Genomic DNA, 83,839 nt, shown 5'->3' on the forward strand with positions numbered 1-83,839 from the left:
CGCTTTTTTGGGGGGATTACCCGCCAGCTTTTGGTACCGTTAGGGAACACTTCCAGATACATGCCCCCACCATCTGCTAACTTATAGGGTTTATCTTTGGGCTTGGCAGTCTCGACCTGTCTGGCATTGAGCTTCATTTGGGGGCATCTCCTTTAGACCGAACACGATATGCCCCCACCGATGCCCCCAACTCACCGTAGATTTCTGTGAACGTGAGTAGACGAGCTGAGACAACAAGGGCCGTGAAACCGCGTATTATAAGGGTTTAAAGGGTGTTTGAGTAGACTTGGGGAGACGTTAAAATAGGTAGGATGGTGCCGATAATAGGAGTCGAACCTACGACCTTCGCATTACGAATGCGCTGCTCTACCAACTGAGCTATATCGGCGTTGGAATCGTCTTGGCGAATGCGCGACGATGAACTACGGGGTGACAAACTAGTGAAAACCTCGCGTCAAGTCAAGGGGCTGGCGATCGTCTGCCGATTTTATCATCATCCTGCCGTGAACAACGCCATTATGATGAGTTTTTATGCTAACGATAGCCTGTGTTATATCCTTTCGATGTAACCAATGTTCTCACCGGCAGGTCCGCCCCAGGAGCCTTTTTCCTTCAACCGCCGGGAGCCAAACCCCAGGCGGTGGTCACGGTTAACAGGGATAAATAAAAAATCTCGTATTGATTTTTTAAAAACCAACCCGTACAGTTTAGGATATTTCCCTATTCTTTTTATTCCGGGCTTTGCTCTACTATTTATTGTCTAACCGACTGAAGCGCGGGCGAATGTTCAGGGAAAAATGCCGCGGTTGCGCAAAGAGAAATCAGGCGGCCGTGCGCAAGCAAGCTGCTGAATTTAACCGGCGTGCGGAAAAGCGCCCCGGGAGGCCGCGGTTTCGGTTCGCGATTTTCTCTCGAAGAGAAGAATAATACGGCCAGCGCGACGGATGGATAGTTAATCAAATTTATCTTCCGGTAGCGGACAGGCCATGTATTTATGATTCACCGCATAAAACATGGCCTGTTGCTATCGGAGGATATCCCATCTTGAGCGGGTGATTAGAAGTGAGATAAATAATACAGAGTCTGCGAGATAATTGTGGGACTAAGCGGGGTGAGCTGGGAAAAGATTGGATGGTAATTGTAATTCTCTTACAGTATGTGAAAAAACAGGCCGGACAAAAAATTAAGAAATTTGTCGTTCAGCCTGTTTGATTTTACTCCACCGGCTCTGGCTCGTCATCAGGTTCACCATCAAACAGCTTGCCCTGCATCCTATCCAGTTCTTCCTTTCTGACACGCTTGACGACGCTGTAAACCCATTGTAGCGAGACGCCAAATTTACGCGCCAGTTCGTGATGATTCCTGCCGTTGAACTCGTGAAATATTTCTAGGTCACGCTGGCTAACTTTCCATGCCATCCCCATCGGAAAGTAGACGTTCTGACCGCCCCAGACCTGCATCATACGGTTGGCCACCGCCTCGCCAATCTGATCGGCGATAGCGGTGTCGATCTCGACCACCTCTTTGATGGTGCTGGCGGTATGCTGAGCCAGTTCGACCAACAGTTCAGGGCCTTTGCTGCGAAAGCTATTGGTATCATTGCTCATGCTGTTTTCCTCGCTCGGCGTTGCCACTGTTTCAGCTTTTCAATGATGACGCTGGCCTGTTTTGAACTCAGCCATTGCAGACTATCAACGCCGGTTTCACGCTTGATCCAACGCGCCAGCGCTGCTTCAGATCGGTCACGAATGATGCCAGCGTCGGCCATTTCCAGCCATAAAGAACGGACTTTCCTGGACTGTGGAGCGTCATCCAATGGGCGAGTAGTATTAGCCTTTTTTGCAGACTTGATTTTAAACCCTCGTTTTTTCATCGCCTTCAGGGCATTATCTAACTGCGGGACTGTCATGTCCTGCGTTGAGGTTTTACCGGTTGTGGTAGTCAGCAACTGGCGATAAGTCTCATCATCCAGTCGTAGATCGCGTTTTGCGATATGGATAAGTTTGATCAACTGAGGTTTATTCATCTTCACTCTCGCTTTCATCCCGTTGGACTTCGCCGCAGATCAGTACGGCATCCGGGCGGCGTTCATGGACGATATCCATCACTAACTGGCACGACTCCCGATTCAGATAAATGTCGTCTGAAACAGGCAACGCCTCGCAGAAACCGGAATCGCAGGCTGATACCAGCAATACAAAACCGATAATCATGATTCACTCCCGTATTTGACGCATAAATCTTCAGCTAACAGGTGAAAATCGCCAGTAGGAATAAAGACGTTGTATTTCTGCCCACAACATGGACAGGACAGAATCAAGTCGACCACCCAACCGCCATCAACCGCATTCTCGGTAATATCTGACTGTTCCGGGTTCAGATATTCGATTTCTTTTTTGCATGCCATGCATTTCAGTGACATTTACTCCCTCCCTTGTTCAAACGGAATAATGGCGAAATCCTCGATATCTTTTTTAATGGTGATGCCGGGAATATTTTTCACCGCCACTGGTTCATTGAGGATCGCGTCTTTATTAATTTCCTCCTTGACGCGAATAAAACGATCCAGCTTTAGGCGTTTTAATAATTCGATAACGGCTTCTGTCCCGCGAATTACGCAGGACGGGGGGCGATTGCGCCACTGTACTTCGCCTGTCGTCAGGTTCGCCGTTTTCACTTTGCCGCCATTGGTAAGTTCGTCGCGGTTGGCTTCGCACCAGGTCTGGATGCCACCTTGTAACTCATCACGTTTGGCTTTCAGTTGTTCGATAACCGGGGAGTGGTGTTCGGTTACTGTCGCGATCTGATCATTCATCTCGGTTTCAACACGGATTAGTTCTCGTTGAATATCACCGAGACGTTTAATGCCGAAAATAACTTCTTCTTTCGTTTGCGCGGCGTACGGGGCCGCCGCAGCTTTAAGCCGCTTTTTTGCCTTTGCCATTTTTAATTACCTGCTGGTAGTCGTTTAATGAGTGGTTATTAGTATTTAGTTATTTGGTATTATTCCCCTTTAATGTAATAGCGATTCAGACCAGATAATGCGGCAACCATATTGCTCAAATACGCCCTGACGAAAGAGTCCGGTGCTGCCGCAGCCCACATGGATATAATTGGCTTGTCCTTTTTCAATTAATTTCTCGCAATGCCCGTTTCTGGCGATGCGGATAACCGGTTGCTTGCCGCATATCATTACGCTCTGAACAGTTGCATTGATTGCCCGCAATGAGGCCATCGCCAGATGCAGGTCGGCCAACTGCTGATTAATATTCGGGATAGCTTTCATCATTAAACTCCCTTAACCACATCCGCATTCACCACCGGCACACCTATTTCAGCGGCCAGATTCATGGCGGCAATCACCAGATTGGAAACGGCCAGTGGGTATAACAGGCTGACATTCTTCCGACCGCCGAGATTGCTACTGAGACGCCCGCGGATAGCATCAATGGCGCTGCCGTCCATCACATCAGCCAGTTTCTTGCCGGTGCGCTCAACTTTGAAGGTCAGAAACGCGTCCAGGCTGTTGTCCAGCGGCAGCAGTTCGACAACCTCACAGCGCTGGACAACTTCACGCACTTCCATATTGCGTTCCGAGAGTTTCACCGCCAGTTCCGGCTGGCCGATCAAGACGATGGAAAGCAGCTTCTTAAACCCGCTTTCTAACTCAAAGAATCTTTTTAAGTGCTTGAGCGTGGGGATCGGCAGGCTGTGAGCCTCTTCAATGATAAGAACGTGGTTATACCCGGCGTTGCTGCTCTCTTTCAGCACCCGGTGCAACTGGCGGTAACGCGCCTCCTGCGAACGCTTGACGCCTTCCAGCGGGGCGATGGTATTGATGATCGCCTCAGCGATGGATGCCGCTTTCAGGGTTTTACCTTTAACATCGTTATCTTCCATCGCAATGATGTAGGGTTCGATAACGACAACCGGCGCATTCTCGCGGTTGATACGGTCAATCAGGTCGCGGCGCAGCGTGGACTTACCCGCACCAGACTCGCCGATGACCGCCATAAACCCGCCGTGCTTCGCGGTCTGGTACAGCGCCTCGCGCACATAGCGGATATCAGGCGTAGTGAACACGTCTTCACTGCCTTGCATCGCATCGTCGGCGAACGGATCGCGGAACAGCCCGAATGCCTTTTTTGTTGCGGGAAATAACACCTGCTTTTTAAGTAACATATTCTCCTCCGTATTGAGGTCTATGGTTTCCGCTGTAAGGGAGTCCTGTACAGCGTCAAAACTACGTTGTGTTTCAATGCCATGAGCCGACAGAAAGACCGTCAGACGCTGGCGAACTTCCCCGGCGTTGGTGCGTGGCCACTGATCATGATTAACAATCTGTGCCAGCGTGGCCTCTGACACGGAAATGGTTCTGGCGACCACCGCCTGCGACAGTCGCGCTTGCTTTAACTGTTGTTTCAGTATCAGCATGTTTACCCCCTAGTTACCGTTGACGATGTTGATGGTGTTGCCGGAAACCGGCGTCAGCAGCGCATCCGCAACCTCGTCCAGTCGCGCCTCCTGAACGCCATTCGGGTACAGCGCGCTTAACTGGCGGTAGTGGTCTGCCGTCCAGGTCTGGTTACGTGCCGCAAACTGTTCACGTAACGCTTTGGCGGCTTCGACGTGAGTTAACGGACGCGGTTCAACACGCGGGCCGCGTACCTCGGATGCCCGACCACGACGCGGCATAAAGGTTGGCAGCGTGTTGTCGTCGATATGCTTATACGGGTCGAGTTTGCCGCCGAACGGCAGCGCTTTCGCTTTGCGTACCGCTGCTGCATCCGTCGCGTTATCCGTTCCCGTAACCAACTGTTCAATTTCTTTGGTGGCGGTTTGGGCTGGCGTATCGGCATGCGATTTGTAACGTTCGCCGATCACTGCGGCAGAGTCGGCAAAGCCAAATTCATTTTTGGTGACTTCATCAACCAGGAAGAATGTGTCGTGGCCGTCTTCACCTGTCAGTACCACTTGCGCGGCATCGGTACGCCACGGATTACGGGTAATCAGCAACTTCTCGCCGACCATCACGCCGGGTACGGTAGACACATCGTATTCAATGCCCCGGAAGGACACGCGCAGCTTCGGCGTGACCTTGCGCTCTTCCGGCGTGGCCACTGCCAGTTCGCGGCATATCTCAACCGATGGCGCTTTTATCAACTGTTCGGCGGTGATTGTCAGCCAGACGTCGGTACGGGGTCTGCCGTGGCGGCTGTGAACGGTGGTGGCGTTAAAGTGAGAACGCCATTTCTGCGCCAGCGCGTTTAGTTCTTCTAGGCTGTAAACCGGCTGGAACTTCAGGCCCGGCTCCAGCTTGCGTTCGATAATGTCACGCGCCTTTTCCACGCTGCCGGTAGAACGGGCGGCATGGGTTTTATGCGCTATCAGTTCAATACCCAACGCACGGCATAGATTTTTCGTCATGCCAGCGGTGTTGGCGGAACCGGGATCGAGGTACAGCAGCTTTGGCACGCCGTGCAACACGTCTGCGCCGCCGCGTTCCTGCATGGCGTTAATCAATACCGAGCACAGGTTTTCGCCCGATTCCGCGCCCATCACATACTCGACATAGATCCAGCCGCTAGTATGGTCAGTGATTTCATAGCTCCAGACACGGTCGCTGGTGATGCGCGCCAGATTGGCCGGTTTATTCTTATAGAAACGGGCGCTGTCCATGACTTGCAGCCCTTTGTGACCGTTGCTCAGGTAATAAAGGGTGCAAAGCGAAGCATCGATTTCCCATACATGGTTAGGGTGCAGGCTGGCCAGCTCGGTCACCGGCGCGGGCTGGTTTAGTTGATCGGGATGCAGGCCGTAATTGCGTAGTGCGCGGCTGATGGCGGTTTCAGAAAGCGGCAGAAACTCGCCGGTTTCTGAAACCATGCGGCCAGCGGTGATCATCTCATTTGCCCGCAGGGTTTCCACCGCGTCGGCGATGGAATACAGGCGCTTACCATTTTTACGCGTCGCCTCCATCAGCGTGGCGGAAATCATTGCCGCCTCATCACGCGTTAAGGCGCTTTGTCCGGCATCGGTACGTTTTTTACGTTTGTCAGTCACCGCAACCTCCTTTAACTTACGCAACAACGTGGCGCGGGATAATCCCAGTTCCATACAGGCGGCATCATAGATAGCGCCGCGTTCACCATGCCCGGCCTGTCGTGCTGTGCGGGCCACGGCCACTAATCTTTCCGTCAGGGCGGCACTCATGACAGCCCCTTATGCGTCAGTGCGCTGAATCTGGGGTTCCGGGGCATCCAGCCATGCCGGACGTTCGCTGCCGGTAGGCGCGGCCTCAAGGTCAAAAACTTCACGAACACGGTGTAACGCCCGCTCAATCTGGCACACCAAACCGGCCATAAAGTCGTAAGGCGGCTCGACCTCGTTTTCGGAAGTAAAAGTGGTCAATGTTGAAAAGGCGGTGTGCAGTTTGGCGGTGATCGCCGCTTCCGCTTCAAACGCGATAGCGCTGACCTCTTTACGCAGCTTTTCCGCTTCCAGATTGGGGGCTGGCGGTTGGATACGGGATTTTTTTTCCAGTTTGGTGGAAAGGTCGTCGATCTTCTGATTCTTGTCGGTCAGCACACGCTGCTGGGCGGCGTGAGTTTCGCGCGCTTCGCGCAGCGCGGTTTTCAGTTCGCGGCTGGTCATACGATCGATATCGTCGAGCGTCATGCCTGCGATAGTTCCGCCATCGGCTAGTTCAGCCAACTCTTCATCGTCTTCTGTCATTAATTCAAAGAGTTTTGTTTTGCCTAAAACGGCAAGCGCTTGCCGCTTTGGTTCCAATTGGGGAGATGTGTATTTGATCGCAGCTTGCATTACCAACCGTGCTGTTCTCTCAGCCAGCCCCAATTGTTCTGTAACGATTTGAGTGAAATCCCCATGAGGCTCACACTCTTTGAGAATAACCAACCGCTTACCCGCCTCCAGCATGGCTTCCGCGCTTTGCGCCATATAGAACCGGGTTTCATGCACGATGCGATCACGCTCATACGGCAGGCCGTCGCCAAACTGATCCATTACCTGCATACGGTGCTCGGTCAGCGCATTGAGCTTGACGTTCAGATCCCCCGCTAACGGAGTATCTCCTATTAATTCAACATGTTGTGATTTTGTACGTGCCATTTTTTATCCTTAGCGACTGCCAGCCAGCAGGCGTTGGTTCATTTCGTTAATGCGATCTTGCGCACGAGCTATCTCGTTGGCGTGCGCCTGAGCGATTTGCAGGGTCTGCATACTTAGCGCAAAACGCCCGTTATCCAGTTTCTGCGCCAGCCCTTCTTCAATTAGGGTATTCAGCGCCCGGTTAACGTTGGCCGGAGAATCATCCAGCGCCGCCGCCAGTTCACCGTTGGAAACACCATTCAAGGTATGGCCGCGTAATGCCTTGAGAACACGCAGAATGCGTGCGCCCGCGCTGGAAACATTTGCCTTACTCATGTCACATTCCCCTTTTAGCGATATGTGATAATCTGTTACAGAGATTGATAATTATCAGGCCGCGCGGGCGGTGGGCTTTAGGCCGAGTTTGACGGCGATCTCATGCGCCTGCCCATACTTGGCCTTGGTGATGCCGTTCAGTACGCGATAGACCGCCTCGCGGGAGTAACCGTTCTCCTGCGCCCACTGAGTGACGGTCATACCGCGCTGCTGAAAGCGGCTTTTAACTTGTTCGGGTGTCATGCTACGGCCTCCGGTTATGCAATGATGTTTGTAGAATACGTGATAGATTATTGTCCCATAAATGGGACTTGTAAAGGTTTTGGTGACAAAAATGTCTCTTGGTGAGCGATTAAAAGAAGAGCGCGAACGATTGGGGTTCAGTCAGGCCGACTTTGCGGAAATGGTCGGCGCATCAAGAAAATCACAGATAAGGTGGGAAAAGGATGAGTCTGCGCCGGGGGCCGACGCTATAAGTCTGTGGGCAAAAGCTGGTCTTGATGTGTTATATCTGATCACCGGACAAGCTCAGGAATCTACGTCTAACGTTAGAAAAAACAGTGAGATAGACGAAGAACTTCTGAGAAAGATCGTTCACAAGTTGGACTCGCTGGCGCGGCAGGCTAATCGCCGATGGACATCCGGCGAACTCGTTTTGCAATCATCCAAAATATATAACTTTTTAATTAAAGAGTCGGCGGTTGATGACGATAGGATTGATCGGGTATTGAAACTGGTTGTTAATAATTAAAAAATAAGGGATTAATCATGGATAGAAGAGATGAAGAGCTACAGACACTAGCAGGACAAGTTATTGATAGTCTTAAACAACTCCCCCAGGATGGGCAAGAAAGACAGATAACCATTAGCGTCGGCGGCAATAATCATGGCTCTATCCATGTCGGTTCCGTTGTTAACATAAACCACGCCCCCAAACGCCCGCCTGAACTCCATGAAAGAGATAGTCAGGAACTGCTTGCTATAAAGCGAGGATTACTTAAAAAAAGGAATGGTGCAAAATGGCGCCGCTACTTCAATATTCCTTTTTTGTTGATGTTAAGCCTTTTACTTATAGGATTAGCGTCTTGCCTGTGGATCGCCTATATGTCCCTATGGGTCGGAGGATTGGCTAACCCATTGGTACTTAATGGAAAAACATTAGCAGTTTCCATTGTATGGGGAGTGCTAATGATACTTTGCGCTAAAGCGATGGATAAACTTTGGAAGGTAGAAAACAGAATAATAAATGAAAATCAGGATGTTATCGATACTATTGATGTGATTTTACGCCGCAGGAATTCTTAGAGTATATAATTATATTTTATCTTACATAAGGATATGGACTATGCGTAAGACGTTAATACCTGCAATATTCCTTTTGGCCGGATGTGGCGATGAACCAGAAAATATCGCTCAAACTGAGCTTGAAAAAGCGCCGCCCCCGCCCACCTTCTCGATAACAGCGGACGATCCTGTTATCAATCAATTGTTACCCGCCGTCCGTCATTTACTCCCCGGCCTTGATAAGTATTCCGAGCAATTTCAGGGAAAAGTTATTGAGCATAACCGCTTCCTGACCATCAAATTTCATATTCCTGATAATGCCAATATTCCTGGTGAATATATCGCCAACGGTCATAACTGCTTTATCATGATAAATGACGAACGGACAGGAATGAAAATCCCCAAAAGCGCCTGTCAGGCGGCCTTGTTTGATCATAAAAATGTTCTGCCCGATAGCGACTACTGGGTATATTTCTATCCAGACGATTTGACCTATACGCCTTATGATTTCGCTCAAATGCCGAATGCAGAACGAATTGATACAGCAAAAAACTATCTGAAGAAAATTGCTGAAACCTTAGAGAAAGTTCAGCAGAAAAATGACTGGGCAGCTTACGATTTCCCGAATTATGGACGTCTATTCAGACAGATAGGACATGAGGGAAAACGTTTTTTATCTCAGGATGTGATTCAGCTTTATAGCTCTTGTCAGATGGCTGGCTCTAATGCGCAAAGCTGGTGGTCTGAACAGGTAAGCTCGGTTAAAGACCTCACCTCGAACGATCCGCAGAAAATCGCGCCTGCGTTGCAGAGAATTGAATCCGTCTATCAGGCATATCAAATGAGTGCATCCGAGTGTTTGAAAGACATTAAAACCGCACCGCCGAAACCTAAGCCGACAGAAATCTTACCGCCGACAACAGATAATAAACCACCGCGCCCAGGATGTCTGATGGTGTTTAAACCAGATGATAGGACTCAATGGAGTTGTCCCCTATTGAAATAAAAATTTATAATAGAAAAATAATTATATTGGATTAAGGAGAAATTATGGAAGCTAACTTTTCAGAATCACAACTTCAACAAGCAGTAAATACGTCATTGGTTTTTTTTATTTCTCAGGAAACTGGAGAGCATCCTTTTGTACATGTACCTTCCCTGTTTTATGAGAAAGAACTAGGCTGGGATTCTGCACTTTATCTTCCTTGGCTTGAGTCGTATGCCCCCCATGAAAAACATGAAGGGTGCAATTTTTTCATTCAGTACAAATTGTCTGAACTATTGACAACGACCAGTGCAAGAGAATGGGGATGTTGGGGGGGGAAATATTTCAGGTTTTGCATACCTCATTTTACAATTGGTGAAAAAGAAAAATATATTGACGATTATCACCAATGGGATTGTTTGAAGAAATTAGCTGACGATGGATATCCCACATACTATGCAACAAATTCAACATTAAATAAAAATGAACTAATTAAATCATATAACTCAGGTAAACTTATACACGAAACACCTTTTTTAGATGTGCGTAAAATTCATATGAAACATAAGCATGTCACCTTCACAAAGGATTCGTCATATTTTAAATTGCATAGCGAAATAGAACAAACGGAAAGGGCTCGTCTTGAAACCGAAATAAAAATGGCTATGGATGACACAACCTACTCGCTCACAGAATTTATTAGTGGTTTGTCTCATTTGCTAAGGGAAATCGGTGGAGACAATAAACTCTGGCATGATGATCTCTTTAATATTAGAAAAATGGATAATAATAACATTCCTAAAAGCTTACGTACGTGGAGACAATACTTATTGTTGACTTCATTCGTGAGGAAACATATCGGTGCAGAAATGATATGGATTCCTAAAAAATAAGCCACTTCCTTGGAGTAAATTTTAAATGTATGCCCATTTATGAATGGGCATGATGGATCTCATATCAAAAACTACAAACCACCAACTCCCGCCGTGGCGCGGCTTTGCCACTTACCGTCAGGTTATAGCGGATATCCACGCTTTCCATTCGCATCCCGGAAAACGCCTCGCGCATTGCCGGAATATCGTTTACCGAAATAATCATCTTCCCTTTGATGCCGCGCGCCAGCTCCGCTATGCGGGCATAGTTCTCCAGCCTGAACGCCACGCCGTAGCCCTCGGTTCCCCAGTACGGCGGGTCACAATAGAACAGCGTATGCGGACGGTCATAGCGGCGGATGCATTCCGCCCAGTCGAGGTGTTCGATAATGGTGCGGGCCAGCCGCAGATGGGCCATCGATAACTCTTCTTCAATCCTTAGCAGATTAAAACGCGGCGCACTGGTGGTTGAGGTGCCAAAGGTGTGATCGGCAACCTTGCCGCCGAACGCCTGCTTTTGCAGGTAATAGAATCGGGCGGCACGCTGGATATCGGTCAAGGTTTCTTGCGGCGTGTCCCGTAGCCATTTATAGATTTGTCGGCTGATCAATGCCCATTTGAACTGGCGCACAAATTCTTCCAGGTGGTGTTTCACTACCCGATAAAGGTTCACCAGTTCTCCGTTGATATCGTTGATCACTTCAGTCTTGCTAGGGTGTTTGAGAAAATAGAGCGCCGCCGCGCCGCAAAATGGCTCGACATAGCAGGTATGGGCGGGGAATAACGGCAGGATATGTTTTGCCAGACGACGTTTGCCGCCGATCCACGGCACGATGGGCAAAGATTGCTCTTTCATTATCTGTAAGCCTTTTTCGTTAATCGAAAATACGGTAGGCTTTTCCGGTTCTCGAGAACGGGAGAGCCTTGGTTGACTCACAGGTCGTATCTGTGTGTTGACGGCTCGGTGGATGTTGACGCATCTGACGGGCCGCTCTTTTCCCCGCCATACTGCCGTTACGCCACAGCCCCCACTATTAACGCCGTTTAAAATCCCCGCGGTGCTATCCCGGTAATGATGTCTCCACTCACTTCACAGGAGACAGTTCATGAACCTTAACATTCGAATCAAACGCCTGCTGGGCTGGCAAATCACCGCTGTTTTGCTGCTGGTCGCTATCGCGCTGGTATCGCCGCAACAGCTTCCCGTGGTTATCTACAAAATCTCACTGATTACATTGGCCGCCGTGCTCGGTTACTGGCTGGATCGTTCGTTATTCCCTAAAGCCGGGCTGGCGCAGTATCTGGTGCATGAGCCTGAACGGATGGAGCAAGGCGAGTACCCGGTCAAAGACGGTTACCAGCGGGTATTCGCCGCCGCGCTGATCCGTCGCGCCATCATTGTGGCGGCGGTCTGTCTGGCCGTGGCGACGGGGCTGTGATATGGCAAGCCGAATTCGTCACAACGGATCGGGGTCCGGTCTGCTGTTTTTACTGTTGATCCTGTTGCTCGTAGGCACGTTTGACAGTGATGCCGCCCAGCCGCCCGCCGCCGCTCAGCAATACCGCAACGATCTGATCCGTAACGCTCGTCTGGACTGGGGGTTGAATGCCCCGGTGGCGGATTTCGCCGCGCAGCTCCATCAGGAGTCCGGCTGGAATGCGCATGCGGTGTCGCCCGTTGGCGCACAAGGGCTGGCGCAGTTTATGCCATCTACATCCGAATGGATCAGCCAACTTATGCCGGAGCTGAAAGCCAATCAGCCGTTTAACCCGGCGTGGTCTATCCGGGCATTGACGAAATATGACCGCTGGATTTGGCAGCGCGTTAACGCGGCTGACGACTGCCAGCGCATGGCAATGACGTTATCCGGTTATAACGGCGGGCTGGGCTGGGTCCAGCGCGATCAAAAGCTGGCGGCGCAGCGCGGGTTGGATCGTCAGCGCTGGTTCGGTCATGTCGCCGCCGTCAACGCCGGGCGCAGCAAGGCCAACTGGCGCGAGAACCGCCACTATCCGCAGCTCATCCTGCTGGAATTAGCGCCGCGCTATCTGACCTGGGGAGGCCGCAGCTGTGCTTAACCTGCTTAAAAACCTGCCGTGGAAACCGCTGCTGTGGATTGCCGCCGCGCTATTTGCGCTGTGGCTGATTCATCAGCACGGCTATCGGCGCGGATTTACCTCGGCGGAATTGGACGGCAAGACCGCGCTGGAAAAACAGCAAGCCGCAAGCAAGGCGGCACTGGCCTCGCTTCAGGCAGATTTTGCCCAACAGCTTCATCGGCGCGCCGAGCGGGAAAATGCCGCTTTGCTGGCCTGGCAGCAGCGCTACCAACAGCAGGTAAACACCGCCAATAAAGCGGAACAGCGCTACCTCAGCCAAACGGCCTCGTTGCGCCGGCAGAATGAAAATCTGAAACGGAGAATTGATGATGTCACCCAACGCTGGATTGATGAACGCGGCCAGAGCCGTCCTATTGAGTGCGTGTTTACTGCTGGTTTCGTGCAGCAATACAACGCCGCCTACGGATTATCAACCGACTCTGAAACAGGCTCTGCCGCCGCTGTCGGCAGGGTTGGCGGTACGTCCACCACCGCTGAGGCCGTTAACCCCCGGCTACGCGACTCCGGCATCACCCAGCGCGACATCCTCGCCCACAGCGCCGACGCCGGTGAGCGCAGCCAACAATTAGCCGCGCAGGTGAACGGCTTGCTGGATTACATCGAAGGATTACAACAATGAAAATGGAAGTGGAGTTCTGGCAACTGGTGGGCTTGCTGCTGGGGTTTCTCGGCTTTGTGTTTACCATCGCCAAAATGTTTTTCTCCCAGTTGGAAAAACGGCAGACCGAACTGGTGGATACGCTGGAAAACAGCCTGCGCGAGTTCAATGGCAGCCTGACCGGGTTAGAGCGTGACCTGATGGCGCTGAAGGCCGATCTGCCGCTCAACTATGTACGGCGCGAAGATTACGTGCGCGGCCAGACTGTGATCGAAGCCAAGCTGGACGCGCTTTATAACAAACTGGAACTGGTGCAACAGCGCGGGAGGCAATGATGGTGGATATGTTACGGGTGCGCCGCGAGTCGATGCGCTGGAATTTAATGGTGACGCTCAATAAGGCGCGGCCTTATACCTCGAATGAGGCTTTTTTGCTGGATGTGATGCGGGCTATTTACCCGGATACCACCGCGCTGGAGCTGCGGCGCGAGCTGGATTATCTGGCCGACCGCAAAATGATTGATCTGGTCAAACAGCCCAGCGGCATCTGGTTTGCCGATCTGACCCGGCTGGGCGTCGATCTGGTGGAATACACAGTGGAGTGCGGCCCCGGTATCGCCCGCCCTGAAAAATACTGGAGCGAATGATGGCCCGTCGCAGCACTATCGACAAACTGCCGGAAGACGCCCGCCGCTGGCTGGAGCGGGCGCTGACAGAGTCCGGCTTTAGCGGTTATGCCGAGCTGGAGAGCCTGCTGCGTGAGCAGGGTTACGTGATCAGTAAATCGGCGATCCATCGCTATGGCCAGAAGATTGAAAAGCGTTTCGGTGCTATCCGCGCCGCCACCGAAGCGGCCCGCATGCTGACCGAAGGCGCAGCGGACGATCAAGACGCCCGTTCGGAGGCAGTGATTGCGCTGATCCAGACCGAGCTGTTCGAAAGTATCGTCCTGTTGCAGGAAGCCGATGAGGGGGAAATCGACCCGCAAGAGCGTGTGGCGCTGCTGTCGAAGGTGGCCAGGAACGTCGCTACGCTGTCGCGGGCCAGCGTCAATCTGAAGAAGTTTCAGGCCGAAGTCAGAACCAAAGCGCAACAGGCGGCAAGCAATGCCGAGAAGATTGCCCGAAAAGGTGGCCTGTCAGCTGACGCGGTGCAGGCGCTACGCCGGGAGATTCTGGGGATCGCCTTATGACCAAATCATCTGGAAATCTTGCCCCCGTTCTGCCCGATACCTCTTTGCTGGATGCGCCGGTGGCGCTGATGCCCTATCAGCAGCGCTGGGTGGCGGATGACTCTCCGCTGAAAGTGATCGAGAAAAGCCGCCGCACCGGTATCACCTGGGCGGAAGCCTCTGATGATGTGCTGACGGCGGCATCATCCGCCGCCGCTGGCGGGATGAATGTCTACTACATCGCCTACAACCAGGATATGACGATTGAATATATCCAGGCATGCGCCATGTGGGCGCGGGCGTTCAACTATGCGGCCAGCGAAATTGAGGAAGGTTTCTGGGAGGAGGACGAAGACGACAAGCATATCAAGACCTATACCATCAAGTTCCCGGATTCCGGGTTTCGGGTGGTGGCGCTCTCCAGTCGCCCGTCCAACCTGCGTGGACGTCAGGGCATTATCGTGGTTGATGAGGCGGCGTTCCATGAGCAACTGGACGAACTGCTGAAGGCGGCACTGGCGATGTTGATCTGGGGCGGCAAGGTACGGGTGATCTCTACCCATAACGGTTCGGAGAATCCGTTTAACACGCTACTTAACGATATTCGCGCAGGACGCCGACAGGGCAGCGTGCAGCGTATTGCCTTTCGTGATGCGGTGGCCGAGGGGCTGTTCCGCCGCGTCTGCCTGCGCACCGGGCGGGCATGGTCAGTTGAAGCTGAACAACAATGGATGGACGGCGTCTACAAGTTCTACGGCGACGGTGCGACGGAAGAACTGGATTGTATCCCGACCCATTCCGGCGGAGCCTGGCTGTCCCGCGCGTTGATTGAGTCACGGATGTCGGCGGATACGCCGATACTGCGTTTTACCTGCCCGCCGGGTTATGAAATGAAGCCGGATGGGGTGCGCGAAAGCGAAACGCAGGACTGGCTGGAAATCCATCTGAAACCGCTGCTGGAGACATTGCCCAAAGAGTCAATGTCTTATCTGGGGCGCGACTTTGGCCGCAGTGGTGACCTGTCCATTGATTTTCCCCTGATACAGCAAAAGAACCTGACGCGCCGGGTGCCGTTCGTGCTGGAGCTGCGCAACGTCCCCTTTAAACAGCAGGAACAGATCACCTGGTTCCTGATGGACGGTTTGCCCCGGCTGATGGGGGCGGCGTTCGACGCTCGCGGCAACGGCGCTTATCTGGCCGAGTACGCCATGCAGCGCTACGGCGCCAGTCGCGTCCAGCAGGTGATGCTGAGTGAGGGCTGGTATCGGGACAATATGCCGCCGGTTAAAGCGGCGCTGGAGGATGGCACTCTGGAAGCCATCCCCAAAGATGAAGATACCCTGACCGACTTACGCGCCGTGCAGGTGATTAAAGGCGTTCCGCGTGTCCCGGACACCCGTACCAAAGCCAAAGCGGACGGTGGTCAGCGGCACGGTGACGCGGCTATCGGGCTGGCTCTGGCCTATTTCGCCAGCCGTGAACTGAACAAAGGCCCGGTCACCGTCAATTCCCGCAGGCGTCGCCAGTCTGCACGTTTACTGGAGGGTTACTAATGGTGCGTGGACTCTGGGTTTCCCCCACCGAGTTTGTCAGTTTCGCCGAGTCGGAGAAATCGCTGACGGAACAGATTGCCTCGCGCAGCCGCTCCATCGATTTCTACGGGCTGGGGATGTATCTGCCTAATCCCGATCCCATCCTCAAAGCGCAGGGCCGGGATATCAAAATCTACCGCGAGCTGCGCACCGACCCGCTGGTCGGCGGCTGTATTCGTCGCCGTAAAGCGGCGGTGAAAGGTCTGGAGCGCGGCCTCGAACGCGGTAGCTCACCCGTCCGTGTGTTCAATATTGTGCGTGATATGCTGGCCGACCTGGATATGTCGCGCATTATCGGCGAGATGACCGACGCGGTGCTGTATGGCTATCAACCCTGCGAGGTGATGTGGCGGCGTACCGGGACAAGTTGGCTAGTTGACGACATCGTGGGCAAGCCTGCCGATTGGTTCCAGTTCGATACCGACAACCGGCTGCGCTTTCGCGCCCGTGACAGCGGGTTCGAAGGGGAAGCGGTGCCGGAATTCAAGTTCCTGGTGCCGCGTCAGGATGCCAGCTACGACAATCCCTATGGCTTCCCCGATCTTTCGATGTGTTTCTGGCCGGTCACCTTTAAGAAAGGCGGTATGAAATTCTGGGTGCGCTTTGCCGAGAAATACGGCTCGCCGTGGGTGATTGGCAAACATCCACGCGGCACGTCGCAGGGCGAGATCGACAACCTGCTGGATTCGATGGAGTCGATGATCGAGGATGCGGTCGCCGCCATTCCCGATGACTCCTCCATCGATATCAAAGAAGCGGCAGGCAAGGCCGACAGCAGCGAGATTTACCAGAACCTGATCACCCTGTCGCGTAGTGAAATCGCCATCGCATTGCTGGGGCAGAACCAGACCACCGAGGCCACGGCGAACAAAGCCTCTGCGCAGGCCGGGCTGGAAGTCACCGACGATATCCGCGACGGCGATGCCGACATTGTGGCAAGCGCCGTCAATCAACTGATACGCTGGGTGGTCGATCTTAATTTCGGCAACAACGTTGTCGCCCCGGTTTATCGCCTGTGGGAACAGGAGTCGGTGGATGAGGTGCAGGCCACGCGCGACGAAAAGCTAAGCCGCGCCGGTGTTAAATTCACCCCGCAATACTGGAAGCGCGAGTACCAGCTTCAGGACGGCGATATCAACGAAACACCACCGCAGGATGCGCCCAGCCAATCGCTGGCGTTTGCCGAGGCGGTCGATGCCGACCTGAAGGCGCAGGATATGCTGGATGAAGCGCTGGATATGGTGATGAACAGCGGCGCACTGGATGCCGAGCTGGAGTCAGTGCTGGCTCCGCTGTTTGAGAGCGTCCAGTCCGGCGTTCGCCCCGGCGATCTGCTGGGCGAACTGGCGGAACTGTATCCGCAGATGAAAGCCGACGACCTGCAAGAGCGGCTGGCGCGTATCCTGTTCGTAGCCAATATCTGGGGGCGGCTGCATGAGCGCGACAGCGACTGAACTGGCGTACTGCATGACGCTGCCGCCGCAGCGGGCTATCGGCTACCTCCAGTCAAAGGGCTATGCCATTAGCTGGGACTGGGAAGAAGTCTGGCAGGATGCGCATGCCCGCGCCTTTACCGTCGCTAAGGTGACTCGGCTGGATATTCTGGAAGATATCCGCCGCGCCCTACAGGAAGCGCTGGATGAAGGCAAGACGGACCGCTGGTTTCATAAAGAACTGGAGCCGGTGTTGCAGAAGAAAGGCTGGTGGGGGCCGCGTGATACCACCGACCCGGTAACCGGCGAACCGATCACCGTCCAGCAGGGTAGCCGGTGGCGGCTGGATACCATCTTTCGCACCAATATGTCGGTGTTGTACAGCAGTGGACGCTGGGCGGCGCAGATGGAAAATATCGACGATCGTCCCTACGGCATGTACAGCGCTATCCGTGACAACCACACGCGGAAAAGTCATCTGGCGCTACATGGCATGGTATTCCGGCTGGATGACCCGTTCTGGCAGGCGTTCTACCCGCCAAACGGCTGGCGCTGCCGTTGTAGCGTGATCGCTCTGAGCCAGCAGGATATCGAGCGGCGTGGGCTGAAGATAGCCAGCTCCATCAAAGCAATGGGCTGGGAATTGAAGCTGGCATCGGAGAAAACCGGCGAAATGCAGCAGGTGGCCACGTTCAATACCGGCACGACGAAAGTGTCTACCGATATCGGCTGGTCGTATGCGCCGGGCGCATCCTATCGCCCGGATTTGGCCCGCTATCAGGGAAACCTCTCATCCCTGGCTAAACAGGAACTGAAGTCATGAGTAGCGTAAATATTACGATTAACGACAGAGAGTTACAGCGCGGTCTGCGGGCGCTGGAGAGTGCGGCGACGGATATGACGCCCGCCATGCGTAAGGTCGCCGGAACCTTGCAGGCGGAAACCGATATCAATTTCGACGAGGGTGGACGCCCGCAGTGGATTGTGTCACAGGCGGCGGAAGATAGGGACGGTCAGACGCTACGTGACAAAGGCAGGCTACAAGGTTCGGTGTCAACGGATTATGACGCCAACCACGCGATGGTCGGCACCAATACTGTTTACGGCGCTATCCACCAGTTCGGCGGCAAAGCCGGGCGTGATGAATCCGTGGTGTTGCCCGCTCGCCCGTATCTGCCGATGGATGAGGACGGCAACCTACAGCCGGAGGCGTCGCGTTCGGTGCTGGACAACATTCAACGCCATCTTGAATCTGCGGCGCGGCGTTGATTTTTTCTTATCGCTTCGTGAGCCATAGGCATTTTGTGATTATAATTCAGTATCTCATAACACGTTTGGTCGAGGGATCGCTTTGGATTTTCGTTTCGCATTCTGGAATTGCGCGATGTCGCCGCCGGGTCAAAAGGGTATGCCGTCGACTGACGACATGGCGGATACGGTTGAGGTTATCGCCGATCTATTTGCTAAAGAAAAAATAGGGTTTTTGGCGCTATGCGAAGTGAATAACGAGTCATTTGAATATCTTTCAAACGCGCTTAGTGGTCTGCCTTTATTATCACAATATATGGACGACAAAACATCAACGGGAAGCAAGTTTGATATTGGCTATTTCTATGATCCGAGCCAGGTTGCAATCGAGCATGGTCGGGCGCATACCGGTCGCTTAGGTACGTCTTCTATAAAAATTGCTCAGCAATTACATGTAGTTATCAAAGAGGAGAATCCCTCCCTACTCAACATTCTTGTTTCTCATTGGCCCAGTCAATTACAAACCATTGCCGGGGAATTTAGACATGAATGTTCGGTAGGTCTGAGAAGCTTTGCGAAAGGCCTTATTGATAGTAAACAGCAGGTTATTTTAATGGGCGACTATAACGACGAACCATACTCCCACAGCCTGTTTAGAAATATGCACGCCACCAACGATCGGGCCTTGGTGCTTTCCCAACCTAATTATTGGCTTTATAACCCTTATTGGAAAACACTTTCTGCAAGGGTAGCGTTCTCTGTTGATGAGCAAAGACATGACTTCGGCACCTGTTACAGTAAAGCCGGAAACCGTAATACCTGGTCGGCTGTCGATCAGATTATCTTTTCCGGCGATTTTCTAAGCGTCGGGCCGTGGTATCTGGAAGAGTCCGCTACCGGCGTGGTTTTGACCGATAAAATACGCGCTGCCATAATGAACAATAAACACTGTTTTGACCACATGCCGGTAATCGGCTGCATCAGGAAAAAAGAGGCCCCGCATGTTTAAATTTAAAGAACTTATTAAAACGGGTATGGCGTCAGCCAGCGAGGTTGAGCAGAATCGTAAAAGCATCAATGAGGTTTTCTCTGCATTGAATAATGCATTAAAAGAACAGACTAAAGAAAGCATTACGATTCAAAAATTTATCATTAAACCTGGTGTTCTTTTTGATATGGCGAACATGGCGAGGGCTTACGCTATGGCAAAGGGGGAATTGGTAGAACCGACTATTTCGATAGAAAAATCTGCTGGAAAAGGGACATTGGATATATCGTTGAACGATAGCACTCATGAACCCATTGCCCGCTGGGAACAGCACCCCGATGGCTATCCCTTTACCATTGAGTTCTTAGGCGAACGCACGGACTGCTGGGATCAAGAATCTCTAGCCAATACGTTAGGAAAAATTGTGGCATCGGGGCAATTTTGGTTAAAGGTAAAAGAGCTGGAATCCAAGCAAGCAGAAAACGTTAAACCACCAGAGGATTCCAGACCACCCCAAAACGCCCAAAATACTCCTGATACTAAATAATCCTAACCGAAGCCTCGTATGGGTTTCAGGCGGCACCGCTAAGTCGATGTGCCGCCAGCCGCGAAAAGCGGCCAGATTGCCTTTATAAAGGCTTTACAGCCGCGTTCCGTTCCCTGCCCGACACCGTCACCGCATGAGTTTTTTCTAAACTGGATTAAAAGCCGCTTTCCCTTTGTTCCCCGACACTGACCGGAGTTTTCCAAACCGGGACAGCGTTATGTCACTCCACATTTTTAAATCCGGCACCCATACCGATATGCACGGCACTAAACTGCCGTTCACGCCAGCCGATTTAGCGGCCTGCGCCGCCGCCTATGATCCGGCGGTGCATGAAGCGCCGATGGTGATCGGCCATCCGCAAGCGGATGCGCCCGCCTATGGTTGGGTGGCCTCGCTTTCAACCACCGGCGGCGATCTGCTGGCTGAACCCAAACAGGTCGATCCGCAGTTCGCCGAACTGGTGGATGCCGGGCGCTATAAGAAAATCTCCGCCTCGTTCTATCTCCCTGATTCGCCGAATAACCCGAAGCCCGGCACGCTCTATCTGCGCCATGTCGGTTTTCTGGGCGCGCAGCCGCCATCGATTAAAGGGCTGCGACAGGTGGCGTTCGGCGAACGGGAACAAGGCGTGGTGGAGTTCGCCGATTGGGGAATGATGACCAGCGCCAGCCTGTTCGGTCGTCTGCGCGACTTCATTATCAGCAAGTTCGGTCTGGAAGAAGCCGACAACGTGTTGCCGTCATGGCAGTTGGACACGCTGCGCGATGAGGCGGCCCGCGACGACATCCCATCTCAATCCGGCCCGGCGTTTCAGGAGCCGGCCCCCGTAACATCCCAGGAGGAGTCCATTGTGACCAAAGAAGAAATTGACGCCATTCAGGCCGAAAACGCCCGGCTGAAAGCGGAGGCGGCGGCGCGGCTCGCCGATGACGCCAAACGTAAACAAGAGACTATTCACACCGGCAATGTGGCCTTTGCAGAGAGGCTGGTAAGCGACGGCAAGCTGATCCCGGCGGCGAAATCCGTGGTGGTTGCGCTACTGGATGAAGTGTCCAAAGGCGACGCGCCGGTTGAATTTGCCGAAGGCGAGGTGAAAAAACCGTTGGCCAGCGCTTTTAAAGAGTTGTTAGACGGCACCGCGCCGGTACTGAATTTTGCCGAGCATGCCACCAAAGAGCGCGTCACGCCAACTGACGCGCCGGTATCGGCTGAGTTTGCGGAGGCCGACCCTGAACGGCTGGCGCTCCACAAGAAAGCCACTGAACTGGCGATGAAAGAAGGCATCAGCTACGACGCCGCCGTCGCCCGCTGCCTGTAACGGCGTCTACCCGTAAGCGTAAAAGGAAAAATCATGTCTGACTATTTAAAAGGTAAACGCGTCGTCGACCCGGTGCTGACCAGCGTGGCGCGGGGTTACAAGAACGCCGCGTTTATCGGCGAAATTCTGTTCCCCATCGTGCAGGTGGAGAAAGAAGGCATCGTGGTGCCGCTGTTCGGCAAAGGCGCGTTTGTCGAGTATGACACCGCTCGGGCCGTGGGCGCGGAGAGCAACGTATTGCTGCGCGAGAAATCCAGCACCATGGATCTGGTGCTCAACGAGCACGATCTGGCTGCGCCGGTGGACTACCGCGAACAGGCGGAATCGTTGTTCAACGAAGAGGCTAAGGCTATCCGCCGCGCCACTAACGGCGTCAATTTGAAGCGTGAACTGTACGCCGCGCGGTTGGCGCAGGATCCGAAAGTTTATCTGGCCAAAGCGAAGCGATCCCTGGCGGCGGCGGAGCGCTGGGCAGGCGGCAAAGGTGAGCCGGTCGCCGTTATTGAGGCGGGCATTGAGGCTGTGCGTAATGCCACCGGGTTGCGTCCCAATGTGATGACGATGGGCGCCAGCGTGATGTCGGTATTGCGCTATCACCCGGCAATCCAGGCGCAAATCGGCGCCAACGAACGCAAGCGCATTACGCCGGAAATTTTGCAGGACATTTTCCAGATCCCGAAAGTCGTGATTGGCGAGCCGGTTGCCTCGGAATCGGAGAAGAAAGACACATCGGATATCTGGGCCGACAACTTGATGTTGCACTACGTTTCCCCGCCACAGCCGGGCGTCGACAGCGCGGACGAAAACGAGCCGTCGTTTGGCTACACCTTCCGTCGCAAAGGCATGCCGGTGGCCGACAAATATCCGGGCGTCGGCGGCAAGGTCTCTTATGCGCGCTTCACCGATATCTACAAAGTCGCGGTAGTCGGCGGCGATGCCGGATATCTCATTACCAACATCCTGAAATAACGGGGGCATCATGGCAGCAACACAGCAAACGATCCTCACCACTACGGTGGTGGCGCTCGCCGCATTAACGCAGCAGCGTTTTGTCGGGGCGGATAACGCCCCCTGTCAGGCGGGCGCTATCGCGCTGGGCGTCGCCGAGGTGGATGGCGCGGCGGGCGATTCGGTGCCGGTCAATGTGCTGGGCATTATCGCGGTGGAAGCCGGAGCGGCTGTTGCTCGCGGTAAATCAGTCCAGTCCGACGATAGCGCCCGCGCCATTCCGCTGGTTGACGCGGGGGTTTCCAACGGTATCGCGCTGGATGAAGCCACCGCCGAAGGCGACATCATCCGTATTTTGCGTGGGGTGTAACGATGTACTGCACACTGGCGGATGTCCTGGAGCTGGTGCCGGAAACGACGCTGATTCAACTGACGAATGAGAACCTCGCCTTTGACCATCCTGTCCCGGTCAATACCGATGTAGTGAACAGTGCCATCCGTTACGCCGATGAACTGATCGACACCCATCTGCGTGGGCGTTACACCCTGCCGCTGGCGGAGATCCCCACCGTTCTGCGCGATATCGCGGTCACGCTAACCCGCTACCGGCTGTATGCCCGTCGCCCGGAAGGCGCGATGCCCGATACGGTAAAAGATGACTGCAAAACGGCATTGCGCCAACTGGAGGGCATCCGCGATGCGAAGCTGACGCTGGGCCTGCCGTCCACCGGAACGGATGCGCCGGAGTCCGGCGAGTTTCGAGTCCGGGCGCGGCGGGCGACCTTTGGCGGCAACAGCGGCCTACTGGAGAAATACTGATGGACGTCAATCCGGTTATCGAGGCGGTGGTCGCCCGCCTGAAAGAAAAACTGCCCACGCTGTTGATTGAATATTTCCCGGAGAACCCCGCCGATTTCAGGCTGAATCACCCAGTGGGCGCGGTACTGGTGAGCTATCCCGGCTCCCGCTTCGGCAAGCCGGAAGATATCGGCGCGGTGATGCAATCCCATACCGTCACCCTCAATGCCACTGTGGTGTTTCGCCAGTTAAATGGGCGTCAGGGCGCGGTGGCGGTACTGGATATCGTACGCCGGGTGTTATGCGGCTATCAGCCCCCGAACTGTCGCCGCAAAATCTGGCTGGTGCGGGACGTGTTTCTCGGCAATGTCGGCGGGTTATGGCAGTACGCGCTGGATTTTGCCACCGAGTCCGTCCTGATTGAGGACACTGATTTACCCGATGGGCCATTCCTGACCATCGTCAACTATAAGGAAAGCGAATGATGAAATACCGTTATACCGGCCCGGCCAGCGGCGTGACGCTGGCCGACGGCACCGAGGTGCTGCTGTGGCCCGATAGTATCGTTGAGCTACCGGAGGCGCACGACTACGTCAAAACCCTGGTGGCGCTCAAGCACCTGCACGCCGAGCCTGACGTCACGGCTGTAGCGACCTCGCGCCGCAAAGCTGTCGCCACCGAGGATAAAACGGAGGTGAACAGTGGCAGCTAACTACTTACACGGCGTGGAAACCACCGAGGTGGAAAACGGCGCCCGCCCGGTGAAAACCGTCAAATCCGCAGTGATCGGCCTGATCGGCACCGCGCCAATGGGGCCGGTCAATGAGGTTACCTTGTGTCTGTCGGAAAAGGACGCGGCGCAGTTCAGCAGCCAATACAGCGGCTTTACCATCCCGCAGGCGCTGGATGCCATTTATGACCACGGCGCGGGAACGGTGCTGGTGATCAACGTGCTCGCCCCGGAAGTGCATAAAACCCAGGTCGATAATGCCAGCGTGACGTTTGCCGCCGCGACCGGCAAAGCGCAGTTGATTCATTGTGCGGTGGCTAATCTGGTATTGCGTCAGTCGGCGGAAACCACGCCTTATGTCGCTGATACGGATTACCAGCTCGATGCGCAAACCGGGGTTATCACCCGCCTGAACAACAATATCCCCACGGATGAGGCGGTGCTGGCCAGTTACGATTATGCCGATCCGACCAAGGTTACAGCGGCGGATATTATCGGCGCGGTCAACGCGGCGGGCAATCGCACCGGTATGAAGCTGCTGCACGATACCTATAACCAGTTCGGCTTCTTCGCCAAAATCCTCATTGCGCCGGTGTTCTGTACGCAGAACAGCGTCAGCGTGGAACTGATTGCGCTGGCGGATAAGCTGGATGCCATCACTTATGTCGACGCGCCCATCGGCACCACCTTCGCGCAGGTGCTGGCAGGTCGCGGGCCGACTGGCGCCATAAACTTCAATACCAGCTCCGACCGCGTGCGACTGTGTTATCCGCACGTCAAAGTGTACGACGCGCAAACCAACGCCGAACGGCTGGAGCCGCTCAGTCAACGAGCCGCAGGACTGCGGGCAAAGGTCGATCTGGAGAAAGGCTTCTGGTGGTCGTCATCCAATCAGGAACTGCTGGGTATCACCGGCGTGGAGCGCCAGCTATCGGCGATGATCGACGATCCGAACAGCGAAGTGAACCTGCTGAACGAGCAAGGCATCACCACCGTGTTCAACAGTTACGGATCCGGGTTGCGCCTGTGGGGCAATCGCTGCGCCGCATGGCCAACCGTCACCCATATGCGCAACTTTGAAAATGTGCGCCGCACCGGCGATGTGATCAACGAATCCATTCGCTACTTCAGCCAGCAATATATCGATATGCCGATCAGCCAGGCGCTGATTGATGCGCTGACCGAATCGGTCAATGCCTATGGCCGCAAACTGATCGGCGACGGCGCGTTGCTGGGCTTCAAATGCTGGTACGACCCGGCGCGCAACGAAGAGACCGAACTGGCGGCGGGCCACCTGCTGCTGAGCTACAAATACACGCCGCCGCCGCCGTTAGAGCGGCTGACGTTTGAGACGGAGATCACCTCCGAATATCTGGTTACGTTGGAGGGCAATAGCTGATGGCCGGGAAAATTGAAGTGAACCGTATCACCAACGCCAATATCTATATTGACGGGGTGAACCTGCTGGGGCGGGCGGAGGAAGTGAAGTTGCCGGACGTCAGCATGATTATGCAAGAGCATAAAGCGCTGGGCATGGTGGGTAAGGTCGAACTGCCCGCCGGATTCGACAAGCTGGAAGGCGAGATCAAGTGGAACTCGTTCTATCGGGATGCCATGCTCGGCGCAGCCAACCCCTATAAGACGCTGGCGTTGCAGTGCCGCTCCAGCGTCGAGCGCTACAGTTCTCAGGGGCGTATTGACGAGATCCCGCTGGTTACCTACCTGACCATTATGTTTAAGAAGAACCCGCTAGGCACCTTCAAACAGCATGAAAACGCCGAGTTCTCCAGCGGCTTCACCTGTTCCTATCTGAAACAGGTGCTGGATGGCGAGGAACTGCTAGAACTGGATTACCTGGCCAATATTTTCCGCGTCGGCGGAGTCGACCAGTTGACCGATTACCGCAGCAATATCGGCGGATAAACCGGCGTGTCTGCTGGTTCATTAGGGAGAGACGGCGATCTCTCCCTTTCTTTAAATCCCTTTAATAGTCGTATGCGTTCCCGCTTTTCATACTGTTCCTGAAATCTTACTTTCCCAGCTTATTTTTTCAAAAACAGGAGCACATGATGTCAGAACAATCCTTTCCGCTGTCTATTCCCTTTACCACCGCTGCCGGTATTCGCATTGACTCCCTCAATCTGCGCCGTTTGCAGGTCAAGGACCTGAAAGCGGTGCGCAAAATCAGTGATAACCCCGCCGACTGGGACGATCTGTTGATCGCCCGCGCCAGCGTTCTGCCGCCGGAAGATCTGGATAACATGGACCTGGCCGACTATCTGGCGTTGCAAAAACGATTTCAGCAACTTACCGGGGTGGCTGCATCATCCGAAAACCTTGATTCAGGCGCAGGGGCTGCTGGCGAGGTGGTTTCGGTTTCAACCGAGTGAGTTGAACGAACTGGATCTGGAGGAGTTTGAGTGCTGGCTGGAGACGGCCAGCACACAGATTAAGCGTGAGAACGGCGATAGCGATTGAGCAGTGCGCCAATACCGGCAAAAACGGCGGCTAACAGATAGATGGCGGGTTGCAGGATAAATATAGCCAGCACTAACGCGATTGATAGCACCGTTGCACCGCCGCCGATCATCAACACCCACGTCAGCGGTTCACTGCTGGCGTTAACGGTATAGATAACCAGTTGAACCAGCAGATAAAGATAAGCGCTGCCGACTGCTGTTATTAGCAATGCTTTGCATACTGCCAGCCCGTTTTCCATATCGTTATCCCCGTTCCACATAGTTAAAGGAAGAATACATCGTGGCCACTGAATTTTCCATAGGCGTGATCATCGGCGGTGCCATCTCCGGGGCGTTTCGCAGCGCGGTGACGGGAACCCGGCGCACGCTGGACTCGATTGGCGAAACTACCCGCCGTTTACAGGAAAGGCAAAACGGCCTGACGCGGGCAATGGAGCGCTATGGTCAGATTGGTTCCCGCGCCAGCCAGCGCATGAATAGCGACTTACAGCGAGTTGGCCGCACTATGGAACAGCTTCAGCGGCAGCAAAATCGCCTCGCTTCAGCCTCTGTCGTCAGCGACGCGGCGCGAGCCAACCGCATGTCGCTCTATGCCAAAGGTGCGGAAACCTATGCGGTGGTCAGAACGGTGGCCGCGCCGATTATTAGCTCGGTAAAACAATACGCCAGCTTTGAGTCGGGGCTACGGGATATTGCTGTGACGGGTGATCTGGATAAAACGCAAGAGCAGGCTATTGGGACAGCTATTCGACAGGCAGCACTGAAAGTCAACCAGACACAGGAAGGGCTGCTAGGCGGCGTCGGGCAGTTGGTTGCCGATGGGATGAACCCGGAAAAAGCATCGCAGTTTGCCGGACTGCTGGGGAAAACGGCAACAGCCACCAAAGCCGATATGACCGATCTGGCCAAAATGACCTTTGCCTTCAGCGATGCGCTCAAAATCACCGATGCCAAAGAGCTGGAACAAGCCTTCGGTATGGCGGCGACGGGGGCAAAGCTGGGTTCGTTTGAACTGAAGGATATGTCGAAAGCCTTGCCGGGGCTGGCGAAGGCCTTTGCGGCGCGAGGGATCACCGGCAAAGAAGCGGTCACGCAGATTGTCGCCAGTCTGGAAGTGGCGAAAGGCAGTGGCTCCGCCGAGGAAGCCGTAACCAATATGAGCAACTGGCTGGCGGCAATGGGCAGAGGCGATACCATTCAGAAATACGAAAAAGCAGGCGTGGACTACACGAAGTCGATGCAAAGCTATGTCGCCAGCGGTTTCTCGCAGTATGAAGCTTCGCTGATGATTGCAGATAACTTTATCAAAGGGAAAGGCGATGCGTTCCTAAAGCAATTCCAGGCGGCGGGCGCGCAAGGCGATGCGGACGCTCAGCAGAAATTGATGGAGTCATTTGGTCTGTCTGAGGTTTTTACCGATATTCAAACCGTTAATCACCTGCTGTCGATGCGCCAGGGCTGGGATAAATATCAGTCCAATAAGCAGGCGATGAATAGTCCTGCTGCGCAAAGTACATTAGATACCGACTTCGCTAAACAAAACGACACGCTGGAAGCTCGCTGGCGACAAACGCAGATTACCGTTAATGACGCGGCTATCGGTATCGGGCAATCGTTGCGTCCGGCGCTGATCTCGCTGGGTGAAGCCATTATCCCTTTGCTCGATCAGGCGGCTAAATGGATTGCCGCCAACCCGGAAATCGTCAAAGGCGTGGTGACGGCCGCTGCCGGGTTACTGGCGTTTAAAGCCGCCTCCATCGGCACCAAGCTAGCGCTGAATCTGCTGTTATCCCCGGTGGTTGATTTGTGGAAAGGAGCGGTGCTTCTGCGCTCAAAATGGCTGTTGCTCCGTGAGTCGTTTGGAGCCGGAGGCCGCGTACGGCAATGGCTGGGAATATTTACCCGACTAGGAAGCGGCGCATTGTCGCTGGGCCGTCTACTCGGCAGCGGCCTGATGAGCGGTCTACGCCTGGCGGGCAACGGTCTGGCATGGTTGGGCCGGGGAGCAGCGCTACTGGGGCGTTTACTGGGCGGCACATTATTGCGCGGCATCACCCTCGTCGGTCGCGCTGTGCTGATACTGGGTCGGGCGTTAATGCTGAATCCCATCGGCCTGCTAATCACCGGCATCGCCGTGGGCGCATACCTGATTTACCGCTACTGGGGGCCGATCGGTAACTGGTTCCGGGCGCGCTGGAACGATATCCGCACCGCCTTTAGCGGCGGTATCGGCGGCGTGTCCCGCTTGATCATGAACTGGTCGCCGCTGGGACTGTTTTATAAAGTTTTCGCCGGGGTGATGAAATATTTCGGTATTGATCTGCCGAATAAATTCACCGAGTTCGGCGGCAATATTATCAGCGGATTGGTTAACGGTATCCGTAATCAATGGCAAGCCGCCAAAGCCAGCGTGTCTGAATTGGGCGGTAATATTTCCGGCTGGTTTGCCGACAAGCTCGGTATCCATTCGCCCAGCCGCGTGTTTATGGGATTCGGCGATAATATTGTACAAGGGGCCACCATCGGTATTAGCCGTACCACACCGCAGGCGGCACAGGCAGGATTGCAATTGGCGCGGGCGCTGATTCCCACTGTGCCTAAAATCAATTTGCCAGCACTACCGCCATTACCTTCGTTGCGTGCAAGACCGGCAGCGAAAGCCTCACCGGAAGTCCCGGAGTTGCCCACAGGAACGGAAAATACGGCTGTCGGCCGTCGTGCTGGCCGTCAGGCAGGCAATACCAGCGGCAGTATTCGGGTGACGTTTTCGCCCAACATTTATATGGATGGTAAAAGATCCGCTTCAACGCCGGAAATCGCCAGCGCATTGAATCTCAGTCTGCACGAATTGGAAAAAATGCTGGAGCGCATCATGACGCAACAACAACGCCGGGGGTATGCCTGATGTTTGCCGTTCTCGGAGATATTGAGTTTGAGTTAATCACCTATTGGGACGGCTTCGAGTCCACCTTTGGCGTCGATTATGCCGAACATAGCCGTATTGAAGGTAAACCGGGCTTACAGTTTATCGGTGAGCAACTGGATGAGTTCCGCATTAGCCTGGTATTCCACAGCATGTACTGTACGCCGGATAGCGAACTGGCCCGACTGCGTCGCGCCATGCAGGCGCATCAGGCGCTGGCGCTGGTATTCGGCAACGGCGACTATCGCGGCTGGTTCGTGGTTACCGCGGTGACGGCCAGCAGCCAGCAGACGGATGCGTCCGGCAATGTGATGGCTATGACGGCGGAAGTCACATTGCGCGAATATACCGGCGATCCGAAAAGCTCGCTGGTTCCCCCCGCGATTAAAAGCACCGTTCCGGATAGCGGCGTTGTCACTGGCGCGGTGACCAAACCCAGCGGACTGGCGCAGTCGGTGCGCGATGCCGTGAGTAACGCCAAAAAAGCCCAGTCGGCACTGCAAACTGCCTCCAGTACGGTGCGCATGGTGCAAAAAATGGCGTCCAACCCGGCGATTGCGCTGACCCTCGTTCCCGGTCTGTTAACGCACATCAGCGGCGTTGCCACGCCATTAGCTGCGTCGGTTCCCGCGCTGAGCGCCATCACCGCAACCTTCCCTGATGCTATTCGCGTCGCCAGAGCAACCGGTCAGGCAACCGACTTTGTTAACGCGGCGCGTGATTCCCTGGCGAACGTCGACAGCCGCAATATTGCCAGCGCATTGAACAGCGTTTCCGGCCAGTTCAGTTCTGCTGGCACCTTACTTACCAACGTTTCACCAACGCTGAGCCAGATAACGGCGGCGATTGCCACGCGGAGGGTGTGATGTATATCGAGCATGTAACTAAAATGGGCGAGCGCTGGGATCTGCTGGCCAACCATTATTACGGCGACCCATTAGGGTATGAGCGGATTATCGCCTCCAATCCGCATGTCGCCATCACGCCGGTGTTGCCTTCCGGTATCGTGCTGCTGATCCCGCTGATTGCAGCGGATGAGGCGGTGACTGCCGAGGAGATCGCGCCGTGGCTACGTTAATTCAGCAGGCTAATCCTTCTTCGGGTATTTCCGGGGTGCTTCAGCCGATCTTTTCTCTGTGGTATCTGCAACAGGATATCACTAACGATATCGCGCCCTATGTTACTCGCGTCAGCTATAGCGACAATATCAAGTCGGAATCGGACACCATCGACGTCGAACTGGAGGATGCCGACGGTCGCTGGCTGGATAAATGGTATCCGGGCAAAGGCGATACGTTGACGCTGAAGCTGGGCTACAGCGGAGAAAAACTGCTGTCCTGCGGTACCTTCTCTATCGATGAAATCGAAGTCGGTGGGCCGCCGTCAACGGTATCGATTCGCGGCGTGGCCGCGTCGGTGAACTCGGCGTTACGCACTAAATCCAGCCGGGGTTTTGAAAACACCACGTTGGCCGCTATCGCCAGTCGCATTGCCAAAAAGCACGACCTGAAACTGGTCGGCGGTATCGAGCCGGTAAAGATTGATCGCGTCACCCAATATGCCGAAACCGACGTCGGCTTTCTGAAGCGGCTGGCCAGCGAATACGGCTATGCGGTCAAGGTGGTCAGCGATCAACTGGTATTCTCGCATCTGGCCACGCTGCGCCAGCTCGCTCCCATCAGGCAACTGACGCCGCAGGATGTGGCCCGCTATTCGCTGCGCGATACCATCAACCGCGTGTACAAGTCGGCAAAGGTCAAGCATCAGAAAGCCAGCGATAAGAAACTGGTGGTGTATGAGGCGGACGGCAGTACGACGACCACGACGAAAAGCGGCGGCAAGGCCACCAGTGCGGATACGCTGAAGCTTAACAGCCGCGCAGCGGACAAAGACAGCGCGCAGCTTAAAGCCGATGCGGCGCTGGATGGGCATAACGAGTACCAGCAGACCGGCTCAATAAGCCTGATGGGTACGCCGCAGCTCATCGCCGGCAACAAAATCGAGTTGGTGAAATTCGGCCAACTGTCGGGTCACTGGCTGATCACCTCCGCCCGGCATTCGTTTGACCGCAGCAGCGGTTATATCACTGAGATAGAGATTGCACGCGGCCCGGTCACCACTGGCAAATCGACGCGCAGTAAAACGCAGAAATTAACGGTGTATAAGCCGGACGGCACCACTGAAACCGTCACCAGGGAAAAGAAAAAATGAGCGTATCCCGCCAGGTCGGCACCGTCAGCGCCATTGACCCAAAAAACGTCCGCGCCCGCGTTCGTCTGCCAGAATGCGATAACCTGCGCACCAACTGGCTGGACGTACTGCAACACAATACCCAAAACAACAAGGACTACTGGTTGCCCGACGTCGGCGAGCAGGTTGTCGTGCTGCTGGACGCCAATGGCGAAGACGGCGTGATCCTGGGCGCGGTCTATTCCAGCGTCGATACGCCGCCCATCAATAACCCGGACGCACGCGGCGTGACCTATGCGGACAGCGCGGCGTTTTACTACGACCGCCTAACCCACACGCTGACGATTAACGGCGGTATCGAGCATATTGTGATTACCTGCGGCGCGGACGTGACGGTGAAAACGCAAAAAGCTGTTATTGACGCACCGGAAACGGAAGTGACGGGCAATCTGCTGGTGAAAGGCAAATTCACCTATCAGGGCGGTATGGCGGGATCCGGCGGTGATGGCGCGGCGGCGATTATTCAAGGGAATGTCAGCGTTGAGGGCGATATCGATGCCGGTGGTAAGATCATGGACAAGGGCGGCAACTCGAATCATCATACTCACTGAATATTATCTACTTTTCAGGTGAGCATATGCCGTCTTTTTCTCAGCGGATGGGAATCCGCCCGATGCAGAAAGCGATTCAGCGTGAGTCGATGGATGATGAGTTGCGAATTAGTTTGTGGAATATAACTGAAATACTGATTTGGCAACAATGGAATGATGATTACGATGACTACTACGGAACGGTTCCTGAATCAAATGAAAGGATTACACATATAATCAGAGGGTTGTGGTTCAATTATTTCAAGGAACCTGTCGATACAATGCCGCCTTTTCATTTCGACTATACGACAAATGAATTAAATGCCCATCAATTTATAAAAAAATACCTTTTCAGCGCTGACTGGTGGCAAGTGTACGATTTTATAGAGGTATTATTCCTAATAATTCAAGATAAAGAAAAAGTTAAAAAACTTATTGTCGCTATGAATATCGCTCTTGAGAGAGAAAATTCGGCGTACCGTATTGTCGACGGGAAGGTACTTGAGACTACTGATGAAAAAGAGATTACTTCTATCGAAGATGCAATAGGACATGGAACAATATCAGTAAAAGCGCATCTTCAACGAGCCTTAGAACTCCTCTCCGACCGTAAACAGCCCGACTACCGTAACTCCATCAAAGAGTCTATCTCCGCCGTTGAGTCAGTATGCAATGCTATTTCTGGCGATGCGAAAGGTACGCTGGGTAAAGGTCTAAAACAAATTGAAACCGCTATCAGCCTGCATCCCAGCCTAAAAAATGCATTTTCAAGTCTGTACGGCTATACCAGCGATAGTGGCGGTATTCGCCATGCTTTTATTGATGGCGATGTCTCACCTTCTTTTGCCGACGCCAAATTTATGCTGGTTGCCTGTAGCGCCTTCTGCAATTTTTTGTGGACGAAGATGGCGGAAAATGGGCGCTAATTCCTGGATTCTCCTTTTTAACTCCCTTTAATATCGGCCAATCCTTCCGGGGGCGATACTGCCCCCCATGAATACTCACTCTGTTTTCTGGCAACCGGCCCTGCAACGCCCCGGCGAACTCGTCGAGGGGGTCGCCGATATCACGCAGGCCATCCACATCATTCTGCGCACGCCGCGCGGCAGCGATCCCCATCGTCCCGAATTCGGCAGCAATTTGCATCGCTACATCGACTATCCCATCGACCGGGCCGTTCCGCATGTGGTGCGTGAAGCGGTTGAGGCCATCAAACGCTGGGAGCCGCGTTGCAAATTACTGGCGGTCAAACCGCTTATCAGCGGCGAGCAGATGACGCTGCGCGTGAGCTGGGAAACCACCAGCGGCGTATTGCAGGCTACGGAGGTGTTATGGCGGTAACTGAAGAACCGATCTTTATTGCGCGTGACGCCGAGGCGATCACCGCCGAGATGATCGCCAAATATGAAGCCGATAGCGGAAAAACGCTCTATCCGGCGCAGGCGGAGCGCTTACTGATCGACCTGATCGCCTACCGGGAAATGCTGCTGCGCAGCGGCATTCAGGAAGCGGCGAAACAGAACCTGGTGCGCTATGCCCGCGCGCCGATGCTCGATTACCTCGGAGAACTGGTCGGCACTTACCGGCTGGCGGCTCAGGCGGCGCAAACCACGCTGCTTTTCAGCATTGAAGCCGCACTACTGACGGATACGCTGATTCCGGCCGGAACGCGCGTCAGCGCTTCAGACAGCATTGTGTTTGCTACCGATGGCGACGTGCTGATGAACGCGGGAGCGCTGAGTGCGACCATTAGCGCCACCTGTACGCAAACCGGCACCGCCGGGAATAACTGGCAACCGGCGCAGGTCAGCACCCTGCTGGATGATATTGCCGATGTCGATTTCACGGTGATCAACACCGTCGCCAGTTCCGGCGGCGCGGAAGAAGAAAGCGACGATCGGCTACGGGAACGCATTCAACTGGCGCCGGAGTCCTTCAGCACCGCGGGTTCAAGGTTGGCGTATCGCTATCATGCGCTGAGCGCGCACCCGGATATTGTCGATGTGGCGGTGGTCAGGGCTGAACCGGGCATCGTTCATCTCTATCCGCTGCTGTCTGGCGGGTTGCCCGATACCGCGCTGCTGGCGCAGGTGGAAAGCGTCTGTTCGGATGAGAAAGTGCGACCGCTGACCGATACGGTCGCCGCCAAAGCCCCCGTTCCGGTGGAGTATAGGCTCCATGCCCGGCTGACGCTTAAACGCAATGTTCAGACATTGCCTGTCAAACAGGAAGCGGAACGGGTAGCCGCCGACTGGGCGGAAAACCGCCGCGCAACGCTGGGACAGGATATCGTCCCCAGCCAGATTATCGCCGCGCTATCGCTCGATGGCGTCTATAGCGTCGAGATGTTATCCCCCGGATTAACGGTGCTGGAAGACTGGCAACTCGCCGTTTGTACCGGCGTCACCGTCACCATTGCCGGAGTCGCCGATGAGTGACGTGCTGCTTCCTCCTCCGCTGGCCGCCGACGTCAGCTTCCGGTCGCTGGCGTCGCTCATCGACCGCTTTGACGCGCTGAAGCTGGAAGCGCTGATGGTCTATCTGGTCGATATCGTCGACAGCAGCGCGCTGGATTCGCTGGCCGAACAGTTCTCGCTGACCGAAGACGGCTGGCAACTGGCGGAGTCCGAAGATGCGCGCCGGGCCATGATTAAATCGGCCATTGAGATGCACCGTTATAAAGGTACGCCGTGGGCGGTACGCGAGGTGATCCGTAGCCTGGGGTTCGGCGAAGTCGAACTGATCGAGCATATCGGACGGCTCAACTACGACGGCGTCCGCAGTTACAACGGCCATATGGTCTATGGCGATAAAACCCAATGGCCGGTCTACCGAGTGTTGCTGCAACAGCCCATCACCAACGATCAGGCGCAGATACTGCGCAATACCCTTGAGATGATCGCCCCCGCACGATGCCAGTTGGCCAGTCTGGAATATTGGGGCGTCCCTATTCGCTACAACGAAACCGCATCGTATGACGGTAACTATAACCACGGGAGTGCATAAGTATGGCGAACTTGCCGGAAAAACAGGAATGGATTGACGGTATCTACCAACTGGAGACCTCAGACCCGGTAGTCGGCGGCCCCGGCGGCGTATCCAACCGACAGGCGGAACAACTGGCTGACCGTACCGCCTATCTGAAGAAGGAAGTGGAAAGTACCGGAGAAAACCTGCAATCGCATATTAAAGCCGCCGATCCGCATACGCAGTACGCGCCGAAAGCCAGCCCTGCATTAACGGGAACGCCGACTGCGCCGACTGCGGCAGCGGGCGTCAATAATGCGCAGATCGCCACCACGGCCTATGTGATGGCCGCGATAGCCGCATTGGTTAATGGCTCGCCGGGGGCGCTGGATACGCTAAAAGAATTGGCCGCCGCGCTGGGAGATGATCCGAATTTCAGTTCCACCGTGCTGAATAAGCTGGCGGAAAAGCTGGATAAAGCGCAAAACGGCGCGGATATTCCCGACAAAGCCAAATTTATGGCGAATGTCGGGTTAAAATCCGCTGCTACGCGTGCAGTTGGCTCTGCGGCCAGCGATATTCCCGATATCGCTATCGGCGATGGGCGCTATTTAGGGAAAACCGCCACGGCGGCAGCGGCCACTAAATTAGCCGCCGCGAGAAAAATCGCCGGCGTGACGTTTGATGGCACGGCGGATATTGCGCTGACGCCTGCTAACCTCGGCGCTCTGCCCATTGCGGGTGGCACGTTGACCGGTAGTTTGATTTCAACCGTGGCTGATGCGTTGCGCAGCATCAACGGCGGGTATGGCGTGATTCAGCGTAATGACGGCGCAGATTTTTATATTCTGCTGACCAACAAGGACGCCGCCAGCGGCTCCTGGAACAGTCTTCGCCCCTTTAGAATTAATCTGGCCACCGGAAATATTGATTTCGGCCATACGGCCAATGCCGTCGAACTTCAGGAAAAAGGCCAGCGCGTCTACAGCCCCAATAATAAACCCTCAGCGGCGGATATCGGCGCGTTGCCTGCTGGTGGGACGGCGGCAGCGGCCACCAAATTATCCATGGCCCGGAAAATCGCCGGCGTGGCGTTCGATGGTACGGCGGATATCGCGCTGACCCCGGCTAATGTCGGAGCGTTGCCTGTGGCGGGAACGGCAGCGGCGGCGACCAAGTTGGCCGCCGCGCGGACTATCAACGGTGTAGCGTTTGACGGCACGCAAAATATTTCTCTGACGCCGGCTAATATCGGTGCATTACCCGCGTCGGGAGGAACTATTACCGGTACCGTTATTTTTCGTGGTTTAGTCGAGTCCAGAGGAAATGGAATCGAACTTTATCACAACACGCCGTTTATCGATTTTCATTTTGGTAATGATGAAAGTAGCGATTATACATCGCGTATTATTGAATCTGCGAAAGGTGCCCTATCCGCACTTGCCAGTTTAAACGTTAGCGGCACACTGTCTGAAGCGGGGAAACGCGTTTACAGCCCGAATAATAAACCTACGGCAGCAGATGTGGGCGCGTTACCTACTGCCGGTACAGCGACGGCGGCCACCAAGCTGGCTACGGCTCGAAAAATCAACGGCGTTGCGTTCGATGGCACAAAAGATATTGATGTCGGGGCGGGACTGGGATTAAAACTGGTTGCGTTGTTACAGACGTCAGTCCATCGATTAGATGAGGTATCATTTAAGGCGATCGATGCGTCTACGTTGGAGGCTACATTCTCTTTTAATTCTCGAGGCCGTTTTATTGAGACAGGCGAAACGAAATTGTTGCTGCTCGATCAAGCCGCCACATCGTCACGTTATCAACCGGTGGGAAAATTTGTGGTTACGTCAGTAACTGCGCCGGCGAGCGACACAAAAGATACGACAATTAGAATTAGTTATCCGTCGCACGGTATAGCCACAGGAGCAGAAAAAACATTTCGCCTGGGCGGTTTCATTTATAGAGAAGTTGGTTGCTCTTTTGATGGACACATTAGTACAAATGCCAGTTTTACGTATGCGTATCTTATGACGCTTACTAATGCGTTATCCTCTAAAAATGTACCTATTATGACGTCAACGGGTAGCAACGAATACGCTTATAATAATACTTATGGCACCCGAACATTAGCCGTTGATAACCATGCGATGGTAATCAATGCTGAGCAGGTTGCTACTAAGACCATTAATTTCAATGTGGTAGATAATAATACCAACGAATCGTTGAAGTCGGATATGGTCACTATCATGGTATACGACATTTAACATAGCGGCTCTCATAAGAGAGCCTGTGTATGTTAATCAAGCTCTTTAAACACTTTTGATAAATTTATCTTTTTGTACGGGTGCGTGATGATATCGCCGTGCTTAATTTTTTCCTCCAGCCGATCAATAAAAACATGGATGTCATGGTTTGCATCGGTGGGAAGGTCGGCAGGCTTGTAGTCCCACCAGTTGAGATCCAGCAATTGATGAATGACATTTTCGTCAAATCTGAATCGGATAATTCTTGCAGGTACACCGGCGACAATCGCGTAAGGGGGGACGTCTTTGGTCACAACCGCGTTAGCGCCGATAACGGCTCCATTACCAATCGTTATGCCGCCCTTGAGTACGACGTTGCCGCCAATCCAAACATCGTGACCGATACTGGGAAGCGGCAAGTTTTGGTTGAAGCACTCCCGGTGCCGCATACCGGAGAGTCTGGCAAAATCATCATGGTATGTTATCGGGTTGGTCGTGAATCTGTCGGTGGGGTGCTGAGTTCCCATAAACGTAACGCCCTGGGCAATACTACAGTATCTCCCTATGCGCATTTCATTAGGCAACCAGCAGTCTGCATAGGAATATGCCCCCACTGAGCAAAAGCCTCTACGCGGCATCGTGGCAAAATTTTCGGCGAAAATATCACATGTGACAGTGAAGGTTTTCCCTTTCTTGAACCACCAAGGCTTCCACTGTTTGTACACGCCTTTTATTTTCAGTGTGTGTTCCAGAAAGATATTCTCTGCAACGCAGAACTCTTCATGACGCGCGGTCCATCTGAAGCTGAGCGGATAATCCATTTTCCCTTCGCTTACCCCTAGAGTAGCTGTGCATGTAAGTTTATCGTAATGATATCGTCAGCTTTTTGACTTTCTTTAAATTGCTTGATGGAACAGTGAAATCGATCACAAGGGAATGAATGAGAGGGGATTATTGCTGGGTAAGATCAAACCTCAAGGCGCGGATACCGAACTAACAATGACGAGCGTCAGGACCGGTTCATAAACCGAACCAGCCCCGCTAACAATCAACTCAAATTCAGTCACGGCGGCAGTACGATTAAAAAATCACTACGCGGCAGGCTTATGGCCTCGATCTCTGATTACTCTGGATATCGGGCATCCGTTAGTATCGTAATATCGACTGGGCCAGATCTCCGATGGGGGAATGCCAAGCGCATTGGCGATCAACAATTCGCCTTTAGGCCAGGGCCGCAAAAGCGCGTTTGCCAAAGTGGAAGAACTTAATCCCGCCGCCCGCGAAACGGCGGCAAGCGTGGTTCCTTTCTTACGTAAAGCGGCGATGATGTCGGCCGGATGCCAGTCGTTGTGCTGTATAGTCATATTCACTGCTCCCCTTCCTGGTGGCGATTCAGACAGGGTTTGCAGTACCGGCATGTGACCACCCGGCGCGGATTTCTCCGCCCCTGCCTGAACCGCCATTGAGGCGAGCACAGGCGCATCAGTTGAATGATTCACTGATGGGTCACAGTTCGGGGCTGCAAATCCCCGGCTCTGGATTTTGCCAGAGCAGTAATACGGTAAAGGGTTGAGGTGAAAAAGTGAAATTGTTTCTCATATACTGCAAAATTTTTCGCCGCCATTTATCTCACAGGTCACGACGCATTTATCGCGCGCGGCATCAAGCGGGTAATCGGAAATACCGCGACCCGCGATTGAAAAAAGCGGAACTAAACCATTTCGATAAAAGTTCAGGCAATCGCGCGCATATGGGGAATAGAATTATAGGCGCGCGAAAAACCTCCGCTATGGACGGATCAAATCGTCGCCGTAGCCAATCCATTTATATGTAGTCAGCGCTTCCAAGCCCATCGGGCCGCGCGCATGCAATTTTTGCGTACTGACGGCGACTTCCGCGCCCAGGCCGAATTGTCCGCCGTCGGTAAAACGGGTGCTGGCATTCACATAAACCGCCGAAGAATCCACCGCGCGGACAAAGCGTTCCGCGTTGCTCAGAGAACGCGTCAGAATCGCGTCAGAATGCTGCGTGCCATGTTCGCGGATATGCGCCACCGCCGCTTCCAAATCGCTCACCAGCGTGACGTTAAGGTCGTTTGACAGCCACTCATCGTCATAGTCGTCCGCTTCCACCGGCACGACCCGCGCCGGCCCCTCGGCCAAATAGGGAATGGCCGACGCGCCGGCATGTAAAGTGACGCCGGCCGCCGCCATTTTTTGGCTCAGCTGAGGCAGGAAGTCAGGCGCAATATTTTCATTAACCAGCAGGGTTTCCAGGCTGTTGCAGGCGCTGGGACGCTGTACCTTGGCGCTTTCTATCACCGTCAGCGCTTTATCGAAATCGATGCTTTCGTCCGCATAGATGTGGCATACCCCAATCCCGCCGGTAATGACCGGGATGGTCGACTGTTCGCGGCACAGGCGATGCAAGCCGGCTCCGCCGCGCGGAATCAGCATGTCGACGTAGCGATCCAGCTTCAGCAGTTGGCTAACCAGTTCGCGGTCGGGGCTTTCGATCGCCTGCACCGCTGATTCCGGCAAGCCGCACTGCGCCAGCGCCTGTTGAATCACCTTTACCGTCGCCGCGTTGGTGCGATAGGTCTCCTTCCCGCCGCGCAGGATCACCGCATTGCCGGTTTTCAGGCACAGCGAGGCGACATCGATGGTCACGTTGGGACGCGCTTCGTAAATCACCCCGACAACGCCGAGCGGCACGCGCCGACGTTCCAGCTTCAGGCCGCTGTCCAGTATACGGCCGTCGATCACCAGCCCCACCGGATCAGCCAAGCGGCACACCTGACGCACATCGTCGGCAATGGCCGCCAGCCGCTCCTGGGTCAGCAACAGCCTGTCGAGCAGCGCGTCGCTCATGCCGTCGCGTCGCGCCTGCGCCACGTCCTGCGCGTTGGCCGCCAGAATCCGCGCGCTTTCCGACTGCAGTAAATCGGCGATCGTCGCCAACGCGCGATCTTTCTCGGCGGTACTGAGTACCGACAGTTGATAAGAGGCCGCTTTCGCCGCTTTGCCCATTTGTTCAAGCATCGCGTACTCCTTAATTAATAATCATATCGTCTCGATGGACCGCCACCGGACCGTATTCGTAGCCGAGAATATCGGCAATCTGCTGGGAATGGTGTCCGGCGATCATGCGCAGCGCATCGCTGTTGTAGCGGGTGACCGCATGGGCCAAATCCCGTCCGGCCAGGCTGCGGATGCGAACCACCTCGCCGCGGGAGAAATCCCCCGTTATCTGGCGGATCCCTTTCGGCAATAACGAACTGCCGCGCTCAAGGATCGCCGACAGCGCGCCATCGTCCACCATGATTTCGCCGGCCGGCGGCGCGCCGAAAATCCAGCGCTTCCGCTTCTCCAACGGCGCTTCCAGCGCATGAAAACGCGTACCGACGGAGACATCCGCGATAACATCGCCAATCACGCCCGGTTTGTTGCCCGCGGCGATAACCACATCGATGCCGGCCCGGCAGGCGACATCGGCCGCCTGAAGCTTGGTCGACATGCCGCCGGTGCCCAATCCGGATACGCTGTCGCCCGCCACGCTGCGCAGCGTATCGTTGATGCCGGTCACTTCGCGAATCAGCTCGGCATCCGGGTTCTTACGCGGGTCGGCGGTAAACAGCCCGGCCTGATCGGTCAGCAATAAAAGCTTATCCGCATCGGCCAGGATGGCCGCCAGCGCGGAGAGGTTATCGTTATCGCCGACCTTGATTTCCAGCGTCGCCACCGCGTCATTTTCATTAATAACCGGGACGATATGGTTATCCAGCAGCGCCCGCATGGTGTCGCGCGCGTTGAGAAAACGTTCGCGATCTTCCAGATCGGCGCGCGTCAGCAACATCTGTCCGATATGAATGCCGTAGATGGAAAACAGCTGTTCCCATAGCTGAATCAACCGGCTTTGCCCTACCGCCGCCAGCAGCTGTTTGGAGGCGATGGTTGCCGGCAGTTCCGGGTAGCCCAGGTGTTCGCGTCCGGCGGCTATCGCCCCGGAGGTGACGATAACGATGCGGTGCCCCGCCGCATGCTGCTGCGCGCACTGGCGCACCAGTTCAACAATATGGGCACGATTCAGGCGGCGTGAACCGCCGGTCAGCACGCTGGTGCCAAGTTTCACGACCAAAGTTTGGCTAGCGCTCATAATTTTTCTGCCGTTGAAATTATCAAAAAGAATAAATAAGAAAAACGTTGTAACAGGCCGGGCGCATTATGCCAACAGGCACAACGCGAAAACCCGCGAATAAATCGGGGATCAGACGGGGAGCATCACGGTCGTGCGGTTAATGAACAGACCGGATCCAGAGATTGCAGGAGGGTTTCCAAACGGGTATGAAAGGCTTCTTTTGTGCTTTCCAACTTATCCATCACGGCCTTATCTTTAATTTTCTCTTCGCGCCAGTTACCGCTTTTATCAAATAAACCAAAACGATAGTCGTAGACAAAGGTTTGCTCCTGCGCTTCGAGATCCAGCCACCAACCCCAGAATTCGCGTTTTTCCGGGGCGGGTTTGACATTGACGCAAACGGCCAGGCAATCGAAGAAAAAATGGTCGTACTCACACTGCGCTTCGCGTATATATGGCCCCAGAGAAGCAAAGTTTTTCATGAGTCTGCTTTTCGTATGTCCACTCGGTAGCATCATTCGGCAATCTCCTTGGTTTGAACACCCTTTTTAGCAGAGTATGATAATTTATCAATCAACTAAGCTAAATTTTGGCCTAACCAACGGGTGATTTGCTGTAACGCCTGATGGAAGTTCTGATAAACCGGCGAAAAATTAACCGGCAGCAGTTTTCCCTGCTGTGAGGAGTTGACGATCAGCGCCGCCTCTTCTTTCGGACAGACCAGGTCGTTATCCCAATATCCGGCCAGCATCGGCGTCGGGCAACGCCGTCCCAGCAACCCTTGCGTTTTTAGCGAATAACGGCTCAGCTCGATTTTCAGCGCCTCGTCGGTAGAAAACGGCATCCCCAGACGGCTCGCCAGCACATCCATAAACATCCCCGGCACCTGCCGCTGGCGCTCCGCGTCGCACAACAGGTGATGCACCACCGGGCCAAGGCAGGCGACGCCGCGCAAACGCTGAGACTCCAGATACGCCAGACGCACGGCGATATTGGCGCCGAAGCGGAAGCCAAACGCCCCGACGCGGCAATGATCCACCCACGGCACGTCCGGCAAAGCCCGCAAAACCTGCTGATGCAGGAAGCTGGAGTCCTGATGCAGTTTCCAGCGCGAGGAGAAGCCGACCGACGGCACATCAATGGTCAGCATCGCCATCCCGGCCGGCGCCATGTAATCGCGGAACAGGCGGTAGTAATCGCTTTGCAGCATTTCCAGGCTGCCGCACATCAGGATGGTCGGGAAAGGCGCCTCGCCTTCCGGCGGCAGATGCAGAAACCCGGTCAGCGAACCGCCGCCTTCGATCGGGAAGGTCAGCTCTTTCAACCCGTAGGGAAGATATTTCGCGGCCTCTTCATAAGCGCGGTTGGCCAGCGTCTGAGCCTGTTCGGCCAGCTCATCGCCCTTAATATGGGGATACGCCGCGATGCTATACAAATTCGCGGCGTTCAGCCAATAGCGGCCGTTCTGTTCGGCCTCGCCGTCGTCCGTCACTCGCTGCTGCCAGCCGGCGCCCTGCTTAACCCATTCATAAATCCAGTTGCCGCTGCGGTAGCCGATAACCGTATCCAAAAATCGATCGGCGCTCCTTTCCGCCTTGCTGACGGCGATGCGCGCCAGCACATCTTCGATATCCCAGGGATCGACGCCGCGCCAGATCCACATCAGCCGGTTCAAGATGCGGTACCAGCTACCGGTGTTCTCCCCCTCCAGCGCGGAGTGGATCCTTAACGCATCCCGGTCGCGGCACGCGCGTTTGACCAGCGTCGAGGTTTCAGGATGTTTAAAAGATGGCTTGAACAGGGTTTCGGACAGGTTAGCTTGCGCCACAGTGGTCTCCCTTTATGTCAGCGACACTAAACTCAGCCCTGAGTGTAGCGAACTCATCCCGGTGAAGACAAACGGCAGCGCGCACAAATCGCGTCAAAGGCGCACAATCAGCCCGACGCGTTCATAAATGAGGGGGAATACGAGCCAAGAGGGAGGGCGCCGATCGGCATCAACGCCCGGTATCGCCGGGCGTTGGGCAAACAGCAGATAAAACGACTGACGACTATCAGCGGTCGGATAACGGCGGAACGAATACCACGCCCATATCCCACGGCTGTTCGATCCAGGTATGCTGAGGGATATCGACGATATAGTCGTCAACCAGCGGTTTGCCGGCCGGTTTAGCGAAAATCGTGACGAAATGCGCTTTGGGATACATATCGCGGATCGCTTTCGCCGTTCCGCCGGTATCGACCAAATCGTCTACGACGATAAAGCCTTCGCCATCGCCCTCGGCGCGCTTGAGCACTTTCATTTCACGCTGGTTATCGTGGTCATAGCTAGAGATGCAAACCGTATCCACGTGACGGATACCCAGTTCGCGCGCCAGCAGCGCGCCGGGAACCAGACCGCCGCGGCTAACGGCGATAATGCCTTTCCATTGTTCGGCAGGCAGTAAGCGCTGTGCCAGTTTGCGGGCATGAATTTGCAACATATCCCAGGTTACGACGTACTTTTCGCTCATAAAATATATCCCAGCCGAATAGAAATGGCTTACGTTGAGTCTGAGGGGAAAAAAGGTTGCGCGGGATTATAGATATCCAACGACATAAAAACCAGCGTTTCTCCGCGTTATCACCGCGTTTACTCCGCCTATGCGCAGTCTAAACAAAAATTTGGCGATAGCTAAGTACAAAAAGAGATTGGACGCTTCCGGCGGAAAAATATATTAAAAGGAAAACGAACCCACCGGAGACAACCATGAGCGAACTCTATGTTTTAGTCCAGGAGCAGCTTGGCGCGATCGGCGCGGCGTTAGCCATTGGGCTGGCCGCATGGTTTTACGGCGAACTGGTTTATGACGGATTGACCGCCGGTTTCAAAACGCGGTGGAAAAACACGGAAACGCTGCGGGGGAAAGTCGTACGCCGCCGCCATCTTCCCGCGCAAAAAACGCTTACGCTGATTGATAATGTCTACAGCTATATTCCGGTACATACGCTGGAAAGCGAAAAATATATCCTGGATATCGAAGCCTGCGGCCGATGCTATCAGGTGGAAGCCAGCGAGGCTGAATTTCGCGCGTTGTCGGTGGGCGACAGGGTGACCATCCACCACCGCGGCGGTTTAATCATTTGACTCGGCTAAACGGCCGCGCTGCGCCCTATTATTTTCCTATCGTATGCCCGTCAGTCCCCCGTACGCAAAGGTTTGCCCCGCCGCTCCACGCGGGATAAACCGCCGGAATAAGGCGGATTCGTTTTTTAATGGCGGCCTCCCCCACCCTTAACGGAAAGTGATATTCTGTTTCCAGACGCCATAGTAACCCGGCGGATTTCAGGGGCTCGCCCGGCGGCGACCTGAAAGATGAATCTATACCCGTCATACTTCAAGTTGCTGGTGCGTTGGCTTGGTTACTCGCCCCATCCGTGGGGCGAGTAACATCTGACGTTGTCAACGGTCTGAAAAACGCTTTTGGCGTTTTTGTTCCGCAACGCGAATTATTTAGGGTATATCGGCCCAGTAGCGATTAACTTTCAACCCGTAGCGCCTCCGCGCCAGACGCGAAGACAGGCCTGCCGAAAAGGAGACTTTAATAGTGTCTGAACTGTCTCAACTTGCCCCACAGCCGCTGTGGGATATTTTTGCCAAGATCTGTTCCATCCCTCACCCCTCTTACCATGAAGAAGCGCTTGCCGCGCATATCCTGTCGTGGGCAAAAGAGAAAGGCATTCATGCCGAGCGCGATCGGGTCGGCAATATTCTGCTGCGCAAAGCGGCGACGCCGGGCATGGAGAAGCGCAAGCCGGTCGTTTTGCAGGCGCATCTGGATATGGTGCCGCAGAAAAACAACGATACCGCGCATGATTTCACCAAAGATCCGATCCAGCCCTATATTGACGGCGAATGGGTAAAGGCGCGCGGCACCACGCTGGGCGCGGATAACGGCATCGGTATGGCTTCGGCGCTGGCGGTACTGTTCGATAACGGCGTGAAACACGGCCCGCTGGAAGTGTTGCTGACCATGACCGAGGAGTCCGGCATGGACGGCGCCTTCGGTCTGCAGCCCAACTGGCTACAGGGCGAAATTCTGATCAACACCGATTCGGAAGAAGAAGGCGAAGTCTACATGGGCTGCGCGGGCGGCATCGACTTTATTACCCGGCTGCCGCTGGAGCGCGAAACGCTGCCCGCCGGTTATCAAACGCTGACCCTGACGCTCAAGGGGCTGAAAGGCGGCCACTCCGGCTGCGATATTCATCTGGGCTTGGGCAACGCCAATAAATTGCTGGCGCGCTTCCTGTTCGAACAGGCCGATAAGCTGGATATCCGTATCCTGAATCTGAACGGCGGCACGCTGCGCAACGCCATTCCGCGTGAAGCGTTCGCCACGCTGGCGCTACCGGCGGCCGACGTCGAGCGCTTCAAAGCGCAAAGTCAGGAGTATCTGGCGCTGCTGAAAAACGAACTGTCCGCGGCGGAGAAAAATCTGACCCTGCTGGTCGAAACATCCGACAGCACAGCGCACCCCTTGACCAAAGCGGTCGGCGACCGGCTATTGGCCCTGCTGAACGCCATGCCGAACGGCGTCATCCGCATGAGCGACGTGGTGAAAGGCGTAGTGGAAACCTCGCTGAACATCGGCGTGGTGACGATGGATGAAAAACAGGCCGAAATCAACTGCCTGATTCGCTCGCTGATCGACAGCGGCAAAGATGCCGTGGTCGGCGCGCTGACGGCGCTGGGGCAGTTGGCGGGCGCCGAAACCACGCCCAAAGGCGGCTATCCCGGCTGGCAGCCCGATGCGGACTCCCAGATTATGCGGCTGGTGCGGGAAACCTATCAAAAGCTGTTTGACAAAACGCCGAGCATTATGGTCATCCACGCCGGTCTGGAGTGCGGGCTGTTCAAAGAACCTTACCCCAATATGGATATGGTCTCCATCGGACCGACCATCACCGGGCCCCACTCGCCGGACGAACGGGTGCATATCGCCAGCGTCGGCCAATACTGGCAGCTGCTGACCGCCCTGCTGAAGGCGATCCCCGAAAAATCCTGATCGCGCGATGCGGCTTTTCGAAGCCGCCTATCCCCAATCGAGCACCAACTGGCGCTCAATCTGCGGGTCGAGCAGCGCGACGTGCAATCCCACCAGCCGAACGCCGCGCTCGTCGCGCCTCTCCTCCCAGGTTTGCCGCGCCAGCGCGAGCAAATCCTGCTTATTCAATACCGGCCATACGTGTTCCTGAGTGGTTTGGCGAAAATCATCGAACTTCAGCTTTACCCCTTGCCGCGCAATATGCAGGTCGGGTTTGACGCGCTTTAAGCGTAATTCAAGTTCCTGATAGAGCTGTTCGATTAGGCTTTCACACTGATGCCAGTGGTGGATATCCTGCGCCAGCGTTTTCTCCACGCCGACCGATTTGCGTAACCGGTCTGGCGAAATAGGCCGCTCATCAATGCCGTGACAACGCTCCCACAGCACCCGGCCAAATTTACCGAAGCTCTTTAATAACTCGCTCAACGAGTGATTGCGCACATCGGCGCAGGTCAGCATGCCCTTCTCTTCCAGCCGCTTCGCCGTCACTTTGCCGACGCCGGGTATCTTTGCCAACGGCAGCTGCAGCAAAAACGCGTCCACCTTATCCGGCGGGATAACATACTGACCGTTCGGTTTATTCAGCTCTGAAGCGACCTTGGCCAGAAATTTTATCGGGGCGACGCCCGCGGATGCGGTCAGGCGCAGTTCAGCGAAAATAACCCGACGGATCTCCTCCGCAATCAGCGTTGCGGAGCCGTTACAGAGAGTGCTGTCGGTGACGTCCAGATAGGCCTCATCAAGAGAAAGCGGTTCAATCAGCGGCGTGTAGCGCGCAAAAATCTCCCGGATCTGGCGGGAAGCCGCCTTATACACCTCCATCCGGCCGGAAAGCAGCGTCAGCCGCGGGCACAGACGCAGCGCCGTCGCCGTCGCCATCGCGCTGCGCACCCCATAGCGCCGGGCCGGATAATTGGCGGTGCTGATCACGCCCCGGCGATCGGCGCTGCCGCCTATCGCCAGCGGAATGTCGCGCAGGCGCGGATTATCACGCATCTCAATTGCCGCGTAGAAGCAATCCATATCGACATGAATGATTTTGCGCATACCACCTCCGGGAGACTGTATAAATATACAGATCAAGATTGCCATAAACAAGCTGGCGAACCAGGCGCCGGCTTTCCGCGGGCCGGCCATCCCCCAACGACGGAAAAGGGCGTTTCTCCTCCCGCAGGCGCTATTGCCGTGTTAACCTCTTCCGTAGCCATTTCAGGACAAAGCCGCCACAAAAAAGAGGGTCGTAATGGAAAGTAAACAGAGTCACAGCGACAGCGTCGAACGCCAGTTTGGTTCACAGGCGCAAAACTATCTGACCAGTTCGGTGCATGCCCAGGGCAAGGATCTGGAGCGGCTGTCAGCCTTATTGGCCGGCTTCCCTCACGCCAGCGTCATCGATCTGGGGTGCGGCGCCGGACACGCCAGCTTCGTTGCCGCACAGGCGGTGAAAGAGGTTGTGGCTTACGATCTCTCGTCACAAATGCTGGCAGTCGTCGCCGAGACGGCCGAACAGAAAGGCCTGGCCAATATCCGCACGCGGCAGGGCGTCGCTGAATCGCTGCCGTTTGCCGACGCCAGCGCCGATATCGTTATCAGCCGCTATTCCGCCCACCACTGGCACGACGTCGGACAGGCGCTGCGTGAAATCAGGCGCGTGCTGAAACCGGGCGGCCGGGTCGTCATGATGGATGTGGTATCGCCGGGCCATCCGCTGCTGGATATCTATTTGCAGACGGCGGAAAAACTGCGCGACGCCTCGCACGTGCGCGACTACTCGCCCGGCGAATGGCTGAGCATGTTCACCGATGCGGGATTTATCGTGCGTAACGTCGCCAGCGACCGTCTGACGCTGGAGTTCAGCAGTTGGATCGCCCGCATGCGCACTCCCGACTATTTCGCCGTCGCGATCCGCGAGCTGCAAAAAACCCTGGCCGCAGAAGTGGTTCAGCACTTTGCGGTACGGGATGACGGCTCTTTTACAACCGATATAATGATGTTTGAAGCGACAAAATCGTAATCATCGATTACTCGCCCGGTTTGCTGCAGCTGAATAAATAATGGACAGCGGAAATGACATCGCCTTAAATCCGCGGTTCATTAATTTATAAATATATTTGTTTTTCTCTCTTGATTAAAATTAAGGCGGTGATAATGTGAAACCGTTTAATTTCGCCTCATGGCAAAGGAATACGGGACATTGAACCGTATTACGTAGCACAGCCTTTATTCATCAGGATCCATAATGCAAAAAATCGCGCTGTCATTTGCGATGCTGTTTTTTTTGCCATCCCTTACCGTTAGCTGCGCGGCCAGCGAACCTGCGCCGCTAGCAAAAGACCAGAAGCAACAGCTATTGGGCTCGCCGATCTATATTCAGATATTTAAGGAAGAGAGAGTATTAGAACTTTACGCCAAGGTCGGGAATGAATATCGCCTATTGGAAAACTATCCAATTTGTAAATATTCGGGCGGGCTTGGGCCAAAACGCGTTGAGGGGGATTTGAAAAGCCCGGAGGGGTTCTATCAGATCGATCTCCGCCAGCTCAAGCCGGATAGCCATTATTATCGCGCGATAAACATCGGTTTTCCTAATGAGTATGATAAATCGCAAGGATATTCCGGCCGCTACCTGATGATCCACGGCGAATGTGTTTCCGTGGGCTGTTATGCCATGACCAATAATTATATTGACGAGATTTATCGTTATGCGGAACAGGCGTTGCTTAACGGGCAGTCGAAAATAGAGCTGGCGATCTATCCGTTCCGCATGACGGAAAAAAATATGCAGCGCCACCGTAATTCCGCCTACTCCGCTTTCTGGCGTCAGTTACAGCCCGGCTACGCTTATTTCAACCAGCACTATCAGCCGCCGGCCATCACGGTGTTTAACGGACAGTACGTCGTTAGCCCACCGTTGGTGACCAGCGGTCCGGTATCAAATTACGCGTTCGCCGAAACGAAATAGAACAAATTCGCCTGGCATAATCTTATGCCAGGTTTCATTGCCGGTCAGCGGCTGCGTCGCCAGCACCGTCACCACATCGTCGGGCGTGGTCTGCTGCTGAAAATCAATTTCCACATCCTGATCCAGTAACGTCGCCTTGCCGAAAGGCGCGCGGCGGGTAATCCAGTAAAGGTTGCTGGAACAGTAGCCCATCACAAACTGCCCGTCGGACAGCAGCATATTGAACACCCCTTTCCCGCGCAGGAAATCCGCCTGTTCGGCAATATAGCGGAACACCGCGGGCCAGTTGCCCGGCGTGCGCGGATAGCGTTGCGACAGCTGGTATAACAGCCAGCAGAAGGCAAATTCGCTATCCGTCTGGCCGACCGGCCGAAACGTGCCGGTCTTTAACGAACGATACCCTTTTAACTGCCCGTTATGCGCAAACGTCCAGTTTCTGCCCCAGAGTTCGCGGGTAAAAGGATGGGTATTCTCCAGCGCCACGGATCCCCGATTCGCCTGACGAATATGCGATACCACGGCGCAAGACTTGATGGGATAATCCTGCACCAGCCGAGCTATCGGCGAGCTATAGCTTGGCAGAGGGTCCTTGAACGTCCGGCAGCCGTGCCCTTCATAAAACGTAATTCCCCAACCGTCCCGGTGCGGCCCCGTCAAGCCGCCACGCTGTACCAACCCGGTAAAACTGAAACAGATATCCGTCGGCACATTTGCGCTCATCCCAAGCAGTTCACACATGGTAAATCTCTTAACCTCTCTTGCGCGCCTGGCGTTATCCTTTAGCGGCCATTTCTTTTTCAATCAGTTGGATAAGGATGTGTATCGCTTTGATATGAATTTCCTGAATACGGTCGGCGTAGCCGAAATGCGGCACGCGGATTTCCACATCCGCCGTGCCGGCCATTTTGCCGCCGTCTTTACCCGTCAGCGTAATGACCTTCATTCCCTTCGCCTTCGCCGCGGCGATCGCCTTAATAATATTGCCGGAATTACCCGAGGTTGAAATCCCCAACAGCACGTCGCCTTCACGCCCCAGAGATTCGACATAACGAGAGAAAACAAAGTCATAACCGAAGTCGTTGCTGACGCAGGAGAGATGGCTTGGGTCAGAGATGGCGATCGCCGGGTAGCCCGGACGGTTTTCCCGGTAGCGGCCGGTCAGCTCTTCGGCAAAATGCATCGCATCGCAGTGCGAGCCGCCATTACCGCAGGAAATCACTTTCCCGCCCGATTTAAACGCGTCGGCCAGCAATACCGCAGCATTTTGGATAGACTGAATATTCGCATCATCGCTTAAAAAAGCATCCAGCGTTGCCGCCGCCTCTTTCAGTTCACTACGGATTAAGTCTTGGTACATGGAACCCTCTCAATTGTCCGGTGACATCATCATATTCTGTTATGCAGTGTAACGGATTGCCGAAACAGCGAGAAGCGCGCAATGTCACGATCGCCAGGATCGCCGGCAACAATCGGAAAATACCGGGCAGCCGTCCAGACTGTGAGTCAGGTTGTAATTGCGATGTAAACAAATTGATAAAAACAGGCGCGTGAACTACAACAATCATAAGCCAGCAGGTCGGACCTGTTGCCGGGCGCTGTTCCATCAGGCGTAACGCCCGGAAAGTAACTGGAATACCTTGCGGAAGGTCGACGACAACGCGGGAGATACGCTATGGTCGCTATCAGCACGCTTCTTTTACTGATTATCATCGGCGCCGTGTTCTATCACCGCCTCAGCCTGTTGTTAAGCAGCGCGATCCTGCTGGCCTATTGCGCCGCCCTATCGGCCACGCAGTTGTGGCCCGCCTGGCTGATGATCCCGCTGGCTATCCTATTAATCCCGCTCAACGTCGCGCCGCTGCGCCGCCGGCTCTTTTCCGCCGCCGCCCTGCCTCTTTTTCAAAAGGCGATGCCGCCGATGTCGCAGACGGAGAAAGCGGCCATCGACGCCGGAACGACATGGTGGGAGGGCGAGCTGTTCCGCGGCGCGCCGGATTGGCGCCGGCTGCATGACTACCCGCCGCCGCGGCTGACGCCCGAAGAACAGGCCTTTATCGATGGGCCGGTCGAAGAAGCCTGCCGTATGGCAAACGACTTCGAAATTACCCATGAGCTTGCCGATCTGCCGCCGGAACTGTGGGACTTTTTAAAACAGCATCGCTTCTTCGCCCTGATCATCGAAAAACGGTACGGCGGACTGGAATTTTCCGCCTACGCCCAGTCGCGGGTGCTGCAAAAACTGGCCGGCGTCTCCAGTATTCTGGCGATCACCGTCGGCGTCCCCAATTCACTGGGCCCCGGCGAACTATTGCAACATTACGGCACCGACGAACAGAAAAACCGCTACCTGCCGCGCCTGGCCCGGGGACAGGAGATTCCCTGCTTTGCGCTGACCGGCCCGGAAGCGGGCTCGGACGCCGGCTCGATACCGGATAGCGGCGTGGTGTGCTACGGCGACTGGCAAGGCGAGCGGGTGCTGGGCATGCGCCTGACCTGGAATAAACGCTATATCACCCTGGCGCCGATAGCCACCGTACTCGGTCTGGCCTTCAAGCTGTACGATCCGGACCATCTGCTGGGCGAAACGGAGGACCTGGGCATTACCTGCGCCCTGATCCCCGCCGATACCGCCGGAGTGCAAATCGGCCGCCGCCATTTCCCGCTGAACATCCCGTTTCAGAACGGGCCGACCCAGGGAAAAAATATTTTCGTACCGCTGGATTACATCATCGGCGGCCCGACGATGGCCGGACAGGGATGGCGCATGCTGATGGAGTGCCTGTCCGTCGGGCGCGGCATCACGCTGCCGGCCAACTCCACCGGCGGGCTGAAGTCCATCGCCCTTGGCATCGGCGCCTATGCGCGCATTCGCCGCCAGTTTAAAATCGCCATCGGCAGGATGGAGGGCGTTGAAGAGCCGCTGGCGCGCATCGCCGGCAACGCCTATATGATGGACGCCGCCGCGACGCTGATCGCCAGCGGCATTATGCAGGGCGAAAAACCGGCGGTGCTGTCCGCCATCGTCAAATACCATTGCACCCACCGCGGCCAGCGCGCGGTAATGGACGCCATGGATATTGCCGGCGGAAAGGGCATCTGCCTCGGCCCCGCCAATTTTCTGGCGCGTTTCTATCAGGGCTCCCCCATCGCCATCACCGTTGAGGGGGCGAATATTCTGACCCGCAGCATGATCATTTTCGGCCAGGGGGCGATCCGCTGCCACCCGTATGTGCTGGAGGAGATGGTGGCGGCGCAGGATGCGGATATTCCCCGTTTCGATCGCGCGCTGTTCGGCCATATCGGACACATCGCCGGCAGCGCGGCGCGCAGCTTCTGGCTGGGGCTGACCAACGGCCGACTGAGCCGCGCGCCGGTGCACGACGAAACCCGCCGTTACTATCAACGCCTGAATCGCCTGAGCGCCAACATGGCGCTGCTGGCCGACGTCGCCATGGCGACGCTGGGCGGCAGCCTGAAACGGCGGGAGCGTATTTCCGCCCGTCTAGGGGATATTCTCAGCCAGCTGTATCTGGCCTCCGCCACGCTGAAGCGCTATGACGACGAGGGCCGTCAGAAAGCCGACCTGCCGTTGGTTCACTGGGCGATTCAGGACTGCCTCCACCAGGCGGAGCTGGCGTTGAGCGATCTGTTGCGCAACTTTCCCGACCGCGCCGTCGCCCGGCTGCTAACATGCATCCTCCTGCCGCTGGGACGCGGCAGCGCGGCCCCGTCAGACCGTCTGGATAGCCAGGTGGCGCAGCTGCTGCAAACGCCGGGCGCCGCGCGCAGCCGTTTGGGGCGCGGACAATATCTGGCCGCCGGCGAGCACAATCCGGTCGGCCTGCTGGAAGAGGCGCTGCGGGATATTCTCGCCGCGGAGGCTATTTATCAGCGTTTATCAAAGGATAACGCTAAGCCTCTGCCGTTTACCCAGTTGGATGCCTTGGCCGAACTGGCGCTGGCGGAGGGGAAAATCACGGCGGACGAAGCCCAGATTCTCCGCAAAGCGGAAGCCAGCCGCCTACGTTCGATTAACGTCGACGATTTCGCCGCCGATGCGCTGGCGGCGGCGCGGCGCGAGCGCGCGGAAAAAACGCAGGCGGCGTAACGGCGGCGCTATCGCTATTAGGAAACAACGCTTTTAGCGTTTTTGTCCCGCAGCTCGAATTATTTTGGGTATATACCGCGGGTCAACCGGGGTAAAATAGCGGCTTTCGACATAATCATAATGAAGAGAGCACGCCATGGCATATATCCCTAAAAACTACGCGAAGCTCGAAAGCGGCTATCGTGAAAAAGCGCTGAAGCTCTTCCCGTGGGTATGCGGCCGCTGCTCGCGCGAGTTCGTTTACTCCAACCTGCGCGAGCTTACCGTCCATCATATCGACCACGACCACAGCAATAACCCGGAAGACGGCAGCAACTGGGAGATGCTGTGCCTCTACTGTCACGACCATGAGCACTCAAAATATACCGACGCGGATATTTACGGTTCGACCGTGGTCGCGGGTGAAGACGCCCAGAAAGATGTCGGCGTCGCGACGCATAATCCCTTTGCCGATCTGAAGGCGCTGATGGAGAAAGGAAAAAAGTAAGCGCGATGGGGCGATAAATCGCCGCAGGCGGCGTTTTTTTACCCCGCGCTTTGACGCACGCGCACCTGCAGCGCATCCGCATCGGCGATGCGCGGCGCGGCGAGAATCAGCGTCCTGCCCAGGCGTAGCGCGCTGCGTTGGCATGCAGCCCGGGCGTCGTCATCCGCAATATCGTCAAGATCGGCGACGTGCGCCAGCCCGATGGTGCGGCGAATCAGTTCGCTGCCGCAATAACCGATCGCATCCTGCCATACCTGCTGCAAAAAGCGTTCGGCATAGCCCGGCTCAGCCAAAGAGGGGTCACGCGCATGATTCCGGCTCAGCGCCAAAAAACGCGCCGCGAAGCTATGCCATAGCGTCCGCGCGTCGCTAAGACGTCGCGCTCTTGCGGCGTCCGCTTCGCGCGGCGCCAGCAGCCCGGGTAAACCGCAGTAGTTCAGCAGCAGGTTGCCCAACGCCGTACCCACATCGAACCCTATCGGCCCATAGAAACCAAATTCGGCGTCAATCGCCTTCAGGCGCCCTTCCGCGACAAAAATCGACCCGCTATGAATATCGCCGTGCAACAGCGCTTCCGCTTTGCTTAAAAAACGGTGCTTTAATTCCGCCACCGCCACTTTCAATGCCCGATCGTCGCGCAGCGCGCGCACATCGGACGTCAACGCCGCGTCAAACCGGTTTCTTTCATGATCGATATAAGGATCGGTAAAAAATAGATCTTCGGTGATCTGACACAGTTCAGGATTGGTAAACCGAATCACCGCCGCCTTTTTATCGTGCGGCGCCTGATAAAAATCCGAGGTGTGGAACAGGGTTTGCGCCAGATACTCGCCCAACTGCTCGGCGGCCTGGGGATAGAAAACCCCCTTCATCAGCTCGCCGCGCCAGATGCGATGATCGGAAAGATCCTCCTGCACCATCACCGCCAGTTCGGCATCATGGTGCAAAACGGCCACCGTGTGCCGGGGGCAAAACCGCGCGTGGGTCAGCAGCGTTTCGGCTTCAATGCGCGCGCGATCCAGCGTCAGCGGCCAGGATTCGCCGACGCAACGCACGTAGGGCAGCGCCTGTTTGACGATCGCCCGGCTCTTTCCCTGAACATCGCGGATCTTAAATACCAGGTTCAGATTACCGTCGCCGATCTCTTCTGCGGCGACCAGCTCTTGCGGATCGTCCATCCCGCCGTGCAGACGGGCATATTCCACGGCATCGTCAGCCGTAAAGGTGCGGTAAAGCGGCATTGCCAACCCCTTTTTAATTCATCCATCTACCGTTTTAAGGACCCTGAGAGACTTAGACATAAAAGCGTCTGGACATCTATACTTCTGCGAAGCATATTGGCAGAATAAGAAAATTGATGCAATAGCACAACACGGATTTAACCACTCATGCAAAACATTAACACCACCAGTCTAAGAATCGTCGACGATCGGCTCTGGATCCTCGATCAGCAGGCGCTGCCGCAGGAAACGCGCTGGCTCCCCTGCCCGGACGTCGCGGCGCTGGTTGAGCATATCCAAACGCTGCGGGTACGCGGCGCGCCGCTTATCGGCCTCTCCGCCAGCCTGCTGCTGGCGCTGCTGGCGGGAGAGGGGCTCGCCAGAGCGCGGCTGACGCAGGCGCTGGAGACGCTGCGCGCCGCGCGCCCGACGGCGGTGAATCTGATGAATAATCTGGATCGGATGAGGCTCGCGCTGGCGCAGCCGCGCTATGTCCAGGCCATGGAACAGGAAGCGCTGCGGCTGGTGGAGGAAGACCGCCGGCTGTGTGAAAACATCGCCGATTACGGCGCCGCGCTGGTCAAGCCCGGCAGCCGCCTGCTGACCCACTGCAACACCGGCGGGCTGGCGACCGCCGGTATCGGCACCGCCATCGGCGTCCTGCTGCGCGCGCATCGGCAGGAGAAAATTACCCGGGTATGGGTGGATGAAACCCGGCCCTTGCTGCAGGGAGGCCGCCTCACCGCCTGGGAGCTGGGAGAATTGGGCATTCCTTATCGGCTGATTTGCGACTCCATGGCCGCCAGCCTGATGGCGCAGGGAGAGGTAGACGCGGTGTGGGTGGGCGCGGATCGCATCGCCGCCAACGGCGATGTCGCCAATAAGATCGGCACCTACAGCCTGGCGGTATTGGCGCGCTATCACCGGATTCCGTTCTACGTCGCCGCGCCGCACACCACGCACGACCCGGCCTGTCCGAACGGCGGCGCCATCCCCATCGAGCAGCGCGCCGCCGCCGAGGTCGTCGGCGTCTCCGGCCGTTTCGGCCGCTGTCAGTGGGCGCCCCAGGATGCGCCGGTCTACAACCCGGCCTTCGACGTTACGCCGGCCGACTTAATCAGCGCTTGGGTGCTGGATACCGGCATTGTGACGCCGCAGGCGGCGCAAGAGGGGGTATTCCGCTCGGCGCTGGGGGAAAGGGAAGCCTGATCGATCTCAACGCCGGTCGACGGATTGGCGCAGCCAATAGTTACGCCGTTCAATTTCTCGCATTGAGCAGTCGGATACCATATTGGGAAAAGATGCTGTCGGCGGAAACCAGCGTCAAGCCTTCCATTTGAGATTGCGCGATAAGCATCCTGTCAAACGGATCGCCATGATGGAGCGGTAAATCCCCGGCCTGTTCAGCATGAGCATGGGATATCGACAACGCATAAAAGTTATTACGCTCCATGGCTTCATCAAAATCCACATCAAACTGAAGTTTGCCAATGGAGCGTTTTATGGCGATTTCCCAAGGCGTTACCGCGCTGACGAATACACTGTTGCTTCCTTTTGCAATTGAACTCCGGGCGACCGGCCCCAGCGCCGGATCGTTGGTCAGCCACCAGATAAATACATGAGTATCAATCAACAGACGTTTCATTCATCGGCCTCAAACATCCTTTGAATATCCCTATCGGCCTCGTCAAAACGGCGATCCATCGCGATACGGCGCTCATACCCGCCCGGCGTTCTGTCGCCCTGAGACACCGGGATAAGCTGGACATAAGGTTTACCCGCCTTGGCGATAATCACCGTCTCCCCCTCCGCCGCTTGATCCGCAAGCTGGCTAAGCCGGGACTTGGCTTCATGCATATTGGCCTGAACTGTCATGCTCACCTCCTTAGCTAGATTAGCTAATCTATAATGAGGTAAAAAAAAGCGCCGGTCAAACCGGCGCAGGCAGGATGTAAAAACAGATCGCGCTCACCCCGTCAGCTTCGGATAAGCCTCCGCAATCTTGTCGCCGGTGAAATGCGCGACCCAGCCTTCCGGGTTATCGAAGAGACGAATGGCGGTGAAGTGCGGCTCCGGCCCCATATCAAACCAGTGCGCGGTGCCGGCCGGAACGGATAGCAGATCGTTTTTCTCGCACAGGATCTGAAAAATCTTGCCTTGCAGATGCAGACAGAACAGCCCGGCGCCCTCAACGAAGAAACGCACCTCGTCCTCGCCGTGGGTGTGCTCGGCAAGAAATTTGGCGCGCAGTTCGGCGCGCTGCGGATTGTCCGCCCGCATACTGATGACATCCCAGCTTCGGTAGCCTTTCTCCGCCACCAGCCGGTCGATTTCGTGCCGATAGGCCGCCAGCACTTCCGCGGAATCCGGGCTGGCGCTTAACGGCTGGTTCGCCTGCCAGCGTTCAAACCGCACGCCGATGGCGTCCAACTGCCGGCGGATGGCTTGCGCATCCCGACTTTGCCAAATCGGTTGGCGGGCGTCGCTATCGCTAAAGATGGTTAGTGCGCTCATTGGGCATACTCCTGTAAATCGATTTGGTCAAAACTCGCCGCCTGACGGTGGCCGCTTACGTCATCAGCATCGGAACGAGTCAGCTGACAGGTCTGCCATCCGGCCTGCCGCGCGGCGTCCAGCTCCTGGCGAATGTCCGACAGAAACAGCAACTGCCCGCCGGGCTGGCCGATGGCCTGCGCGATGGCGCGATAAGAGGCGGCTTCACGCTTGGCGCCGACGCGGGTATCAAAATAGCCGCTGAACAGCGGGCGCAGATCGCCGGCCTCGCTGTGGCCGAACAGCAGCCGCTGCGCCTCGACCGAGCCGGACGAATAGACGTACAGCGCGATGCCCTGCCGCCGCCATTGCGCCAGCTGGAGCGGGACGTCGGGATAAACATGGCCGCGAAAATCGCCGTTAAGATAGCCGCTGCGCCAGATAATCCCCTGCAGCAGCTTCAACGCGGGAGATTTGCGATCCTCATCCATAAAGCGGTTCAGCGCCGCAATCAGCGCGGCGTCATCCGCGTCCGGCCGACCCAGTTCCTCACGCAGCGCCGCCAACGCCCGGGCGATCTCCTCACTCTGTTCCCGTTGCCGCACCGTCTCCGTCAGGCGGGCGCGGGCGTAGGGAAACAGCACGTTATGCACGAAACGAATATCGCTGGTGGTGCCTTCAATATCGGTAACTATGGCGTTAATCACCCCCATTTGACCTCCAACAGACGGCGTTGCAGCTCGCACTGAAACAGAAACTCCAGCCCTTCGAGGTGACGGCGCGCCTCCGCCACGCTATCGCCCCAGCAGTAGAGGCCGTGGCCGCGCACCAGAAATCCGTAACGCAGCGGTTCGCTATCCGCACGGGCGGCGACCTGGCGCGCCAGCGCGGCAATGTCCTGATCGTTGTCGAAAATCGGGATCGCGACGCGATCCAAGTGGCTTTTCTGCCCGCTAAGCGACTTCTGCATTTCGTAGCCTTGCAGCATCAGCGCCGGGCCGCTCTCCACTCTGGAGAGCACGGTCGCATTGACCGAATGGGTATGCAGCACCGCGCCGGCGCGCGGATAGGTGCGGTACAGCAGCGTGTGCAGCCCGGTTTCCGCAGAAGGGGTACGGTCGCCGGACACATGATTGGTGGCGATATCCACGCGCAGGAAGTCATCGGCCTGTAAGCCGCCTTTATCCTTGCCCGATTCGGTAATCAGGCACTGGCGTTCATCAAGGCGCACAGACATATTGCCGCCGGTCGCCGGACACCAGCCTTTTTGGCCGATCCAGCGGCAGGCGGCGAGCAGTGCCGCGATTTGCAGGTTTTCCGTCATCTTACTTCCCGTTTTATGGTACTTAGTACCTTTAGTTATGACTTAATCTTCAATGATATTTAGCCGTTTAAACGTCCAAGCGTCTTGATTGCCAAATACTAACATCGTGTTATATTGGCTAGCAATACAGGCTTGCAGGAGTCCTTATCAGTCATGAGCGCCGCACTTATTCCCGAAAGTAAACTGCCTTCACTCGGCACCACCATTTTTACGCAGATGAGCGCACTCGCGCAGCAGCACAACGCCATCAATCTCTCGCAGGGCTTTCCCGACTTTGACGGCCCGGATTATCTGAAACAGCGTCTGGCCTACCACGTCAGCCAGGGGGCGAACCAGTATGCGCCGATGACCGGCGTCGCCCCGCTGCGGGCCGCCATCGCCGAGAAAACCGCCGAGATCTATGGCTGGCGGCCCGACGTCGATACGGAGATCACCGTCACCGCCGGCGCGACGGAAGCGCTGTTTGCCGCCATCGCCGCGCTGGTGCGTCCCGGCGACGAAGCGATCTGTTTCGATCCCAGCTACGACAGCTACGCGCCGGCGGTGGCGCTGGCGGGCGGCGTGCTGAAGCGCGTCGCGCTGCAGCCGCCGGCGTTTCGCGTCGACTGGGCGGAGTTCTCCGGCCAGCTGAGCGATCGCACCCGCCTGGTGATCCTCAACACGCCGCACAACCCCTCCGCCACCGTATGGGGAAAAGAGGACTTCCAGCAGCTCTGGCAGGCCATTGCCGCGCGCGAGATCTACGTGCTGAGCGATGAGGTGTATGAGCATATTTGTTTCGCCGCGGAAGGTCACGCCGGCGTACTGGCGCATCCGTCGCTGCGTCAGCGCGCCGTCGCCGTCTCTTCGTTCGGCAAGACCTTTCATATGACCGGTTGGAAAGTGGGCTACTGCATCGCGCCGGCCGCGCTGAGCGCCGAAGTGCGCAAAATCCACCAATACCTGACGTTCGCGGTCAATACGCCCGCGCAGCTGGCGATTGCGGATATGCTGCGGGAACAGCCCGACCACTGGCGCGCCCTGCCCGATTTTTATCGCGCCCGGCGCGATCGTTTTGTCAATGCGCTGGCCGACAGCCGTTTCAAAACCCTGCCTTGCGCGGGCACCTACTTCCTTTTGGCGGACTACGGGGCGATTTCCGATCGCGACGACGTCGACTTCTGCCGTTGGCTAACCGAGCACGTGGGCGTGGCGGCGATTCCGCTGTCGGTGTTCTGCGCCGATCCGTTCCCGCATACGCTGATTCGGCTATGCTTCGCCAAACAGGAGTCCACGCTGGATGCCGCCGCGGAGCGCCTATGTCGACTTTGAAAATCACCCTCTTGCAGGAGCCGCTGATCTGGCAGGACGCCGCGGCCAACCTGAGCCATTTCGATGCGCTGCTGCCCACCGTCACCGGCCGCGATGCGATCATTTTGCCAGAAATGTTTACCAGCGGTTTTTCGATGGAGGCGGCGCACAAAGGGCTTGAGCAGCCGGTAATCGAGAACTGGCTGCGCCAGTGGGCGCAGCGCAATAATAGCTTGATCGGCGGCAGCGTCGCCGTACGCACGCCCAAAGGCGCGGTCAACCGCTTTCTGCTGGCCGACCCGTCGGGCCACCTTTATCACTATGACAAACGCCATTTATTCCGCATGGCGGACGAGCATCAATATTATCAGCCCGGCGCGGAGCGCACCGTTATCGAGTGGCGCGGCTGGCGGATCTGCCCGCTGATTTGCTACGACCTGCGTTTCCCCGTGTGGTCGCGCAACCGTCGGGATTACGATCTGCTGCTGTATGTGGCCAACTGGCCGGCGCCGCGCGCCGCGCACTGGCGGACGCTGCTGGCCGCGCGGGCGATTGAGAATCAGGCCTATGTCGCCGGATGCAACCGGGTAGGCAGCGACGGCAACGGCCATAGCTATCAGGGCGACAGCCTGGTCATTAATCCGCTGGGAGAAACGCTGGCCTCCGCGCCGCCGAACCGGGCGGCGCGGCTGGACGCAGAGCTGTCTTTGGAAACGCTGCAAAGCTACCGCGAGACCTTCCCCGCCTGGCGCGATGCGGACCGGTTTTCACTCTGAAAACAGGCGACGGAGGGCGCCACAATGGCGGACTAGCTATCCCGGAAGGTCAGTACCATCGCTTCCAGCGCGCTTAACGCCAGCGCCACGTCCGCCGTCATCACCGACTCGTCGGGATGATGGCTGACCCCGCTCCGGCAACGGACAAACAGCATGGCGACCGGCCAGCGTTCGGCGATGGCGATGGCATCATGCCCGGCGCCGCTCGGCAGCGACAGACTGCGCCCCTGCACCTGTTCGACCACTCGGACCAAACGTTGTCGCAAGCCCGTATCGCAGCGGGTCGCCGCGATGCGGTAATACTCCTGCGCCGTGAACCGGCATCCGCGCTCGACGGCGATGTTCTGCGCCGCGGCCAGCAGTTTCTGCAGCAAAGCGTCCAGCGCCGCATCTTCCGGCCCGCGAATATCCAGCGTTAATTTTACCTCGCCGGGAATGACGTTGGCCGCTCCCGGCAGACACTGCAGCGTGCCGAAGGTGGCCACCAGATAGGGATCGCTCTCCTGCGTCAGCCGCTCCGCCAGCGCCATCCAGTGCGCAGCCGCCGCCAGCGCGTCCTGACGCCGGCTCATCGGCACCGTCCCGGCGTGCCCGGCCGCGCCGAAAAACGCGCAGTTGAGACGACGCGCGCCGTTAATCGCCGTGACGACGCCCAGCGCCAGCCCCTGCTGTTCCAGGCAGGGGCCCTGTTCAATATGCAACTCCAGGTAGGCGGCGATGTCGCCGGCCGGGCGCGCCGCCTGCGCGATGGCCCGCGGATCCAATCCGGCGGCTATCAGCGCCTGCTCGACCGTAATGCCCCGCGCGTCCCGGCAACTCAGCCACTCGGCCGGCCAGGAGCCGGTCAGGCCGCGGCTCCCCAGCAGGGTGATGCCGAAGCGGGTGCCCTCTTCATCGCCGAATCCGACGACTTCCAGCGCCAGCGGCAGACGAATATTGCGCCGGTGCAGCGCACCGACGGCTTCGATAGCCGTTAAAACGCCCAGCATCCCGTCATAGCGCCCGGCGTTGCGCACCGTATCAAGGTGAGAGCCCAGCAGCAGCGCCGGCGCGTCCGGCTGCCGGCCTTCATAACGCCCGCAGATATTGCCGACGCTATCCTGCCAGACGCGCATTCCGGCTTCGCGCATCCATTCGCCGACCAGCGCATTGGCGCGCAGATGCTCCGGCGACAGATAGACGCGCGTGAGCTGTCCGGCGGTTTCGCTAATTTCCGCCAGCGCATCGCAGCGCGCCATAACGCGCCGCGCCGCGGACTGCGCGGCAAACGTCGACATCGGGGCGTGGCTCATGCACGTCCCCCGTCGGCGGCATAGCAATCCCACGCGGCCTGCAGCGCGGCGCCCTGAGCCGAGCGGAATCCCAAACGATTCAGCACCGCCTCCAGCGCGCTTAAGGTCTGCATGACGCAATCTTTACGGGCGTTATAACCCATGGTGCCGATACGCCAGATCTTACCCTGCAACGGCCCGAAGGAGGTGCCGATTTCAATGGCGAAATCATCCAGCAGCATCTTCCGCACCTGCTCGCCATGAATCCCCGGCGGGATCGCCACGCCCAGAACGTTATTCATGCGATGGCGGGGATCGCCGAACGCCTCCAGCCCCATCGCCCGAACGCCGGCGACCAGCGCCGCCCCGTGCAACGCATGGCGGGCAATGCAGCGATCCAATCCCTCCTCGACGATAATGCGCGCGCATTCGCGGGCCGCAAACAGCATGCTGGTGGCCTCCGTGTGGTGATTCAGCCGCTCCGGCCCCCAGTAATCCATCACCATGCCGAGGTCGAAGTAGTTGGAGTAGATCATTTCATCGTCGCCATCCTGATGCGCGTCGGTACGGATCCCCTGCTCGACGCATTTACGGCGGCGGATCGCCGCCTCCATCCGCGGGCTAAGGGTAATCGGCGCGCTGCCGGACGGGCCGCCCAGGCATTTTTGCAGCCCGGCGGAGGCCGCATCCAGCCCCCAGGCGTCGGTCTCCAGCGCATTTCCGCCGAACGAGGCGGTGGCGTCGGTATAAAACAGCACATCGTGACGGCGGCAAATATCCCCCAGCTCCGCCAGCGGCTGCAGCATGGTGGTCGAGGTATCGCCCTGCACCGTCAGCAGCAGCCGCGGCCGCACGCGTTTAATCGCATCTTCGATCCGATCCGGCGTGAACACCTCGCCCCAGGGCGCCTCGATGGTATGCACCTCGGCGCGGCAGCGGCGGGCGATCTCGCACAACAGATGGCCGAAACGGCCGAATACCGGCACCAGCACTCTGTCGCCAGGGCGGATCGCCGACAGCAGAATCGCCTCTATGCCGGCCCGCGATGTGCCGTCCACCAGCATGGTCCAGCGATTTTCAGTACGGAACAGCCGGCGGTAAAGCGCCATCACCTGATTCATGTAGTTGGTCATCGCCGGGTCATACTGCCCGATCAATTGGCTGGCCATGGCACGCAGTACGCGCGGATCGGCATTGATCGGCCCCGGCCCCATCAGTAAACGGTGAGGGGGATTGATCTGCGCATAGGGTTCATTGTTCATTGTGGTTTGCCTCTCCTGAATAACCTTGGCTCCCATTTATGGGGGATCGATGTCAATTATGAGAAAATTCCGCGCGTTAAGCCTCGGATAGCCCGCGCACCGAAGCGATAAACTGCTTAAGCTCGGCGGTCTGCGGATTGGCGAACAGCGTCCTGCTCTCGCCCTGCTCCCAGACTTTGCCCTGATGCATGAATACCACCCGATCGCCCACCTCGCGGGCGAAGTTCATTTCGTGCGTCACCAAAATCAGCGTCATGCCTTCCGCGGCAAGCTGTTCCAGCACTTTCAGCACCTCACCGACCAGCTCCGGATCCAGCGCCGAGGTGATTTCATCGCACAGCAGGACTTTCGGGTTCATCGCCAGCGCCCGCGCGATCGCCACGCGCTGCTGCTGACCGCCGGACAACTTGCCGGGGTAATAATCGAGCCGCTCTCCCAGCCCGACTTTATTAAGCATCCGCTCGCCCAGTTCCCGGCACTCGGCGGCGCTTTTCTTCAGCACGCGGCGCGGCGCCAGCATCACGTTTTCCAGCGCGGTCAGATGGGGAAACAGATTAAAATTTTGGAATACCATGCCGACCGAACGGCTGATCTCCCGCGCCTGCGAATCGCGATCGGTCACCGTCATCCCGCCCAGCTTGACGCTGCCCTCCTGGTACCCCTCCAGTCCGTTCATACAGCGTAATAACGTACTTTTGCCCGAGCCGCTGCGTCCGATGATGGAGATGACTTCGCCCATTTCAATATCCAGATCCACGCCCTTCAGAACATGATTCTGGCCGTAATACTTCTGTACCTGATTAATGGTTATGAGCGGCATTGAATTTCTTCTCCAGATAGCGGCTGTAGTAGGAAAGCGGGTAACACATCAGGAAGTAGCCGAGCGCCACCAGTCCGAACACCTTGAACGGCTGGTAAGTCACGTTATTCAACATGGTTCCCGCCTTCGTCAGCTCGATAAAACCGATAATGGAGGCCAGCGCCGTTCCTTTTATCACCTGAACGGAAAACCCTACCGTCGGCGCGATGGCGATGCGCATCGCCTGAGGCGCGATCACCCGGTAGAGCGTTTGCCAAAAATTCATCCCCAGGCATCTTGACGCTTCCCACTGTCCTTTGGGCAAGGCGTCGACGCTGCCGCACCAGATATCCACCAGAAAAGCGCTGGTAAACAGCGTGAGCGCCAGCGCCGCCGCCGTCCACGGGCTGACGTCGACGCCGAACAGCGCCAGACCGAAAAACGCCAGAAACAGCTGCATCAGCAGCGGCGTTCCCTGAAATAGTTCGACATACAGGCGGATAAGGCGCGTCGGCCATTTCCTTTTGCTCAAACGCAGCAGCAGCAGCGGAAAGGTCACCAGCGCGCCGCCGATAAACGCCGTCAGCGACAGCAGCAACGTCCAGCGCGCCGCCAGCAGCAGGTTGCGGACAATATCCCAGTCGGTGAATGTCATCATGATTACCGGCTCCCCAGAAAATGCCGGCCCGCCAGCAGCAATAGTTGACGCATCAGGACGGACAGCGCGAGATAGCACAGCGTGGTCGCCAGATACACCTCAAAGCTCAGAAAAGTGCGCGACTGGATCAGGTTGGCGGCGAAGGTCAGCTCCTCATAGGAAACCTGCGAAACCACCGACGACCCGAGCATAACGATAATGCACTGACTGACCAGCGCCGGATAAATGCGCTGCAGCGACGGCGGCAATATCACCCGAAAGAAGGTCTGGCCGCGCGTCAGCCCCAGCACCCTGGCCGCTTCCCACTGCCCTTTGGGCGTAACCTGAATTCCCGCCCGGACGATCTCGGTACTGTAGGCGCCCAGATTAATCACCATCGCCAGCAGCGCGGCCTCGCCGGCGGTCAATTTCCATCCCAGACTAGGCAGGCCGAAGACGATAAAAAACAGCTGCACCACAAACGGCGTATTGCGGATCAATTCGACATAAACGCCCCACAGCCGGCTTAACATGGTAGGTTTTCCGCTGCGCAGCGCCGCGCCGCAAATACCGATGGCGATACCGCCGACGGTCGCCACCGCCGTTAGCTTCATGGTGACCCATAAGCCGGCCAGCAGCTCGGGCCAAAACGGCCACAGCGCGGTAAAATTAAGCTGATAGGTCATGGCGCGACACCCCTTATGCCTTAATGCTGTCCGGCAACGGCGCTTTCAGCCATTTTTCCGACAGTTCATTCAGCGTGTTGTCTTTCAGCGCCTTCTCGATAAGCTCGTCCACCCGCGCCTTTAACGCCGGCTCATCCTTTTTCATCCCGATGTAGCACGGCGAGTCTTTCAGCATAAATTTCGCCGTCGGCGCCTTGTCCGGGTTCTGCGCGGCGATGGCCGCCACCACCAGGTTGCCGGTGGCGATAAACGTCACCTGCCCGGATAAATAAGCCGACAGCGTGGTGTTATTGTCTTCATAACGTTTGATCAGCGCGGCTTTCGGCGCGGTATCGCTCAGCACCATGTCTTCCACCGCCCCGCGCGTCACCCCGACGCTTTTGCCCGCCAGCGCCTCCGCGGAGGCCAGCTCACTCTCTTTCGGGCCAAATACGCCGAGGAAGAACGGCGCATAGGCGCGGCTGAAATCGATCGCTTTTTCACGCTCGGCGTTTTTCCCCAGGCTGGAGATCACCAGGTCGACCTTATTGGTTTGCAGGTAAGGCACGCGATTGGCGCTGGTGACGGGCACCAGCTGTAACTTCAGTTTCATCTCCCGCGCCAAATAACGGGCCATGTCGATGTCATAGCCCTGCGGCTGCAAATCCGTTCCCACCGAACCGAACGGCGGGAAATCCTGCGGAACGGCGACGCGCAAGACGCCGCGCTGCTCGATATCCTTTAACCGATCGGCCATGGCGCCGCCGGATTGAATCAACAACATCGCCGCGCCCGCCATCGCCAGTAAAGATTTTTTAACGCTCATTTTGTCTGCCCCCAGTTAGCCGCATTTGAAACCAAAGATTCTCACAACGCAATACGTGAAACTATAGTTTCAATGACTAAGCAAGGAGCATGCCAGTCGCCAAAAGAGTGGGTCACGATGTGATTTTATTGACTGGCGGCGCGTTCGGAGCGATAAAAATTACAATATAATTATATATTTGCTGAAAAAACCCGTAATTCAGGCATAACAAAAATCTTCATCACCGGGGAGAAAATGGGAAAATAACGCGCGGGCGAGCGGGGGAAATCGTCAGGCGGCGGGGCAAAAATTGCACCAAAATAATTCAAAGCACCATTTTTGCGCCCCGTTATCGCTGCTCCAGTTCATCCAGCTCGGCGTAAAGATCGGCGATCTGATGAATCCGCTGACGACCGTCGCGCAGCATCTCATGCAACAGCGCATTGCTGAGCAAATTGACCAGACTCATCGCCGAAGCGTAGCTGTCAAAGGCGGAAACGCTGTCGAGCGGCGCGCACAGCGTCCAGTTGGCCAAAGGCGTTAAGGCATGCGCCTGCGGTTCGCACAGCAACAATACCGGAACCCGCTTGCCATGCAGCGCCGTCAGCAGCGGCTGTATCAGCCGGGCGCGGCGGCGAAACGCGACGACGACCACCAGATCCCGTTCGCTTAAGTCCACCAGTTCTTCCGACAGCGTCTGTCCCGGCTGAACCAGCATCGTCACCTGGGGACGCGTCTGCACCAGCTGCTGACGCAGGTGGAGCGCGACCGGGTAGCTGTTACGTAAGCCGATAATGCACAGGCGATCGGCGTTCATCATCGCGTCAATAACCGCCCGGAACTGCGCCGGATCGATCTGCTGCGTCCACTGGGTCAGATTCGCCATTTCCTGCTTATAATGGCGCGCCAGCAGGGTGTTGCCCTGCACCGCATCGCGGTTATCCGCCAGGGGCATCCCGCTCTGGCGCAGCGTACGCAGCTCTTCACGCATGGTTCGGAAGCTGGAGTAGCCCAGACGCTTGAATAAACGGCTGACGGTAGCTTTAGATACGCCGCTAAGCTGCGCCAGCTCAGCGCTGTTATAACTGATCAAATCGTCAAAATGGTCGAAGATGAAATCCGCGACCCGCTGCTCCTGGGGCGAAAGCTCGCCGTAGCGCCGCCGTAGCCGTTCATCAATCTGCTTCATAACACTCCCACCTATCGCCGGGCGCCTGTAACTTTAGTTTCAGTTTTATTCCCTGTTTCATCGCAACATAACATAGCCCGGCCGGCGTTGCCTCCTCAATAGATTGCCGTCGGCGGTCGGCGCTCCTTCGCTGTGGCGAATAACGGAAATCCGCGCTCTTTATCGACAAACGGAAAAGCTGGAACGGCGTTTGCTTAATTGACTTAAAGCGCTCTGTTATCCGACAGGCTGCCGCAACGCGCGATAACGGCGAAAACGCCAAGAGCGAATTAACGCCGCGTTGTCGAAAGAGGCGTTCCAGAGCCGTAATGCCGATCGTTTAAGCATCGAGATACACGGGGCGACCACCGGGGTGAGGCGTCCCTACGGGAACCTCCCCCGGTGTTTCCCCTAAAAATCGGCTTAAGTGACCAGCATTCGTTCCAGAGCCGCGGCTTTTTCATTTCACTATCGAGGAATACGACGATGAGTTCCCAACCGATCGACAACGCCGAACTGGCATCCTATATCCGGCAGATGGAAACGCTGCTGGCGCTTCCCCTAACCCAGGCGCGACGCCAGGAGCTGCTGCTGCAGTTCAGCCGAATTCATGCGATGGCCCAACCCCTGATGGCTTTCCCGCTGGAAGCGCGTCAGGAGATTGCCGGAGTCTACCAGCTATGAGTCGCATGCGGGCGCCATCCATTAAACACATCCGCCGGGCGCTGCTGTCCGGCGAAGTTTCGGCCAAAGAGCTGGCTCAATACGCGCTGGACGAGATCGCGCGCGTCAACCCGACGATCAACGCCTATACGGCGATAACCCGCCGGCGCATGCTGGATGAAGCGGATCGTCTCGATCGCCGGCGTCGACGCGGCCAACCGCTTCCGGCGCTGGCCGGCGTGCCCTATGCGGTGAAAAATTTATTTGATGTCGCGGGCGAAACCACATTAGCCGGCGCGCGCTTATTTAGCCGACGCCCCGCTGCGTCGCAGGATGCGTTCGCCATCCGGCAGCTCGCCCGCCAAGGCGCGATGCTGTCCGGCATGCTGAATATGGATGCTTACGCCTACGGCTTCACCACCGAGAACAGCGACTACGGCGCGACGCGCAATCCACTTGATACGCAACGGATAGCCGGGGGCTCTTCCGGAGGTTCCGCGGCGGCGGTCGCCGCCGGATTGGTCAATTTCACCCTGGGCAGCGACACCAACGGCTCGATTCGGGTGCCCTCCTCGCTATGCGGCGTTTTCGGCCTCAAGCCCACCTTCGGCCGCTTATCGCGCAGCGGCAGCCATCCCTTCGTCGCCAGCCTCGATCACATTGGCCCGCTGGCGCGCAGCACGGAGGATCTGTCGCTGGTTTTCGATGCGCTGCAAGGCCGGGACGGCGCCGATCGTTTTCAGGCGCGGCGCCCGGCGCTGTCATGCGCCGCACGGTTGACGGAGGGGGTTTCCGGCCTGCGCTGCGCGGTGCTGGAGGGCTATTTTTCCGAATGGAGCGGCGATGAGGCCAAAGCCGCCGTGCGGCAGGCCGCTCAGGCGCTGAACGCGCAAAGCGGCGTCACGTTGCCGGATGCCGGCCTGGCGCGCGCCGCGGCGTTTATTCTTTCCGCCAGCGAGGGCGGAAACCAGTATCTTCCCGCGCTGCGCGATACGCCGGAGCTGTTCGAGCCGCTATCGCGCGAACGTCTGCTGGCCGGCGCCATGATCCCTGCCGCCTGGTATGTTCAGGCGCAACGTTTTCGCGACCATTTCCGCCGACAGGTTTTGCCGTTGTTCGAACATACCGATCTGCTGATTGCCCCGGCCACGCCTTGCTGCGCCACGCGCATCGGCCAGGAGACCATGTCCGTTAACGGCGTCGATCTGCCGGTACGCGCCAGCATGGGAATGTTGACGCAGCCTATTTCTTTTGTGGGATTGCCGGTGGTTACCGTGCCGCTGAAAACCGCGCTCGGGCTGCCTATTGGGGTGCAGATTATCGCCGCCCCCTGGCGTGAGGAGCTCTGTTTGCGCGCCGCCTGGGCATTGGAACAGCAAGGCTGTTGTTTCGCGGCCTGAGCGCCGCGTTTATCCCGCCGCCGGAGTGAAACGCATCACCGGTTAGCCACATAAAATATTAGCGATATTCAGCCCACGGCGGGCTGAAAACGATCTCCGGCAAAACATAATAATGTTAGCCGGATCACGCTCGCCGCATATCAAATATTTATCGGAAAAACCCCCGCGCCGGGCGGAAATTCACCACGGGAAATCACTCCGCCGGCGTTTGCTATAATTAAGGCGGCGCTCACGATTCGCATAAAATATATTGCATAAAAATCGGTCGCTTATTCGTTCTGACGCACAGAATATGCAATTTATATTTATGCGTTTTTCATCGGCAAAACCAACAATAATCATAAATTTATCACTGATGAAAATGGCTTATTTATTACAAAAATCCCTCTCCGGAAGATGAAAGAGTAACTCATTGTTTTAAATGATATAAAAACAGAATAAATAGAGAATCCCCGCCGAGCGCGCTTATCCAAACACCTGAAAACAATAGGGTTAAATCCGCCCGTCTTATTCCGCCGTCGCTAAAATCGACCTCGGCGGCAAGGGGTTGTCTCAGAATTTCATTATGGTAGGGTATATGGGTTTAATCATTACCAGGACAAACGTTATAGAATTATAAACGACCATAGGAAAACCACCCTTTCATGGCAATTAAAATTGAAGCAAAAAACCTTTATAAAATATTTGGCGAACATCCGAACAGAGCATTCAAGCTGATCGATAAAGGCTTAACCAAAGATCAGATATTTGAAAAAACGGGACTCACCGTCGGGGTAAAAAACGCCAGTCTGGCCATTGAAGAAGGCGAGATATTTGTCATCATGGGATTATCCGGTTCCGGCAAATCAACCATGGTACGCCTTCTCAATCGTCTGATAGAACCGACTCGCGGTCAGGTTCTGATTGACGGCGAGGATATTTCCCAAATATCCGACGCTGCGCTGCGCGACGTGCGGCGTAAAAAAATCAGTATGGTTTTTCAGTCCTTTGCGTTAATGCCGCATCTGAATATCCTCAATAATACCGCCTTCGGCATGGAGTTGGCGGGGATAGCGAAAGCGGAACGCGAGCGAAAAGCGCTGGACGCGCTGCAGCAGGTCGGTCTGGATGCCTACGCCGGCTCCTACCCGGACGAGCTGTCGGGCGGGATGCGTCAGCGCGTCGGCCTGGCGCGCGCGTTGGCGAACGACCCGGACATCCTGCTGATGGACGAAGCCTTTTCGGCGCTGGACCCACTGATCCGTACGGAAATGCAGGATGAGCTGGTTAAGCTCCAGTCCCGCAACCAGCGCACCATCATCTTTATCTCGCACGATCTGGATGAAGCGATGCGTATCGGGGATCGCATCGCCATCATGCATGGCGGCGAGGTGATTCAAGTCGGCACGCCGGACGAAATTCTGAACAACCCCGCTAACGACTACGTTCGCACCTTCTTCCGCGGCGTAGACGTCAGCCATGTATTCAGCGCCAAGGATATCGCTCGCCGCCGTCCGGTCACGCTTATCCGTAAAACGCCGGGCGTCGGCCCCCGCTCCGCGCTGAAAATTTTGCAGGACGAGGACCGCGATTACGGCTACGTGCTGGAACGCGGACAAAAATTCATTGGTGTCGTCTCTATCGACTCGCTTAAACAGGCCCTGAAAGATCAACAGCCGCTGGAGCATGCGCTGTTATCCGATCCGGCTCCCGTGCCCGCAGATATGTCGCTCAATGAGCTGATCTCACAGGTCGCGCAGGCCCCTTGCGCCGTCCCTGTCATCGGCGAAAACAACGAGTATATCGGCATCATTTCAAAGGGAATGCTGCTACAGGCGCTGGATAAGGAGGGAGCAACCAATGAGTAAATCGACAACCAATCCGTGGGAAAGCGGCGGCGCGCCGCAGCAGGCCGCCGGCCAGCAGGATGGCGCGGCGCCGAACGATCCCTGGGCGGCGACCGCCCAGCCGCAGAGTACGCCGCCGGCGGAAAACGCCCCGACGCCCGACGCCGGAACGCCGAGCGATCCCTGGTCCGCGCCCGCGCAGGACGCGCCGGCCAACGGCGCTGACGCCTGGAACGCCGCGCCGCCGCCCGCCGGTTCATCGCATGCGGCGCAAACCGGCGGCGACTGGCTCAATAGCGCGCCCGCGGATACGCAGACGCATTTCAGCCTGCTCGATCCGTTCAAAGATACGCTGATCCCGCTGGATAGCTGGGTAACGCACGGAATCGACTGGGTGGTATTGCACTTCAGACCGCTGTTTCAGGGGATCCGCGTGCCGGTGGATTTCATTCTCAGCGGCTTTCAGCAACTGCTGCTGGGTATGCCCGCGCCGCTCGCCATTTTGATCTTCTCGCTGCTCGCATGGCAGATCTCCAGCTTCGGCATGGGTGTCGCCGCGCTGACGTCGCTGGTTATCATCGGCGCGATAGGCGCCTGGTCGCAGGCGATGGTCACTCTGGCGCTGGTGCTGACCGCGCTGTTCTTCTGCATGCTGATCGGGCTGCCGATCGGCATTTGGCTGGCGCGCAGCGAGCGAGCGGCGAAAATCATCCGGCCGCTGCTGGATGCGATGCAAACCACTCCCGCTTTCGTCTATTTGGTGCCGATCGTTATGCTGTTCGGTATCGGCAACGTGCCGGGCGTGGTGGTAACCATCATCTTCGCCCTGCCGCCGATTATCCGGCTGACGATTTTGGGCATCCGGCAGGTTCCCGCCGATCTGATTGAAGCGGCCGAGTCCTTTGGCGCCAGCCCGCGTCAGATGCTGTTTAAGGTTCAGCTGCCGCTGGCGATGCCGACCATCATGGCGGGCGTCAACCAGACGTTAATGCTGGCGCTGTCGATGGTGGTCATCGCCTCGATGATCGCCGTGGGCGGTCTGGGACAGATGGTGCTGCGCGGCATCGGCCGTCTGGATATGGGGCTGGCGGCGGTCGGCGGCGTCGGCATCGTCATTCTGGCCATCATTCTCGATCGCCTGACCCAGTCGCTGGGGCGCGACCGACGCAGCAAAGGCAACAAAAGCTGGTATACCGTCGGACCTATCGGCCTGGTAACCCGTCCTTTCATCAAGCGGTAATTTATTTTCGCATCGGTTGCCTGACGCCGGTCAGGCAACCGAACCATCAATAATTAAACCCCTTTTACCAAAACCTGCACCTACCAGACAGGAACGAGGAAACAGCTATGAGCAAAACAAAAATCTGGGCCGCGGCCCTGACGACCGCGCTGCTAAGTTCATCCGTTTACGCGGCGGACCTCCCCGGCAAGGGCATCAAAGTTATTCCGGTGCAAAGCACCATCTCCGAAGAGACCTTCCAGACTCTGCTGGTCAATAAAGCGCTGGAAAAGCTGGGCTATGACGTGCAGCCCATCCGCGAAGTGGATTACAACGTCGCCTACACCTCCGTCGCCAACGGGGACGCCACATACCTGGCGGTAAGCTGGGATCCGCTGCACGACAACCAATATCAGGCGGCCGGCGGCGATAAGAAATTCTACCGCGAGAGCAATTACGTTACCGGCGCGGCCCAGGGTTATCTCATTGATAAAAAAACCGCCGAACAATATAAAATCACCAACGTCGAGCAGCTAAAAGATCCCAAGATCGCCAAACTGTTCGATACCAACGGCGATGGCAAAGCCGACCTGACGGGCTGCAACCCCGGCTGGGGATGCGAAGCCGCGATTAACCACCATTTGCAGGCCTATGGCTTAACCCAAACGGTCGATCATAATCAGGGCAACTATGCGGCGATGATTGCGGATACCATTACCCGCTATAAAGAGGGGAAACCCATTCTTTATTACACCTGGACGCCTTACTGGGTGAGCGATGTGCTGGTGCCGGGACGCGATGTCGTCTGGCTGCAGGTGCCCTTCTCCGCCCAGCCCGGCGTCAATCAGGGCGTCAGCACCAAATTGCCCAACGGCGCCGACTACGGCTTCCCGGTCAACAACATGAGAATCGCCGCCAATAAACAGTGGGCGGAGAAAAACCCGGCGGCGGCGAAACTGTTCGCCGTCATGAAGCTGCCGATCGCCGACATCAATGCGCAAAATCTGGCCATGCATAACGGCCAGGGTTCGCAGCAGGATATCGAACGCCACGCCGATGGCTGGATCAAGGCGCATCAGCAGCTGTTCGACAGCTGGGTGAAAACCGCGGCTGAAGCGGCCAAGTAACGTATCAGGCATGAATTCCAGGCGGCTTTTGCCGCCTTTTTTCATTTTGTGACGACTTAGTAATCAACCGATTCCATTTTCCCCCACGCCGCCACGCCCTAACGTCGCACATGAGCTACCCTATTAATGCATAGCGGTACTTCCTTCGATGCTCGACATCCCTATCGCTTACTTTCTGTCACATAATAATCAACTTTATCTAACTTGATGCCGTTTACCCAATTAGTAACATTAGTTACTATGCAGACCGTGATTAATGAGGTTATATAAAAAATGGATAGTTCGTTCACTCCAATAGAGAAAATGCTAAGCCTGCGCGCTTCACGTAAACCCGATTTTCCCTATCAGGAAGTTTTGCTGCTGCGTTTATGCATGCACATGCAAGGAAAAATACTGGAACATAGAAATAAGATACTGAAAGAGCAAGGCATTAATGAAACCTTATTCATGGCGCTCATCACCCTGGAAGCACAGGAGTCCTACAGCATTCAACCTTCGGAGCTCAGCGCCGCGCTGGGATCGTCACGCACTAACGCCACCCGCATCGCCGATGAACTGGAAAAACGCGGTTGGATAGAAAGACGTGAAAGCAATAGCGATCGGCGCTGTTTGCATTTGCATATGACGGAAGCAGGCAAGACTTTCCTGGGTCAGCTCCTTCCCCCGCAACATAAAAGCCTCCATTTTCTCTGGTCCACGCTCAGCGGCGACGAGCAAAAGCAGCTTGAAGTATTAATGAGAAAGCTGCTAACCCGTTTAGATGAGATGGAAGAAAGCAAAGAGTTGTAATTTATTGATTTTAATAGAATAGAACCTTTTACCACAGCCGATGTCTTTCGGCGGCCACGTTACCGGGGCGTTAGCTTTTACCGCAGGCAGTGCCTGTCTGCTTTTCAGTCACTCCGCCCTATCGCCGCTTAATATGATGTTAACCGCCAGTCACCTGCGACTGCCGCCGAACGCCCGGCGGAATCGACGCTGAATGTTTATTCATTACCGCGCCGCCAACTGACGTAATACCAGGCAAAAAAGAGAAGAAACAGAGAGAACACCATGAGTGAAAATGTGGAAACCCAGGCGCCAGCGCCAGTGAAACAGAAAAACAAAAAGAGGCAGCGTAAACGCATCCTGACGCTGTTGACGGTAGTTTTTATCGTGCTCGGCTGCATTTGGTTTGTTTATTGGTTTCTGGTTCTCAGACATCACCAGAGCACCGATGACTCTTACGTCGCCGGCAATCAGATTCAGGTGATGGCGCAGGTGACGGGAAGCGTCACGCGCGTGAACGTCGACGACACCGATTTCGTCAAACAGGGCGATGTTCTGGTTGAGCTGGATTCGACCGACGCCCAGCAGGCGTTTGAGCGTAGCCGCACCGCGCTGGCCAACAGCGTACGTCAAACGCATCAGTTAATGATTAACAGCAAACAGTATCAGGCCAATATCGAGCTGCTGCAGATCAAACTGAGCCAGGCGCAGAGCGACTTAAACCGCCGTGAAGCCCTGGGACAGGCCAACGCCATCGGCCGGGAAGAGGTCCAGCACGCGCGGGACGCGGTAGCCAGCGCCAAAGCCTCTCTGGAAGTCGCCAGGCAGCAATACCAGGCCAATCAGGCCATGATTCTGGATACGCCGTTAGAGCAGCAGCCGACCATCCAACAGTCCGCGGCGGCGATGCGCGACGCCTGGCTGGCGCTGCAACGGACAAAAATCGTCAGCCCGGTAAACGGCTATGTATCGCGCCGCAGCGTTCAGGTCGGCGCCAGGATTACGACGACCTCTGCGCTCATGGCCGTGGTGCCCGCCGATCGTCTATGGGTCAACGCCAACTTTAAAGAGACTCAGCTGGCCAATATGCGCATCGGCCAGCCCGCCACCGTCGTCGCGGACATCTATGGCGATAGCGTCGTTTATCAAGGCAAGGTCGTGGGGCTGGATATGGGAACCGGCAGCGCCTTCTCGCTGTTGCCCGCGCAGAACGCCACCGGCAACTGGATAAAAGTCGTGCAGCGGCTGCCCGTGCGTATCGAACTGGACGCGCGACAGATTGAGAAATATCCGCTGCGCATCGGCCTGTCCGCGCTGGTCAACGTCGACACCGCCAATACCGAAGGCAAATCGCTGGCGGAAACGCCGCGCAGTACGCCGGCCTACGAAAGTCATGCGCTGACGCTGGATCTCGCTCCGGTCAACCAAATGATTAGCGACATCATTCAGAAGAACGCCAGCTAATCTGTCAGGAGAAAAGCGTGCAGAGAAAACCGCTTAACGGCGCCAGTCTGGCCTGGATGACCGTCGCCTTATCGCTGGCGACGTTCATGCAGGTGCTGGACTCGACCATCGCCAACGTGGCGATACCGACCATTGCCGGCAACCTTGGGGCTTCTAACTCGCAGGGGACCTGGGTGATTACCTCTTTCGGGGTCGCCAACGCCATTTCCATCCCCATCACCGGCTGGCTGGCCAAACGCTTCGGCGAAGTTCGCCTGTTTCTGTTGTCCACCGCCCTTTTCGCCTTCACCTCCTGGATGTGCGGCATGTCCACCAGCCTGGAGATGCTGATCTTTTCCCGCGTGCTGCAGGGGATTGTCGCCGGTCCGCTGATCCCGCTGTCGCAGAGTCTGTTGTTAAACAACTACCCGCCCGCCAGGCGAAGCATTGCGCTGGCGCTGTGGTCGATGACCGTGGTGGTCGCGCCGATCTGCGGGCCGATCCTGGGGGGCTGGATTAGCGACAACTACCACTGGGGCTGGATCTTCTTTATCAACGTCCCGCTGGGCGTGGCGGTGGTGCTGATCACCTTACAGACGCTGCGCGGACGGGAAACGCCGACCGAAATCAAGCCGATCGATACCGTGGGGCTGGCGCTGCTGATCGTCGGCATCGGCAGCCTGCAGATGATGCTGGACCGGGGAAAGGAGCTGGATTGGTTTAACTCCAATGAGATCGTGATTCTTACCGTCGTCGCCGTCATCACCCTGACGTTTCTCATCGTCTGGGAGCTGACCGACGACCACCCAGTAGTGGATCTCTCGCTGTTTAAATCGCGCAACTTCACCATCGGATGTTTATGCCTCAGCCTGGCCTATATGTTTTATTTCGGCGCCATCGTACTGCTGCCGCAACTGCTACAGGAAGTCTATGGCTACACCGCGACCTGGGCCGGGCTGGCGTCCGCGCCCGTCGGCCTGATGCCCGTCGTGCTGTCGCCGATTATCGGCCGTTTCGCGCCGCGCCTGGATATGCGCCAGTTGGTCACCTTCAGCTTCATTATGTACGCCGTCTGCTTTTACTGGCGCGCCTATACTTTCGAGCCGGGGATGGACTTCGGCGCTTCCGCGTGGCCGCAGTTTGTACAGGGGTTTGCCGTGGCCTGTTTCTTTATGCCGCTGACGACCATTACGCTGTCAGGCCTGCCGCCGGAGCGTATGGCCGCGGCATCCAGCCTGTCCAACTTTACCCGGACGCTGGCGGGTTCTATCGGCACATCCATCACCACCACGCTGTGGACCCAGCGCGAGTCGTTGCACCACTCGCAGTTAACGGAATCGGTAACGCCTTACAATCCGCTGGCGCAGGAAACCTATCAGCAATTACAGGGAATGGGGATGAGCCAATCCCAGGCCTCCTCCTATATCGCCAGCAAGATTACCGCGCAGGGGCTGATTATTTCCGCCAATGAAATTTTCTGGGCGGCGGCGGGGGTATTTCTGCTGCTGCTGGTGCTGGTATGGTTCGCCCGACCGCCCTTTACCTCCGGAGGCGGCGGCGGCGCGCACTAGCTGCGTCGCCCGGGCCGAACGCCCCGCCGATTCTTTTGCCGCAAGAACCGGCGGGCTTTTCATTTATCAGGGCGCGCCGCGCCCTGTATGACCTCAGGCTCGATTCTGACGCCACCATTCAGACAACACAATGCCGGCCGCCACGGAAATATTCAGGCTCTCAACCTTGCCGGTGCCGTCGATGGCGATGTTAACGTCGCCCTGCAGCCAGGCGCTATCCGTCGCGCCGTCGCCTTCCTGACCCAGCACCACCACGGTTTTCGCCGGAAATACGGTTTGCGACAATGCCGTGCCCTGGCGGGCGGACGTCGTCACGATGGTATACCCGGCCTTGCGGAATGCATCGAATACGGCGCGGGGATCGTCGGCATTGATCGCCTTAACATGCTCAGCGCCGCCTTCCGCCGTACGCACCGCGGCGCCCGACTCCAGCATCGTCGCGTCCTGCACCAGCAGGCCATTCACGCCAAAGTGCGCGCAGCTGCGCATAATGCCACCGAGATTGTGCGGATTGCCGGCATCTTGCAACGCCAGCACGCAATCACGTTCGCCGGCCGTTTTCAGATATTCATGAACATCCATTCCCTGACGCTTTTTGATCAGGAAACAGACGCCGCCATGATGCTCCGTGCCGGAGGCTTTGCTCAGCTCATCGTCGTCGACGACATGATAGGCCTTACGGTTAGCGGCCATCCAGCGCAGGGCGTCGCGAAAACGCGGCGTCACCTCCTGCAAAAACCAGGCGCGGACAATGGAATCCGGACGGCTTTTAAACAGGGCCTGGCAGGCGTTTTCACCGTAAACCCGCGTCTCTTCCTGACGCTGGCGACGCAATTGCGCCGGATCGATCTGGCTTTTACCGCCGATCCCGCCATGATCGAATTCAGCCTCTTCGCCCGGCGCCCGGGAGACCGTTTTCCAGGGAGAGTCATTATTATCGCGCGCTTCGCCGCGAGGAGGGCGCGGACGCCCGGCGCGGGCGCCGTCGCGATCTTTGCTCCACGGACTTTTCTCGCCGTCGCGAGCGGGATTTTCCCGGGCATAGCGCGGATTTTTATCGCGCGGATGCCGCGGCTTATCGCGCGACCCGGCATCATCATGCCGGCCGCCGCCGCTGCGACGATCTTTACCCGCCGGCCGCTGGTTTTTACTCTCTTTGCCGTCCTCGTCATCGCTACGGACGTACATCACACGGACCTTGCCGCTCTTACTATCGAATGAATCGCTCATCGTTATCTCCACCTAAGCGCTGGGCGCGAAGATTACCTTATGTACAGCCGCTTAGCCACCTGCTTGTGGCAAAAGCCAAAAACTATTGTAGCTATTGAGTAAACCACGTTGTTGACTACAGGCCCGCTCGCCATACTTAGCCCACTGCTAAGTAACATATTATTCAAGTGTGCGCTGATTATTTAACATATTGCCGACGTTCACCGCCCGTAAGCAACGGTTCTCATCAACGGCACACGTTTACTCTCTTTCACCTGAGGTCTGGTTATGAATACGGTATGCGCATCTTGCCACACAACAAACCGTCTCCCCGAAGAACGGATTGACGACCATCCGAACTGCGGCAGCTGCGGCGAACCCCTGTTCACGGGGGAAGTCATCAATGCCACCGCGGCGACGCTGGACAAACTATTGCAGGACGATCTGCCGGTCGTCGTCGACTTCTGGGCTCCCTGGTGCAGCCCTTGCGTCAGCTTCGCCCCCGTATTCGAAAGCGTCGCACGGGAGCGCGGCGAAAAAATTCGCTTCGTTAAGGTTAATACTGAATCGGAACCCACGCTGAGCACGCGCTATCGCATCCGCACCATCCCGACGATTATGCTGTTTAAACAGGGGAAACTGGTCGACATGCTCAATGGCGCGCTGCCTAAAGCGCCGTTTGAAGGCTGGCTGGACGAGTCGTTATAACCCGGCGGGAGCCGCGCCGCGGGAAAGGGGCGCACGCCAGCCGCCGCAAAGCAAAGGACGAACTATTATGGCCGCAGGCCTTTTGGTCCGCCCCCATGTCGATTAGAATAGCGCCTTTCAGAGTCTGTCCCTGCCGGGCGCCCTAGCGCGGCGGCGTGAACAGGCTCTTGGCCGAACGCTATCACCTGCGCTATTTCATGATAAACAACGCCGTTCTTCGCCTGCGTCAGCAACGTCTCGAGCAGTCGACCAAGCCCTTTCGCGCCCGCGGCTGCCGGGTCGTACGCTGTCAGCGCTGCCTGCTGCCGACCGCAAACTGCCTGTGCCACACCATTCGTCCGTACTCCGCCCGCAGCCGTTTCTGCCTGCTGATGTTCGATACCGAACCACTGAAACCCAGCAATACCGGGCGGCTTATCGCCGATATCCTGCCGGAAACCCAGGCGTTTCTCTGGTCACGGACATCGCCGGATCCGCATCTGCTGGCCGCCCTTCGCCATCCGGATTATCAACCCTATCTGGTTTTTCTGGCTGACGATAACGAAGAAGGACGCCGGATCTTCCGGCAATTGCCCGCGCAGGGAAAGCCCCCTTTGTTTATCTTGCTGGACGGCACCTGGCCGGAAGCGCGGAAAATGTTCCGCAAGAGCCCCTATCTGGATGGCTTGCCCATTCTGTCGCTCACCGTCAGCGCGCTCTCCCGCTACCAACTGCGGGAAGCCGGCGACGCCGGGCGGCACTGCACCGCGGAGATCGCCGTTGCGCTACTCGCTCAGGCCGGGGACGCCGCCGCTGCGCAAGCGTTATCAAGCCATTTCGATCGCTTTCGCAAACACTACCTGGCCGGCAAGTCGCACCATACCCTGCAGGAAATGCCTCCTACCATCACAGCATAATCGGCGAAAAACGCGTAGTATCAAAGCGTCTCTCCTAAAAGGGTAGCTTATGAGCCAGCGCGGATTGGAAGCACTATTACGTCCCAAGTCGATAGCGGTGTTAGGGGCATCGGAAAAACCGGGTCGGGCGGGATTTCTGATGATGCGGAATTTGCTGGATGGCAGCTTCGCAGGACCGGTGTTGCCCGTCACGCCCAAATATCGCGCCGTCTGCGGCGTTCTCGCCTATCCGAACGTGGCCGGCTTGCCGCTCACGCCCGACCTCGCCATTCTTTGCACCAACGCCGGCCGTAACCTGGCGTTGCTGGAAGAGCTCGGACGATCCGGCTGTAAGACCGTGATTATTCTCTCCGCGCAGCCTGCCCAGTCCTGCGCGTTAAAAGCCTGCGCGCAGCGCTATAACATGCGGCTTCTCGGCCCGAACAGCCTCGGCGTGCTCGCGCCCTGGCAGGGATTCAACGCCAGTTTTTCCCCCGTGCCGATTATGAAAGGCAAGCTGGCGTTTATTTCCCAATCCGCCGCGGTATCGAACACCATTCTGGACTGGGCGCAGCAGCGGGGAATCGGCTTCTCGTATTTTATCGCGCTGGGAGATAGCCTGGATATTGATGTTGACGACCTGCTCGACTTTCTGGCCCGCGACGGCAAGACCCAAGCCATTTTACTGCATCTCGAACATATCAGCGATGCCCGCCGTTTTCTCTCCTCCTCCCGCAGCGCCTCAAGGAATAAACCTATCCTGGTGATCAAAAGCGGGCGCAGTCAGCAGGCGCAAGTGCTGCTTAGCGAGCGACGCCAGGGACTGGACGCGGCCTACGACGCCGCGATTCAGCGCGCGGGCCTGCTGCGGGTGCGCGATACCCATGAGCTGTTCTCGGCGGTGGAAACGCTCAGCCATTTGCGCCCATTACGCGGCGAACGCTTACTGCTGGTCGGCAACGGGGCATCGCCGGCGGCGCAGGCCCTCGATCAATTTATCAGCAAACAGGGAAAGCTGGCGCAACTCAGCGAAACCACGCGCCAGGCGCTGCGAACCGCGCTACCGGAGCATGTGGCGATCGGCAATCCGCTTAACCTGCGCGAAGAGGCGACGATCGAACGCTATCTGGCGGCGGTTTCCGTGTTACTGGATAGCGACGACTTTGACGCGCTGCTTATTATTTATTCCCCCAGCGCCGCGGCGCCGGGCACCGAAAGCGCCGCGGCGCTGATTAAGCTTTTCCAGCAACATCCGCGCGGTAAACGCATAACGCTGCTGACCAACTGGTCCGGCGAATTCTCCTCGCAGGAGGCGCGCCGCTTATTCAACTGCGCCGGCATCCCCACCTATCGTACCCCGGAGGGCGCCGTGACGGCATTTATGCACATCGTCGAATATCGGCGCAACCAGAAGCAGCTAATGGAAACGCCGGTGCTGTCGCCGGATTTAGCGGGCAATACCGCTCAGGCGCACAAACTTATTCGTCAGGCGCTGGCCGACGGTAATACGCAGTTAGATACCCACGAAGTGCAGCCCATTCTCCAGGCTTACGGTTTAAACACGCTGCCGACCTGGATTGCCAATGACAGCGCCGAGGCGGTTTACCTCGCGGAGCAGATCGGTTATCCGGTCGCCATCAAGCTGCGATCGCCGGACATTGCGCATAAATCTGAAGTTCAGGGCGTTATGCTCTACCTGCGCACCGCTAGAGAGGTGCAGCAGGCGGCGGAGGCGATCCTCGATCGCGTAAAGCAAACCTATCCGCAGGCGCGCATTCACGGCCTGCTGGTACAGGGCATGGCGAACCGGGCCGGCGCTCAGGAGCTGCGGGTGGCCGTCGAACAGGATCCGGTATTCGGCCCCTTGATTATGTTGGGGGACGGCGGCGTTGAATGGCGAAAAAGCCAGCTTGCCGTAGCGCTGCCGCCGCTGAATATGACGCTGGCCCGTTATCTGGTGCTGCAGGCGCTGAAAGAAGGAAAAATTCACGGCCGCGGCGCGCTGCGCGCTTTAGATATTCCGTCGCTCAGCCGATTGTTGGTGCAGGTGTCCAACCTGATCCTCGACTGCCCGGAAATATCCCGGCTGGATATCCATCCACTGCTGGCCTCCGGGGATGAGTTCACCCTGCTGGACGTCACGCTGCGTCTGGTGCCCTTTAGCGGCGATCCGCAATCAAGGCTGGCTATCCGCCCTTATCCGCAGGATCTGGAAGAAACCGTTACGCTGAAGGATAACATCACTTGCCTGTTCCGCCCCATCCTGCCCGAAGACGAACCGCTGCTGAGCACATTTATCGCCAAGGTCACCAAGGAAGATCTCTACTATCGCTATTTCAGCGAAATTAGTGAATTTAATCATGAAGATTTAGCCTATATGACGCAGATTGACTACGATCGGGAGATGGCGTTTGTCGCCATACGCCACGCGGCGGAAGGCGGAGAGATTATCGGCGTCACGCGCGCCATTTCCGACCCGGATAATACCAACGCCGAATTCGCCGTTCTGGTGCGTTCCGATTTAAAAGGCCTGGGGCTGGGCACGCGCCTGCTGGAAAAGCTGATCCGCTATGCCGGACAGCATGGGCTGAGCCGGTTGAACGGGATCACCATGCCGCATAATCAGGGGATGATTACGCTGGCGAAAAAGTTGGGTTTTAACGTCGACGTTCAGCTGGAAGAGGGAATTGTCACGCTGGAACTGCCGCTGAAAGTTTAATCGCCATACGTGATATAGCTCCCGCATCAAGAGACGATCTGGCTATCAAAATCAAAACTTGCTCACAACGGCTGGAAAGTAATGGTATTATCGCTCGATTCGGCTATTCCTTAATTTTTGATGATGACCAGCCGGTCATACACTGATGAGAGAAGAAACGCACTGTGATGTTGTCAAAACTTAAACGCAATAAATACCAACAACACCTTGCAGAACTGCCCAAAATCCCTCAGACAGCTGATGACGTTCAGACACTCCACTCCCCTGAACGTTTCCGTACCACGCTGGTGAACGCCATTCTGAACGCCAGAAAGCGCGTTTATCTGGTGGCGTTATATCTGGAACATGA

At 56.5% G+C, this 83,839-nt stretch carries 93 protein-coding genes, 1 tRNA gene and 1 pseudogene; 56 read left to right on the forward strand and 39 right to left on the reverse strand.

Annotation, left to right across the window (positions count from 1 at the left end; translation table 11 throughout):
* From VSX58_RS18785 to VSX58_RS18845, 13 genes are all read right to left on the reverse strand, one after another.
* Positions 1–137: Arm DNA-binding domain-containing protein (locus tag VSX58_RS18785; RefSeq protein ID WP_327619508.1), on the reverse strand; the 137-nt coding region annotated here is incomplete at its 3' end.
* 175 nt (positions 138–312) lie between these two features.
* Positions 313–388: transfer RNA gene (locus VSX58_RS18790), tRNA-Thr, on the reverse strand.
* An 826-nt stretch (positions 389–1,214) separates the two neighbouring features.
* Positions 1,215–1,607, reverse strand: coding sequence for a Mor transcription activator family protein (locus tag VSX58_RS18795; RefSeq protein ID WP_327619439.1), 393 nt, complete (start codon positions 1,605–1,607; stop codon positions 1,215–1,217).
* Complete coding sequence (locus tag VSX58_RS18800) at positions 1,604–2,026, reverse strand: gp16 family protein (RefSeq protein ID WP_327619440.1); 423 nt, start codon at positions 2,024–2,026, stop codon at positions 1,604–1,606. Before VSX58_RS18800 ends, VSX58_RS18795 begins: the two co-directional genes overlap by 4 nt.
* Entirely contained in the window at positions 2,019–2,213 is a 195-nt protein-coding gene (locus VSX58_RS18805; protein ID WP_009113916.1) for a hypothetical protein, read from the reverse strand. The genes VSX58_RS18800 and VSX58_RS18805 overlap by 8 nt, the downstream gene beginning before the upstream one ends.
* Positions 2,210–2,422, reverse strand: coding sequence for a hypothetical protein (locus VSX58_RS18810; protein ID WP_327619441.1), 213 nt, complete (start codon positions 2,420–2,422; stop codon positions 2,210–2,212). Before VSX58_RS18810 ends, VSX58_RS18805 begins: the two co-directional genes overlap by 4 nt.
* The gene (locus VSX58_RS18815; protein ID WP_327619442.1) at positions 2,423–2,944 is read right to left on the reverse strand and encodes a host-nuclease inhibitor Gam family protein; all 522 of its coding nucleotides are present in this window, start codon (positions 2,942–2,944) and stop codon (positions 2,423–2,425) included.
* A 69-nt stretch (positions 2,945–3,013) separates the two neighbouring features.
* The gene (locus VSX58_RS18820; protein WP_319606019.1) at positions 3,014–3,289 is read right to left on the reverse strand and encodes a hypothetical protein; all 276 of its coding nucleotides are present in this window, start codon (positions 3,287–3,289) and stop codon (positions 3,014–3,016) included.
* A complete protein-coding gene (locus VSX58_RS18825) occupies positions 3,289–4,434 on the reverse strand; it encodes an ExeA family protein (RefSeq protein WP_327619443.1) in 1,146 nt (381 codons plus the stop codon). The genes VSX58_RS18820 and VSX58_RS18825 overlap by 1 nt, the downstream gene beginning before the upstream one ends.
* A gap of 9 nt (positions 4,435–4,443) precedes the next feature.
* A complete protein-coding gene (locus tag VSX58_RS18830) occupies positions 4,444–6,213 on the reverse strand; it encodes an integrase (RefSeq protein ID WP_327619444.1) in 1,770 nt (589 codons plus the stop codon).
* 9 nt (positions 6,214–6,222) lie between these two features.
* Entirely contained in the window at positions 6,223–7,131 is a 909-nt protein-coding gene (locus tag VSX58_RS18835) for a DUF3102 domain-containing protein (RefSeq protein ID WP_327619445.1), read from the reverse strand.
* 9 nt (positions 7,132–7,140) lie between these two features.
* On the reverse strand, positions 7,141–7,446 hold the full coding sequence (locus VSX58_RS18840) for a helix-turn-helix domain-containing protein (protein WP_264090178.1): 306 nt from the start codon (positions 7,444–7,446) through the stop codon (positions 7,141–7,143).
* Between the two features lie 54 nt (positions 7,447–7,500).
* Entirely contained in the window at positions 7,501–7,689 is a 189-nt protein-coding gene (locus VSX58_RS18845) for a DNA-binding protein (RefSeq protein WP_009113925.1), read from the reverse strand.
* Positions 7,690–7,780: 91 nt separating this feature from the next.
* Here VSX58_RS18845 and VSX58_RS18850 point away from each other — a divergent pair, with 91 nt between their 5' ends.
* Genes VSX58_RS18850 through VSX58_RS18865 form a run of 4 tightly spaced genes read left to right on the forward strand, consistent with a single transcriptional unit; the run spans position 7,781 to position 10,608 of the window.
* On the forward strand, positions 7,781–8,197 hold the full coding sequence (locus VSX58_RS18850; protein ID WP_327619446.1) for a helix-turn-helix domain-containing protein: 417 nt from the start codon (positions 7,781–7,783) through the stop codon (positions 8,195–8,197).
* A gap of 17 nt (positions 8,198–8,214) precedes the next feature.
* Positions 8,215–8,751 carry a hypothetical protein gene (locus VSX58_RS18855; protein ID WP_327619447.1) on the forward strand — a complete coding sequence of 179 codons (537 nt, stop codon included), beginning with the start codon at positions 8,215–8,217 and terminating at the stop codon, positions 8,749–8,751.
* Between the two features lie 40 nt (positions 8,752–8,791).
* The gene (locus VSX58_RS18860; protein WP_327619448.1) at positions 8,792–9,736 is read left to right on the forward strand and encodes a GAT domain-containing protein; all 945 of its coding nucleotides are present in this window, start codon (positions 8,792–8,794) and stop codon (positions 9,734–9,736) included.
* Positions 9,737–9,780: 44 nt separating this feature from the next.
* Positions 9,781–10,608 (forward strand): hypothetical protein, encoded by an 828-nt coding sequence (locus VSX58_RS18865; RefSeq protein ID WP_327619449.1) that lies wholly within the window; start codon positions 9,781–9,783, stop codon positions 10,606–10,608.
* Between the two features lie 64 nt (positions 10,609–10,672).
* On the opposite strand, the gene VSX58_RS18870 is transcribed toward VSX58_RS18865, so the two are convergent.
* On the reverse strand, positions 10,673–11,443 hold the full coding sequence (locus VSX58_RS18870; protein WP_327619450.1) for a DNA adenine methylase: 771 nt from the start codon (positions 11,441–11,443) through the stop codon (positions 10,673–10,675).
* Between the two features lie 250 nt (positions 11,444–11,693).
* Here VSX58_RS18870 and VSX58_RS18875 point away from each other — a divergent pair, with 250 nt between their 5' ends.
* From VSX58_RS18875 to VSX58_RS18975, 21 genes are all read left to right on the forward strand, one after another.
* Positions 11,694–12,026: a putative holin gene (locus tag VSX58_RS18875; RefSeq protein ID WP_009113931.1), complete on the forward strand. Its 333-nt coding sequence runs from the start codon at positions 11,694–11,696 to the stop codon at positions 12,024–12,026.
* Between the two features lies 1 nt (position 12,027).
* Positions 12,028–12,666 carry a transglycosylase SLT domain-containing protein gene (locus VSX58_RS18880; RefSeq protein ID WP_327619451.1) on the forward strand — a complete coding sequence of 213 codons (639 nt, stop codon included), beginning with the start codon at positions 12,028–12,030 and terminating at the stop codon, positions 12,664–12,666.
* Positions 12,659–13,327, forward strand: a complete 669-nt coding sequence (locus VSX58_RS18885; RefSeq protein ID WP_327619452.1) for a hypothetical protein — start codon at positions 12,659–12,661, stop codon at positions 13,325–13,327. Before VSX58_RS18880 ends, VSX58_RS18885 begins: the two co-directional genes overlap by 8 nt.
* Complete coding sequence (locus tag VSX58_RS18890; RefSeq protein WP_009113934.1) at positions 13,324–13,641, forward strand: hypothetical protein; 318 nt, start codon at positions 13,324–13,326, stop codon at positions 13,639–13,641. Before VSX58_RS18885 ends, VSX58_RS18890 begins: the two co-directional genes overlap by 4 nt.
* Positions 13,641–13,952, forward strand: coding sequence for a hypothetical protein (locus VSX58_RS18895; protein WP_009113935.1), 312 nt, complete (start codon positions 13,641–13,643; stop codon positions 13,950–13,952). Before VSX58_RS18890 ends, VSX58_RS18895 begins: the two co-directional genes overlap by 1 nt.
* Entirely contained in the window at positions 13,952–14,497 is a 546-nt protein-coding gene (locus VSX58_RS18900; protein WP_327619509.1) for a DUF3486 family protein, read from the forward strand. The genes VSX58_RS18895 and VSX58_RS18900 overlap by 1 nt, the downstream gene beginning before the upstream one ends.
* A complete protein-coding gene (locus tag VSX58_RS18905; RefSeq protein ID WP_327619453.1) occupies positions 14,494–16,029 on the forward strand; it encodes a hypothetical protein in 1,536 nt (511 codons plus the stop codon). The genes VSX58_RS18900 and VSX58_RS18905 overlap by 4 nt, the downstream gene beginning before the upstream one ends.
* Positions 16,029–17,522, forward strand: coding sequence for a DUF935 domain-containing protein (locus VSX58_RS18910; protein ID WP_327619454.1), 1,494 nt, complete (start codon positions 16,029–16,031; stop codon positions 17,520–17,522). The genes VSX58_RS18905 and VSX58_RS18910 overlap by 1 nt, the downstream gene beginning before the upstream one ends.
* Positions 17,503–18,324 carry a phage head morphogenesis protein gene (locus tag VSX58_RS18915; RefSeq protein ID WP_327619455.1) on the forward strand — a complete coding sequence of 274 codons (822 nt, stop codon included), beginning with the start codon at positions 17,503–17,505 and terminating at the stop codon, positions 18,322–18,324. Before VSX58_RS18910 ends, VSX58_RS18915 begins: the two co-directional genes overlap by 20 nt.
* Positions 18,321–18,770, forward strand: a complete 450-nt coding sequence (locus tag VSX58_RS18920; protein ID WP_327619456.1) for a phage virion morphogenesis protein — start codon at positions 18,321–18,323, stop codon at positions 18,768–18,770. Before VSX58_RS18915 ends, VSX58_RS18920 begins: the two co-directional genes overlap by 4 nt.
* 82 nt (positions 18,771–18,852) lie before the next feature.
* Complete coding sequence (locus VSX58_RS18925; RefSeq protein ID WP_327619457.1) at positions 18,853–19,758, forward strand: endonuclease/exonuclease/phosphatase family protein; 906 nt, start codon at positions 18,853–18,855, stop codon at positions 19,756–19,758.
* A complete protein-coding gene (locus tag VSX58_RS18930; RefSeq protein WP_327619458.1) occupies positions 19,751–20,284 on the forward strand; it encodes a hypothetical protein in 534 nt (177 codons plus the stop codon). Before VSX58_RS18925 ends, VSX58_RS18930 begins: the two co-directional genes overlap by 8 nt.
* Before the next feature lie 217 nt (positions 20,285–20,501).
* Positions 20,502–21,602: a peptidase gene (locus tag VSX58_RS18935; protein WP_327619459.1), complete on the forward strand. Its 1,101-nt coding sequence runs from the start codon at positions 20,502–20,504 to the stop codon at positions 21,600–21,602.
* A gap of 33 nt (positions 21,603–21,635) precedes the next feature.
* Positions 21,636–22,571, forward strand: coding sequence for a hypothetical protein (locus tag VSX58_RS18940; RefSeq protein ID WP_327619460.1), 936 nt, complete (start codon positions 21,636–21,638; stop codon positions 22,569–22,571).
* 10 nt (positions 22,572–22,581) lie between these two features.
* Entirely contained in the window at positions 22,582–22,920 is a 339-nt protein-coding gene (locus tag VSX58_RS18945) for a DUF2190 family protein (protein WP_327619461.1), read from the forward strand.
* Between the two features lie 2 nt (positions 22,921–22,922).
* A complete protein-coding gene (locus VSX58_RS18950; protein ID WP_327619462.1) occupies positions 22,923–23,369 on the forward strand; it encodes a gp436 family protein in 447 nt (148 codons plus the stop codon).
* Entirely contained in the window at positions 23,369–23,833 is a 465-nt protein-coding gene (locus VSX58_RS18955) for a Gp37 family protein (RefSeq protein ID WP_327619463.1), read from the forward strand. Before VSX58_RS18950 ends, VSX58_RS18955 begins: the two co-directional genes overlap by 1 nt.
* The gene (locus tag VSX58_RS18960; RefSeq protein ID WP_009113946.1) at positions 23,830–24,060 is read left to right on the forward strand and encodes a hypothetical protein; all 231 of its coding nucleotides are present in this window, start codon (positions 23,830–23,832) and stop codon (positions 24,058–24,060) included. Before VSX58_RS18955 ends, VSX58_RS18960 begins: the two co-directional genes overlap by 4 nt.
* The gene (locus VSX58_RS18965; RefSeq protein ID WP_327619464.1) at positions 24,050–25,477 is read left to right on the forward strand and encodes a phage tail sheath subtilisin-like domain-containing protein; all 1,428 of its coding nucleotides are present in this window, start codon (positions 24,050–24,052) and stop codon (positions 25,475–25,477) included. The genes VSX58_RS18960 and VSX58_RS18965 overlap by 11 nt, the downstream gene beginning before the upstream one ends.
* Positions 25,477–26,001 carry a phage major tail tube protein gene (locus tag VSX58_RS18970; protein ID WP_009113948.1) on the forward strand — a complete coding sequence of 175 codons (525 nt, stop codon included), beginning with the start codon at positions 25,477–25,479 and terminating at the stop codon, positions 25,999–26,001. The genes VSX58_RS18965 and VSX58_RS18970 overlap by 1 nt, the downstream gene beginning before the upstream one ends.
* A gap of 146 nt (positions 26,002–26,147) precedes the next feature.
* On the forward strand, positions 26,148–26,468 hold the full coding sequence (locus tag VSX58_RS18975; protein ID WP_319606058.1) for a phage tail assembly protein: 321 nt from the start codon (positions 26,148–26,150) through the stop codon (positions 26,466–26,468).
* A 59-nt stretch (positions 26,469–26,527) separates the two neighbouring features.
* Here the strand turns inward: VSX58_RS18975 and VSX58_RS18985 are convergent, their stop codons facing one another.
* Positions 26,528–26,797, reverse strand: coding sequence for a hypothetical protein (locus tag VSX58_RS18985; RefSeq protein ID WP_319605995.1), 270 nt, complete (start codon positions 26,795–26,797; stop codon positions 26,528–26,530).
* A 41-nt stretch (positions 26,798–26,838) separates the two neighbouring features.
* Here VSX58_RS18985 and VSX58_RS18990 point away from each other — a divergent pair, with 41 nt between their 5' ends.
* The 10 genes from VSX58_RS18990 (at position 26,839) to VSX58_RS19035 (ending at position 37,492) form a co-directional block, all read left to right on the forward strand.
* The gene (locus tag VSX58_RS18990; protein ID WP_327619465.1) at positions 26,839–29,463 is read left to right on the forward strand and encodes a phage tail tape measure protein; all 2,625 of its coding nucleotides are present in this window, start codon (positions 26,839–26,841) and stop codon (positions 29,461–29,463) included.
* Positions 29,463–30,347, forward strand: a complete 885-nt coding sequence (locus VSX58_RS18995) for a phage tail protein (protein WP_327619466.1) — start codon at positions 29,463–29,465, stop codon at positions 30,345–30,347. The genes VSX58_RS18990 and VSX58_RS18995 overlap by 1 nt, the downstream gene beginning before the upstream one ends.
* Positions 30,347–30,559 carry a tail protein X gene (locus VSX58_RS19000; RefSeq protein WP_327619467.1) on the forward strand — a complete coding sequence of 71 codons (213 nt, stop codon included), beginning with the start codon at positions 30,347–30,349 and terminating at the stop codon, positions 30,557–30,559. Before VSX58_RS18995 ends, VSX58_RS19000 begins: the two co-directional genes overlap by 1 nt.
* The gene (locus VSX58_RS19005) at positions 30,547–31,692 is read left to right on the forward strand and encodes a phage late control D family protein (protein WP_327619468.1); all 1,146 of its coding nucleotides are present in this window, start codon (positions 30,547–30,549) and stop codon (positions 31,690–31,692) included. The genes VSX58_RS19000 and VSX58_RS19005 overlap by 13 nt, the downstream gene beginning before the upstream one ends.
* Positions 31,689–32,282 (forward strand): phage baseplate assembly protein V, encoded by a 594-nt coding sequence (locus tag VSX58_RS19010; RefSeq protein ID WP_327619469.1) that lies wholly within the window; start codon positions 31,689–31,691, stop codon positions 32,280–32,282. Before VSX58_RS19005 ends, VSX58_RS19010 begins: the two co-directional genes overlap by 4 nt.
* Before the next feature lie 26 nt (positions 32,283–32,308).
* Positions 32,309–33,187 (forward strand): AbiJ-NTD4 domain-containing protein, encoded by an 879-nt coding sequence (locus tag VSX58_RS19015; RefSeq protein WP_327619470.1) that lies wholly within the window; start codon positions 32,309–32,311, stop codon positions 33,185–33,187.
* Between the two features lie 67 nt (positions 33,188–33,254).
* A complete protein-coding gene (locus VSX58_RS19020; RefSeq protein ID WP_009113957.1) occupies positions 33,255–33,602 on the forward strand; it encodes a GPW/gp25 family protein in 348 nt (115 codons plus the stop codon).
* On the forward strand, positions 33,593–34,699 hold the full coding sequence (locus VSX58_RS19025) for a baseplate assembly protein (protein WP_327619471.1): 1,107 nt from the start codon (positions 33,593–33,595) through the stop codon (positions 34,697–34,699). The genes VSX58_RS19020 and VSX58_RS19025 overlap by 10 nt, the downstream gene beginning before the upstream one ends.
* Positions 34,692–35,267 carry a phage tail protein I gene (locus VSX58_RS19030; protein WP_327619472.1) on the forward strand — a complete coding sequence of 192 codons (576 nt, stop codon included), beginning with the start codon at positions 34,692–34,694 and terminating at the stop codon, positions 35,265–35,267. The genes VSX58_RS19025 and VSX58_RS19030 overlap by 8 nt, the downstream gene beginning before the upstream one ends.
* Positions 35,268–35,269: 2 nt before the next feature.
* A complete protein-coding gene (locus VSX58_RS19035) occupies positions 35,270–37,492 on the forward strand; it encodes a phage tail fiber protein (protein ID WP_327619473.1) in 2,223 nt (740 codons plus the stop codon).
* Between the two features lie 32 nt (positions 37,493–37,524).
* Here the strand turns inward: VSX58_RS19035 and VSX58_RS19040 are convergent, their stop codons facing one another.
* From VSX58_RS19040 to gpt, 7 genes are all read right to left on the reverse strand, one after another.
* On the reverse strand, positions 37,525–38,292 hold the full coding sequence (locus tag VSX58_RS19040) for a CatB-related O-acetyltransferase (RefSeq protein WP_327619474.1): 768 nt from the start codon (positions 38,290–38,292) through the stop codon (positions 37,525–37,527).
* 270 nt (positions 38,293–38,562) lie between these two features.
* Entirely contained in the window at positions 38,563–38,835 is a 273-nt protein-coding gene (locus tag VSX58_RS19045; RefSeq protein WP_319605984.1) for a helix-turn-helix domain-containing protein, read from the reverse strand.
* Positions 38,836–39,258: 423 nt separating this feature from the next.
* Positions 39,259–40,512, reverse strand: coding sequence for a glutamate-5-semialdehyde dehydrogenase (gene proA / locus VSX58_RS19050; RefSeq protein WP_327619475.1), 1,254 nt, complete (start codon positions 40,510–40,512; stop codon positions 39,259–39,261).
* Positions 40,513–40,522: 10 nt separating this feature from the next.
* The gene (proB, locus tag VSX58_RS19055) at positions 40,523–41,626 is read right to left on the reverse strand and encodes a glutamate 5-kinase (RefSeq protein ID WP_327619476.1); all 1,104 of its coding nucleotides are present in this window, start codon (positions 41,624–41,626) and stop codon (positions 40,523–40,525) included.
* Positions 41,627–41,751: 125 nt separating this feature from the next.
* Complete coding sequence (gene crl / locus VSX58_RS19060) at positions 41,752–42,126, reverse strand: sigma factor-binding protein Crl (RefSeq protein ID WP_327619477.1); 375 nt, start codon at positions 42,124–42,126, stop codon at positions 41,752–41,754.
* Between the two features lie 59 nt (positions 42,127–42,185).
* Positions 42,186–43,436: an esterase FrsA gene (frsA, locus tag VSX58_RS19065; protein WP_327614315.1), complete on the reverse strand. Its 1,251-nt coding sequence runs from the start codon at positions 43,434–43,436 to the stop codon at positions 42,186–42,188.
* 226 nt (positions 43,437–43,662) lie between these two features.
* On the reverse strand, positions 43,663–44,121 hold the full coding sequence (gene gpt / locus VSX58_RS19070) for a xanthine phosphoribosyltransferase (RefSeq protein ID WP_327614314.1): 459 nt from the start codon (positions 44,119–44,121) through the stop codon (positions 43,663–43,665).
* A 236-nt stretch (positions 44,122–44,357) separates the two neighbouring features.
* Between gpt and VSX58_RS19075 the strand changes: the two genes are divergently transcribed.
* Positions 44,358–44,735 carry a hypothetical protein gene (locus VSX58_RS19075; RefSeq protein ID WP_327619478.1) on the forward strand — a complete coding sequence of 126 codons (378 nt, stop codon included), beginning with the start codon at positions 44,358–44,360 and terminating at the stop codon, positions 44,733–44,735.
* Positions 44,736–45,195: 460 nt separating this feature from the next.
* The gene (pepD, locus tag VSX58_RS19080; RefSeq protein WP_327619479.1) at positions 45,196–46,656 is read left to right on the forward strand and encodes a beta-Ala-His dipeptidase; all 1,461 of its coding nucleotides are present in this window, start codon (positions 45,196–45,198) and stop codon (positions 46,654–46,656) included.
* A gap of 27 nt (positions 46,657–46,683) precedes the next feature.
* Here the strand turns inward: pepD and dinB are convergent, their stop codons facing one another.
* Positions 46,684–47,742, reverse strand: coding sequence for a DNA polymerase IV (gene dinB / locus VSX58_RS19085; protein ID WP_327619480.1), 1,059 nt, complete (start codon positions 47,740–47,742; stop codon positions 46,684–46,686).
* A 196-nt stretch (positions 47,743–47,938) separates the two neighbouring features.
* Here dinB and VSX58_RS19090 point away from each other — a divergent pair, with 196 nt between their 5' ends.
* Both VSX58_RS19090 and dpaA read left to right on the forward strand, forming a co-directional pair.
* On the forward strand, positions 47,939–48,709 hold the full coding sequence (locus VSX58_RS19090; protein WP_327614310.1) for a class I SAM-dependent methyltransferase: 771 nt from the start codon (positions 47,939–47,941) through the stop codon (positions 48,707–48,709).
* 225 nt (positions 48,710–48,934) lie between these two features.
* Entirely contained in the window at positions 48,935–49,657 is a 723-nt protein-coding gene (gene dpaA / locus VSX58_RS19095; protein WP_327619481.1) for a peptidoglycan meso-diaminopimelic acid protein amidase, read from the forward strand.
* Here dpaA and VSX58_RS19100 read toward each other — a convergent pair.
* Both VSX58_RS19100 and lpcA read right to left on the reverse strand, forming a co-directional pair.
* Positions 49,628–50,395, reverse strand: coding sequence for a class II glutamine amidotransferase (locus VSX58_RS19100; protein WP_327619482.1), 768 nt, complete (start codon positions 50,393–50,395; stop codon positions 49,628–49,630). The two genes, dpaA and VSX58_RS19100, sit on opposite strands and share 30 nt — an antisense overlap.
* A 34-nt stretch (positions 50,396–50,429) precedes the next feature.
* Entirely contained in the window at positions 50,430–51,014 is a 585-nt protein-coding gene (gene lpcA / locus VSX58_RS19105) for a D-sedoheptulose 7-phosphate isomerase (protein ID WP_327614307.1), read from the reverse strand.
* 315 nt (positions 51,015–51,329) lie between these two features.
* Between lpcA and fadE the strand changes: the two genes are divergently transcribed.
* Entirely contained in the window at positions 51,330–53,765 is a 2,436-nt protein-coding gene (fadE, locus tag VSX58_RS19110; RefSeq protein WP_327619483.1) for an acyl-CoA dehydrogenase FadE, read from the forward strand.
* Between the two features lie 136 nt (positions 53,766–53,901).
* The gene (gene yajD, locus VSX58_RS19115) at positions 53,902–54,252 is read left to right on the forward strand and encodes an HNH nuclease YajD (RefSeq protein ID WP_319605506.1); all 351 of its coding nucleotides are present in this window, start codon (positions 53,902–53,904) and stop codon (positions 54,250–54,252) included.
* Between the two features lie 38 nt (positions 54,253–54,290).
* On the opposite strand, the gene mtnK is transcribed toward yajD, so the two are convergent.
* Positions 54,291–55,493 carry an S-methyl-5-thioribose kinase gene (gene mtnK / locus VSX58_RS19120; RefSeq protein WP_327619484.1) on the reverse strand — a complete coding sequence of 401 codons (1,203 nt, stop codon included), beginning with the start codon at positions 55,491–55,493 and terminating at the stop codon, positions 54,291–54,293.
* A 147-nt stretch (positions 55,494–55,640) separates the two neighbouring features.
* Between mtnK and mtnA the strand changes: the two genes are divergently transcribed.
* A complete protein-coding gene (gene mtnA / locus VSX58_RS19125) occupies positions 55,641–56,681 on the forward strand; it encodes an S-methyl-5-thioribose-1-phosphate isomerase (RefSeq protein WP_327619485.1) in 1,041 nt (346 codons plus the stop codon).
* Positions 56,682–56,730: 49 nt separating this feature from the next.
* On the opposite strand, the gene VSX58_RS19130 is transcribed toward mtnA, so the two are convergent.
* The 5 genes from VSX58_RS19130 to VSX58_RS19150 form a co-directional block, all read right to left on the reverse strand.
* The gene (locus VSX58_RS19130; RefSeq protein ID WP_327619486.1) at positions 56,731–57,117 is read right to left on the reverse strand and encodes a type II toxin-antitoxin system VapC family toxin; all 387 of its coding nucleotides are present in this window, start codon (positions 57,115–57,117) and stop codon (positions 56,731–56,733) included.
* A complete protein-coding gene (locus VSX58_RS19135; RefSeq protein ID WP_327619487.1) occupies positions 57,114–57,347 on the reverse strand; it encodes a type II toxin-antitoxin system Phd/YefM family antitoxin in 234 nt (77 codons plus the stop codon). Before VSX58_RS19135 ends, VSX58_RS19130 begins: the two co-directional genes overlap by 4 nt.
* A 93-nt stretch (positions 57,348–57,440) precedes the next feature.
* The gene (locus VSX58_RS19140; protein ID WP_327619488.1) at positions 57,441–57,986 is read right to left on the reverse strand and encodes a 1,2-dihydroxy-3-keto-5-methylthiopentene dioxygenase; all 546 of its coding nucleotides are present in this window, start codon (positions 57,984–57,986) and stop codon (positions 57,441–57,443) included.
* The gene (gene mtnC, locus VSX58_RS19145; protein WP_327619510.1) at positions 57,983–58,672 is read right to left on the reverse strand and encodes an acireductone synthase; all 690 of its coding nucleotides are present in this window, start codon (positions 58,670–58,672) and stop codon (positions 57,983–57,985) included. The genes VSX58_RS19140 and mtnC overlap by 4 nt, the downstream gene beginning before the upstream one ends.
* Entirely contained in the window at positions 58,669–59,289 is a 621-nt protein-coding gene (locus VSX58_RS19150) for a methylthioribulose 1-phosphate dehydratase (protein WP_327619489.1), read from the reverse strand. The genes mtnC and VSX58_RS19150 overlap by 4 nt, the downstream gene beginning before the upstream one ends.
* A gap of 153 nt (positions 59,290–59,442) precedes the next feature.
* On the opposite strand from VSX58_RS19150, the gene VSX58_RS19155 reads away from it, so the two are divergent.
* Together VSX58_RS19155 and VSX58_RS19160 are read left to right on the forward strand one after the other, a co-directional pair.
* Positions 59,443–60,600, forward strand: coding sequence for a pyridoxal phosphate-dependent aminotransferase (locus VSX58_RS19155; RefSeq protein WP_327619490.1), 1,158 nt, complete (start codon positions 59,443–59,445; stop codon positions 60,598–60,600).
* On the forward strand, positions 60,588–61,355 hold the full coding sequence (locus VSX58_RS19160) for an amidohydrolase (protein ID WP_327619491.1): 768 nt from the start codon (positions 60,588–60,590) through the stop codon (positions 61,353–61,355). The genes VSX58_RS19155 and VSX58_RS19160 overlap by 13 nt, the downstream gene beginning before the upstream one ends.
* 32 nt (positions 61,356–61,387) lie before the next feature.
* Here VSX58_RS19160 and hpxK read toward each other — a convergent pair whose 3' ends face one another.
* From hpxK to VSX58_RS19195, 7 genes are all read right to left on the reverse strand, one after another.
* Positions 61,388–62,647 (reverse strand): allantoate amidohydrolase, encoded by a 1,260-nt coding sequence (gene hpxK, locus VSX58_RS19165; protein ID WP_327619492.1) that lies wholly within the window; start codon positions 62,645–62,647, stop codon positions 61,388–61,390.
* Positions 62,644–63,888, reverse strand: a complete 1,245-nt coding sequence (locus tag VSX58_RS19170) for a pyridoxal-phosphate-dependent aminotransferase family protein (RefSeq protein WP_327619493.1) — start codon at positions 63,886–63,888, stop codon at positions 62,644–62,646. Before VSX58_RS19170 ends, hpxK begins: the two co-directional genes overlap by 4 nt.
* A gap of 76 nt (positions 63,889–63,964) precedes the next feature.
* Complete coding sequence (locus VSX58_RS19175) at positions 63,965–64,708, reverse strand: amino acid ABC transporter ATP-binding protein (protein ID WP_327619494.1); 744 nt, start codon at positions 64,706–64,708, stop codon at positions 63,965–63,967.
* Positions 64,689–65,342 carry an amino acid ABC transporter permease gene (locus VSX58_RS19180; RefSeq protein WP_327619511.1) on the reverse strand — a complete coding sequence of 218 codons (654 nt, stop codon included), beginning with the start codon at positions 65,340–65,342 and terminating at the stop codon, positions 64,689–64,691. Before VSX58_RS19180 ends, VSX58_RS19175 begins: the two co-directional genes overlap by 20 nt.
* Positions 65,343–65,347: 5 nt before the next feature.
* Entirely contained in the window at positions 65,348–66,010 is a 663-nt protein-coding gene (locus VSX58_RS19185; RefSeq protein WP_327619495.1) for an amino acid ABC transporter permease, read from the reverse strand.
* Between the two features lie 13 nt (positions 66,011–66,023).
* Entirely contained in the window at positions 66,024–66,815 is a 792-nt protein-coding gene (locus VSX58_RS19190; protein WP_327619496.1) for a transporter substrate-binding domain-containing protein, read from the reverse strand.
* Positions 66,816–67,143: 328 nt separating this feature from the next.
* The gene (locus VSX58_RS19195; protein ID WP_327619497.1) at positions 67,144–67,983 is read right to left on the reverse strand and encodes a MurR/RpiR family transcriptional regulator; all 840 of its coding nucleotides are present in this window, start codon (positions 67,981–67,983) and stop codon (positions 67,144–67,146) included.
* A gap of 465 nt (positions 67,984–68,448) precedes the next feature.
* Between VSX58_RS19195 and hpxX the strand changes: the two genes are divergently transcribed.
* The 8 genes from hpxX to emrB all read left to right on the forward strand — a co-directional run bounded on the left by hpxX (position 68,449) and on the right by emrB (position 77,979).
* On the forward strand, positions 68,449–68,646 hold the full coding sequence (hpxX, locus tag VSX58_RS19200) for an oxalurate catabolism protein HpxX (protein WP_327614279.1): 198 nt from the start codon (positions 68,449–68,451) through the stop codon (positions 68,644–68,646).
* A complete protein-coding gene (locus VSX58_RS19205) occupies positions 68,643–70,025 on the forward strand; it encodes an AtzE family amidohydrolase (protein WP_327619498.1) in 1,383 nt (460 codons plus the stop codon). Before hpxX ends, VSX58_RS19205 begins: the two co-directional genes overlap by 4 nt.
* Before the next feature lie 644 nt (positions 70,026–70,669).
* The gene (gene proV / locus VSX58_RS19210; RefSeq protein WP_327619499.1) at positions 70,670–71,872 is read left to right on the forward strand and encodes a glycine betaine/L-proline ABC transporter ATP-binding protein ProV; all 1,203 of its coding nucleotides are present in this window, start codon (positions 70,670–70,672) and stop codon (positions 71,870–71,872) included.
* Entirely contained in the window at positions 71,865–73,091 is a 1,227-nt protein-coding gene (proW, locus tag VSX58_RS19215; RefSeq protein WP_327619500.1) for a glycine betaine/L-proline ABC transporter permease ProW, read from the forward strand. The genes proV and proW overlap by 8 nt, the downstream gene beginning before the upstream one ends.
* A 107-nt stretch (positions 73,092–73,198) precedes the next feature.
* Positions 73,199–74,197, forward strand: coding sequence for a glycine betaine/L-proline ABC transporter substrate-binding protein ProX (proX, locus tag VSX58_RS19220; RefSeq protein WP_327619501.1), 999 nt, complete (start codon positions 73,199–73,201; stop codon positions 74,195–74,197).
* A gap of 273 nt (positions 74,198–74,470) precedes the next feature.
* Positions 74,471–74,986, forward strand: coding sequence for a transcriptional repressor MprA (mprA, locus tag VSX58_RS19225; protein WP_327619502.1), 516 nt, complete (start codon positions 74,471–74,473; stop codon positions 74,984–74,986).
* Between the two features lie 264 nt (positions 74,987–75,250).
* A complete protein-coding gene (emrA, locus tag VSX58_RS19230) occupies positions 75,251–76,429 on the forward strand; it encodes a multidrug efflux MFS transporter periplasmic adaptor subunit EmrA (RefSeq protein WP_327619503.1) in 1,179 nt (392 codons plus the stop codon).
* A gap of 17 nt (positions 76,430–76,446) precedes the next feature.
* Positions 76,447–77,979 (forward strand): multidrug efflux MFS transporter permease subunit EmrB, encoded by a 1,533-nt coding sequence (gene emrB, locus VSX58_RS19235; RefSeq protein WP_327619504.1) that lies wholly within the window; start codon positions 76,447–76,449, stop codon positions 77,977–77,979.
* Between the two features lie 93 nt (positions 77,980–78,072).
* Here emrB and VSX58_RS19240 read toward each other — a convergent pair whose 3' ends face one another.
* A complete protein-coding gene (locus tag VSX58_RS19240) occupies positions 78,073–79,209 on the reverse strand; it encodes a tRNA/rRNA methyltransferase (protein WP_327619505.1) in 1,137 nt (378 codons plus the stop codon).
* 267 nt (positions 79,210–79,476) lie between these two features.
* On the opposite strand from VSX58_RS19240, the gene trxC reads away from it, so the two are divergent.
* The 4 genes and pseudogenes from trxC to pssA form a co-directional block, all read left to right on the forward strand.
* Positions 79,477–79,896: a thioredoxin TrxC gene (trxC, locus tag VSX58_RS19245; RefSeq protein ID WP_327619506.1), complete on the forward strand. Its 420-nt coding sequence runs from the start codon at positions 79,477–79,479 to the stop codon at positions 79,894–79,896.
* Between the two features lie 197 nt (positions 79,897–80,093).
* Positions 80,094–80,792 carry a tRNA-uridine aminocarboxypropyltransferase gene (locus VSX58_RS19250; RefSeq protein WP_327619512.1) on the forward strand — a complete coding sequence of 233 codons (699 nt, stop codon included), beginning with the start codon at positions 80,094–80,096 and terminating at the stop codon, positions 80,790–80,792.
* Positions 80,793–80,841: 49 nt separating this feature from the next.
* The gene (locus VSX58_RS19255) at positions 80,842–83,490 is read left to right on the forward strand and encodes a bifunctional acetate--CoA ligase family protein/GNAT family N-acetyltransferase (RefSeq protein WP_327619507.1); all 2,649 of its coding nucleotides are present in this window, start codon (positions 80,842–80,844) and stop codon (positions 83,488–83,490) included.
* Between the two features lie 167 nt (positions 83,491–83,657).
* A pseudogene (pssA, locus tag VSX58_RS19260) lies at positions 83,658–83,839 on the forward strand (CDP-diacylglycerol--serine O-phosphatidyltransferase); the annotation flags it as partial.

The organism is Brenneria populi (assembly GCF_036016195.1).
GTDB lineage: Bacteria > Pseudomonadota > Gammaproteobacteria > Enterobacterales > Enterobacteriaceae > Brenneria > Brenneria populi.

Coding starts and splice junctions, on each gene's coding strand:
- VSX58_RS18855 (WP_327619447.1), top strand. CDS start 8,215: ATGGATAGAAGAGATGAAGAGCTACAGACACTAGCAGGACAAGTTATT.
- dinB (WP_327619480.1), bottom strand. CDS start 47,742: ATGCGCAAAATCATTCATGTCGATATGGATTGCTTCTACGCGGCAATT.
- VSX58_RS18865 (WP_327619449.1), top strand. CDS start 9,781: ATGGAAGCTAACTTTTCAGAATCACAACTTCAACAAGCAGTAAATACG.
- VSX58_RS19020 (WP_009113957.1), top strand. CDS start 33,255: ATGAATACTCACTCTGTTTTCTGGCAACCGGCCCTGCAACGCCCCGGC.
- VSX58_RS19240 (WP_327619505.1), bottom strand. CDS start 79,209: ATGAGCGATTCATTCGATAGTAAGAGCGGCAAGGTCCGTGTGATGTAC.
- VSX58_RS18825 (WP_327619443.1), bottom strand. CDS start 4,434: ATGCTGATACTGAAACAACAGTTAAAGCAAGCGCGACTGTCGCAGGCG.
- dpaA (WP_327619481.1), top strand. CDS start 48,935: ATGCAAAAAATCGCGCTGTCATTTGCGATGCTGTTTTTTTTGCCATCC.
- VSX58_RS18820 (WP_319606019.1), bottom strand. CDS start 3,289: ATGATGAAAGCTATCCCGAATATTAATCAGCAGTTGGCCGACCTGCAT.
- VSX58_RS19010 (WP_327619469.1), top strand. CDS start 31,689: ATGAGCGTATCCCGCCAGGTCGGCACCGTCAGCGCCATTGACCCAAAA.
- VSX58_RS18985 (WP_319605995.1), bottom strand. CDS start 26,797: ATGGAAAACGGGCTGGCAGTATGCAAAGCATTGCTAATAACAGCAGTC.
- VSX58_RS19190 (WP_327619496.1), bottom strand. CDS start 66,815: ATGAGCGTTAAAAAATCTTTACTGGCGATGGCGGGCGCGGCGATGTTG.
- VSX58_RS19030 (WP_327619472.1), top strand. CDS start 34,692: ATGAGTGACGTGCTGCTTCCTCCTCCGCTGGCCGCCGACGTCAGCTTC.
- gpt (WP_327614314.1), bottom strand. CDS start 44,121: ATGAGCGAAAAGTACGTCGTAACCTGGGATATGTTGCAAATTCATGCC.
- VSX58_RS19175 (WP_327619494.1), bottom strand. CDS start 64,708: ATGCCGCTCATAACCATTAATCAGGTACAGAAGTATTACGGCCAGAAT.
- VSX58_RS19040 (WP_327619474.1), bottom strand. CDS start 38,292: ATGGATTATCCGCTCAGCTTCAGATGGACCGCGCGTCATGAAGAGTTC.
- VSX58_RS18955 (WP_327619463.1), top strand. CDS start 23,369: ATGGACGTCAATCCGGTTATCGAGGCGGTGGTCGCCCGCCTGAAAGAA.
- VSX58_RS19170 (WP_327619493.1), bottom strand. CDS start 63,888: ATGAACAATGAACCCTATGCGCAGATCAATCCCCCTCACCGTTTACTG.
- mtnK (WP_327619484.1), bottom strand. CDS start 55,493: ATGCCGCTTTACCGCACCTTTACGGCTGACGATGCCGTGGAATATGCC.
- VSX58_RS19140 (WP_327619488.1), bottom strand. CDS start 57,986: ATGAGCGCACTAACCATCTTTAGCGATAGCGACGCCCGCCAACCGATT.
- VSX58_RS19130 (WP_327619486.1), bottom strand. CDS start 57,117: ATGAAACGTCTGTTGATTGATACTCATGTATTTATCTGGTGGCTGACC.
- VSX58_RS18845 (WP_009113925.1), bottom strand. CDS start 7,689: ATGACACCCGAACAAGTTAAAAGCCGCTTTCAGCAGCGCGGTATGACC.
- proB (WP_327619476.1), bottom strand. CDS start 41,626: ATGAGCGCTAGCCAAACTTTGGTCGTGAAACTTGGCACCAGCGTGCTG.
- VSX58_RS18900 (WP_327619509.1), top strand. CDS start 13,952: ATGGCCCGTCGCAGCACTATCGACAAACTGCCGGAAGACGCCCGCCGC.
- VSX58_RS18805 (WP_009113916.1), bottom strand. CDS start 2,213: ATGATTATCGGTTTTGTATTGCTGGTATCAGCCTGCGATTCCGGTTTC.
- VSX58_RS19155 (WP_327619490.1), top strand. CDS start 59,443: ATGAGCGCCGCACTTATTCCCGAAAGTAAACTGCCTTCACTCGGCACC.
- VSX58_RS19000 (WP_327619467.1), top strand. CDS start 30,347: ATGTATATCGAGCATGTAACTAAAATGGGCGAGCGCTGGGATCTGCTG.
- VSX58_RS18830 (WP_327619444.1), bottom strand. CDS start 6,213: ATGAGTGCCGCCCTGACGGAAAGATTAGTGGCCGTGGCCCGCACAGCA.
- VSX58_RS18930 (WP_327619458.1), top strand. CDS start 19,751: ATGTTTAAATTTAAAGAACTTATTAAAACGGGTATGGCGTCAGCCAGC.
- VSX58_RS19205 (WP_327619498.1), top strand. CDS start 68,643: ATGAGTCGCATGCGGGCGCCATCCATTAAACACATCCGCCGGGCGCTG.
- VSX58_RS18880 (WP_327619451.1), top strand. CDS start 12,028: ATGGCAAGCCGAATTCGTCACAACGGATCGGGGTCCGGTCTGCTGTTT.
- VSX58_RS19255 (WP_327619507.1), top strand. CDS start 80,842: ATGAGCCAGCGCGGATTGGAAGCACTATTACGTCCCAAGTCGATAGCG.
- mprA (WP_327619502.1), top strand. CDS start 74,471: ATGGATAGTTCGTTCACTCCAATAGAGAAAATGCTAAGCCTGCGCGCT.
- fadE (WP_327619483.1), top strand. CDS start 51,330: ATGGTCGCTATCAGCACGCTTCTTTTACTGATTATCATCGGCGCCGTG.
- VSX58_RS19250 (WP_327619512.1), top strand. CDS start 80,094: ATGATAAACAACGCCGTTCTTCGCCTGCGTCAGCAACGTCTCGAGCAG.
- VSX58_RS18950 (WP_327619462.1), top strand. CDS start 22,923: ATGTACTGCACACTGGCGGATGTCCTGGAGCTGGTGCCGGAAACGACG.
- VSX58_RS18975 (WP_319606058.1), top strand. CDS start 26,148: ATGTCAGAACAATCCTTTCCGCTGTCTATTCCCTTTACCACCGCTGCC.
- VSX58_RS19160 (WP_327619491.1), top strand. CDS start 60,588: ATGTCGACTTTGAAAATCACCCTCTTGCAGGAGCCGCTGATCTGGCAG.
- hpxK (WP_327619492.1), bottom strand. CDS start 62,647: ATGAGCCACGCCCCGATGTCGACGTTTGCCGCGCAGTCCGCGGCGCGG.
- VSX58_RS18890 (WP_009113934.1), top strand. CDS start 13,324: ATGAAAATGGAAGTGGAGTTCTGGCAACTGGTGGGCTTGCTGCTGGGG.
- VSX58_RS19180 (WP_327619511.1), bottom strand. CDS start 65,342: ATGACATTCACCGACTGGGATATTGTCCGCAACCTGCTGCTGGCGGCG.
- VSX58_RS19100 (WP_327619482.1), bottom strand. CDS start 50,395: ATGTGTGAACTGCTTGGGATGAGCGCAAATGTGCCGACGGATATCTGT.
- VSX58_RS18895 (WP_009113935.1), top strand. CDS start 13,641: ATGGTGGATATGTTACGGGTGCGCCGCGAGTCGATGCGCTGGAATTTA.
- VSX58_RS19025 (WP_327619471.1), top strand. CDS start 33,593: ATGGCGGTAACTGAAGAACCGATCTTTATTGCGCGTGACGCCGAGGCG.
- VSX58_RS18875 (WP_009113931.1), top strand. CDS start 11,694: ATGAACCTTAACATTCGAATCAAACGCCTGCTGGGCTGGCAAATCACC.
- VSX58_RS18945 (WP_327619461.1), top strand. CDS start 22,582: ATGGCAGCAACACAGCAAACGATCCTCACCACTACGGTGGTGGCGCTC.
- VSX58_RS18960 (WP_009113946.1), top strand. CDS start 23,830: ATGATGAAATACCGTTATACCGGCCCGGCCAGCGGCGTGACGCTGGCC.
- VSX58_RS18795 (WP_327619439.1), bottom strand. CDS start 1,607: ATGAGCAATGATACCAATAGCTTTCGCAGCAAAGGCCCTGAACTGTTG.
- VSX58_RS18870 (WP_327619450.1), bottom strand. CDS start 11,443: ATGAAAGAGCAATCTTTGCCCATCGTGCCGTGGATCGGCGGCAAACGT.
- VSX58_RS18995 (WP_327619466.1), top strand. CDS start 29,463: ATGTTTGCCGTTCTCGGAGATATTGAGTTTGAGTTAATCACCTATTGG.
- VSX58_RS19090 (WP_327614310.1), top strand. CDS start 47,939: ATGGAAAGTAAACAGAGTCACAGCGACAGCGTCGAACGCCAGTTTGGT.
- VSX58_RS19135 (WP_327619487.1), bottom strand. CDS start 57,347: ATGACAGTTCAGGCCAATATGCATGAAGCCAAGTCCCGGCTTAGCCAG.
- VSX58_RS18815 (WP_327619442.1), bottom strand. CDS start 2,944: ATGGCAAAGGCAAAAAAGCGGCTTAAAGCTGCGGCGGCCCCGTACGCC.
- emrA (WP_327619503.1), top strand. CDS start 75,251: ATGAGTGAAAATGTGGAAACCCAGGCGCCAGCGCCAGTGAAACAGAAA.
- VSX58_RS18810 (WP_327619441.1), bottom strand. CDS start 2,422: ATGTCACTGAAATGCATGGCATGCAAAAAAGAAATCGAATATCTGAAC.
- VSX58_RS18835 (WP_327619445.1), bottom strand. CDS start 7,131: ATGGCACGTACAAAATCACAACATGTTGAATTAATAGGAGATACTCCG.
- VSX58_RS18935 (WP_327619459.1), top strand. CDS start 20,502: ATGTCACTCCACATTTTTAAATCCGGCACCCATACCGATATGCACGGC.
- VSX58_RS18940 (WP_327619460.1), top strand. CDS start 21,636: ATGTCTGACTATTTAAAAGGTAAACGCGTCGTCGACCCGGTGCTGACC.
- VSX58_RS18920 (WP_327619456.1), top strand. CDS start 18,321: ATGAGTAGCGTAAATATTACGATTAACGACAGAGAGTTACAGCGCGGT.
- VSX58_RS18905 (WP_327619453.1), top strand. CDS start 14,494: ATGACCAAATCATCTGGAAATCTTGCCCCCGTTCTGCCCGATACCTCT.
- proA (WP_327619475.1), bottom strand. CDS start 40,512: ATGCTTGAACAAATGGGCAAAGCGGCGAAAGCGGCCTCTTATCAACTG.
- VSX58_RS19195 (WP_327619497.1), bottom strand. CDS start 67,983: ATGAAGCAGATTGATGAACGGCTACGGCGGCGCTACGGCGAGCTTTCG.
- VSX58_RS19185 (WP_327619495.1), bottom strand. CDS start 66,010: ATGACCTATCAGCTTAATTTTACCGCGCTGTGGCCGTTTTGGCCCGAG.
- VSX58_RS18915 (WP_327619455.1), top strand. CDS start 17,503: ATGAGCGCGACAGCGACTGAACTGGCGTACTGCATGACGCTGCCGCCG.
- proV (WP_327619499.1), top strand. CDS start 70,670: ATGGCAATTAAAATTGAAGCAAAAAACCTTTATAAAATATTTGGCGAA.
- proW (WP_327619500.1), top strand. CDS start 71,865: ATGAGTAAATCGACAACCAATCCGTGGGAAAGCGGCGGCGCGCCGCAG.
- VSX58_RS18910 (WP_327619454.1), top strand. CDS start 16,029: ATGGTGCGTGGACTCTGGGTTTCCCCCACCGAGTTTGTCAGTTTCGCC.
- mtnA (WP_327619485.1), top strand. CDS start 55,641: ATGCAAAACATTAACACCACCAGTCTAAGAATCGTCGACGATCGGCTC.
- VSX58_RS18850 (WP_327619446.1), top strand. CDS start 7,781: ATGTCTCTTGGTGAGCGATTAAAAGAAGAGCGCGAACGATTGGGGTTC.
- VSX58_RS19150 (WP_327619489.1), bottom strand. CDS start 59,289: ATGACGGAAAACCTGCAAATCGCGGCACTGCTCGCCGCCTGCCGCTGG.
- VSX58_RS19015 (WP_327619470.1), top strand. CDS start 32,309: ATGCCGTCTTTTTCTCAGCGGATGGGAATCCGCCCGATGCAGAAAGCG.
- proX (WP_327619501.1), top strand. CDS start 73,199: ATGAGCAAAACAAAAATCTGGGCCGCGGCCCTGACGACCGCGCTGCTA.
- VSX58_RS18840 (WP_264090178.1), bottom strand. CDS start 7,446: ATGAGTAAGGCAAATGTTTCCAGCGCGGGCGCACGCATTCTGCGTGTT.
- lpcA (WP_327614307.1), bottom strand. CDS start 51,014: ATGTACCAAGACTTAATCCGTAGTGAACTGAAAGAGGCGGCGGCAACG.
- VSX58_RS19045 (WP_319605984.1), bottom strand. CDS start 38,835: ATGACTATACAGCACAACGACTGGCATCCGGCCGACATCATCGCCGCT.
- hpxX (WP_327614279.1), top strand. CDS start 68,449: ATGAGTTCCCAACCGATCGACAACGCCGAACTGGCATCCTATATCCGG.
- trxC (WP_327619506.1), top strand. CDS start 79,477: ATGAATACGGTATGCGCATCTTGCCACACAACAAACCGTCTCCCCGAA.
- crl (WP_327619477.1), bottom strand. CDS start 42,126: ATGATGCTACCGAGTGGACATACGAAAAGCAGACTCATGAAAAACTTT.
- VSX58_RS18800 (WP_327619440.1), bottom strand. CDS start 2,026: ATGAATAAACCTCAGTTGATCAAACTTATCCATATCGCAAAACGCGAT.
- VSX58_RS19075 (WP_327619478.1), top strand. CDS start 44,358: ATGAGCGAACTCTATGTTTTAGTCCAGGAGCAGCTTGGCGCGATCGGC.
- yajD (WP_319605506.1), top strand. CDS start 53,902: ATGGCATATATCCCTAAAAACTACGCGAAGCTCGAAAGCGGCTATCGT.
- VSX58_RS18860 (WP_327619448.1), top strand. CDS start 8,792: ATGCGTAAGACGTTAATACCTGCAATATTCCTTTTGGCCGGATGTGGC.
- VSX58_RS18970 (WP_009113948.1), top strand. CDS start 25,477: ATGGCCGGGAAAATTGAAGTGAACCGTATCACCAACGCCAATATCTAT.
- VSX58_RS19035 (WP_327619473.1), top strand. CDS start 35,270: ATGGCGAACTTGCCGGAAAAACAGGAATGGATTGACGGTATCTACCAA.